Source organism: Phycisphaerae bacterium (assembly GCA_019636475.1).
GTDB lineage: Bacteria > Planctomycetota > Phycisphaerae > UBA1845 > UTPLA1 > JADJRI01.
This window is the reverse complement of sequence record JAHBXN010000002.1, coordinates 461,374-576,716: the sequence shown is the minus strand read 5'-3', so window position 1 is coordinate 576,716 and position 115,343 is coordinate 461,374. Positions and strand designations below refer to the sequence as shown.

Annotated in this window: 90 protein-coding genes (2 of these 90 only partly in view); 48 read left to right on the top strand and 42 right to left on the bottom strand. The window is 60.8% G+C overall.

Translation table 11 applies throughout. From position 1 onward, the window contains the following. On the bottom strand, positions 1–1,445 hold the 5' portion of the coding sequence (gene bamA, locus KF841_05370; protein MBX3394776.1) for an outer membrane protein assembly factor BamA. Its footprint begins 925 nt before the window's first position; 1,445 of the gene's 2,370 nt are visible here — the first part of the coding sequence; its start codon is at positions 1,443–1,445; its stop codon lies off the left edge, out of view. A gap of 556 nt (positions 1,446–2,001) precedes the next feature. Between bamA and KF841_05365 the strand changes: the two genes are divergently transcribed. The 3 genes from KF841_05365 (at position 2,002) to maf (ending at position 3,860) form a co-directional block, all read left to right on the top strand. Continuing rightward, positions 2,002–2,493 (top strand): FxsA family protein, encoded by a 492-nt coding sequence (locus KF841_05365; protein MBX3394775.1) that lies wholly within the window; start codon positions 2,002–2,004, stop codon positions 2,491–2,493. 155 nt (positions 2,494–2,648) lie between these two features. Beyond that, on the top strand, positions 2,649–3,182 hold the full coding sequence (locus KF841_05360; GenBank protein ID MBX3394774.1) for an adenine phosphoribosyltransferase: 534 nt from the start codon (positions 2,649–2,651) through the stop codon (positions 3,180–3,182). A 78-nt stretch (positions 3,183–3,260) separates the two neighbouring features. Further along, positions 3,261–3,860 (top strand): septum formation protein Maf, encoded by a 600-nt coding sequence (gene maf / locus KF841_05355; GenBank protein MBX3394773.1) that lies wholly within the window; start codon positions 3,261–3,263, stop codon positions 3,858–3,860. Between the two features lie 45 nt (positions 3,861–3,905). Here maf and KF841_05350 read toward each other — a convergent pair whose 3' ends face one another. Further along, positions 3,906–5,303, bottom strand: a complete 1,398-nt coding sequence (locus KF841_05350) for a serine/threonine-protein phosphatase (GenBank protein MBX3394772.1) — start codon at positions 5,301–5,303, stop codon at positions 3,906–3,908. Positions 5,304–5,395: 92 nt separating this feature from the next. Next, positions 5,396–5,887: a hypothetical protein gene (locus KF841_05345; GenBank protein MBX3394771.1), complete on the bottom strand. Its 492-nt coding sequence runs from the start codon at positions 5,885–5,887 to the stop codon at positions 5,396–5,398. Between the two features lie 191 nt (positions 5,888–6,078). On the opposite strand from KF841_05345, the gene KF841_05340 reads away from it, so the two are divergent. The 6 genes from KF841_05340 (at position 6,079) to KF841_05315 (ending at position 12,268) form a co-directional block, all read left to right on the top strand. Next, positions 6,079–7,788, top strand: a complete 1,710-nt coding sequence (locus KF841_05340) for an AarF/ABC1/UbiB kinase family protein (protein MBX3394770.1) — start codon at positions 6,079–6,081, stop codon at positions 7,786–7,788. Between the two features lie 42 nt (positions 7,789–7,830). After that, a complete protein-coding gene (locus KF841_05335) occupies positions 7,831–10,035 on the top strand; it encodes a hypothetical protein (protein ID MBX3394769.1) in 2,205 nt (734 codons plus the stop codon). 231 nt (positions 10,036–10,266) lie between these two features. Beyond that, positions 10,267–10,629: an HU family DNA-binding protein gene (locus tag KF841_05330; protein ID MBX3394768.1), complete on the top strand. Its 363-nt coding sequence runs from the start codon at positions 10,267–10,269 to the stop codon at positions 10,627–10,629. 166 nt (positions 10,630–10,795) lie between these two features. Then, complete coding sequence (locus KF841_05325; protein ID MBX3394767.1) at positions 10,796–11,218, top strand: secondary thiamine-phosphate synthase enzyme YjbQ; 423 nt, start codon at positions 10,796–10,798, stop codon at positions 11,216–11,218. A gap of 49 nt (positions 11,219–11,267) precedes the next feature. Further along, on the top strand, positions 11,268–11,771 hold the full coding sequence (locus KF841_05320) for a hypothetical protein (protein ID MBX3394766.1): 504 nt from the start codon (positions 11,268–11,270) through the stop codon (positions 11,769–11,771). A gap of 221 nt (positions 11,772–11,992) precedes the next feature. Then, a complete protein-coding gene (locus KF841_05315; GenBank protein MBX3394765.1) occupies positions 11,993–12,268 on the top strand; it encodes a hypothetical protein in 276 nt (91 codons plus the stop codon). 34 nt (positions 12,269–12,302) lie between these two features. Here the strand turns inward: KF841_05315 and rimO are convergent, their stop codons facing one another. After that, the gene (gene rimO, locus KF841_05310; GenBank protein ID MBX3394764.1) at positions 12,303–13,766 is read right to left on the bottom strand and encodes a 30S ribosomal protein S12 methylthiotransferase RimO; all 1,464 of its coding nucleotides are present in this window, start codon (positions 13,764–13,766) and stop codon (positions 12,303–12,305) included. A gap of 256 nt (positions 13,767–14,022) precedes the next feature. On the opposite strand from rimO, the gene KF841_05305 reads away from it, so the two are divergent. From KF841_05305 to folE, 4 genes are all read left to right on the top strand, one after another. Further along, entirely contained in the window at positions 14,023–15,672 is a 1,650-nt protein-coding gene (locus tag KF841_05305) for a tetratricopeptide repeat protein (protein MBX3394763.1), read from the top strand. A 130-nt stretch (positions 15,673–15,802) separates the two neighbouring features. After that, entirely contained in the window at positions 15,803–16,630 is an 828-nt protein-coding gene (locus tag KF841_05300) for a hypothetical protein (GenBank protein MBX3394762.1), read from the top strand. Next, positions 16,627–17,103 (top strand): hypothetical protein, encoded by a 477-nt coding sequence (locus KF841_05295; protein ID MBX3394761.1) that lies wholly within the window; start codon positions 16,627–16,629, stop codon positions 17,101–17,103. The genes KF841_05300 and KF841_05295 overlap by 4 nt, the downstream gene beginning before the upstream one ends. Positions 17,104–17,179: 76 nt before the next feature. Then, positions 17,180–17,764 carry a GTP cyclohydrolase I FolE gene (gene folE, locus KF841_05290; GenBank protein ID MBX3394760.1) on the top strand — a complete coding sequence of 195 codons (585 nt, stop codon included), beginning with the start codon at positions 17,180–17,182 and terminating at the stop codon, positions 17,762–17,764. Between the two features lie 40 nt (positions 17,765–17,804). On the opposite strand, the gene KF841_05285 is transcribed toward folE, so the two are convergent. Together KF841_05285 and KF841_05280 are read right to left on the bottom strand one after the other, a co-directional pair. After that, a complete protein-coding gene (locus KF841_05285; protein MBX3394759.1) occupies positions 17,805–19,256 on the bottom strand; it encodes a hypothetical protein in 1,452 nt (483 codons plus the stop codon). A 166-nt stretch (positions 19,257–19,422) separates the two neighbouring features. Continuing rightward, positions 19,423–20,382 (bottom strand): D-glycerate dehydrogenase, encoded by a 960-nt coding sequence (locus KF841_05280; protein MBX3394758.1) that lies wholly within the window; start codon positions 20,380–20,382, stop codon positions 19,423–19,425. A 254-nt stretch (positions 20,383–20,636) separates the two neighbouring features. On the opposite strand from KF841_05280, the gene cdaA reads away from it, so the two are divergent. From cdaA to KF841_05260, 4 genes are all read left to right on the top strand, one after another. Further along, positions 20,637–21,437, top strand: a complete 801-nt coding sequence (gene cdaA / locus KF841_05275) for a diadenylate cyclase CdaA (protein ID MBX3394757.1) — start codon at positions 20,637–20,639, stop codon at positions 21,435–21,437. Between the two features lie 80 nt (positions 21,438–21,517). Continuing rightward, positions 21,518–22,612, top strand: coding sequence for a hypothetical protein (locus KF841_05270; protein MBX3394756.1), 1,095 nt, complete (start codon positions 21,518–21,520; stop codon positions 22,610–22,612). A gap of 14 nt (positions 22,613–22,626) precedes the next feature. Continuing rightward, positions 22,627–23,781, top strand: coding sequence for a hypothetical protein (locus KF841_05265; protein ID MBX3394755.1), 1,155 nt, complete (start codon positions 22,627–22,629; stop codon positions 23,779–23,781). 449 nt (positions 23,782–24,230) lie between these two features. Further along, entirely contained in the window at positions 24,231–25,442 is a 1,212-nt protein-coding gene (locus KF841_05260; GenBank protein MBX3394754.1) for a glycosyltransferase, read from the top strand. Here KF841_05260 and KF841_05255 read toward each other — a convergent pair. After that, the gene (locus KF841_05255) at positions 25,411–26,073 is read right to left on the bottom strand and encodes an MOSC domain-containing protein (GenBank protein ID MBX3394753.1); all 663 of its coding nucleotides are present in this window, start codon (positions 26,071–26,073) and stop codon (positions 25,411–25,413) included. The two genes, KF841_05260 and KF841_05255, sit on opposite strands and share 32 nt — an antisense overlap. Positions 26,074–26,186: 113 nt before the next feature. Between KF841_05255 and KF841_05250 the strand changes: the two genes are divergently transcribed. Next, positions 26,187–26,693: an N-acetyltransferase gene (locus tag KF841_05250; GenBank protein MBX3394752.1), complete on the top strand. Its 507-nt coding sequence runs from the start codon at positions 26,187–26,189 to the stop codon at positions 26,691–26,693. Positions 26,694–26,726: 33 nt separating this feature from the next. Here KF841_05250 and KF841_05245 read toward each other — a convergent pair whose 3' ends face one another. Continuing rightward, positions 26,727–27,389 carry a VTT domain-containing protein gene (locus tag KF841_05245; protein MBX3394751.1) on the bottom strand — a complete coding sequence of 221 codons (663 nt, stop codon included), beginning with the start codon at positions 27,387–27,389 and terminating at the stop codon, positions 26,727–26,729. A gap of 270 nt (positions 27,390–27,659) precedes the next feature. Here KF841_05245 and KF841_05240 point away from each other — a divergent pair, with 270 nt between their 5' ends. The 3 genes from KF841_05240 to KF841_05230 are packed head-to-tail and all read left to right on the top strand — an operon-like array spanning position 27,660 to position 30,071. After that, positions 27,660–28,886, top strand: a complete 1,227-nt coding sequence (locus tag KF841_05240) for a DUF1573 domain-containing protein (protein MBX3394750.1) — start codon at positions 27,660–27,662, stop codon at positions 28,884–28,886. A 46-nt stretch (positions 28,887–28,932) separates the two neighbouring features. Beyond that, the gene (locus tag KF841_05235; GenBank protein MBX3394749.1) at positions 28,933–29,541 is read left to right on the top strand and encodes a rhodanese-like domain-containing protein; all 609 of its coding nucleotides are present in this window, start codon (positions 28,933–28,935) and stop codon (positions 29,539–29,541) included. After that, positions 29,538–30,071: a hypothetical protein gene (locus tag KF841_05230; protein MBX3394748.1), complete on the top strand. Its 534-nt coding sequence runs from the start codon at positions 29,538–29,540 to the stop codon at positions 30,069–30,071. Before KF841_05235 ends, KF841_05230 begins: the two co-directional genes overlap by 4 nt. Positions 30,072–30,176: 105 nt before the next feature. Here KF841_05230 and KF841_05225 read toward each other — a convergent pair whose 3' ends face one another. Both KF841_05225 and KF841_05220 read right to left on the bottom strand, forming a co-directional pair. Continuing rightward, positions 30,177–30,539 (bottom strand): hypothetical protein, encoded by a 363-nt coding sequence (locus KF841_05225; protein ID MBX3394747.1) that lies wholly within the window; start codon positions 30,537–30,539, stop codon positions 30,177–30,179. A gap of 148 nt (positions 30,540–30,687) precedes the next feature. Next, on the bottom strand, positions 30,688–31,836 hold the full coding sequence (locus tag KF841_05220; protein MBX3394746.1) for a hypothetical protein: 1,149 nt from the start codon (positions 31,834–31,836) through the stop codon (positions 30,688–30,690). Between the two features lie 320 nt (positions 31,837–32,156). On the opposite strand from KF841_05220, the gene KF841_05215 reads away from it, so the two are divergent. Then, positions 32,157–41,348, top strand: coding sequence for a S8 family serine peptidase (locus tag KF841_05215; GenBank protein MBX3394745.1), 9,192 nt, complete (start codon positions 32,157–32,159; stop codon positions 41,346–41,348). A gap of 48 nt (positions 41,349–41,396) precedes the next feature. Here KF841_05215 and KF841_05210 read toward each other — a convergent pair whose 3' ends face one another. After that, positions 41,397–44,021 carry a tetratricopeptide repeat protein gene (locus tag KF841_05210; protein ID MBX3394744.1) on the bottom strand — a complete coding sequence of 875 codons (2,625 nt, stop codon included), beginning with the start codon at positions 44,019–44,021 and terminating at the stop codon, positions 41,397–41,399. 72 nt (positions 44,022–44,093) lie between these two features. Here KF841_05210 and folP point away from each other — a divergent pair, with 72 nt between their 5' ends. Beyond that, complete coding sequence (gene folP, locus KF841_05205; GenBank protein ID MBX3394743.1) at positions 44,094–44,984, top strand: dihydropteroate synthase; 891 nt, start codon at positions 44,094–44,096, stop codon at positions 44,982–44,984. Between the two features lie 10 nt (positions 44,985–44,994). Here folP and KF841_05200 read toward each other — a convergent pair whose 3' ends face one another. The 3 genes from KF841_05200 to KF841_05190 all read right to left on the bottom strand — a co-directional run bounded on the left by KF841_05200 (position 44,995) and on the right by KF841_05190 (position 50,177). After that, complete coding sequence (locus KF841_05200) at positions 44,995–46,458, bottom strand: hypothetical protein (GenBank protein MBX3394742.1); 1,464 nt, start codon at positions 46,456–46,458, stop codon at positions 44,995–44,997. A 457-nt stretch (positions 46,459–46,915) separates the two neighbouring features. Then, positions 46,916–48,940: a polysaccharide biosynthesis protein gene (locus tag KF841_05195; protein MBX3394741.1), complete on the bottom strand. Its 2,025-nt coding sequence runs from the start codon at positions 48,938–48,940 to the stop codon at positions 46,916–46,918. Between the two features lie 70 nt (positions 48,941–49,010). Beyond that, positions 49,011–50,177, bottom strand: coding sequence for a hypothetical protein (locus KF841_05190; GenBank protein ID MBX3394740.1), 1,167 nt, complete (start codon positions 50,175–50,177; stop codon positions 49,011–49,013). Positions 50,178–50,447: 270 nt separating this feature from the next. Between KF841_05190 and KF841_05185 the strand changes: the two genes are divergently transcribed. Together KF841_05185 and KF841_05180 are read left to right on the top strand one after the other, a co-directional pair. Continuing rightward, on the top strand, positions 50,448–52,037 hold the full coding sequence (locus KF841_05185) for a HAMP domain-containing histidine kinase (GenBank protein ID MBX3394739.1): 1,590 nt from the start codon (positions 50,448–50,450) through the stop codon (positions 52,035–52,037). Between the two features lie 49 nt (positions 52,038–52,086). After that, positions 52,087–53,181 carry an SGNH/GDSL hydrolase family protein gene (locus tag KF841_05180; protein ID MBX3394738.1) on the top strand — a complete coding sequence of 365 codons (1,095 nt, stop codon included), beginning with the start codon at positions 52,087–52,089 and terminating at the stop codon, positions 53,179–53,181. A 71-nt stretch (positions 53,182–53,252) separates the two neighbouring features. Here KF841_05180 and KF841_05175 read toward each other — a convergent pair whose 3' ends face one another. The 5 genes from KF841_05175 to KF841_05155 all read right to left on the bottom strand — a co-directional run bounded on the left by KF841_05175 (position 53,253) and on the right by KF841_05155 (position 58,768). Then, positions 53,253–54,530, bottom strand: coding sequence for a competence/damage-inducible protein A (locus tag KF841_05175; GenBank protein ID MBX3394737.1), 1,278 nt, complete (start codon positions 54,528–54,530; stop codon positions 53,253–53,255). Next, entirely contained in the window at positions 54,527–56,182 is a 1,656-nt protein-coding gene (locus KF841_05170; protein ID MBX3394736.1) for a hypothetical protein, read from the bottom strand. Before KF841_05170 ends, KF841_05175 begins: the two co-directional genes overlap by 4 nt. Positions 56,183–56,395: 213 nt before the next feature. Next, positions 56,396–57,226, bottom strand: a complete 831-nt coding sequence (locus KF841_05165; GenBank protein MBX3394735.1) for a hypothetical protein — start codon at positions 57,224–57,226, stop codon at positions 56,396–56,398. 43 nt (positions 57,227–57,269) lie between these two features. After that, the gene (locus tag KF841_05160; GenBank protein MBX3394734.1) at positions 57,270–57,854 is read right to left on the bottom strand and encodes a helix-turn-helix domain-containing protein; all 585 of its coding nucleotides are present in this window, start codon (positions 57,852–57,854) and stop codon (positions 57,270–57,272) included. Positions 57,855–58,072: 218 nt separating this feature from the next. Further along, positions 58,073–58,768 carry a hypothetical protein gene (locus tag KF841_05155; protein ID MBX3394733.1) on the bottom strand — a complete coding sequence of 232 codons (696 nt, stop codon included), beginning with the start codon at positions 58,766–58,768 and terminating at the stop codon, positions 58,073–58,075. Positions 58,769–58,956: 188 nt separating this feature from the next. Here KF841_05155 and KF841_05150 point away from each other — a divergent pair, with 188 nt between their 5' ends. Together KF841_05150 and KF841_05145 are read left to right on the top strand one after the other, a co-directional pair. Further along, positions 58,957–59,427, top strand: coding sequence for a hypothetical protein (locus KF841_05150; GenBank protein MBX3394732.1), 471 nt, complete (start codon positions 58,957–58,959; stop codon positions 59,425–59,427). Between the two features lie 138 nt (positions 59,428–59,565). Then, positions 59,566–60,126 (top strand): hypothetical protein, encoded by a 561-nt coding sequence (locus tag KF841_05145; GenBank protein MBX3394731.1) that lies wholly within the window; start codon positions 59,566–59,568, stop codon positions 60,124–60,126. Positions 60,127–60,182: 56 nt separating this feature from the next. Here the strand turns inward: KF841_05145 and KF841_05140 are convergent, their stop codons facing one another. Together KF841_05140 and lpxK are read right to left on the bottom strand one after the other, a co-directional pair. Beyond that, positions 60,183–61,685: an HAD-IIIA family hydrolase gene (locus KF841_05140; GenBank protein ID MBX3394730.1), complete on the bottom strand. Its 1,503-nt coding sequence runs from the start codon at positions 61,683–61,685 to the stop codon at positions 60,183–60,185. Between the two features lie 141 nt (positions 61,686–61,826). Next, positions 61,827–62,990: a tetraacyldisaccharide 4'-kinase gene (lpxK, locus tag KF841_05135; protein MBX3394729.1), complete on the bottom strand. Its 1,164-nt coding sequence runs from the start codon at positions 62,988–62,990 to the stop codon at positions 61,827–61,829. A 126-nt stretch (positions 62,991–63,116) separates the two neighbouring features. Here lpxK and KF841_05130 point away from each other — a divergent pair, with 126 nt between their 5' ends. After that, on the top strand, positions 63,117–63,713 hold the full coding sequence (locus KF841_05130; protein MBX3394728.1) for a hypothetical protein: 597 nt from the start codon (positions 63,117–63,119) through the stop codon (positions 63,711–63,713). Between the two features lie 52 nt (positions 63,714–63,765). Here KF841_05130 and KF841_05125 read toward each other — a convergent pair whose 3' ends face one another. From KF841_05125 to KF841_05110, 4 genes are all read right to left on the bottom strand, one after another. Continuing rightward, on the bottom strand, positions 63,766–64,536 hold the full coding sequence (locus tag KF841_05125; protein MBX3394727.1) for a two-component sensor histidine kinase: 771 nt from the start codon (positions 64,534–64,536) through the stop codon (positions 63,766–63,768). A 124-nt stretch (positions 64,537–64,660) separates the two neighbouring features. Beyond that, positions 64,661–66,802 carry a polyribonucleotide nucleotidyltransferase gene (gene pnp, locus KF841_05120; protein ID MBX3394726.1) on the bottom strand — a complete coding sequence of 714 codons (2,142 nt, stop codon included), beginning with the start codon at positions 66,800–66,802 and terminating at the stop codon, positions 64,661–64,663. Positions 66,803–67,085: 283 nt separating this feature from the next. After that, entirely contained in the window at positions 67,086–67,355 is a 270-nt protein-coding gene (gene rpsO, locus KF841_05115; protein ID MBX3394725.1) for a 30S ribosomal protein S15, read from the bottom strand. A 233-nt stretch (positions 67,356–67,588) separates the two neighbouring features. Beyond that, complete coding sequence (locus KF841_05110; GenBank protein MBX3394724.1) at positions 67,589–67,999, bottom strand: response regulator; 411 nt, start codon at positions 67,997–67,999, stop codon at positions 67,589–67,591. 169 nt (positions 68,000–68,168) lie between these two features. Between KF841_05110 and KF841_05105 the strand changes: the two genes are divergently transcribed. Next, positions 68,169–69,182 carry a prolyl oligopeptidase family serine peptidase gene (locus tag KF841_05105; GenBank protein MBX3394723.1) on the top strand — a complete coding sequence of 338 codons (1,014 nt, stop codon included), beginning with the start codon at positions 68,169–68,171 and terminating at the stop codon, positions 69,180–69,182. Positions 69,183–69,210: 28 nt separating this feature from the next. Here KF841_05105 and KF841_05100 read toward each other — a convergent pair whose 3' ends face one another. Next, a complete protein-coding gene (locus KF841_05100; protein MBX3394722.1) occupies positions 69,211–72,207 on the bottom strand; it encodes a hypothetical protein in 2,997 nt (998 codons plus the stop codon). A 466-nt stretch (positions 72,208–72,673) separates the two neighbouring features. Between KF841_05100 and KF841_05095 the strand changes: the two genes are divergently transcribed. The 3 genes from KF841_05095 to KF841_05085 all read left to right on the top strand — a co-directional run bounded on the left by KF841_05095 (position 72,674) and on the right by KF841_05085 (position 76,454). Further along, a complete protein-coding gene (locus KF841_05095; protein MBX3394721.1) occupies positions 72,674–73,417 on the top strand; it encodes an SPOR domain-containing protein in 744 nt (247 codons plus the stop codon). Between the two features lie 129 nt (positions 73,418–73,546). Then, complete coding sequence (locus tag KF841_05090) at positions 73,547–74,674, top strand: polysaccharide biosynthesis/export family protein (protein MBX3394720.1); 1,128 nt, start codon at positions 73,547–73,549, stop codon at positions 74,672–74,674. A 160-nt stretch (positions 74,675–74,834) separates the two neighbouring features. Beyond that, positions 74,835–76,454: a hypothetical protein gene (locus KF841_05085; protein MBX3394719.1), complete on the top strand. Its 1,620-nt coding sequence runs from the start codon at positions 74,835–74,837 to the stop codon at positions 76,452–76,454. A gap of 146 nt (positions 76,455–76,600) precedes the next feature. Here the strand turns inward: KF841_05085 and KF841_05080 are convergent, their stop codons facing one another. Beyond that, positions 76,601–78,577 (bottom strand): hypothetical protein, encoded by a 1,977-nt coding sequence (locus KF841_05080; GenBank protein ID MBX3394718.1) that lies wholly within the window; start codon positions 78,575–78,577, stop codon positions 76,601–76,603. A 345-nt stretch (positions 78,578–78,922) separates the two neighbouring features. Between KF841_05080 and KF841_05075 the strand changes: the two genes are divergently transcribed. Beyond that, positions 78,923–80,023: an EF-hand domain-containing protein gene (locus tag KF841_05075; protein MBX3394717.1), complete on the top strand. Its 1,101-nt coding sequence runs from the start codon at positions 78,923–78,925 to the stop codon at positions 80,021–80,023. Between the two features lie 103 nt (positions 80,024–80,126). Here the strand turns inward: KF841_05075 and KF841_05070 are convergent, their stop codons facing one another. The 6 genes from KF841_05070 to KF841_05045 form a co-directional block, all read right to left on the bottom strand. Continuing rightward, positions 80,127–80,573, bottom strand: coding sequence for a ribonuclease HI family protein (locus KF841_05070; protein ID MBX3394716.1), 447 nt, complete (start codon positions 80,571–80,573; stop codon positions 80,127–80,129). A gap of 77 nt (positions 80,574–80,650) precedes the next feature. Beyond that, the gene (locus tag KF841_05065) at positions 80,651–81,394 is read right to left on the bottom strand and encodes a hypothetical protein (protein ID MBX3394715.1); all 744 of its coding nucleotides are present in this window, start codon (positions 81,392–81,394) and stop codon (positions 80,651–80,653) included. A 234-nt stretch (positions 81,395–81,628) separates the two neighbouring features. Next, positions 81,629–82,468: a thymidylate synthase gene (gene thyA / locus KF841_05060; protein MBX3394714.1), complete on the bottom strand. Its 840-nt coding sequence runs from the start codon at positions 82,466–82,468 to the stop codon at positions 81,629–81,631. A gap of 229 nt (positions 82,469–82,697) precedes the next feature. Then, positions 82,698–83,120 (bottom strand): hypothetical protein, encoded by a 423-nt coding sequence (locus KF841_05055; protein ID MBX3394713.1) that lies wholly within the window; start codon positions 83,118–83,120, stop codon positions 82,698–82,700. Between the two features lie 42 nt (positions 83,121–83,162). Next, positions 83,163–84,638 (bottom strand): hypothetical protein, encoded by a 1,476-nt coding sequence (locus KF841_05050; GenBank protein MBX3394712.1) that lies wholly within the window; start codon positions 84,636–84,638, stop codon positions 83,163–83,165. A gap of 147 nt (positions 84,639–84,785) precedes the next feature. Further along, the gene (locus KF841_05045; GenBank protein ID MBX3394711.1) at positions 84,786–85,736 is read right to left on the bottom strand and encodes a dihydroorotate dehydrogenase; all 951 of its coding nucleotides are present in this window, start codon (positions 85,734–85,736) and stop codon (positions 84,786–84,788) included. 292 nt (positions 85,737–86,028) lie between these two features. Between KF841_05045 and KF841_05040 the strand changes: the two genes are divergently transcribed. The 5 genes from KF841_05040 to KF841_05020 all read left to right on the top strand — a co-directional run bounded on the left by KF841_05040 (position 86,029) and on the right by KF841_05020 (position 94,084). Further along, entirely contained in the window at positions 86,029–86,850 is an 822-nt protein-coding gene (locus tag KF841_05040) for a methyltransferase domain-containing protein (GenBank protein MBX3394710.1), read from the top strand. Positions 86,851–86,857: 7 nt separating this feature from the next. Further along, positions 86,858–88,153 carry a hypothetical protein gene (locus tag KF841_05035; protein ID MBX3394709.1) on the top strand — a complete coding sequence of 432 codons (1,296 nt, stop codon included), beginning with the start codon at positions 86,858–86,860 and terminating at the stop codon, positions 88,151–88,153. Positions 88,154–88,229: 76 nt separating this feature from the next. Continuing rightward, positions 88,230–88,823, top strand: a complete 594-nt coding sequence (locus tag KF841_05030; protein ID MBX3394708.1) for a hypothetical protein — start codon at positions 88,230–88,232, stop codon at positions 88,821–88,823. Between the two features lie 96 nt (positions 88,824–88,919). Beyond that, positions 88,920–93,332 (top strand): PQQ-binding-like beta-propeller repeat protein, encoded by a 4,413-nt coding sequence (locus KF841_05025; GenBank protein ID MBX3394707.1) that lies wholly within the window; start codon positions 88,920–88,922, stop codon positions 93,330–93,332. Between the two features lie 74 nt (positions 93,333–93,406). Further along, entirely contained in the window at positions 93,407–94,084 is a 678-nt protein-coding gene (locus tag KF841_05020; GenBank protein MBX3394706.1) for an MBL fold metallo-hydrolase, read from the top strand. Between the two features lie 62 nt (positions 94,085–94,146). On the opposite strand, the gene KF841_05015 is transcribed toward KF841_05020, so the two are convergent. Both KF841_05015 and KF841_05010 read right to left on the bottom strand, forming a co-directional pair. After that, complete coding sequence (locus KF841_05015) at positions 94,147–96,075, bottom strand: GNAT family N-acetyltransferase (protein ID MBX3394705.1); 1,929 nt, start codon at positions 96,073–96,075, stop codon at positions 94,147–94,149. Positions 96,076–96,582: 507 nt separating this feature from the next. Next, positions 96,583–97,512, bottom strand: coding sequence for a hypothetical protein (locus KF841_05010; GenBank protein MBX3394704.1), 930 nt, complete (start codon positions 97,510–97,512; stop codon positions 96,583–96,585). 1,008 nt (positions 97,513–98,520) lie between these two features. Between KF841_05010 and KF841_05005 the strand changes: the two genes are divergently transcribed. The 4 genes from KF841_05005 to KF841_04990 all read left to right on the top strand — a co-directional run bounded on the left by KF841_05005 (position 98,521) and on the right by KF841_04990 (position 101,464). Further along, positions 98,521–98,997: a hypothetical protein gene (locus tag KF841_05005; GenBank protein MBX3394703.1), complete on the top strand. Its 477-nt coding sequence runs from the start codon at positions 98,521–98,523 to the stop codon at positions 98,995–98,997. A gap of 91 nt (positions 98,998–99,088) precedes the next feature. Continuing rightward, on the top strand, positions 99,089–99,445 hold the full coding sequence (locus KF841_05000) for a hypothetical protein (GenBank protein ID MBX3394702.1): 357 nt from the start codon (positions 99,089–99,091) through the stop codon (positions 99,443–99,445). A gap of 80 nt (positions 99,446–99,525) precedes the next feature. Beyond that, positions 99,526–100,542: a WG repeat-containing protein gene (locus KF841_04995; GenBank protein ID MBX3394701.1), complete on the top strand. Its 1,017-nt coding sequence runs from the start codon at positions 99,526–99,528 to the stop codon at positions 100,540–100,542. 262 nt (positions 100,543–100,804) lie between these two features. After that, positions 100,805–101,464, top strand: a complete 660-nt coding sequence (locus tag KF841_04990; protein ID MBX3394700.1) for a hypothetical protein — start codon at positions 100,805–100,807, stop codon at positions 101,462–101,464. A gap of 37 nt (positions 101,465–101,501) precedes the next feature. On the opposite strand, the gene KF841_04985 is transcribed toward KF841_04990, so the two are convergent. Together KF841_04985 and KF841_04980 are read right to left on the bottom strand one after the other, a co-directional pair. Beyond that, positions 101,502–102,356: a DUF4097 family beta strand repeat protein gene (locus KF841_04985; protein MBX3394699.1), complete on the bottom strand. Its 855-nt coding sequence runs from the start codon at positions 102,354–102,356 to the stop codon at positions 101,502–101,504. A gap of 482 nt (positions 102,357–102,838) precedes the next feature. Beyond that, complete coding sequence (locus tag KF841_04980) at positions 102,839–103,963, bottom strand: hypothetical protein (protein MBX3394698.1); 1,125 nt, start codon at positions 103,961–103,963, stop codon at positions 102,839–102,841. 458 nt (positions 103,964–104,421) lie between these two features. On the opposite strand from KF841_04980, the gene KF841_04975 reads away from it, so the two are divergent. The 3 genes from KF841_04975 (at position 104,422) to obgE (ending at position 106,647) form a co-directional block, all read left to right on the top strand. After that, positions 104,422–105,126, top strand: coding sequence for a hypothetical protein (locus KF841_04975; protein ID MBX3394697.1), 705 nt, complete (start codon positions 104,422–104,424; stop codon positions 105,124–105,126). Between the two features lie 80 nt (positions 105,127–105,206). Further along, complete coding sequence (gene rpmA, locus KF841_04970; protein ID MBX3394696.1) at positions 105,207–105,455, top strand: 50S ribosomal protein L27; 249 nt, start codon at positions 105,207–105,209, stop codon at positions 105,453–105,455. 160 nt (positions 105,456–105,615) lie between these two features. Further along, positions 105,616–106,647: a GTPase ObgE gene (obgE, locus tag KF841_04965; protein ID MBX3394695.1), complete on the top strand. Its 1,032-nt coding sequence runs from the start codon at positions 105,616–105,618 to the stop codon at positions 106,645–106,647. Between the two features lie 222 nt (positions 106,648–106,869). On the opposite strand, the gene dnaK is transcribed toward obgE, so the two are convergent. Together dnaK and KF841_04955 are read right to left on the bottom strand one after the other, a co-directional pair. Next, positions 106,870–108,861 (bottom strand): molecular chaperone DnaK, encoded by a 1,992-nt coding sequence (dnaK, locus tag KF841_04960; protein MBX3394694.1) that lies wholly within the window; start codon positions 108,859–108,861, stop codon positions 106,870–106,872. A gap of 164 nt (positions 108,862–109,025) precedes the next feature. Then, positions 109,026–109,610, bottom strand: coding sequence for a hypothetical protein (locus KF841_04955; protein MBX3394693.1), 585 nt, complete (start codon positions 109,608–109,610; stop codon positions 109,026–109,028). A gap of 119 nt (positions 109,611–109,729) precedes the next feature. Here KF841_04955 and KF841_04950 point away from each other — a divergent pair, with 119 nt between their 5' ends. Beyond that, positions 109,730–111,340, top strand: a complete 1,611-nt coding sequence (locus KF841_04950) for a hypothetical protein (GenBank protein ID MBX3394692.1) — start codon at positions 109,730–109,732, stop codon at positions 111,338–111,340. 57 nt (positions 111,341–111,397) lie between these two features. Here the strand turns inward: KF841_04950 and KF841_04945 are convergent, their stop codons facing one another. From KF841_04945 to tgt, 3 genes are all read right to left on the bottom strand, one after another. Then, a complete protein-coding gene (locus KF841_04945; GenBank protein ID MBX3394691.1) occupies positions 111,398–111,871 on the bottom strand; it encodes a hypothetical protein in 474 nt (157 codons plus the stop codon). Between the two features lie 320 nt (positions 111,872–112,191). Next, positions 112,192–112,581: a preprotein translocase subunit YajC gene (yajC, locus tag KF841_04940; protein MBX3394690.1), complete on the bottom strand. Its 390-nt coding sequence runs from the start codon at positions 112,579–112,581 to the stop codon at positions 112,192–112,194. Further along, the gene (tgt, locus tag KF841_04935; GenBank protein ID MBX3394689.1) at positions 112,578–113,750 is read right to left on the bottom strand and encodes a tRNA guanosine(34) transglycosylase Tgt; all 1,173 of its coding nucleotides are present in this window, start codon (positions 113,748–113,750) and stop codon (positions 112,578–112,580) included. The genes yajC and tgt overlap by 4 nt, the downstream gene beginning before the upstream one ends. Positions 113,751–114,284: 534 nt before the next feature. On the opposite strand from tgt, the gene KF841_04930 reads away from it, so the two are divergent. Together KF841_04930 and KF841_04925 are read left to right on the top strand one after the other, a co-directional pair. Next, a complete protein-coding gene (locus tag KF841_04930) occupies positions 114,285–114,680 on the top strand; it encodes a TraR/DksA family transcriptional regulator (protein ID MBX3394688.1) in 396 nt (131 codons plus the stop codon). A 182-nt stretch (positions 114,681–114,862) separates the two neighbouring features. Further along, a protein-coding gene (locus KF841_04925; GenBank protein MBX3394687.1) for a signal peptidase II crosses the window boundary here: on the top strand, positions 114,863–115,343 show its 5' portion. Its footprint extends 245 nt past the window's final position; the window shows 481 of its 726 coding nt (coding positions 1–481); it begins with the start codon at positions 114,863–114,865; its stop codon lies off the right edge, out of view.

Genomic DNA, 115,343 nt, shown 5'->3' with positions numbered 1-115,343 from the left:
CCGCGGAAAAACTCCTTCGCCGAACGCGGCTTGTCGAAAATGTCGAAGTTACGCTGCTCGATTGAAACCGAGCCGACCAGGCCGCTGTTGCTGGTCACGCCGACGCCGAAGAGAATCGAGGTCGTATCGGATTCCTCCAATGTCACGAGCGCGTCACGAACACCGGGCTGCTCGCCGACGGGAGTGATCTTCGCGTCATTGAACAGGCGCGATTCGACCAGACTCTGCTCTGCCGATTTGACCTTCGTCGTGTCGTAAAGCTCTTCCGGCAGAAATCGCAATTCGCGGCGGATGACGCGATCCTTCGTGTTGCGGTTGCCGCGCACCACGAGCCGGCCGAACCGGTATTGCGACTGCTCCGCGATCGTCACGGTGAGGTGAACGAACCCATCTTCCTCAGCGAAGACGTAGGACGTGTTGACCTCGGCGTAGATGTAGCCGAGCCGCCCGTACGATTCGATGATGCGTTCACGATCCAGCTTCAGAATGTCCGAGTCGATGACCTCGCCGACGAAGCACTTCATCCCGCTGACGAGGCGGGTGTCGTCGAAAATCGTGTTGCCGACGAATTTAAGCGATGCAATGTAGTGCTTCACGCCCTCGTTGACGAGAAACGTGACGATCAGGTCGGACTCGCTGCCTTTGCGGAAGTCAATGCGATAGCCCACCTGCGCATTGAGATAGCCACGGGCGATGTAAAAAGCCTTGATGGCCGCGGCGTCGCGCTCAGCCGTCTCGGCATCGAACGCGCCGGTTCGGAAGATCCAGAGCGATGTTTGCGTCTCGATCAGTGAACGCAGCCGGATGTTGCTGTAAGAAAGATTGCCCTCGAACTCGATGTCCTGGACTTTGACTCGGGGGCCTTCGGATATCCGGAACAGAACGCGCCGTTCCGCGCGAAGCACCTCCCGATCGATCTCGACCGTCGCATAGGCGTAGCCTGCGTCCCGATACTTCTTCTCAATCGTCTGCTGCGCCTCTCGAATCAGAAACTCGCTGGCGGGCGAGCCGACATCAAGTTGCAGTTCCTTGAGCAGCGCGCCGGCCTTGAACTTTTCATTGCCGACAAAGTCGATCCCGGTGATGTAAGGCCGCTCCTGCACGACGAAAACCAGCACCAGCTTCCCGTCGATCTCACGAGGCTCGGCGAAGGGAGTGCCCTCGAATTTCTGCGTCGCCGCAAGCTTGCGGCACGCCTCGGCGATGGCATCTCGGTTCCACACCTCGCCCGGCTTGATGCCCGAGACGCTTTGAAGGTAGATCGGGTCGAGCGTGGAAGTGCCCTCGAACTCAACCCGGTCGATCGCCCGCCCGACCGGATCCACAGGCTGCGGACCGACTTGGAGAAGCCCCATCGTGGACCAGAAGGCCAGAATACAGCCGATCACGATCAGTCCGCGCTGCGATCGTGTGAAGCCCCCAAGAGTCGTTGCCGAATCGGCCATCCCAAGCCTTGTAGTTAGACGCTCTCTATCGTGCTCTCCCTGCCGACGAAAGGCGAGACTATACACAGGTCCGGCCCGCGCTGAAACCCACTCGCGTTAATTCCAACGCTGGAATCGCGGATGCAGCCGAAGCGCGCTATCCAAACGCCGTTCTCGCGTCGCGCAGCGCGCGATGGAGGCTACCCATCTTGTCGATCCGCGCAGAAATTGCGCAGAGCCGATCGCCGGCGCGGAACCGGCGCGCCAGTGTTGTTATCGGCGTTTGCGACCCATTGGGGAAAGCCACGCTGCAAATTGCCCGTGTCCGAGCCCGTCCACCAATCACACTCTCGATCGCAACATGGGTGGCAATATGATGTTGGATGTGTTGCCGAAAGTTTATCCACGCGATTTGAACAGCCTGTGCGGCACGGTGGAATGCGCGCATGCCGCTCACGGTTGGCGGCAGTGGGGCCGCTGAGCGGGCCGTCGCGCAAGCCGAAGGATCGGTAGGCTGGTTGCGATTTGGGCTAAATTCTCGGCAATGAAACAAGTCTTGACGGAATCGCGCCCAGGCATGATTAGAATCCAGGACGAGATGTTTGCGTGGTTGTTCATTCTGTTCGTCATGGTTCCGCTGGCGGATCTGATGCTCCTGGTTCGGCTGGGGGGAGTCATGTCGATTCCGGTCTTGATCGGATTGGTGCTGCTCACCGGCGCGATCGGGGCGGCGCTCGCTCGCCATCAGGGACTATCCAGCCTCAGAAGAATCCAGGCGGAGCTTGGGGCCGGTCGGGTACCTGCAACCGAGCTGGGAGAGGGATTGCTGATACTCTTCGCGGCGGCTTTGCTCGTGACTCCGGGTTTCATCACCGACGCAATGGGGGTCGCGCTGCTGATACCGGCCGTCCGGCGGATCGCAATGAAAGTTGTCGGGCGATATTTCAATTCTCGAATTGTCATGATGCACGGCGGCCCGTTCGACGACTGGAAACCCGCGGGGCCGATGAAGCACGTTCGCAACGAAGCGCAGAATGCGGATGAAATTCGCTCAAACGGCGATCATTGACTGATTTCCCGCGGAACCCGCGCCCGTGCCATCGCGAGCTATGATGCGCGGCCGGCGGGCGAAAAAACGCCACCGTGCCATTTTGTGAATTGGCCGGCGTGCGATATGATCGCGCCATGTCTTCACATGGAGCCCGGACAATGCCCCACGCTTTGATGATGGATATTCCCGACGTCGCCAGCCTTCAGCGCTACATCCGCGACGTGCCGGATTTTCCAAAGCCGGGCATCGTCTTCAAGGACATCACTCCGCTTCTGGCCTGCCCGACGGGCCTATCCATGGCCGTCGAATACCTGACTCAGCCCTATCGCCGTGCCAACATCGATCTGGTGGTCGGCGCCGAGAGCCGCGGTTTCATTTTCGGAACGGCCGTCGCGCGAAACCTCTCGGCAGGATTCGTTCCGATCCGAAAGCCCGGCAAACTGCCCGGCAAGACCATGAAGGTCGAGTACGAGCTGGAATACGGCAAGGACTCGCTGGAGATTATCGAGGATGCCATTCGGCCCGGATCGAGGCTGCTGATGATCGACGACCTCCTGGCGACCGGCGGCACAATGCAGGCGTGCTGCGATCTGGTTGAGGAATTCGACTGTGAAATCGTGGGTGTCGCGTTTCTGATCGAACTGGCCTTCCTCAATGGTCGTAACAGGCTGGAGAAATACCCGATTCACTCCGTCATCCGGATGTGACCGGACCTGTGAATTATTTCGATTTTAGGGTCGGGCGGCGAAATATCCGCTCAGTCACAACGATTATCAAATCATCGCATGAGGCACCCTGTGCAACCGCGCCCGCTCATACTGGCTTCGACGAGTCCCCGCCGCAGAGAGCTTCTCGCGGAGCACGGGTACGAGTTCGAGGCGGCCGCTCCGCCGTTCGAGGAGCTTGAGAGCCTGCCGCATGTCACCCCTGTGGCACATGCTGAGTCCCTGGCGTATTTCAAGGCTGCCTCCGTGTCGCGGGGGCGACCCGATGCCACCGTCATCGGTGCGGACACCATCGCCACGATCGATGGCGAGATCATCGGAAAACCGCGTGATCGCGCCGATGCCCGGCGCATCCTCACCACCCTTGCGGGCGCCTCGCATCAGGTCATCACCGGTGTCGCGCTCGTGTCCGAGAAGGACAGCCGCCGTTGGATCGATCACGCCGTCACGACCATCCGTGTAAGGCCGCTCTCGAGAGAAATGATCGAGTCCTATCTCGATACCGGGCTGTGGGAAGGCAAAGCCGGCGCCTACGGAATCCAGGACAAGGGCGATCCATTCGTCGAAGCCATTGATGGCAGCTTCTCAAACGTGGTTGGGTTGCCGATGGAATTGCTCGCCCGCGGACTGCGGGCGTGGGGCGGCCGCCTCTGCGCGTGACGTTTGTCGGCGAGTTCAGTCGCGCCGGGCCGTCAGTCGCGTGCGCTACGTCTGGTCAGACTTGTCCGGCCCGTCATCGCACGAGGATCCCGGCGCTTCCCGCTCGTCGAAGTCCAGCACCAGGACCGATACGTCGTCGGGCTGTGCGAGGCTGCCGGGCGCGGCGTCCAGCATCGTCCGCAGTTCTTCGATCAGCCTGGACGAAGACAGCCGCAGCGTGTCCAACATGCCCGACTCGAACACAGGCAGGCGCGGAAGCGGCGGTCGGTGTGCGATCAGCATTGGCTCAAGACCATCGCTGTAGATGAACACGCGATCCCCGGGCCGAAGTGTCACGGATTCGTCACTATAACGCTCGCCGACTCCGAGTCCGAGCAGGCATCCTTCGCCGTGCAACTCGCGAACGTCGTTGTCCGGACTGAGCAGCAGCGCGGGCGGATGACCCGCCACCGCGTAGCGCAGCACCCGTGTTTCAGTATCCAGGATCCCGTACCAGCCGGTGATGAACTGCGAGTCCGGCAGGCCCTGCTGGGCGAGCAGATCGTTCAGGTGGCTCAGAACTTCCGACGGCGGGACGATCTCATAGCCTTCGCGAAGAATGCGCTTCGGGCGAATCGCGTGCTTGATATACATCGTCAGCAGTCCGGCGGCGACGCCGTGACCGACCGCATCCGCCAGGTAGAATCCCCAGTGCGTTTCATCAAGCCGAAAGATGTCGAAGATGTCGCCGCTGACCCAGGAGCAGGGCCGAAAGAGCGTCGAAAACCGGAATGGACCGCTCTCGATCGCACCGTGCGGCAGAAAATCGCGCTGAAGACGCGAGGCGAGTTGCAATTCGCGATTCGTCGCGTCGAATCGGCGGGCGAGGTTGCGACCCAGACGCTGCATCGCCGAATACTGCTTGTCGAGTTGAAGAATCATCGGGCGAATGTGTGCAAGCGCGCACAATGCGCCGCGCGCCATCTCGAATGACGAATCCGGCTGAAAACACACCACGCCGCAGTTGAATCCGGCATACCGCCAAGGCCTCCGCGTCGAAACCAGCACGCCGATCTGACGCTTTCGAAGCAGATCGAGTCGAGCGTGGGTCTCTTTCAGGATGGCATCGTTGGCGTCGTCGTCGGGACCGGCGGAATCGACGAGCAGAACCGCGTCATAATTGTTAAGCAGGCCGAAGTCGTTCTCGCCGTCGAGTGAAATCGATTCCGCCACGCACCATTCCTGGGCGACGGTTAATCGGCGAACGAGCGGATCGAAATGCTCCGGATCGCAGACGATGCCCAGTCGCAGCGCTTTGCGCGTCGGACGCCGGCCGTTCGCTGTGAGGCCCTGGAGTTCATGTCGATCAGATGGTGATGGCGCGGAGCCCATTTTACATGCCCGGCGAAGTGAAGCGGCCAGTCGTCCACCCCCGACCGTCGAGGTCGATCGGCGACGATGCACGCCTCCCCCCTCCTTGTTCGGGCCGTCACCGGCGAGGGTTGAGTTTAAGGAAGTCCGGAAATTCGGGAGGACGTTGGGTCGGGCGATTTGAATCAGGGACGAAAGACGAGGTCTTCGTGGAATCGGACAGTCGCGTCCTCAGGCACGGACATCACATCGGTCGAATCATCGGAGTGGCTGCGCCCGATGAGATGGCCGAACTCGTGTGCGGTTGCGTTGGCGACGCCTTGCAGATAGGCATTCGCGTCGAGGTGCTGTGCCCATTTCGCGATCGCGTCGGTATAGACCCAGGCCACGCGCTCAGCGGGTCGTGCCAATCCCCAATACCGCTCATCGTCGCCGCCGAGAATGATGCGGTAGTCGCAGGTGTCGAGATCGTGAAAGGTGACGCGATAGCCGTAATCGCTGAAATCCACCACCATGTGGTTGTAGACGATCTGCTGCCAATCCGCCGGAAAGCCGCTCGCGGAAAAATCCAGGCACACCCTTGCCAGCGGCGCGGGCAGCGTCGCGATCCCGTCGAATCCGCATCCACCGTAACACGCAACCGCACCAAGTGCCGCACTGATAAGCCGTCGTCGCAAGCCTCACCTCGCCATTTTCCAAAGTGTAGGTCGGACCGAGCGTCTGCCGTCGCTGAATTCATTTTTTTTCGGACGCGGATGGCTCGCCACGTGACGATTGCCTTGATCCCGATAATAAGTGAATACCGCCGCCGCGCCGCTCGATTTACAATCAATCGCGTTGCACCCGCGTCTCGCCGACCGGACAAGACATGTCGATTGCCACCTTGCCGCGAACCGTCAGAACCTTCGCCCGACTACGGGTCATCGCGCAGGTTCTGTCCAAGCACGGCTTCGGGCATTTTGTAAGCCGCCTCCAACTCGGCGGCTACCTTCCGACAGCCGGTCTGTTTCGGCGCGACAAGTCCACGGAGGATACCGCCGATGTAATCGACCCGCTCGCCGCTGTCGGCAACCGGCTCGTTCGCGTGTGCGAGGAACTGGGGCCCACATTTATCAAGTTGGGCCAGATCGCCTCCACTCGGGCGGACTTGCTGCCCACCCAGATTCTCACCGCGCTCGAACATTTGCAGGCCGATTGTCCGCCGTTCCCTTCCGAGCAGTCTCGCCGAATCTTCCGGCGAGATACCGGAGTGACGGTGGATGAGGCGTTCGCAAAGTTCGAGGACAAGCCGTTCGCCAGCGGGTCGATCGCGCAGGTCCATCGCGCCATGACCATCGACGGCCAGCAGGTCGTCGTAAAAATTAAACGCCCCGGCATCGACGAAACGATCCGCCTCGACATTCACGTCCTGACGTTTCTCGCGCAGCAGGCCGAAAACTTCTTTCCGGAATTGCGCCCGTTTCGTCCCGTTCAGTTGGTGGACGAATTCGCCCGGACACTGGAGAAGGAACTCGACTTCGTCAACGAAGCCTCCGCCACGTCTCGGTTTCACGATTCGTTCAAGGGGGATGAATCGGTAATTACGCCCACCGTGCGATGGGACCTGACCGGTTCCAGCACCCTCACGCTTGAATACATGGAGGGAATGAGCTTTCGCGAGGTCCTTGCGGACGAAGGACCGCTCATCGATCGAAAGGCGCTTGCGACAAACATCGGCGCCTGCTTCGTCAAACAGTTCTTCGATACCGGCCTCTTTCACGCCGATCCGCATCCCGGAAATCTGCGGTTTCGACCCGCGGACAAGCTCGTGCTGATCGACTTCGGCATGGTCGGCCAGATCAGCGAAGAAATGATCGATAAGCTCGTCATCGGGCTCGTGTCGGCCGTGCGCAAGGACGTCGAGATTCTTGTGGACGTCTTCGCGGAAGTGGATGCCCTCGGCCCGCAGACGGACCGGCTCGCCCTCGCCCGCGATCTTCGGATGTACCTGGAAAAATACTACGGACTGCCGATTCAGCGCCTGGATATGTCCATCCTCTTCCGGGAATTGATCGACACCGTCCGCCGGCACGACGTGTCGCTACCGCGCGAATTCGTGACCCTCTTCAAATCGCTTGCGGTCGTGTCCGGAGTGATCCTCCAGCTCGATCCGGATTTCAATCTCATCGAACTGCTCAGGCCCAAGCTGTCGGTAATGGTCCGCAAACGCTTCTCCAGCCGGCGAATCTTCCGGCTGACCGGCCTCACTGCCTGGCATCTGGGTGGCATTCTTCGTGACGGTCCGCGGCTGATCCGCGACATGCTGCGCGGTATCGGACGCGGACGGTTTCAGGTCAACATACGCCACGAAAATCTCGATTATCTGGCCAGCGAACTGGATCGGTCGAGCAACCGGCTGGCGCTGTCGATCATCATGGCGGCAACCATCATGGGGGGCTCGATGCTCCTCTCGATGGAGGCGGAAGTGCCGATATTCGGGGTGCCGATTCGCTATCTCGGATTCGTGGCCTACGCCCTGGCATCCTTCATCGCCATCTGGCTGGTCGTCGCGATCCTTCGCACTGGAAAATTGTCGTAACCGCTCTGCCCGTCATCTCTCGCTTCGCGGCGAATGTGCCCGATGCAGTGCGCCGATCCGGCGGGCACCATCGCAATGCGACGGGCACTATGCGTGGCTATCGCCAACCCGGGGGGACTCATGATCGAGCAGTCGGTAGTTCAGCCCGCCACGCCGGCGGACACCCGCGCCGCGGCCCCAATCGACGCGACCTGTCCCGAGCGAACGCACCGCACCGGCGCGAGCGATTCATCCATCCTCACCTTCGAAACCCATCATCGCCCCTCGCCGATTCGCTCGCACACCGAGACAGCCTGGCCGCGAAAGCCGTTGACGCGACTGGATGGTGTCATCTGTGTGGCGCTCTTCGCCCTCGCCCTGGTCGCCCGTGCGCCGTTCATCAGTCGCGGCGAAACGCTCCTGCACTCCGACGAAGCCATCGTCGGCCTCATGGCACAGGACATCGCCGAAGGTCGCAGCCTGCCGATCTACTTCTACGGCCAGCGTTACATGGGCTCGCTCGAGGCGTTTGTCATCGCAGCGATCTCGCCGTTTTTCGACAATCCCATCCACGCCCTGCGGACCGGGCCGGCGCTCTTCCTTGCCGCGATGGTCGCGGTGCAATACCTGATGTTGACGCGATGGTTCGGCCGGCTCGGCGCGCTGTCAGGCGTGTCAGTCCTGATTCTCTCGTCGCCGATGTTCATGCAATGGTCGATCTCGGCGCGTGGCGCATACATCGAGATTCTCCTCTGGGGCTCGCTGCTGCTCTGGTGTTATACCGAGTGGTTCGTCGCGGCCCGCACCGTCGCACGACGCAGGAGTAATATCAGGAAAGCCGTCTTCGGCGCGTTGATCGGTTCCGGACTCTGGCTGAACCCGGCGGTGATGCTCTTCCTCGTGCCCATCGCCGTGCACGCACTGCTCAACAGGCCGCTCGACGAACTCGCCGCCAGTCCGCTCACCGGAAAACACTACCATCGCCTCACAAATGCGCTGGGGCGCGCGTCGTTGCCCGTCGCCGCTTTCGCCGCCGTGCTCGCTCTGAATCTGACCTGGGCCGTTTGGATTGCGGATCACAAAGTACAAAGTCGCGTGCTGCTCGGCGCGCTTCCGAAGCCCGTCGCCCTGCTGACCCTTTCGGCGGCAACGCTCGCCTCGGCGATCTATCTCAAACGCCGCACAAGCCTGTTTCAAACCGCGAGGAGCCTCGTCTCCCGGGACGCCGCGCTCGTCATTGGCGCGGTGATCGGTGCATCCCCCGCCATAGCCTATGCCGTTATGACGGCACTCACCGGACGCTCGCTGGATCCGTCCCTGCCGCTTGGATTCCGTCCACTCTGGATGACCGGCGAGACGCTCGTCTATTTTCTCAACGGCATTCCGCTTCTCTTCGGCGCCGATCCGCGGCCGTTCCTTCAGTTGGTCGGCGTCGGTCGCGACACGGTTGTGCGGCCGCTCGACCTGATGACGTCGGCCTGGGTCATCGCATCAAATTGGATCATTCTCGGCTGCGCAATATCCGCCGTGATGATCCTCGTTCGACAGGAGCACGGGGGCCTCGAACGCCTGTTGAGATTGAAGTCCGACAGGTATTCCCCCACGATCCTCCTGATGGGTTGTGTCGTCTGCGGCGTCGCACTCTATCTCCTCGGCGGTTGCACCCTCGATTTCACCACGATTCGATACCTCATTCCGCTCTGGGCGTTCCTGCCCGGGCTCGTCGCGGCCGTCGCAGTCAACGACCGCTTTCCCGTCTTCGGCCGGGCGATTGCCGTCCTCCTTTGCGGAGCCTGGGCGACCGGGCAATTGGCGATGCACCGCCAACTCGGAGCGTCGCATCCGCTTCACCGTGTGGCATCAAGCCTCGTCGCGCGAGGCGCGGACCCCGTCGTGGCCGAACCCCTCGACGCACACCTGCTTTCCTATCTCTCGCGGCAAAAATGCAGGACCATCGAGTTCGAGTCGTTCTGGCCCCGGCTGGCGCATTATCACGGGCTCCTCAAGGCCGACAAACCTGCCGAATACCTCGTTCAAACCGCCGAAGTCGATCGTTCCTGGGACTGGATCAAAGGCGGCTGGCCCGGCGAAACCCCGCCAGAAACCAGGCGGTTTCTGTGGCCTCGGCTACGCCGGGAGATCCAGCAGCGGCCCGAGAGCGTATTGCGCCGAATCCCGCTCCCCGACGGCTACGAACTGATTCAACTCTCACACCCGCTTCCCGATCGAACGATCTTCAGATCGACCGGTCCGGCCCTTGTTCCGTGACCCGCACGCAATCGTCGGACGAGCATCCCGCCGCAAAATGGCTCCGCCCGGCCGTCGGTAAGGAAACCCCTGTTTTTTAGGCATTTCTTGAAGATACGCTTGCAAGTTGCCTGTTTTTCTGGCATTTTACCGCCGCGCTGCCACGAAGTAGCCCACGGTGCGGCTGAATGACTCGCGATGTGTTCGCACCCGCCGCCGTGACAAGACAGTCAGTGAAGAAAGGATTTTTTCATGGCAAAGAAGAAAGCAAGCAAGGCGCCGGCGAAGATCAAGATCTCGTCGGCCTCCAAGGCCCGCACGAAGAGCGAGATCTACAAGGTCTTGGCCGAGACCGCGGGCCTCAGCCGGTCGCAGGTTGTTTCAGTCTTCGGCGGCATGTCGGCACTGATCGAAGCCGACCTCAGCAAGAAGGGGCCGGGCATCTTCACCGTTCCCGGCCTTCTCAAGATCAAGCGGATCCACAAGCCGGCCACCAAGGCTCGCGAAGGCATCAATCCCTTCACCGGCGAAAAGCAGATGTTCAAGGCGAAGCCCGCGCGAAATGTCGTCAAGGCGCTCGCCCTCAAGGCTTTGAAGGAAATGGCGAATAAGTAATCCGCCTGCCTCGCAAAGCGATACGCATTTCAAGAGAGCCCGCTCGCTGGAGCGGGTTCTTTTGTTAGATGCGGGCGCCAATTCCGTTCATGACTGAACAGAAACGGACAGGACGCCGCGCAGGTTCTGCTTCCGCCGGAGGGGACGCGCGGTACAATGCCGCGTCATGCCCGTCGAAACACACAGGATTCAACTGGAAACACTGGGAAACGCCCATGTCGTTGACCTGACACCCAAGTTGATCGAAGTCATGAACTTCTCGGATATCACCAACGGAATCGCACTGTTGTTCGTCCTGGGCTCAACGGCCGGAATCACGACGACCGAGTTCGAGCCGGGACTCGTTCAGCACGACCTCAAGCACTGCTTTGATCGAATCGCACCCGAGTCAGGCCACTACATGCACGAGCAGACATGGCATGACAACAACGGCCATTCCCATGTGCGGGCGTCTCTGCTCGGGCCGAGCCTCACGGTTCCGATCCTGGATCGAAAGCCGAGTTTGGGCACATGGCAGCAGATCGTCCTGATCGATTTCGATACGCAGCCGCGGCAGCGCACGATCATCGTCCAGGTCCTCGGCGAGTAAGCCCCGTCGTGTGCGACGCGGCCGAACCAGGGGGGCGGAGAGTTCGGAAATGAATGAGCTTCGCAATCATCCACGTTTGATCAGCGCGGTGAAAACACTGATGCTGATCGACCTCGCCCTGATAATGGGCGTCCTGATGGCCGCGGGTGTCCTGATGTTCGTGCGCAGTTCCCAGACGGCGGGGCAGCCGGCCGAATTCGCGACCCCGCTGATTACCTACGTGGCCGCTGGCGTCGGTGCCATGACTTTGCTGATGAGCTTTGTCCTGCCCGGTTCGATGGATTCCGCCTTCCGACAGAAGCTGAAGGCCAGCGCGGTCCGTACCGACGACCCCGTGCCGTTCCTGAATGCGTATTTCATTCGTAATATCGTTGTCGCGGCCATGTTGGAAGGTGGCGCGTTCTTCAACGTGATCGGTTTTTTCATCGAGGGCCGCCCGCTCTCTCTCGTAGCGACGGGTCTTCTGCTCGCCGTGATGGGAATGCAGATGCCGAACACCGACCGGGCTGCGGGCTGGATCGAGCGACAAAGAAGACACATCCAATCAGAGTGATTCGGGGAACGTCGCGCTGTTCGTGGCCGACCCCATGACGACGTGATGAGATTCTTCCTGATGGGCGAAGCGGACTCACGCCGAAGAATACACCTGCGACTATTTTCCCATGAAGGACCAAGCCGGAACCTGTCAGTTGGTCTTAACCGCGCCGACCGGAAGGGAACTCCGGCGACCACGCTTCGAGCCTGTTGACCTCGACTGACCGCGGAGTGCGGATCGTGAACCTGTTCGATCGGGACGTGTTTGAACTCTATCGCCTGCTGTTGACCACGCTGTGCGCCGTCTATGCCGTCGTTGTCACCGTGCGGTCGCTGCTCTTCATCGCGGGCAGCCTGGTCGGCAGTGACAAGAAAGCGCAGGTCGTTCGAAAATACGCCGTGGTCCTGCTGCTACGAATGAGGATTTCTCGGTTCAAACGAGAACTGGCCGGAATTGCCGCATACAGCCTCATCCTTCTGGTGATCTTCTACTGGCACTGGGCCTTTGCCGTCTGAAGGCCCCATGCTCCGGCGGATTCTACCCGGCCCGTCAGTGACCGAGTATCGGAAGCCCCTTCACGATCGGTTTCGCCAGAAGATCATACGCCCGGCTGCCCGTGATCTTCACGTCGACAAACTGTCCCGGATCGTACTCGCCACCGTCCACGTGGACCACGCTGTCCACGTCCGGCGCCTGTCCCTCGTGCCGCGCCAGATACACCCCGCGCGCACCGAAGCTGTCGATCATCACACGGAGCCGTTCGCCTCGTCTCGCCGACGCCCGCTTGAATGCGACCTCCTGTTGCGTCAGCATCAGGTCCTCAACCCGTTCCTGGATCAGTGCGGGCGGCAGATGACCCTTCATGCGGTGGGCCGGCGTGCCCGGCTCGTTGCTGTATGGAAATACGCCGAGCATGTCAAAGCCGAACTCGCGGATGAATTCCCGCAATTCCCGGTGTTCCGCGTCGGTCTCCCCGGGAAAGCCCGCGATGAAGGTTGTTCGAATCGAAACGCCCGGAATTCGCTCACGCAATCTCGCCAGGAGTGATTCGGTCTGCTTGCGCGTCACGCGCCGATGCATCGACTTGAGCACCCGGTCACTGATGTGTTGAAGCGGCATGTCGATGTACTTCGCCACCTTCTCACAGTCTGCAATCGCTTCGATCATGTCGTCGGTGAAGTCGCTCGGATAGGCATACATCAGACGAATCCACTCAACGCCCTCCAGCGTGTTCAGCTTTCGGAGCAGCCCGCTCAGACCGGGCTCATACGCGATGTCCGTGCCGTAGCTCGTCGTGTCCTGCCCGAGCAGATTGATCTCGACCGCGCCGTCGGTGATCAGCTCACGCGCTTCCGCCATGATCTCTCGAACGGACTTGCTGTGCATCGGCCCCCGAATCGATGGAATTGTGCAGAAAGTGCATTTCTGATTGCAGCCTTCGCTCATGCGAAGATATGCGTAGTGAACCGGCGTCAGGCGAAGCCGCGCCCGGTCCGATTTGTTCGCGCCGATCCACGAATTCGCGTGGTATTCGCCAAGAAAAAGGTCGCCGCTCCCGGTGCGTCCGCCGGTGGACGCGGCCGCAGTCCGACCGGAGGTGGTTCCGGTCGACGCCGGCGTCTTCGCCGTGGCGCCGCGACCGGGACGGCTGAGATGCACACCCGTCACCGCCCGGACGATATCCGCCCGATTGTGAACCCCGACCAGCGCGTCGATCTCCGGCACGTCTTCCAGAAGGCCGCGCCCGTCACGCTGCACCAGGCATCCGGCAACCACGAGACGCTTGATCTCACCGCGATTCTTCTGCTCCGCCGCTTCGCGGAGTATCCCGACGGCCTCATCGCGCGATGCCGCCAGGAATCCGCAGGTGTTGACGATCATCACGTCGCCGGTCCCCGTGTCGCCGCCCACGATCGGGCAACCCGCCTCCGCAAGCATCCCGAGCATCTTCTCGGAGTCAACCAGGTTCTTGGGGCAGCCAAGGGACACGAATGAAACACTGGGCATCGTCACGCGGGAGCACTCCATGGCCGGCGGGTCACTTCGCTCGGCGAATTCGCCATTATAGCGGATTCCGGCCTTCCGGCGTCGCTCCCGTCCCCATCCCCGTCTGGCGCGACTACGGCCCGTATGGGACCGCAGTCGGTCGGCAATGGCCCACATTCAGCCCGCCAAATTGAATCCACTAACCAGAACGCGATAAGATGTGTCTAAAGTCATGGATGACATTCCGCCTTCTGCTCGCAATCCGGGATTTAAGGAGTCTGCCATGTTCACCAACCGACGCCATCCGACCCCATTTCTGCTCGCCCTCGCAGCCTTATTGATGCTCTGCGGAGACGCGACGCTCGCGTGGGGCCAGTCGCGCGGCGCACGCTCCGGCGGAAATCAGGCTACGAGCATCCGCCGCTCCGGTGGAAATCAGGCCACGAGCGTCCGCCGTTCCGGCGGTAACATCGGTCGTTCATCCCACAGTTTCGCCTCCGCGCCGCGCCAGGTCCGGTCCGCGCCCGGTGTCACGCGAGGCCAGTCGCTCGGTTCCGGCGTCATTCGAACGCAGCCGCGAACCACGTCGATTACCCAATCATTCGGCAACGGCGGAACCGGTCAGACCTTGGCTCGCAGTCCGCGTGCGATTAGTGGCCAAACTACTTCCACACGACCGCCGAGCCGCATAGGCTCTTCGTCATGGGCCTCCGCGCAAGGCGCATTTCAGACGAGGCAGGGTGGATCGCCAAACGGCGTGGTCCGCTCCAATCAATCTCATTCTCATTCAAACTCGCCGGCAGTCGTCTCCCCGGCGCGCCCGTTCGGCGTCAACCGAAATGGCCTCGGCGTCACAGGCCAGGCCATTCGACCGTCGGAGCGGCCCGCCGGCTACCGCAGTACCTATCGAGCCGGGCAGCCGATTGGCGGACGCAATCTGGGCGCGGTCAGCGCCTGCGGCCCAACCGAATCGCGAATTAATAACTGGTCAAATCCGCGGCGCGTCGGCGGTTTCACAGGATTGCCGATTCGAAACGGCTGCATCGGCGAACCCAGGCGAGTCGGATCGATCGTCGGCTGCCAGCCCAGCTATCGGTACTTCCCGCGCGGCGGCTACTGCGGCCCGGGATTTGGTTTCGGCGGCGGCTATTTCAACTACGGCGGGTACGCCTGGCGCTATCCGATCTACGGCGGATCCACCATCATCAGCATCGGCGGCTCCGCGTCCGACATCTACTACGACGAAGATGTGTTCGCACCGCTCTCCACCGATGTTGAAATCACCGAACAGGAAGCGGAAGCCTACGAGGCCGCCGCATTCGATCAATATCAGCGAAGCCAGGCCGCGCTCCAGGATCGAGCGCTGAACGATTTCGGAACCCGTCACACCGACGCTTCCCAACCCGGAACGGCCCCGGGCGAAGCCGAGATACATGCCACGCCCTCGGCACCAACCGTCGATCCCGCTGCCGTCAGAATCGGTGAGGCCCTCGGTCGTGGGGATCGAGCCTTCGAACTCGGCCGATACGACGAAGCCCGCGAGGAGTACATCCGGGCAATCGTGTGGGACGGTGACGATCCGAGCGTACGGATCGCGCTGGGACTGGCGGAATATTCCCTCGGTGCCTACACGGATGCGTCAATAGCCATTCGGCGCGGCGTCGCCCGCTCACCGTCACTGGCCACGTCGGCATTCGATCTGCGAGCGGCCTACGGCGTTGAAGCGGATTTTCCCGCTCACCTCCGAATGCTCTCGGATCATGTCGCGGCCAACCCCGACGACAGCGATTCGAAATTCCTGCTCGGATTTATTCATTATTTCTCAGGCCGACGCGACGAAGGGCGTCGACTGCTCAGCGAGTATCTCGCCGACATCACTCATGACGACTCCGTTCGAGAGTTCATCGAGACCGCACGCGTGACCAGACCCTGATCACGCGTGGCCCTGCCGATCGGCGCGCGGTATCATCTCCCCTCCTGCGTCTGACGCGCGCCGACGCAGCGGCCGCCGATGCGCTTCGTGGGCCGTCCAATAAGCAGCGCGATCCGGTGTCCGCTTTTCGATGTTTCCCGCCTTCCTGGCCCAGTATGCCGCTGGCTGTTTCCTGGCCGTCGCGGTTTCTGCAATCAGGCAGACCGGCTGGCGATACCTCCGCCTGATGTGCATCGTCTCGTGCTCGATCGCGATGCTCGCCCTCGTCTTCAACCTTCTGGAATTCGGCGCACCGCTCGATGCCCTGCAACATCCGGCCGCCATCCTGCTGATCGCTGGGTTGGCGGCGGGTTTCGGCTGGCTCTTCGTGAACGCATCGCAAGGCGAAACTGTTCGAAACAGTCAGCGCGCCTACGCCGCCGCCGCCGGCCTCGCCTGCCTCACTGCCGCATTATCCCTGGCGATCGCCAACGCTTCGCCGAATCCGACGCGACCAGGTGCCGAACACATCAGTCACGCAACCTGGCTCAGCGGCGCGGAGCTGGCATTCAGCGCCTTTCTCGGAGCGGGTCTGCTCGGCGTCGCGACCGCGGCCATGCTGCTGGGTCACCGGTACCTTACGGATACCGGCATGCCGATTGCGCCGCTTCGATGGATCACCAGGATATATATCGCCCTGTTCGCGGCACGCGTGCTCTGGGTGATTGCGATGCTTTCGCCGCGCGCGTGGGCCGGCGCGTGGCCTTCTCTCGGCGAGATTTACACATGGCTCGCGCTGTCGGTGCGCCTTGGCGTCGGACTGCTGGTCGCAGGCGTGTTCGCATACATGATCTGGGATTGCGTGAAACGCCGGGCCACGCAGTCGGCCACTGCCCTGTACTATCTCTCCATGCTCTTCATCTTCTTTGGCGAACTGACAGCGCAATTTCTCTCGCGAACGGAGGGATGGGCGCTGTGAAACCCGCCGCCGAAAAATCTCGCGCCGTGACCATCCGAATGCGATGCCCGGATCCGGAGTGTCGCGCGCCGATTATGTTCGAGCCGGCTAGCGTCGGGCCTCGCGAATTGAAATGCCCGCGATGCGGCAAGCTCACAACAGCGGATGTCCCAACCGAGTTGGGCGACGAGCGCCGCGTCGTTCGGTGCGCTTGCTGTCCGGGCAGGGAGTTTTTCATACGCAAGGATTTTCCGCAGCGCCTCGGACTGATCCTCGTCATCGTCTTCGGAATCATCGCGTCCTGCTTCTACTACATGAAGAACATTCCGATGACCTTTGTCGTGTTGGCATCGCTGGTTCTCGTGGACGCAATCATCTATCTTGTCGTGCCCAGCGTAACCGTCTGCTATCGGTGCAGAGCTGAGTATCGCCGCGTCGGCTACAATCCCGAACACGCTGGTTTCGACCTGGCGACATCCGAAAAATACGGCTGATCGTCGATCACCCTTGCGCCACGGCCACCCCCAAACACGGCGGTCGCGGGCACGATAGTCTCCCGAGGAGCTCCCCATGGGTCAGGTTTGTCCCGCAGATTTCAAGATCGACAAGGAGCGGATCGCTCGCGCGGTCCGCGAGATTCTCGCCGCCATCGGAGACAATCCGGATCGCGAAGGACTCCGCGACACGCCCGCACGCGTTGCACGAATGTACGAGGAGTTGTTCAGCGGACTCCGCCAGGACCCCAGATCACTCCTGATGACGGTCTTCACCGAAAAGTACGACGAGTTGGTCGTCCTTCGCGATATCCCTTTCAACTCCATGTGCGAGCACCACCTCATGCCCTTCGAAGGCAAAGCCCATGTCGCCTATCTCCCCGATGGAAAAGTTGTCGGCCTCTCAAAGCTCGCCCGCGTCGTCGACGCTTACGCGCTAAGACCGCAGGTGCAGGAACGGCTGACAACCCAGATCGCCGATGTCATCATGTCCGAACTCGCGGCGCAGGGAGCCGCCGTCGTCATTGAGGCCGTTCACACATGTATGACCTGTCGCGGCGTGAAGAAGCCCGGCAGCGTCATGGTCACATCAGCCATTCGCGGAGTTTGTGCGGAAAATTCGGCCACCCGTGCCGAAGTCATGAGCCTGCTGCATAAGTGAAACGGACGCTTAAATAGATCTGTATTCAAAAGCGTCCGGCTCAGGAGTTCCCGCCGATCTGGCGGCGAATCTTGAGAATCTCCTGATAGGCCGGCTTCGCCGCGCCGTTCAAATCGACGACGCCGTTCGGGTCCGCCCCGTCCGCTAGTCGCATGCACGCGATCGACTCCACAAACGGCTTCGACAGCGCGATGCGACAGAACTCACGCAGCCATTCCCCCTGAAGCTCGGGCGACCATTCGCCGTGCCATTGGCCGTCATTCGACGATGATCGTCCGGACGGCACGCCGGCTGCCGTGATATGCACCGGTTTGCCCAGCGTGCCGAATCGATCGAGCAGGCTCGATATCTGCAGAAGATCGCGGACACAACCGCCCGGCTCGTCAGTCCCAAACCGAATTTCAAGACCGAACGCATCGAAGTTGATGCCGCTCTGAACCGCCATCTCGGCGTACAGCGACGGGGGAATCGTTCGCGCGTCCCTCGCATAGTACTCACCCCAGGGCTGCACGATGCCGATGATCGACTGAGACTTCGGTGACATCTGCTTGACAAGCAGGGCGGTGATCCGCGTCAGGTCCATGATCTGCTCGAAGGTGAAGCCCATCGAGTTGTATGCATGAGCCGCGCTGATCACTTCCCATGCCTGAACATACGGACCGTAGGTCTTCAGCACATGCCGAACGTGTCGGGTCACGTATTCACGGAACTTCTCAAAGTCGCGGCCGGATTTCTGAACCCACCCCGGCAACTGAACCGGATCGAGCGACACCAGCGAGGCCGCCCACAGGGCGACGCGCCGCTGCCACAGCGTCTTCAACAGGCCGTCCATGTTCGACGGCTTCGGAGATCCATCCTGCGGCTCGATCGATGACCATGAAAACGGAAGCACCGCGAAATCGAAGCCCTCGCCAAAGCACTTCAGAAACGCCTCTGACGACTGGCTGGGATCGACCCGGCACCCGAACGTACGTTTGCTGAATTGGCCCGTCTCCCCGCGCCTGCCGAGAAAAACCTGCGCATGAAGTGCGGTCAGTTCCTCGCCCACGCGAACGCCGGCGGAGAGGCATTCATCCGCATGGCGCGACGCGGACGATTCGTCTTCCGCCGTCAGCGCCGCCACGAGTATCTGGCGAGCCGCATCAACCTTCTTGTACAGCGCCGCACCTTCGGCGAAATCATACAGCCCCCAGTCCTCGCGCTTCTGCGCGATCCGCATCAGTTGCCCCCGGGCCAGTTCCACATTCAGATTGTACGGAGTCTTTCGCTCCTGAAGCCGCGGCGTCTCGAGCATCACCCGGCCGACGCCGGCCACCGGCCACAAAATCGCCAGCGCAGCCGCCCCGCGCGATCGGGTGTCGAATACGATCTCGCCGTTCGAGAACTTCACCTCGGCTCGAAGCGGCACTCGGTCATTGCCCACCAGGTAGGCGGAGGCAATGTCCACCGATTTCGCAGGCTCGCCGTCTTGGAATACGCGAATTCGAAGCATGCTCGTTTCGGCGGACCGGATGCGATGGGCCGATCTGGTGCGGATCACGCCCCGGCGGACCGGCCACATTGGCCGTGCATTCTCGCAAGGGTTGAAGGGCTATGATAAGTAATCTGCAAACCGTCGTACAGCGCGATCGATTGCGACACGCCCCGATCAAACCCCCTCAGCCGACCGGATTGATCGGCGGCCGGCCCGACAACACCGCGATCACGTTGTGGGCGGCCATCTCCGCCATGCGGCTTCGCGTGCTCACCGTCGCGGAACCGATATGCGGCAGCAGCACGACGTTTTCCATCGCTCGAAGTTCAGGCGCGACCACCGGCTCACGCTCGTAAACATCAAGGCCCGCCGCGGCGAGCCGCCCGTCCCGCAACGCCCGGATCATCTCGGCCTGATCCACGACGCTCCCCCGTGCCGTGTTGATCAGGATTGCGCCGCGCTTGACACGCGCCAGCGCGCGGCCATCGATCAGACGATGTGTCTCAGGCGTCAGCGGCGTGTGAATCGAGATAAAGTCAGATTGCTCCATCAGTTCGATCAGCGACACCCGGCGCGCCCCCAGTTCGTCCATCTTCGGATTCGGATGCCGATTGTAATAGAGCAGGCTCATCTCAAAGCCCGTCGCCCGCTTCGCGACGGCCGAGCCGATACGACCGGCCCCGACGATCCCCAGCGTTCGTCCGTGCACATCCGAACCGAGAAAATCGAGCATCCGCCAGCCGCGCCAGCCACCCGAGCGCACTACCCGCTCAGCCTCGCCAAGCCGGCGTGCCGCGGACAGTAGCAGCGCGAACGCCAGATCCGCCGTCGCCTCGGTCAGCACGTCAGGTGTATTCGTGATGGCGATTCCAAACTCCCGGGCCGCCTCGATCTCAATGTTGTCAGTGCCCACCGCGCACGTCGCAACAATCCGGCATCGAGGGGCCGCCGCCTGAAGGAAGGAGCGATCGATTCGGTCGGCCAGTTGACTCACGAATGCGTCGTGCTTGCCCGCCTCCGCGAGCAGTTCCTCGGGGCGAAGAGGGTCGCTGCCCGGATTCATCTGAACCGCGAAACCGGCATTCATCAGCGAAACAATCCCGCTTTCAGGGATCATCCGCGTGACATACACCGATTGCTGCATTTCCCGCCTCCTTCACCCCAAAAATGCCACGACGCTTTTCGTATTCGCGGTCAGTGTCCCTGAGCATAGCAATGAGTCGTCGTCCTGCAACAACCGCGCGCCGAGTTCAGCGCCCGAGCCTGATCGATATGGTCGATCCGCGCCCGCGCGGGTATGCTGAATGCGCGGTGGCATCTGAAGGTGGCTGAAACCTCGGCGGACTCCGGCGGCATCGGCATCATCGATTCGGCCCGGCGCGCGGCAGTGGGCAAGGCATGTTCGATCAGGTCGTAAAAACACTAAGCGATGTCATTCGTCGCGCCGAATGGAGCGATCTCACCGAGCTTCTGCTCATCGGCTCTGCGGTCTATGCCGTCATGCGCTTCTTTCGGGGCACGCGAGGCGCCCGTCTGCTGCGGGGCTTCGCACTCCTGCTCGTCGGCGGCACGCTCCTGATGTACCTGTTGGCAAACCTGCTCGATCTGGCTCGCATTCTGGTCATTTTCCCGACGTTCATCACCGCGCTGTTCCTCATCGCGCTCGTTGCGTTTCAGCCGGAGCTGCGCCGGGCCTTGATGCGCCTTGGAGCCCAGACCTGGTTCGTCGAATCGCCTGAGGAAATCGACCGGATCATCGAACAGGTCGTCGAGGCGGTCACCTACCTCGCGAAAAACAAGATCGGAGCCTTGATCGCCTTCGAACGCGCGTCCGAGTTCGGCATGCTCTCCGAAGACGCAATCAAGCTCGACGCCGAGGTCACGAGCCAGTTGATCATGACGATTTTCTGGCCCGGATCGGCTTTGCACGACATGGGAGTCATTATCTCGCGCGGCCGCGTCGCCGCGGCCGGTGTCCAGTTTCCGCTCACGGACTCCCAGGAGGTCAGCCCCGAACTGGGCTCACGTCACCGCGCGGCGATCGGTTTGTCCGAGGAATCCGATGCACTGGTCGTCGTCGTGAGTGAGGAAACAGGAATCATCAGCGTGATCGAGGATGGGAAGATTCGCCGCAACCTGATGCCCGAGAATCTTCGCCAAGCCCTGCGCGAGGGATTGGGCGGCCAAGCCCAGAAGTGATGGCCCGGGTCCGGGCCAGGCACGCCGCGCCGGGCCCGTCCGAGGCCCGGTCGGCGCGTCATACTCAAGGCAGTCCTGGCATGACAAGAAACAACAGCGATTGGTGGTCAAGGACAAGAACGGCGCTCGCCGTCATCGGCATCACCCTGCTGATCTGGTTGGCGGCCGATCAGAATGTCGCCATTGAAGAGGAATTTGAAATGACCGTCCGGCTCGCCGCGGATTCCCGCGATCGATATGCCGGCTTTGCCGAACCGCCCTATGCCAGGGTCTTGAAGGTCAAGCTCAACGGCCGTCGAAACCGCCTTCGCGATTTTCGGCGCCTCACGGATGCGGGAACCGTCTTCACCGCGGTCATTGATCGGACGATGCCGTCGTCGACTTCGCCGCGCTCGTTCTCCGTGGTTGAGGATGTGCTGCCCGGCATCAGCGAACTCAGGGAATCACGCCTGGCGATTCGCTCGGTCGAGCCTTCCACGGTCGAGGCGATCGTCGATGGCTACACCACGATTCGCGATATCCGCGTCAAGCCCGACTACGGTGGATTGAAAATCTCGCCGGAATTTCTGCGCAACAGTGTCAACGCCCAGGTGCCCAACTTCGTCGCGAAGATGCTCGGAAATTCCCCGATAGCGATCGCCGTACCCAGGCAGGACATTCGATCCATCGCGCGGCCCGATGGCGCGTTCGAAGTGCCCGGAGTGCTCTCGTTCGACATCCTCGAAAAACTCGATCCGAGTCTGAAAATCGAGTTCCAGCCGTCAAATGAGGTGATGATCACCGGCCGAATCGAGGCGTTGACCGCCACCGAGAGCAAGGGGCCGATCCAGATCAACTGGGCCGTGCCCGACGAGCTTCAACGCGACTACGTCATCGTCGCCGAGCAATCCGGATTCCGAGTCTATCTGGACGTCACAGGGCCTCGCGAACGAGTCAGCCAACTCGACCCGCGCCGCATCCGAGCGTTTGTCGATGTCCTTGCTGGCGATATCGATAACCCCGGACCGAATAAGGAAATTGTCCGTGAGGTGCGGTTCGTGCTGCCGCCCGATTTTTCCGATTGCTCCGTTGCCCCCGATGCGCCCGTTCAGACGATCCGGTTTCGGCTCGAGCCCAGACAGAGAGGCGCCGCGCGGGCCAGCCGCTCAAATCGAGCCGAGAGTCCTTTTTCCTGACCGCGGGATCCGGAATGAGTGCCATAATAGTGACATCATTGCTCCTCGCGCCATGGGCCGGCGGGCTCTCCGCCCTTGCGAATCCGCCCCCGCCGGCGGCGACAACCCGGCCGATGGCCGATTCGGACGTCGAGGCCGAAAGGGAGGCGATCGATGCGGAAATTCAATGCCAGATGGAGCTTGTTGACCTTTCCGGTGAATACAACGTCGATCGCATTCTCGGCGACAGCGTCAGGCTGGATCGGCTCGCGAAGCGAATCGGGCGTTTCACACAGGTGAATCCCGCCCATCCCGCTTCGGATCGATTTCGACTGACGCGATGGGAGGCGATGTACTTCTCCGCAACGCTGCGCGGCGAATCGCTCGACGCGATTTTTCTTGAAATCGATGAAATGCCCGGCGGACCCGTCTCATCGGAATTGCGCGACGAGGCCGAATACTGGCGCCTCCGGATCGAGGTTAATCGTGTTCGATCCCTCGAAGCGCGGGGTTTGTCGGACGGTGCCGAAGCCATTCAGTTGATGCGGCAGTTTGTGTTGGCTCACTCCGAATCGCCCTATGCCGTGCCCCTGTGCGAAAAAATCATCGAGCACCTTGGAAATGCCGGCCAGTTCGATGCCGTCGACGAATACATCGCCCTTCTCGAAAAATACCATCCAAGACATCCCATCACGAAAACAATGGCCGGACGCCAGCGCCTCAGGCGGGCGGTCGGGCTCACCTGGCAACCGGCACTCATCGGCCTCGATGGCCGGCCGATGGACTGGAACGCCATCGCCGCAAAGCCGGGCCCGACCTTCGTGGTCTTCTGGTCCCCCCGACATGGTCCGGCGGAGGACTTTCTCAAGCGGATCGTGCGTCTGCGGGATCGCGACGGCTTCTCCGGCGCAAACATACTCACAATCGCGCTCGCGCGAGATGCGAGTGAAGTGGCGAAGGCCCTGGACCGCCTGAATGTCAAAGAGCCGGCGGCTCAGGAAAAACGCATCTGGCGTTCCGGCTTATGTGAACAGTACGGCATACGCACGCTTCCGACGGTGCTCATGCTTGACGAGGGCGGGAAATTGCGCGGTTTCTTTGAGCCGAGAAGCTGGAACATGCAACAGGACTTCGACGCGCTCATTCAGCGATTCGAAACTAACGTCAAGCCCATCCATGAGTCTGAATAAGATGCGATGCCGGATGGTCATCCGATTGACCGGTCCGTGCGGTCTCTCGCCCGGGAGCCAGGTTCGGCCCGAAGCGTGCGGATTTTTCCGGAATCGGCCGAAATTGCGCGTCGGTTGATAGCCGACCCGTCGAATCGTAAGATCGGATGATGGCCAAAAACGTGCATTTGATCGAAAGAAAATGCAGGATGATCGCCGGACTGAATAGGCCGATTTTCACTCAACCTAATTCCCCGTCGGAAGTTACATACTTAATTCCCGACGCTCCCCCCTCCACCCGCTGGCGCCGTTTTGAGCCAATTATCCGCGTTTTCGTGGTGTTTTCGGCGATTTTGATGCTGCCAATCGCGCTGCCGAGAATGTTTCGATTTGAGAAATTTTCGCTCCCCTCCGTCTCCGATGCGTCGAGCGCAACTCGTGTGTTTCTAGCGGTTTACGGAGCGGTCGCATTGGGTGCGCTCGTCTGGCGGCTGATTCTCTGGCGGCGATATCGTCCGACACCGGCCGTCGCGGACGCCGAACTTCCGTCGCTGACGCTGGTGATTCCGGCGTACAACGAAGGCGAATTGGTGCGCCATTCAATTCTTGCGGCCGCTGCCAGCCGGTATCCGGCGGAGCGATTCGAGATCATCGTGGTGGATGACGGAAGCACGGATGACACATGGCGTCATATTCAGGCGGCGGTTCGCGAAGTGGGGGAGCGTGTTTCGCTGACAACGCTGCGTCACGGCTCGAATCGCGGCAAACGAGCGGCGTTGCTGCTCGGGTTTCGTCGTGCCCGCGGCGCGCTATGGGCGACGACCGATTCGGACAGCCTGCTGGACGCGGAAGCGCTGCGGTTGGCGGCTGCGCCTCTGGTTCGCGATGAGCGGGTTTCCTGCGTTTCAGGGTGTGTGGAAGCGCTCAATGGCGGCCGGAATCTGTACACGCGCTTCATGAAATGCTACTACAGCCTCTCGTTCAAGTTCGTTCGCGCCTATCAGGACGGATTTCGCGGCGTGTTCTGTGCGCCGGGTGCGCTGAGTGTCTATCGGGCGTCGGCGGCGCGTCCCATTCTGGAGGAATGGGGCGATCAGCGATTTCTGGGTGTGGCCTGCGCGACCGGCGAGGATCGTGCCATCACGAATCTGCTACTGCGGGAGGGCGGGGTCTGTGCATACCAGCAGAGCGCCGTGGTTCTGAGCCGGGCACCGGAGTCTTACGTCGGCATGGCGAAGATGTTCCTTCGATGGGCACGAAGCAATATTCGCGAGACAATCGTGCTCTGGCGATTCCTCTTCACTCGATTTCGGGACGGATCACTGGCCGCGTTTCGATTCAATTCAACCTTGGCGCTGGTGTGCATGCTTCTGACGCCCTTCCTGGTCGGTCATGCCATTGGTCTGGCACTCTTCACGAACGGCTTCATTCTGCGTTATCTGGCGGCGATGGTCGTTTACTCGTCGGTCATGGCCACGGTCTACTTCATTAACGAGCGCGACGAAGACTGGGTCTGGCTGCTGATCTACCCGGTTTTTTCGACGATTTGCTTTTCGTGGGTGATGCCCTATGCCGCCTGCACGCTTCGAAACACCGGTTGGCTCACTCGCGGCGCGCGTGGCGATGCCGATCGGGCCGGCGCGAATGCGATCACTGCGGGTCTGATTCAAGCCCATCGATGACGCGGATCCGGCGTTCGAACTTATCACGCCACGAATGCGACAGCGCCGGCAGCGCGACCAACTCGACAAGACGTTCGCGCGGCGCCTGCTTGTCATGGAGGGTGCGGCAGAGCAACTCGATCGTGATGCCCGGGTGAATACGACGCAGGCGGGTGATTTCGTCTCCCGGCGAGACCATGCCGGATTCCAGCACGCGAAAGTAGAATCCGCCCCACGCCATCTCGTTGATCCATTTTGGCAACTGCTTACTGCGATTGCGAGCAGCGAGGGTGCCACATGGTTGTCGCGGCTGCGACACCTGCACGGCGGCGCGGCCGATCTGATAGACATCGCCGAGGCAGACTTCGGATTCGAGCATTCCTTCGGTGGTCAGGTTCTCGCCGAATGCGGGCACATCGAGCGCCGTGCCGAGTTTCCGGCTGAAGTAGGGGTAATGCTCGTGCGAATAGCAGCAGACGGCCTTGTCGGGGCCGCCGTGGACGCGCTCGTCGCCGGGGCGGTCGCCGTCGAAACCAAGAGGTTCGAGCATGACGGCGCGCGTCGCGGGTTTGCGATTAATTGAACTGATGAACCGCTTTCCCTCGAAGGTCAGTGATTCCGGTTTACCGACATTCAGTGAGACGACTTTCATTTCTTTTCGCTCCGGGTGGGCTGGATCGACGGTTAGTATAGTCAGTGTACTGCGACAGCGTGCGATTTGTTCAAGTCGGGCATGCGTTGGAGCTGGACATCGCGGGAGGCGCCATGATGGATACTGAATCAGCCTCGGTCGTGCTGCGTGAAGCCGTTCCGGAGGACCTGGCGAGCATTGCGACGATTTACAATCGCTTTGTACTGCAATCGACGTGCACTTTCGCCACGGAGCCTCCGGACGCGATGTACTGGCAGGCGTGGTACGAGTCGCATAGCGATCCATTTGCGGCCATCGTGGCGGTGCGGGGGACCGATGTTGTTGGCTGGGGGACACTGTCGCAATGGAATTCACGGTGCGCTTATCGATACACGGCGGAAGACTCGGTGTATATCAGGCACGACTGCCATCGATGCGGCATTGGCAGCCGGTTGCTGGCCGAGCTGATCCGGGTTGCCGGCGAGAAGGGGTTTCGCACCGTCCTGGCGCAGATCGCAGACGATCAGGAGCCGAGCAAAGTGCTGCATGCACGGCATGGTTTTCGACAAGTGGGGGTGCTCAGGGGTGTTGGCTTCAAGTTCGGTCGCTGGCTGGATGTGGGACTCTGGCAACTGGAATGACCGCGGCCTCCCAGGGGTGCAAGAATGGTGGCACTAATTCGGCGCATCACCGTGTGAGGGTGATGTGGCCGGCGGCATCCTGAAGGCGCGATGGACGAAAGACCAGAGTATCACGGGAATGACGCATCCAGCGGCGATTGCCAGGCTCGGCTTCTCCACTCCCATCGAGCCGATCGCTGCAAATGCAAACCCGGTCGGAAAGCTTCCGCAGCAGAGCGAGACGAAGAAAAGCCGAAACGGCATGCGTGAAAGCCCGGCGAGGCAGGCGATCACCTCGGGCAAGAGCGGCATCGGCCGCGTCATTGCGACCGCCAATCCGCCGCGCTGCCGAAAGAAAGCCTCCGTCCGTTGCAGATCGCGCTGCCCGGCCAGAAACACCGCCGCTTTGTGACCGATTAATCGGGTGGCTCCGTAGGCAATCAATCCCGCAGCCAAAGATGCTGCTCCCCCGAGCAGTCCGCCTGCGACCGTGCCGTAGAGGTAACCCAGCGCCGCCATGACGGCGGTCGCCGGAATGGGAAGTACGAGATCCGCGACGATCAACCCCATCCCGACGGCCCACGCAAGATGTCCATATTCGCTGAGCCGCGCGACAGCCGCGTCGCCGGAGAGGGCGACATCAAAGGTGTCCTGGAAGATGAACAGGGGCGTGAGGAAGGCGAGTGTGAAGGCGAAAATCAGCAGCGTCAGTCTCACTTTTTCATGCCTCGCGATCGGGGGTGCCGCGCCGGGTGCCGCCGGGAAATCCATGTGGCCTCGGCGGTCGCGGGAGTTTGATCCGAAAACGCGTGTAAGTCGCGGTAGCAGAGCCGGTTAAGTCTCTTATTTTCGTTACAACTGCGTTACAGGTTGAGCAGAGCAGGGTTGTTATACTTGGTGCGTCGGCCCTCATCAAAGGGGCGTTTCGGGGGCTCGCCACGGGCTCGTTGCGGTGGTCGTTTCGGTCGCAACCTGACGGGAGCTATTATGCGATTCAATCGATCGAAGGAGTTCATCGTCGTCTTCGCGCTCGTTGCGCTGGGTTCCGGCGTTTCGGCGCCGGCTCATGGAGACGATCAGCCCGCCGCCGATTCGAACGCCGGCGCGACGACGAAGCCGGCCTCGTCTCCGCCACCGGACCTGACCATACCGACCACGGCGCGAAAGGTTCAGAACGATCTGATCCCGAAGCCGACGGTGGTTCTGAAGCCGGGCGAAACCCCGAAGCCTCAGTTTGAGGATGCCGCGTATTCCTATGGAACGGTTCGCGCCGGCACGGTGATTGAGCACGAATTCAAGTTCAAGAACACGGGCACGGGTCCTCTCGAGATACTGGCGGTTCGGCCGGGGTGCGGGTGTACAACATCCGGCGAATTCGACAAGATCCTCGCTCCCGGAGCCACCGGGCGAATTCCGGTGAAGATGTCGACGGCGCGGTTCAGCGGATCGGTGACCAAGACGGTTGCGGTCCATACCAATGCGCCGGGCGTGGATGGACTGATTGTCCTGACGCTCAACGGCACGGTGAATCCGCTGATCGTCATCGAGCCGACGAAGGTCGAATTCGGATCGCTGAAACTGACGGATGTCGCAGGCAAGACACTGACTGGATCATTCACGATCACGAATCAGATTGAGGATCCACTGGAGCTGAAGGATCTGACCAGCTCGAATCCGAACTTCAAGGCTGAAATGAAGGAATTGGAGCCGGGCCGGAAATTCGAAGTCGTCGTGACGATGGGTGGCGCGCTACGGACCGGTTCAAACGGCGCGAACATCGACGTAAACACAAATTTTCCGGATATGGCCACGATTCGTGTGCCCGCGGCGGTGTACCTGAATTCGCCGGTTGATGTCATGCCGTCGCAGGTGACGCTGCCCGCGACGCGCGCGACGGCGATGACCCGGGCCTTGTTCGTTCGGAACAACACGGTGGTGCCGGTGAAGCTGAGCGGGCTGAAATCGAGCAACCCGAAGCTGGGTGTGCGGCTGGAAGAGACGACTCCGGGCATGGCGTGGAAGCTGGTCCTGGATGTGCCGGTGGACTATCAGAGCGCGCCGAACGGCGATACCGTCTCCGTGAAGACTTCGAACCCGGAAATACCGGAGCTGATTGTCGATGTCATCACGCGCGAGATGAATCGTCCGTTGCCGCCGGGAATGCCGACTTCGGCCGACTCGGGTCAGATCGGCGGCGCGGTCAAGTCGAACTGACTGTTCAGGGCGCGCGGAATCGTTTCGACGACAGGAGCCAGGACGGATGCGATCAGCGATTTTGACGGCGTTGATGGTGGTGCTGGTCGGCGGCGCCGCCGGTGTCGTGGCCAACGTGACGTATTACAAGCTGCCGTGGCTTCGCGAACGAAGCACGCGCGCCGATTCGCCGTCGCTGCCGCCTCCCGCTCATGGCAATTCGGAGCAGGGCTCGCAATCCTCCGGAACTGATTCGGAACCGTCATCAAGAGCCGCCGAGCCGGCGGCAAATCCCTGCGCGCCGCGACCGGGTGACAAGCCAATGACAGTTCGAATGGAGTGCGTTCTGGAGTATCTTGAGAAGGGCGGCGCTTATATAGTTGATGCCCGCGAACAGCACGATTTCGATGAAGGGCGCCTGCGTGGCGCGTTCCATCTGCCGTCCAGCGCGATTTACGCGAATATCCAGGGATTCATGGCCACGGGCGCGCAGGTCGACGACGTGATCATCGTGTATTGCGGCGGCGGATCGTGCGAGGCGAGTCATAATGTGGCCGATGTCCTGCACGACGATTTCCAATATCAGAAGGTTTTCGTTTACGAGGCCGGTTGGGAAGAGATCGAGCGGTCGGGCCGCTTCGGTGACTATGTGGAATCAGGGGGCGCCCAGTCATGACAACGCCGTTGAAACCCATTGCTGTCGGTTCCGATGACCTGGGGCATCAGTCGAAGGCGCCCATGTTGCTGGGCCTCGCATGCGCGTTGATCGTCGGGGGATATTTTCTTTACGCGGCATACTTTAAGATCACGGACGTTCGGCAATTTGCGGTCGAGATCAAGAACTACAAGCTGGCGTGGTTGGAAGAACGCTTCATTCACATTCCCGCCATCCTGATTCCGTGGATCGAAGCGGCGGCGGCGATCGCATTGATCGTGCCGCTGACCCGTCGGGGTGGGGCCATTGTAATTGGCGGTCTGCTCATATTTTTCGTCTATGCCGTTTATGACGCGGCCATCGTTCGCAATCTTAAAATCAGTTGCGGATGTACGGGTAAGGACAGCGGACAGGCGGGCTGGCTGACAATCGGGCGGAACTTTCTGTTGCTGGCGGCGACGCTTGCGTCGGTCTATTTACCGACCTGGCGATCGAAGTCAGTCGCCTCGGTTGAGCCGTCGGGCGTGGCGAGCGGCTCGCCGGCCGCCTGAGTCGGTCTGTACTTCCGATGAGCCGCGCTGCGCTGTTCGAGTGCGGCGAATCCTTCACAAAATCTGACGTGACGAGCCCGGGTTGGGTCGGCAGGCCATGACAGACTACTGGTCGGTCGTGGCAGCGAGATCCAACAACGGCGGGAACGAGATGGGTGCCCTGGCGAATGCGATTGCTGCTTCGAATTCTTCGCGCCACTGTGCGGCAAACGCGGGAATCCACATCTTCGCGGCTTCATCCAGTGAGACATCCCGGCCGAGCGCGTGGGTCAGCGATTGACGGTATCGGGCGATTGCCTCGCGTTGCCCGCGAATGGCTGTCCTCTGAATGATTGCGTCGTCCTGAGGGCGATCGTATTGATTCTCGGCTTGTGTTAATGCCGAGTCGCGGGAAGCGACCGGCGCGTTGTTCTGATCAGTACTGTCGCCGGTCGGGTGAACAGAGTCGTTCTGGATTGTGGCCGCCATTGCATCTCGTATCGGCGATATCGTTGTGCAGGATTCGGACGGCGCGGATGGGAAGAAACCTCAGGTTCCGAGAATGGCCGGGCTTTTCAGGCTGAAAAGTGGTGTGTTGCGTCGCCTGGCGTCTGAAAGTGGATCGCTATCATTCGCATTAGGAATTGAGCAGTGCGTTTACGAAGGCGGGGATGTCGCGCGCATCGATGCGGCTGTCGTCGTTCAAGTCCGCGCGGCAGTGTTCGGGTGGAGCGTCCAGTCCGATGAGCACGCGGACGAAGGGCACGATGTCATCTGTTGTGAGGCTGCCGTCGTTGTTGTAGTCGCCTGGAATACAGGGCGTGGTGTATTGTGTGGCCGGTATTGCGATGCCAGCGACAGCGGTGAGACCGTTCGCGATCTCGATGACTTCCGCGTAGTCGAGAGCATCTCCGTCGCCGTTGATATCCCGGACCGCCAGGAGTGTGCCAGCCGGCGCGGCGGAGGCGACAATCAGAGCTTGGTCGTCAATCGCGATCAGCGTTGGTGATGTCAAGGCGGTGGCGTATAGCTGCACTTCGTTGAAATCCAGGGCATCGTCGTCTCGCGTGTGATCGATGATTTTCAGCAATTCACCCTGGGTGGTTCGTGTCAGGAATGCGACATCGACTGCGGCGATTGAGAGATCGTTGCAGCCTGCGATGTTCTCGGCGTATGGCAGGTTCTCGGCGAAGTCGAAGTAATCGCCATCGCCGTTTCTGTCGTGGAGGATTCGCATTGGGGTGGCGGCGGAGTCCTGCAGGATGAGTAGGATTCCGTCGGGACGGACCGCAATGGCCTTCGGTGAAGTCAGCCCGGATGCAACCGCGGTTACTTCATTCAGGTCCAGTGCGTCGCCGTCGGCGTTGTCGTCGTGAATGCGAAACAGTGTACCGTCGAACTCGCGGGCGGTGAGCAGTGCTCCGTCGGGCATCCGCGCCAGTCCGCGCGGCAGGCTCGAAAAATCGGGCAGAACGGCGAAGGTCTGCACTTCCGCGAAGTCCAGTGCATCGCCGTCGGCGTTGAGATCTTTGATGGCAAGGATTCGGGCCGGCTGCCCCGCAATCACATACAACGCCTCGTCGGTGTGCAAGAGTGCGCCGAGAGACTGCGGCAGGCTGTCGGCGTAGTTTGTAATCTCGGCGAAGTCCAGGAAGTCGCCGTCTCCATTGAGGTCGACGAGCCGATCGATTCGCCCGGGCCGGGCAACAAAGAGGGTTTCCGCGGAATGTGCGGCGGCTTGAACGCAAAAGAGAACGAGATGCGTCAGGATAATGGCCCGTTTCATGACTGCCTCCTTGCGGGTAGGTTAGCGTAAATGCGGTTGAGATCGAAGGGAGTGTCCGGTTGGCTGGGCATGGCGGGTCGGGCGAAATTTCGAGGGAATGTGGTTCGGGGTCGGCGCCCTATCAAGCGCTAGGTCGGCTGCAATGATTCGCTGAGTCGCCGTTTTTGCAAGACGCACGTCTATTTATTTAGGAGAGCCTATCCCGGTTTGCGCGTTAAATGCTGGAATGATCTGGCGCGGATCGGTATATTGGCCGTTGCAAGTGTTCGGAAACGTTCGGTTCGTCAAGCTCACATCCTAATTCTCTCGGAGTGGATGCCATGAATACGTGGTCCGGAGGCTCCAGCGTTGAAACTCTGTCGAGTCAGGCCGGCGGTGGCGGGGCGCTGCAAAATATAGACAAACGTCTATATTGTCGGGCAGGTGTCGGTTACGTTCTGCTCGGCGCCGCGGCGGTTCTGTGTTATGCGACAATCGTTCGCGCGCAGCCTGCATTTCCCGGCGCGGGCGATGACACGTTCGATTCCAAGCTGACGTTCAAGGTCACGCTGAGCTCGAGTCTCGGTGGTCAGACCTTCAACATCACGATGCAAGGGCCGACCTGTGTTGCGCGCAGCGCGCCGCACTCGCAGGCGACTGATCCGTCGGGGCCGATGGGCGCTGGTGCGTGCGCGGGCGGTCCGGCCGGAGCGGTGGACGATGTGACGATCGGACTGCCGTTTCCCGCCGGTTTCAACAGCGGGGCCGGCGTGGACGAGATTCACACGCGCATGATGAACCTGCTCCTGACAGGTTCGGGTTGGACGCTTCGCGCGGGCGCTTCGGCACCGGCTTCGCCGGCATCATACGGCGAAGTTGAATCGCGCGGCGGCGCGTTTGGCTTTGGCGGCGGCGGCGCGGACAGCTTCTTTAATATCTACTTTGAGATTGATGTTCCGGCGTCAGTCGCTCCGCCCAACGGACTGACGTTGTTTAATGCCGAGGCGCTGACAGTCGAGGCGAATGGCCTGACATCGCTGCCGCCCGCGGGAAGCACTTATATCCACACCCATAGCATCAAAGGGCGGGTGATGCTTTTTGATCGCTTGACTGGTTGCTTCGTGGGCTGGATCGAAGAGGGCGGCCACGGCGTACAGAATATCGAACCGCCTTATCTGTCGCAGATTCCGCGGAAGCGGCCGCTCGTTTTCTCGGTGGATTGCTTTGCAGAGGGCTTGCTGATTCCGGGGCCGTGCGGCGCTCTGGGTCATGCTCCGCCGAACGATGTGTTTGCGCTGGGAATGGCCACGGGACAGGGTGCCTGGGGCTATGCGACCGAGGGCGAGATCTTTCAATCTTCTGGAAAGACGCTTGGCGTTGGTCCGGACATGACCAATGTGGATCGTTTCTCAGCGGCACTGGGGCTTCGTGCTGCGCCGGGAGTCGGCCCCTATCGGGGACCGTATTCGCCGAACCCCGGGGCGCCGAATCCGTCGCCCGCGCCGCCCGGCGGAGTGAGTGGGTCACTCGGACTGGTGCCGCGCGACAACATGGATGCGCTCTCGTTTGGCCGAGATCGCGGCGATACGCTTCTGTTCAGCGTCGATCCGCTTGCGTTGGGTGCGGCCGGGTCGGCTGTTCGGTTTCATTCAATTCTCTCGCCGCAGGCGGCGGCAATCGGAGGAATCGGGGTCGTGCCGAGCAACGGTGGGGGTGACCCGGGCAATGAAGCGGCCGGCGACATTTACATTTCACCGAAATTCGGACCGTTTCCGCCGCCGGGCTGGCCTGTGAACCCGTTGATTCCGCCGACACCTCTACTTGCGCAGGCGGCTCCGCCCGGTTCGAACCGGATATACCACGACGAAATCGATCTGGGGCTACAAGCGCCGGCGAATCGGCACTCGGCATTGTGTCAGCCGGGCGCGTTTGTCTCCAATCCGGGCGGCGGCGGTGGCGGCGCCCTGTCGCTCGGCCCGCCCATTATTCCGGCGGGTATCGGCAAAGATCTGGAGGCGAAGGACGAGATCGTCGCGGCGTCGGGAATCGCAAAGGCCGATGCGGAAGTGCTGCAAACGTCGGTGCTCATGCTTCCCACAATTCAGGACGAACTGCTGCTGGCGAAAGTGATCGACCGCAAATCGGGTGAGGTCGTAGGCGTGGCACTGGACAAAAGCGGCACGCCTGTCGACACGGCATCTGCGCAAAAGCAGGAGTCAGACGCCTACAACGCAATCTACGGAAAACTGAACCACCGGCTTGCACAGCGACTGCAAACCGCAAAGAGCGATGACGTGATTGCGGTGGCTGTCTGGCTGGACGCGCCGGACACGAGTGGGGCCGCGGATTCGGTACGGGCGCAGGGATTCGAGTTGGACGGCGGCCGTCCCGTCGGCGATCAGGCTGATGCCGCGCGCGAGATGCTTCTCGTCGAGCGGTCAAAGATTTATGAGGCGAGCAACGCGCCGACAGCGAACGCCATTGCGGCGATTGGAGCACAACTTGACTATGTGGGTCGCCTGTCACCGCTGGTGTGTGCGACGGGTACGGCGGCTCAGATCAGACAGATTGCGGCGCTACCCGGCATCGACAGAGTGTATGAATCAACCGAGCTGGTGGACAAACTCGGCATATCGAATTCGGCGGTTCAAAACTCGGTGATGAAGTTTAACGGGCACACCGGCGCCGGGATCGTCGTGGGTGTGATCGAGAGCGGAATCGCCGATTTCGCGAATCAATATCTTGATCATACGGCCGGTGTTTCGTTTCGGCGGGGGTTTCAAATCGTAGTTAACAATGCAACGGGGGCGGCCGCCGCACGGCTGCAAGTGACATTTGCCGGTTCGGGCGGCAACGTGTTCGTCGAGCCGTACTTTGTCTTTGTGGCACCGGAAGCCAACGCCCCGGCGTGCGGCGCGCCCAGTGTTCCTTCGAATACCGCCGTGACGAATACGATCGACCTTCAGTTCGGCGCCAACTGTGTCGACGCGGGCGCATCGTTACTGGCGATCGTCTACACCACGGGCGGGCCATTGACGTTCGCCGGCGGCAACTGGCTGAATGCGGCCAATGCAAACCTCGGGGCCGTCGGAGCCGCCGATATCACGATTACAAACTACACCGGCGGCAACAATCACGCGACGTGGGTCTCTGGCGTAATCGCGGCGCGCCGCGACGCGGGCGATCCGGCATTTCCAGCGGGCATGGGAGAGGGCATGGCGCCGAGCGTCTCCCTCCTCAGCGGCAACATGGCCGGCTCGCGCAGCGGCATTTTCGAGCCGATCGCCGGCGGAAACGGAACCTGCGACACGGCCGCTATGGGCGATGACACTCAGATGGTGGCCAACGGCGCGGCCGCCGCGCCCGGGCAGCAACTGATCGGGCTTGGGCCGAATGCTCAGCTTGAAACCACAGTCGGCGGCGATGATGTGCGTCGCTATGGCATCCCGGGCAACGTGGCCAACTTCGCGGCTGCGGTGGAATGGGCGCTGACCAACAATGCAAAGATTCTGAACATGAGCATCGGCGAACCGGTGAGCGATCTGACCTTCGATGTCAGCGACCGCTTCGTCGATCACATCGTGTATGAGCATTTTGTCGCCGTCGCCGTTGCGGCGTCGAACGAATGCGGATCGATCTACGAACCGGGCGGTGGAAACGGGACGTGCGACACGGTGGCAGCCGGTGACGACGTCCAGATCGTCGCCAACGGGGCGGCCGCCGCGCCCGGCCAGGACCTGATCGGCGCCGGCCCGAACGGAATCATCGATACGGTTCCTGGGGGGGACGATGTTTCGACGCCGGCCATCTGGCGGTGCGAAGTGACCAGCCCGGGCCTGGCATACAATGCGATCACGGTCGGGGCGACGGACGATCTGAACACCGCGGCGCTGGCTGACGACATTCGAGCGGAGTTTTCCTGCCATCGCGATCTGGCGGGCGACTACGAAAAGCCGGAGGTCTCCGCTCCGGGCACGAACATCATGTCCACCCACCCGACTCCGCCGGCCAATGCGGTGTCGCCGCCGCCGGGCGTGTCGGGAACAAGCTTTGCAACGCCGCACGTGGCGGGATACATCGCGAACATGTTGTCAATGGACGGCTCGCTGGCGAACTGGCCGGAAACCACGAAGGCCATCACGATTGCGTCGGCCAAGCGCAACACCTATGGCAATGCGATTGAGAATCTCGGCGCGGTGAATTGGGACGGCATGGAAGGCGCCGGAACGATCTGGATTGACAAGGGTCACGAGATCATGAATGCCGGTCACTACGACCGGAAGGTTGTTGTTGCCGGCGATTTTCCGCGGAACCGGATCGTCAGCGCGGATGCGGGCGAGCAGTTCCGCTACGCCATCGCCTGGTCGACCCACACCGTTTCCGGCGGAACGAATCACCAGAATGTCACCGGCGATACGCTCACCGCGGATCTGGATGTGTATGTCTATGACTGCACCGGTCAGCTGATTGCCTGGTCCAGCTCGTTCAATAACGCCTACGAGGTGGTCGCATTCATCTCGCCCCGGAAGCAGAACTACCGGGTTGAAATTCGAGCGTTCCGATTCGACGCCGCGACGGAATACCTCGGAGAAGCATGGAATGCTGATGATCCGATCTGCGAGGAAGACAATCTCGATGCGCTCGAAGTCAGCGACGGCGTCGTGATCGACGCCAATCTGGACGGCATCCCCGACGGCGGCACGCGGTACGCCTTCTTCTCGATCAAGTCCATGTCGCCTTCGCACAACCGTCCGAATCCGTATCCGGGCGGTTCGACGCCCAATGATCCGGGCAACCTGGTCACGCCGGATGACATACTCGTGTCTCCTCCACCCGGCGGCCCTCCGCTCGCCTTCGCCATCTATGCGAGCGGCGTCGGCGATATCGGCCTGCTGCCGGGTGATGATCTGGACGGACTGGTTCTACTGGACAACGGGGGGCCGAACGGCATCATGCAGCCGAATTTCGATATCGCGCTGTTCACGCTGGCCCCGGGTTCACCGTCGCTCGCCGGACTGAATCCGAATATGCCCTTCGGTGCGGCCATCTACTCACCCGGTGATGTTTTCATGACGTCGTTCAACGGTGTGATTCTGATGTACGCGCCGGCCGGCGCGATGGGATTGCAGCCGACCGACAACGTCGATGCCCTCGATATCGGCGGTGAGCTTCCACCAACTGATCCACATGCCACGCCATCGGCACCCGGAACGACCTATGTCGATTTCGGCACCGGCGGATCAAACCCTGCCATCCCGGCGAGCTTTTTCGGTCCGGGGTCGGACCCGTTTACCGGTCGCATCGATCTGACAGGCCTGCCGATCGATCCGGCGCGCTACGGCAATGCGTCCCTGCTGGTGCAGCGGTCAGCCGACCCGTCGCTGGCGGATGATCCCGTCGGAACGGTCCGGTCGGTTGAAATTGAGCTGGTTGAGCTCAATCTCGTGTCGCTTCAGCCGATCACGGTGACGTTCGGAGGCGGAAACAACCCGCAACAATGGGACGTTCGTGTTGCGCTCTCGCCGACGGTCACGCCGCTCGGGTCGTTGACTGCGCAGAAGACCCATCCGAACGGCGGCACCTTCAACAGCACGCTTCCGGTGCAGCCGTTTCTGATATTCACACGCGTCGGGAACCCCGGCTCGGTCGTAACGCTTGACACCGGCGCGGAAGGACTTCCGCCGCATCTCTTTACGGCCGTCAATACGCCTTACGTGCATACGGTGCATCCGTCGCTGAATCTTGTCACGGCCTCGAACGGTTCGTTCGTACCCGGCGTGCTTGAGGCGACGCCCGGTGTGCCTTCGTCCCAGGTGCCGGTCGAGTGGGTGAATGATGATCCCGCGCTGCCGTCGCGGCATACCGTTCGGCCGCCCATCTATGTGCCGGTGACGACCTGTGATTGCCCGGGCGATTTGTCCGGCAACTCGGCGGTTGAACTCGGAGATATTCCATTGTTCGTCACGGCGCTGTTGAACAACGTAGTGGACGATTGTGCGGACATGGACGGCTCCGGTTTTGACGATGGCGTGGATATACAGCCCTTCGTTGCCGCGCTGGTGAACCAGGTGGTTTGCACGCCTTCGCTGGGCGCTTGCTGTCTGCCGGATGCGACGTGCAATGACGGCGTCACCGCGACGGACTGCCTCTCACTTGGCGGTCAGTATCGAGGTCACGGGACGACCTGTTCCGGCGTCACCTGTCCGGTGTACAGCTGCATTCCGCCGGGGGAGGACTGCTGGATCACGCCGTGCGGCACGTCGCTGTACGAATTCTCGGATTATCCGATTCCGGCCGGCTTCTTCGATCCGGGTTCAGAGCCGTTTACTGGATCGGTGATTCTGGGCGGCCTCCCGATTGGTCCGTTCGGAACCGATACGATTGTCAGGCGCGTGTCCGATCTTTGCTTCTCCGAGCCGCTGCCCTCGGCGGATTCCGTTCCGATTGAGATTGTGGCCCTGAGTCTTCAGAGCTGCGCGCCGATCACGGTGAACTACAACGGCGGGGGTACGCAGCAATGGCATGTGGCGGTGGGTCTGTCGGTCGTGCCGGCGCCGCTGGGTATCATGACCGTGACCAAGACCACCGCGAACGGTGGAACGTTTGATACGGCTTTCTTCATCCAGCCACGATTCACGTTTACACAAGCCGGTAATCCGGGCAACGTGCGCGTTCTGGACACCGGACTGTCGGGCATTTCCGTCATGCAACTCGACGGAACCGGCATGCCGTGGGCGATCACGCCTGCAATTCCGGTGTCCGCATGCAGCCCGGGTTTTGTGCCCGGCATTGGTGACGGGGACACGTGTTGTTCGGAACAATGTCACTCGTCCTATGGCACGGCGCCGCACGATCACTGCGTCCAGGCTGCCGGGTGTGGCGAGTGCGAGCCGACCGGGGCGTGCTGTCTGCCCGGCGGCGCTTGCATTGACAACCAGACCTCGGGACAGTGCGGCGGCCTTGGCGGCAGTTTCCAGGGTGGCAACTCGACGTGCGCCGGATCAAACTGCGTGCCGATCGCCGGTGCGTGCTGTCTGATCAATGGAACCTGCATTGACGGGTCGTCACCTGCCGGTTGTGCCGCGCAGGGCGGTATCTATCAGGGCGACGGCTCCAACTGCGGTCTCGTGACATGTCCGACATCGATCTGCATTCCCGCGGGGATTGATTGCTGGGTGACTCCGTGCGGAGGATCGAATTATTCGTTTGCTGACCTTCCGTTGCCGAATAACTTCTTCGGACCCGGATCCGATCCCTTCACAGGAACCGTGATCCTGGGCGGGCAGCCCAGCGGTCCGTTCGGGACGGACACGCTCATCCAGCGTCAGGGCGATCTGTGCTTCCAGCAGCCGCCCCCATCGAGCGCGACCGTTCCGATTCAGTTGGTCGCGCTGAGTCTGCAGAGCTGTCAGCCGATCACAGTGACTTACAATGGTGGTCAGAATCCCGAGCAGTGGAACGTTCTGGTTCAACTCTCGCCGATTCCCGCGCCGCCGGGTTCACTGACGGCCACGATGTTGACACCAACCGGCGGTACGTTTGACTCAGTCATCTTCGTGCAGCCTTTGTTCGCGTTCTCTCGCGTCGGTCCGCCCGCCACGGTCAATTTCGACACAGGCGCTCAAGGCATTCCGCCGATGCAGATCGGCAGCTCGGGTGCTCCGTGGACACTCAATCCCATTTCGGGACCGACCTGCAGTGGCGGCTGGGCGCCGGGATATTCGGATGAGCCGACACCCTGCTGTGAGGAAGTCTGCCATTCGTCATTCGGGCAGGCGCCGCACGACCATTGCGTCCGTGCGCCGGATTGTCCACAGTGCGAGTCGAATGATGACTGCGGTTCGGCTACGCCGCTCCCGGTGCCGTCCGTCACCATGGGCACGAACGTCGGCGCGACCGATGATCCGTCGCCGCCGCCATGTGGCGTCTCGACGCCGAATCAGGGCGTCTGGTATTCGATCGTCGGCACGGGCACGACCATCACGATTTCCACGTGCAGCCCCGCGACGACATTCGACACGATGCTGGAGGTTTTCAGCGGAAGTTGTGTCAGTCCGATCTGCGTGGCCGGCAATGATGATGCGTCGCCGAGCTGTCCTTCAGGCAGTACGAAATCGACCGTCTCGTTCTGCTCTCAGCCTGGCGTGGTCTATTTGATCCGTGTCAGCGGCTGGTCAAGCAGCCAGGGTACGTTTGAACTGTCGATCTCTCACAACGGAGTTTCCTGTTCGGATCCGATCGGACGTTGTTGCCACAATGGCGGCAATTCGTGCAGCGATGTGACCGCTGTGGTTTGTGCGGGTCTTGGCGGGACCTGGAGCGCCAGCTTGAACTGCGGCACGAATCCATGCTCCATTGCGCCACCGAACGACAGTTGCTTCACTCCGTTGCTGATCGGTGAAGGACCACATCCGTTTTCGACGATCAGCGCGACGACGGACGGGCCGTCGCATACGGCCGGAGAGTGTCAATTCGCTGGTCCGGTACAGCAGAATGTGTGGTTCCAATACACGGCAGGCTGTTCGGGAACGTTGACCGCCACGACATGCGAGCAGCTTGGCGGATCGGCGGACTTCGACACGCGGATCGCAATTTACGCCACAACGGATTGCAGTTCTCTCTTCAGTGCCCTTGTGGGATGCAACGATGATGACACGAACAATCCCTGTGGCGGCAGCGGTTCATGGCATTCGACGGCCACCGCGAGCGTGGCAGCCGGACAGACCTATCTGATCAGCCTTGGTAGTTTTGTCGGCAGCTCCGCCACAGGTTCGGGTGTTTTGAACGTGACTTGTTCGCCCGCATTGCCGGGGGCGTGCTGTTTCGGCCTGTCCTGCGGTGACGGATTCGATGAGATTTCGTGCGCGGGCGGCGGTGGCGTATTCCAGGGCGCCGGAACAAACTGCGGAATCGTGACATGCTCCAGCAATGCCGGCGCGTGCTGCTACCCGGGCGGCGTCTGCAGCGAATCCATGGATCCGGCGTCCTGTCTGCTGAGCGGCGGCTCCTACAATGGTGATGGCAGTATCTGCTTCGAGTCGGGAATCACTTTCTCGCGCTTCCCGGCGCTGCCCATTCCGGACAATTCGCCGACCGGTGTCTCGGATGCGATGTTCGTGCCCGATCCTTCCATCGTGTCTGACGTGAACGTGACACTCAACATTCAGCACACGTGGGTCGGCGATCTGTGCGTGATCCTGCAACATCTGGATACCGGCACTTCGGTGAACCTGATTGCGCGAATGGGTGTCGCGTCGCCAACCGGCTGCCACGTCGGGAGTCCGTTCGGTTGTAATGCGGGTAATCTGGTGAATGTGGTGCTCGACGACGAGGGATCCGTACCGATTGAGACGCAGTGCCAGCCCAATCTGACCTCGCCACCGAACTATACGTCGAACAGCGTACTTGCCCTTTTCAATGGCGAGCAAGTGAGTGGGACGTGGATCCTCACCGTTTCAGATAACGCCGCATCGGATACCGGAAATCTGAATTCCTGGTCGTTGTCCTTCAACGGAGTCAGCCCTTGTCCGTGACGCGCGAGCCTTGAAGGCGAGTCCGGGAGCGCTGGTTTGCTCCTCGCGTTAGTTCGTGGGCATTGCGGGAGATGAAGTCGTCGACTCGCGGGCCGATGCCTCGATCGACTTTATGCGAGAACGCGATGCGGCCGTCCATTGATCGTCGGCCGCTTCGTGAGTGATCGCCTTGAATGCGATGAGGGCGCTGTCGCGCTGTCCCGCCTCGAGGAGCAGACAGCCGAGCAGGTATCGACCCGCTCGAGACTGTTTCACATCGCGGGGAAGCGCCGCCATGGATGATTCAATGATCCGAAAGCGCCAACGCGCTTCGGGTGATGCGAATTCGCCGATGAAATCGTTCGATGCCAGTTCTCCAAGCCCCTTCGCCAACCCCGAGTCGTCCTTCTCGATGGCCGCCCGATAGACGGTGGTCCACTGGGCTAATCGCAGATTCTCATCGTCATGGCTGATGCGCGACGTTGTCTCCTCGGCGGCGCGCATGCGGCCGGAGAGCATCTGGCCCCATGCAAGGCAAGCCAGTGTCTCACCGTTTGCACCGAGACTTTCGACGCGGAACTGCCAGAACTCCAGGATGCGATCGAAGCGGCGCTGCTCGGCCAGAATCTCATGCAGTGCGACGAACGGCTCCAGCAGGTCCGGCCGTTCCGTGGCGATGTAGATGTAATCCTGCTCGGCCCGATCGGTGTTTCCAATGAATGCCAGCGCCGAGGCACGATTCAGCCGAATCGCGATATTGGATTCATCCTTCTCGATCAATCGATCATAAACGGCGATCGCTTCGGCCGTGTGGCCCGCCCCGGACAGGGCGATGGCCAGTTGAAACTGCGCCTGGGCGTCATCCTCGCTCAGTCGGGTGATGCACTTCAGGTGATCAATCGCCTCCTGCCATCGCGATTGCGACATGAAATGGCGGGCGAGTTCGAAGTGGGCGGTTCGGCTGTTCGGATTGACTCGCAGAGCATCCTCAAGCGCTTCGACACCGGCCGTCGTGTCGCCGGCCTCGATCCGCCATCGCCCGAGTGTGGTGAGTGCCGGAAGGAAGCCGGGGCGCGATTGGATGAGCGTGGTCAGAATATCGATTGCCTCGGCACGTCGTTGAAGCTGATCGAGCACGAGCGCGAGGTGGTACAGCGTCGTCGAATGGCGCGGCATTCCTTTTAGCGCCTGTCGCAGCGCCTGCTCGGCGGAGCGCCAATCGCCCGCCTGTCGATAGGCCTCTCCGAGCTGCGCGAGTAGCCGCGGATTGTTGGGCCAGCGGCCCAGCGCGTCGGTGAGGACGCGCATCGCGTCATTCGGTCGATCGTCGAAATTCAGCGCCTTGGCGTACTCGTAATGGGCCAGCGGCTCGTCGGGATACATCGCAAGCACGCGCGCATCGCGCGAGACGGTATCTTTCCAGAATTGCGACTGGCTCCAGCAACGCAGTATCCAAGGCAGCAGGATCACCAGCATCGGCAAAACAAGGAATCGATGCGGCATCGAGGGTGTGAATCGTCGATTCAGCCAATCCGACGCGCGGACCAGGGCGGCCGCCAGCGCCAGGTGCAATCCGAAAATCGGCAGATACATATAACGATCGGCCGCAGCGAAGCGCCGCGCGGCCGGCGCCGCCATGAAGGGGGCGAGCAGCAGCACGAAAAGAACAATCCCGATATATCCGGTCGGCAGCCGCTTACGCAGCAACAGCGCCGCGAAAAACAGCAGGGCGATCTCGCCAATGCCGACGAGGGACGTCAGCGAGCCGAGCGGGACATCATTCGGTGGCGGCACCCACGGCGAAAGCGTGGCCGGATAAATGTAGTTCTCAAGGTAATACCGGGCACCGCAGAGAAATCGCACGACCGGTGTTGAGGCGAACTCCGAATCGTCGGTCACGAATCCCGCGACTCGAGAAGTGTACGCCGCGAGTCCCGCGCCCGCCGCCATAAGCAGGATGAGCGTCAGGTAGCGGAGTTTCGACTTCCAGGCCGACATCGCATTTTCGCGAAAGGCAATCCATGCCGCCGCGAACGGCACCGCGGGCAGCACTTTGCAGAGAAGCGCCGCGATCCAGCAGGAGACCGCGCCGATTGTTTGCGCGAATTGAGCGTGGGCGCTGCCTTCGCCGCGATCATTCCGGGAACTGATCGGTCCCAGGCAGATGAGCAACGTCAGCAGCGAAAACATCGCGCCGAGCAGCATCATCCGTCCCGACACCCACGCCACCGGCTCTATCGTGAATGGATGACACGCGAACAGAAGCCCGACCAGCAGGCCGATGGCCATCCGGCGGGAAATTCTCCATGCCAGCAGTGCCGCCAGTGCGGCATTGATGGCGTGTATCACCACGTTCGTCAGATGAAATCCGTAGGCGCTGACGCCGAATCGACTGTTCGGCAATCGATCCGCGAATGCCTGATTCAACTGGAAGCTGATCATCGGCAGCGGCTGGTAGAGATCGCCATGCACAGTTGTCATGAGCTCGATTGCGTGACTCAGGCTCGGCCGGGCGACCAGGAGGTGCTCGGTGACGAATCGCTGGTCATCGCCGCTGGTGAACCCCGCGGTGAGCGTCGCGTGCGTGGCCAGGATCGTGGCTGCGGCCGCGCAGAGCGAGAGCAGAACGCCGGCACGGCGATGCAGGCGCGCCGCGGCAGTCGGCAGAGAGGATGTCGTCGGCGATTCGCTCATTCCTGCATCACCTTTCCGCGGCTGTCAGGGCACGGTGGTTCAGCCTATCATGTCGGCGTGACCCCGGAAAGCATGCCCCATTCCTCGCGCATCCTTCGCCGCCTCCCCACCGCACACGGCGAATTGCCACTTTGCGCCAGCGGACTTGTCATGGCCATCCTCAATGTCACGCCCGATAGCTTCAGTGACGGCGGCCGCTACCCTGGCGTCGAATCGGCGGTTGAAAGGGCGGTGGAGCTTCAGGCGGCAGGCGCGGAGCTGATCGACATCGGCGGTGAATCCACCCGGCCGGGATCGTCCGGCGTGACCGACGAAGAGCAGGTCGCGCGCGTCGTGCCGGTGATAGCCGGCGCCCGCGCGGCCGGTGTTTCGGTTCCGATCTCGATCGATACGCGGTCCGCGCTGGTTGCGGAAGCCGCCTTGGATGCCGGCGCGGATATTGTCAACGACGTGTCATCAGCACGGCACGATCCTGACATGATCGGGCTGCTGGTGCGCCGCCAGCCCGTCTTTATCGCCATGCACATGCAGGGCACACCAGAATCAATGCAACAGGCCCCGCATTACAATGATGTGGTTGCGGAGGTATTCGCTTTCTTTCAGGAACGGACTCAGGTTCTGAGGGAGTCCGGGTTTGATGTCGCCTCACGATTGCTGGTTGATCCGGGCATTGGGTTCGGCAAGACGCTCGATCACAATCTCGCGCTGATCCGCAATGCCGCCTCCGTGTTCGGCGGATTGTGGCCGGTGGTGATCGGCGTCTCGCGCAAGCGGTGCATCGGTGAGTTGCTGGGCGAACAAAATCCGTCCGCGCCGGGAGCGGCCGCAAGCGAATCGCGTCAGGTCGGGTCGGCGGCCGCGGCGCTCTGGTTGATCCAGTCGGGTTGCGACATCGTTCGCGTCCACGATGTGCGCATGGTGTGCACGATGCGCGCCATCTGGCGGGCAATTCGCGGGCGATAGACCGCGACGATTACTTTCGGCCGGTCTGACCGCTCGATGCCGGCGCATCGCTGATCAACTGCGTGTCGTTCTCGTGCGAGCCGGTTTCCACGATGGTCGTTCGCTGGCGCGCCTGTCGAGCGCCGTAGTCCGGGTGGAAGAAGTTCAGCATCAGGCTGTAGAAATATCGCTTGCTGTGAGCGGCAAAGCCGTCGTGTCCGCCACCCTTGAGGACGATGCCCGCCACGTTGGGATTTGAAATTTCACCGAAAAAGTCGGCGATTTCCTGTGCATACGCCAGCGGGTCGCTCGCGCTGTGCAGGATGAGAATCGGCACTTTGGCATCCTGCATCTTGTGCCCGGAGGGCCGGCCCTTGTACGGAAGGAAGCGCAGATAGTCGAATCCATCTTCAATCGCTCCGGGGTAGGTAAGGGCCGTTCGCGCAAACTCACACTCGATGAGCCGGCGAAGACTGCCGTTCACCGACGTATACCCGTGGCGTTCCGCCCGCCGATTGATGGTACACTGCACGGCGTTGAGCACCGGATTTTGCGAAATGGACCAGGTACTGTCGAGCGAATCGACAATGTGCTCCAGATCCAGAACCGGTGAGATCGCGAAGATCCCGCTTTCAAAGTAGATCTTCTTTGCCCGCGGTCGCAGGAACGGTTTGAATCGCGGCGAAACGGAGGGATGGTCATCGGCTCGCGTGTTTTCCCATGCAGCGAGCAGCGAGAGATTCGCGCTCCAACTGAAGCTTACAATGCCCGTCGCCGTTACATGCGACTGAGACTCCAGCCATTCCGCAACCGTCACGAGATCGCCGGCTTCAATCGTGCCGAAGTTGTAGGCAATGTTCGCGTACCTGGCTTCCGTCCGGCCATGACCGCGAAACTCCAGCGAGACGACGTGATGGCCCGCTTCGACAAGCAACTGGCCGATGTCCTTCGCCCGCTTTCGCATGTTGTCGCCGAGCAGGCCGGGCAGAAGGATGATGCAATCCGTATCCATGATGCGGCCGTCGTGTCGCGCCCAGCCAACGCGAGCAGAAAGCTCAAGCTTATCCGAGATCGGAATCCAGATATCCTCGAATCCGTCCCATGGCGGCGCCGGCTCGTCCATGCAGTGTGAGTTGCCCGTGACTTGCGCGGTCTGCGAGATGCCGCTCAGGTTGCCGATGAATGTGTGCAGGTAGGCTTTGTTCTTCTTGAAATACTTGAGCACGTCGATCGGTTTTCCGTTCGCGTCAAGCAGCGATTCAGTCAACAGCGCTGGCGTCTGGCGATCTTCGTACGGCAGCAGGTGTTCCAACCGCTCGTGCACCAGGCGTGTCCACTCGCGCGCGTTACGCGGACCGACGGTGCGTGCGTCGCTGACGTACTCGATGCGATTAAGATCGAGCGTGAATGATCGCTCGTGGAAGCAGCCGAACTGCGGAATCGCGAGGATTGCAAGCAGGCCAATCGTCATCCGCAAGCGAGTTGTCGAACTCACCGAGCGTGGATTGAATCGATAATGCAACTGAAATCTCCGAATGACCAACCAGTCTGACCGACCGACCGTGAGGCGCGAAGCCAATGAGTGCACCGCCCGGGGTCAAGCGTGGGATAGGCATCAGTGTATCCGCAACGGCAACGTTTGGAATACCTCCAACGAGTGCGATCGCCGTGGATAAGACTGCGGGCGGCCGCTCAGATGCTCTCCCCGCATGCCGGGCAGCGCGGTGACGCCCGATTCGGCAGTGCATGCCCGCATTCGGGACAACAGGCCCCGTTTTCGCGGCCTTTCCTTCGACGAAGCGTCAATAGCGTGACGGCCGCGGCAACAATGATGAAACCCAGTATGGCGAGGCCACGCGGCATCAGGGTGTCGCTCCACGGTGACCGGCCTGGCGCGATTGAAAATCACTCGTCTGGTTCATGGACGGCTCACGACAGTATTCAGTATTGAATCAGGTTGCCGGTGTTTCGCCGAATGGAAGCGTTCCGAGCTTGGCTGTCGAGGCGGAATTGCGCACATTTTCGCTCTCTCGTATCGTGGCGGTGCGCGGCATTTTTTCTGATCGGGCGGTCAGCGTTTCGGGCTCAAACTCAGGCACGATCTCAATCAGGCGTTTGCGCAGTTCGATGCCGTCGAGCGAATCCGCTGCCGCGACGATGGCGTCAATCTGTCGACAAACCTTGTTCCAATCCTCTTTCTTGTTGCGCCAGACATAGATCTTTTCGTGGGTTGTCTTGCCCATGTCCTCACCGAGAACGCTGAGTTCCTCGTAGAGCTTCTCGCCGGGGCGAATGCCGGTGAATCGAATTTCGATGTCCTCGCCGGGGCGAAGCCCGCTGAGTGTGATCATCTCGCGGGCCAGATCGACAATCTTGACCGGCTCCCCCATGTCCAGCACGAAGATATCGCCGTCGTTGCCCATGGCGCCCGCTTGCAGGACGAGCTGCGATGCCTCGGGAATGGTCATGAAATACCGCGTCATGTTCGGATCCGTCACGGTCACCGGCCCACCCGCGGCAATCTGCTTCTGAAAAATCGGTATGACGGAGCCGCTCGATCCGAGCACATTGCCGAATCGGACCGTGATGAACTGGGTCTGTCCTCCCTGGCGGAGTTGCTGGATGTACATCTCGGCGACGCGCTTTGTGCAACCCATGACCGAGGTCGGATTCACCGCCTTGTCAGTCGAGATCATCACAAACCGCGCCACGCCATGACGCTTGGCGGCATCGGCCACAATGCGCGTGCCATGTATGTTGTTCTTCACGGCTTCGCCGACGTTGATCTCCATCATCGGGACGTGCTTGTGAGCTGCTGCGTGAAAAATCATGGACGGTCGATTTTCGCTGATGATGCGATCGACGCGGCATTGATCGGTGATGTCGGCGACGAGACAGGTGCGGGACACATCAGGAAAGGAGGACGCCAGTTCGCGATCAATCTCGAAGAGGTTGTTCTCGCCCTGCTCAAGCAGCAGGAGTCGGCTCGGACCGAATCGGCAGATTTGGCGACATAGCTCGGACCCGATCGATCCGCCCGCCCCCGTGACGAGAATCCGCTGCCCTTCGATTTGATGTCGGATCTTCTCCTGATCGAGTTCGACCTGTTCGCGGCCGAGCAGGTCCTTGATCTGGACGTCGCGCACCTGCGAGACGGCGACCTTGCCTTCGATAAGCGCCTCCATGGACGGAACGGTGCGGAACCGGACATTCATGCCCTCACACTGCTCGACGATCTTGCGGAGGGCCTTCTGCGGGGCATTGGGCATGGCAAGAAGCAGTTCCTCAATGCTGAACCGCTCGCAGAACGAACGGGCCTCCGAAATTCGGCCGAGCACGGGTACGCCGTGAATGCGGGAATTCTGCTTGGCGGGATCGTCATCGAGAAAGCCGACGACATTGTGTCGCTCGACCCGCATCCGCAGAATCTCGCGCAGCAGTGCTTCGCCCGTGTCACCCGCGCCGAGGATCAGGCATTGCCGGCTGCCCGAGGCCGCGACGTGCCGAACTTCCTCGTGATAAAGCCGGACGAGCAGGCGCGCGCCGCAGACAACGCCGATCGTCGCGCCCCAGTCGAGCAGAAAGACCGACTGGGGAAATTGAAGCGGTTCCCGATCGGAAAGAAATTGCGGATAGAACTGGGCCATCGCGAAGAACATCACGACGAACAGGAACGTGCTGACATGGCTGCCCATCGTGATTGCGCCAAGATCGCGCATGCCGACGTAGCGCCATGTGCCCCGAAAGAGATTCAGCCGCCAGAAGACAAGTGTCTTGATAAGGACGACCGGAGCCAGCAGCGGCAGGTAGAACGGCACGAGCCATGCGTCAAATCGCCGGAAGTTGAAGTAAAGCCCGAATGCGATAAAGAACGACACGGCGAAGAGGATGACGTGAATAATCCATGAGAGTGCATCGCGATAGCGGAGGATCCCTCCGCGAATCGGAGTTGCTTCACTCTTTTTGGAGTCCGCCATCACTGCTCACTCGCTTCTTTCCTTCTGATTGCCCCGCGCGGCGGCGCTTCGACCGACGCGAAAGGCACGCTCAACGGGGCGCTGGCGCAGACACCTCAGCGCCTGACGGCCCACTCATCGTCTTGCGAACCAGTTCGCGGAACCACTTCACGTGGGAAGTTCGATCAATCACGCTGCCCTGCCCCGACTTCTGCTCCTCAGCGCGGGCCTCGGCTTCGATCCCGACGATGGCGGTGTCAAGCGCCGACAATGCCGTTTGAGGGCTGCCATTAAGCAACTGGAAATACGCCATGAGCAGGCTCGAACGTGGACTGCTGCCCGGAAGCTTGGCGATGAGTGTGGACTCATCAACAATTCGGCGGAAGTCATTGGGATCAGGATACAGCACCCGCGGGTCGACGCGGAGATCATCAAGCCGGTCCAGCCGCTGATCGTACATTCGTTGGAGGGCTTGCGCGAGAAACAGGATCGACAGGTTGAAATCGCGCTGCTGGTACGATGTGATCGACAGAAGCGCGAGCGGATGCGGGCTTTCCGGAGTGGTTTGCTGATAAAGTTCGAATTTCTGCTGGGCCTGCGAGTATTGCTTGTTCGCAAAAAAATCGAGCCCTTCACGCAAATACTGCTCCCCTTTGGCGCCAAGCTGGCTTGCGAGCATCGAGTTGTACGTCCTCATGGGGGGGCCGTCGCTCGACATGCCCAGTTTCGGAGCCTCATAGACATCCGGCATGGGTGGCGGGATCGCGCCGCTCGCCTCCCGCATGGTCGCGGTGGAGGGTGACCAGATCGGCATCGCGGGCGGCTGCACGGCGCCTGCCCATTTGCCATCCTGTAGAATGTAATCCTGATGTCCCATGATCGAAGCCGTGCGCTCGGCAAGTGCCGATCGCGAGCGCAGCAAGTTTCGGCGTGACATCATGTTGTAGATCGGGTCAATTGAGCTCGGTGGCGCCGCGAGCAGGCCGTCGCGCTGGTTGTTGATCATTCTGGCGAGTTCTGCGCGGATCTGATCGCTCCGGCTCGAAACGCCGCCGTAGGCGCGGATTCCGCCGACACCGGGGCGATTTCGGCTGGCTCGGGTCGCAAATCCGGACGCCGACGCGGTATTGAGACGCTGCCCGGGGCGAATCCGCGATTCAGTGCGGCGCATGGACCGGGCTGTCGCTTGCGCATCCGCATCCGCCGGGGCCGATACGATCAGCGCGAGCAAGATCAAGAATGGCTTTGACTTGCGCATCGGGAACGCTCCAAGTTCAATTCAATGAACACTTTATGCTATCGGCACTTTTCTGTTCAGTCAACACACTCAAACGCGCTCCGGCCGATGGTTCACTGTGCGCCGTTGCAAACCGGGGCGTGTGAATCATTGGGATTCTCGGAGTCAAATTCGTACTGAATGCCGTTAAGATCTCGCGCGGGTCGCAATCAGGAAGACGGCGCGATCCAATGAACTGTACGACGATGGATCAAGGCGGGGTCAGACACGCTCCGAACGGTACCACCGACGATGGCTCGGATCTCTTTTTTCAAGGTTTCGTTGGCGGCAAAATGCCGCATTTTGTTCGGTCTGGCCGTGCTGCTGATCGTTTCTGCCGCGCTGTTTGTACCGTGGCTGCGTATGAGAGACCTCGTTCACTTGATGAACGGTCAGTTGATTCGCCAGACCGGGCGGCTGGCGATCGCCCGGTCCGAACTGGGAGCGGATAACTGGGAGCTCAAACAGCGGGCACTGGAAACCTGGTGGCCGAGCAATGCGGCGAAATACGGCTACACCGGACCTGCTCCGAGGCTGATACGGTTATCGGACCCTAATCAGCCGGTCGCTCCGCCTGATGCCGATTCGTTCACCCGGGAAGCGATCGACGAATTCATCCGCAACCCGAGTGCGTCGGAGCTTCCGCCCAAGTGGGACTCCTCGAGCGGCGCGTTCGTATACCGCATGGCGTTTGCGGTTCGTTCGGCCGGAGGCAAGTATCCGGCGGGGGCGTTGCTCGGGATCGTGGCAGTGGAATATGTCGCGCCACGGGCGCGGGTGGATTTTCTCATCAATTTCGGTTTGAGCCTGATGGCGGGGGCGCTCGCGGGCATTCTGGCCGTGCTGGTGTTTTACCTCATCACTCAGAAGCTGATTCTCTCGCCGGTTCGCGAGTTGACGGAAGTGGCGGAAAGCGTGTCGCAGGGCGATCACAGTATTCGCAGTTCGATCGCGACGGGCGACGAATATGAGGAGCTTTCTCGCGCGTTCAACGCGATGCTTTCGCACCTTGAGGCGTCTGAGAACGAATTGAAGCGGATCAACAAGAGCCTCGATACGAAGCTGGCGGAACTGGCTGAGCGAAATGTCGCTCTCTTCGAGGCCGACAAATTGAAGAGCCAGTTTCTGTCCATCGTGAGTCACGAACTGCGAACTCCGCTGGCGTCGATCATCGGATTCGCCGAGCTGCTGCGCGAGGCCTCCAGCGCCGAGGGCGGTCGCGCGCTTCGATACTCGGAAAATATCATGTCGAGCGGACGCATGCTGCTGGGCTTGATCAATGATCTGCTCGATCTGGCAAAAATCGAAGCCGGCAAGCTGGAACTCCACCTGGGCGGGGTCAACATGGAAGAGATGATCCGCAACCTGCTGGATTTCATGCGGCCGCTCGCAGACAAGAAGAGCCTGCAACTGTCGATGATCGCGGCCGAGGGCGTTCCGACGATCACTTCGGATTCAGGACGGATTCAGCAGATCCTCTACAATCTCCTGTCCAACGCCGTGAAGTTCACACCGGATGGCGGATTGATTGAAGTCAGCCTGTCGGCGCTGAGTGGCGATCACGTCAGCGTCAAGGTGCGAGACACCGGCATCGGCATTCCACCGGGCGAGCTGGACAATGTCTTCGAGAAATTCAAACAGATCGATGGCTCGATGACGCGCGAGCACAGCGGTACCGGGCTGGGACTGGCGATCAGTCGTGAACTTGCGATTCGACTGGGCGGAACGATTCTGGTATCCAGCGAATTCGGGAAAGGGTCGGAGTTCACGGTGGTACTGCCTGTTGCCGCACCCGAGGGCGCGATTGACACCATGACGAGCACGATCAACCTGGCGGACTAATGCAAGACAAAGGCGCGGCCCGAACCGGGCCTTCTCGCGGCGGATTCTGATGGATTCGAATCAACCATCTGGTGAATCGGTGCGAACCGCGCGGCGGCCGAATTGGGTGGCGCGGGTCGTCCTGTTGGCGGCCGCAGTGGTCATTGGAGCGGCGGCTGTTGACCTGGGCGTGCGTCTTTTCGGCATTGGCCCGGGTCATTTTGCGCCGCGGCGCTTCGAGCCCGACGGCCGGGTTCCTTTTGTGCGACTTGCGAACGGTCCGATCTCCTACCAGCCCGGCGCGCGGTTTTCGTCGGTGTACGACGGGCCTTCCGGCGCGCCGTTCACGACCGGGCCGGTGCGGTACTCGATCAATCAATACGGGCTTCGCGGCCCGGAGATGTCAATGTCGCGGCACTCCGGCGTGATCCGTATCGCGTGCCTTGGTGATTCATTCACATTCGGCGAGGGAGTGGACGATGCGGCGGTGTATCCCCGCCGGCTGGAGTCGCTGCTCAATGCAGTCAACGGCGGGGCGCCGACCCGGCCAGCCGATTCGGCGCCCGCACGGTATGAGGTGCTGAACTGCGGTGTCCAGGGGCACGGAACGATTGATGAGTTCCTCTATTATCGCATGTACATCAGCAAGTTTCGGCCGGACGTGGTCGTGCTTGGATTCTTCCTGAATGATGCGATGGACGGCGCCGAGACCATTCGACAAAACGACGAATGGACGACGGACCAGCCGCTTTCACGATTGTCGCACATCTCCCGAATCAGCGAAATTCTGGAGCGTTCGCGCGCCGCGGATCGATTGCAGTCGGCCTACTTCGCGGCGATCCGCGAAAGCTTCGAGTCGCCTCGATGGTCGCTTTGCAAGCGAGCGCTGACCGATCTCCGGGATTTGACCGCGCGGGACGGCTGTCGACTGATTGTCGCCATCTGGCCCGTGTTGTGGGAGCTGGATGGCCGTTATCCGTTCAAGGACATTCACGGCCTGATCTCCGCGTTTTGCGCGGAGCAGGGGATTGCGTGTGTGGATCTGCTGGAGACCTTCACCGGTCTTGACGCATCGTCTCTCTGGGTTCACCCGATGGATCATCACCCAAACGCGACGGCGCACGACCGTGCGGCCCGGCTGCTACTGAAGATGTTCGTTGACTGAGCGATCGTGCCATTTTCGTGATGCTTCATTTCGACGTAGTGCACCGCCAACGTGGATTCGGGCATGCCGCTTCAGCGAGCCCGGGTCCGCATCGATTGGCTCGGGCGCGAGCGATGGAGTTCCAGCCGCAACAGGTTGAGTGCGGCCTTGGCGGAGCGGTCGCGTACCTGATCGCGGCGAAGATTGTCTCCAAGACGCAGTTCCCTGACGATCGTTTCGGTCGGAGTCGCAAGGGCGACATACACAAGCCCGACCGGTTTGTCGCTGGTTCCGCCGGTGGGGCCGGCGATACCGGTTACGCCGATCGCGAAGTCGGTGCCCGAGATGCGTCGGCAGTTTGTCGCCATCGCGTCGGCCACCTGTGGGCTGACTGCGCCGTTCGCCGCGATGAGCGCGCCCGGCACTTCAAGCAATCGTGTTTTCGCGTCGTTGGCGTAGGTTACGAAGCCCTGCACGAAACAGGCACTCGAGCCGGACACGTCCGTGACAAGTTTGGCGATCAGCCCGCCCGTGCATGACTCGGCGGTGGACAATGTCAGATTCCGATCGATCAGCGTGCTGACGGCAGCGGTTGCAAGCGTATCTTCCGTCGCGCCGAAAATAACGTCACCCAGCCGGTTTCGTATTTCCAGTTCGTCCGCATCGATCAGGCGTTTAATCTCGCCGTCGGTCGAACCGTGGGCCACAATGCGAATCGAGATGATCAGTTCGGCCGCGCTGGTGCCGACCGTGGGATTGCGATCCCGCCGCATCAAATCAGCGATTCGCTCGCCGACCTCGGATTCGCTCATGCCAAAGGTGCGAAGCACTCGCTCTTCGACGATTCCGGCGTCGCTCGATGCGATCTCGGGCCGGACGGTTGCCTCGAACATGGCTTTCATTTCGTAAGGCACGCCTGGCAAAATGAAGAACTCCGCCCGATTGAGCGTTGCGCGAATTCCCGGCGCGGTTCCGTGCGGGTTGGGGATGGCGCGAGTGCCTTGCGGAAGCATGGCCTGCTGCCTGTTTGCCGGGTACATTGTTCGCTGGCGCGATTGAAAGTAGCTCTCGATGTGCGCCAGGCTCTCGCCATGCAGTTCCAGCGGCACCGACATCGCAACGGCCAGGGCTTCTCGGGTGAGGTCGTCAGGGGTGGGACCGAGCCCGCCGGTGACGATCACGAAATCCGCATCGTGCGAAGCCGAGAGCATCGCATCGCGTATCGGTTCCAATTCGTCGGCGATCGTGACGTGTCGAGTGCAATGCACACCGACCGATGCAAGTTGTCTTGCAAGCCAGGCCGAATTGGTATCAACAGTCCGGCCGCCGGTAAGCTCGTTTCCGATGCTGATGAGATGAGCGATCTTCATGGCTTGTCAGGCTGATAGCGCGCCGCCGCTTCGGCGAAATAGGTTTGTCGCCAATCCGGACCGAGTCGGGCGGCGACTTCGTCGGGGTACGCCGCGACGACCGCGGCCTGATAGGTCCGATCGACGGCAGAGTGAGTGTAGTAGAGCAGCATCCCGATAGCAGCGGCGAGGAGCCATGTGACCGCGGCGGACCGTGCGATTCGGCGGAGGGATGCTTCGATGAGGATGCCAGCGGATGCGATGATACCGACCACGACCGGGAAGAAGACGAGATCCGACAGGAGCGTCAGTCCGAAGAACCGTCCAATCCAAGCGTGCGCCGCGACGGGCAGTGCGCAAAGCAGTGCAAGCGCCGCGGCGAGACCGATGGATATGATACGTCCGATTCGCCAGGCGGGATTTGCTGCCGCCGCTCCGGCCAGCGCGGTCGCAGCGCCCGCGCCGAGGGTGACGATCGCGAGATCGATGAAGGCGGTGATGGAGTAGAACTGGTCGAAGCGGAGTCGGAGGCTGACCGCCGCGATGTATGCGATGATCAGGCCGAATTGAGTGAGCGCCACCCCGCGCTTCGAGATGACGGCGGCCGCCGCACTGGCTGAAATCGGCTCGGATGGGTCAGCGGGTGCGGCGATCGATTTTTGACGGCGCGTGCGGATCCACCATGCAAAGGGCAGCAGCAGTATGGCGGTGACCAGTGTAACGGCCGCTCCGACGGCAATCGCGACGGCTGTCAGCGCTGCAATAAAAAACGTGATGGACGTGCGATATTCGCTGGGGGCGACGCTGCGCGCCGCGGTCCAGCCCTGGTTGCAGAAGTCGATATCAGCCGCGGCAGCCCGCGCGACGAAGTCGCTTCGGAATTTCCGGGCGCCCAGGGCAATCTGCGCGGCCGTCTGCCGGGTTGCCTGGGCGAGCAGATCGGCGGCCAGCAGGCGAGTGGGGGCATCACGTTCACTGTCAAGCACGCCCCATGCACAGGCCGCCGCCCACTGATCGCAGAGCGCGGCGTCGGCATCTCGGCCGGCGACGCGCAGCGCGTTCGCAAGTTCAGTAAGTGTGCTGATGAGCTTCGGAAGTGCGCGCCAGGCGCCAAGTCGCGGGTCCACATGGATAAGGCGCCGCATCTGCCAGCGAAGGGATGCCATGACATCGGCACGATTGAATCGTCCCTCGAGCGTGGCGGCCCAGATGTCAAAGAGCGGGGCAGAATAGAGTTTGGCGCGACGGGCCGGCGTGGAGCCTTCGATGATCTCGCGCATCGAGGCGAACCGGCGGCCGGTCTCCACGTCGTGATCGGCGTCGGTTTTCTCAGCGAGAATCGCCCGATCATTCAGCACGGCGTAGGCGATGCGGGACGTCAGATTGTCGAGGTCGGCCGCGACAAAAGCCGCGGCCTGGTTCATCACGGATGCGGGCTGCTCCTCGCCCAGATCGACGCGGTTGAAGGTGTTCATGAGCGAACTCAATGCGGCTCGATTCGGTCCGTTCGGGTCTGCGCGAAGGCGATCCCAGAAAGCCTCTTCGATTGGTCGGGCATTGGCCTCGGCGGATTGCGTCTCAGACTGGGTTAATGCGGAGATGATCGCATCGGGCCGGATGGCGTGTTGCACCATCAGGGCGCTCAAAATCGCCGCGGCGAGGGCGAACGCCATCGTTCGGATCCACCCCGCGCCGGAGGGCAGGCCGGGCTGAAAGCGACCGCGCTGTCGTCGGGCTTCGACGCGGGAACGATGCGCGGCTTCACCACGCGTTGCCGGATGATCGCCGGATTGTGACGAGCGTTTCGGTGGTTTCACGCGAGTACGTTCAAGCCGACGGCGGGCGTTGTCAATCGGGGATCGAGTGCCGGCGGCTCGGTTGTCAGATCACGTGGATTTTCGAGGTTTTCCTCGTGGAACAGAGCGGTCTTCGGTTCGCTTGACGGCGGGATGATGTTCGGGCGGCGTGTAATGGTAAGGCGAAAGCGCCGCGCGGCGGCACAATTCGATCACGCGGCGGACAAGCGTCTCGTCGTTGTCGATCGTTTCGTGCACGAGACCTTCGTTCGTCACTTCATGAGCCAGCAACTGTCCGGTCACCGGTCGGCGATTCCACCAGTCGTCATACCAGTAGTATGGGTGCTGATCGGCCAGATTGGATGCCCGCGTGGATACGAGATCCGCTCCCCAGCGCCTGCTTTCGGGATTGCACTGATTGTAGTTTCGAATACACAGGGCATTGTGACCGATGGGGATCGGCATCGGCTTTTCGTGCGGCTCCGCGAATCCGGCCTCGCAGTCGTTGTGGGGCCAGTCCTTGTTATATGCGTCGAGCGTGATGACCAGTTTGATGAACCTGGACTTGTGACGCTGGGCGAAATGCCGAACGACCTGCGTCGCAAGGAATGCGCCGTGACCGTGGCCGACAAGAATGACATCGTCGTTCGGCCGGGCTTCGATGTCTTTCACGATGCGGAGCCAATTGTCGGGCTGATAGACGCGGGCGTGAATTTCCTGTCGCGTCAGCTCGTCGCAGATCAAATCAAGCCCGTCGGATTCGTCGAGGGAATCGCCTTCGATGAGATACACGGCCGGACCGGAATAGACGCGGGGTTCAGAATGCAGGCAGCCTGATGTGAAGACCAGTGCGACCAGTCCGATCGCGATGGCGGAGGGTTTTCGGTGAATAGATCGACGGTGGAAATCCTTGAGGAGCATCAGACTTTTTCCTCACAAGCGGGCCGCGGTGGCCGTTTCGGAATTACAGCGCGCCGGCGACACCGAGTGATGTTTCGATGGCATGAACAACCTGTGACACTTCGAAGGGTCTGCCGATCACGGCATCATATCCGTCCTGCCGAAGACCGACATGTTCTCCGGATTTCGACGAGCCGGCGAGTGCGACGAGTCGGCAATTGGCGAGTTCAGGCACGTTTCGAACGGCGTTCAAGCTTTCGCGGGCGTCGAGACCGGGCATGGTGGAATCGATCAGCATGACCTGGGGCATGTACGACTGCGCCACCGCTCCGGCTTCGAACGCGGTGTGAACGACGCGAACGTCATAACCGGCGTTGTTTGCGAGCGCGTTGGAGAGCAATTCCGCCACGCTGCGATCCCGCTCGACGATAAGTACGCGCGTCGTGCCGCTGTCGAGTCCTTCAAGAGGGATGTTGTGGGCTCGCATGAATCGAATGAGCTGCGCCAGCGGAATCCGCCGGTCTTTGCTTCCGGGAATGCGATAGCCGCGGAGCTTTCCGCTGTCGAACCACTTGGAAACCGTGCGCGGCGCGACCTTGCAGAGTCTGGCGACTTCGCCGGTGGTCAGTACTTCCTTCGGCCGATTCATTGGCGCGTACCCGTGGCAATCGAATCGCGCGTTCCATACGCGGATTCGGCCAGTCTAGATCGGCTCTTCGCGGCATGCTGTGAGGTTAAATGGGCTGATTCGGCGTTCCGGCCTGGGTTTCTGGGGATGATGGACCGTGTGGCTCCGATAAGTCGTTCAGTCTGGGCGCTCGTGGGGAGCGCGCCGCGTGCGTTGCAGTTGGAATGCGCGGGCAGGTCTTAGTCGTCCAGTTCCTCGTATTCTTCGCCCGGCGCAAGCACATTCGAGATCGGCTGCATGGAGCGGAGTCCGTCGAAGCTGAACACGAGCCCCAGAATAGACAACACGTACGCGATGATCGAGCGAACCAGCCACACCCAGCCTTGATGATCGGTGAAGACCGTGTCCGATGCGTCGCCGACTTCGATGACCATTTCGCCGCTGGCGATGCACCACCGCGCATAGCCGAGCATTCGGCCCGGCGGGTAGAGCGAGGCAAGTTGTGAGCGGAATTCGTCGTTGATGCGATCGTTGACTTCCTTGATGGGAGTATTGTCTCTTGCGGCGCGGGCGCGCAGCTTTCTGAAGCCCGCAAGGCCGGCGACGCCTTCGGCGACGTGATGATATTCCCAATAGAGCGCAAATGGCGCATTGGCCGTCGCCATGAGAATCGAGAAAAGGATGATGCGGGATCGCGTGACCGGGCGCAGTGTCCGCGCCAGGCGAAACGCCGTTCCTCCCGCGATGAGTCCGGCGAGCAGGTAGCCGAACAGGCCGCTGTAGAACGGAAGCCAGATCACCAGTCCGAGGAGATAGTCGAGTGAGTGCAGAACAAGCGACGCAACAGCCGCCACGGCAAGCCATCGCGGTCCCCGCTTCATCTTGGTCGCGTTTGACGAGGCATCGCTCGCATTCGTAGCAGGCTCGTCGCTCATCAAGCCTGAACGATAGGTCGCTGTTGACGGTAAATCAAGCGAGTTCGTGGCCGCTGAGGGTGGTCGGTTCTGCGGATGCGTTCGCAATTGCACGTCCGGTTCGGCGGGGATAGAGTATTGGGTTTGGATTGGGAAGGTGTGCGAATCCCGGTGTTGGACTGCCGCCTTTCTTGATTTTGGAAGGACTGATGATGCGCTCAGACTTTTTCAGCGCGAAGCGAGTCGCGGCCACAGGTCTTTGCATGATGTTGCCATTCGCGATGTTGGTGGGTTGCAAGGACGATAACGATGGCAAGCCGAAGATTCGGCAGCGAGAGGGCATTGCCAAGCGGATCGATACGGAGAATCGCATCGTCGCGATGTCGATCGCCAATAAGGATGGCCAGACTATCGATGTGGAAGGCACATTCCGGGAGGACACTTCGGTCATTCTGAATGGCCGCACGGCATCGATTTCGGATATCCGGCCTGGGGATAAGGTTGAGGTTCATGGATATAAAGAGGGCGAAGGCCTGGCGATGAAATGGATCGCCGTCAAAGTCGTGGTGAATCGCCCGGAAGAACAGGACTGGAAGACAGCCGGGAACAAGTCAGGCGAATCTTCCGCGACAGGATCATCAAAGACGCCGGCGCCGACGACCCAGCCGGCTGAAGATTGAACGGACCCATAAGAGGCTGAGCATGGATCGAATCCGCGCGCGTGCCATTGCTGGTGCTCGATCGAATCGCCGCGATCGGGAATGCCGGTGAGGCAGTCGCTCGCTACGCCGCGCCGGACCGGAACAGGGAGAACGAAAATGTTGGATCGGATAGTCAGGTCGATAGGGAAGTTTGTTGCCGGCGCAGCGTGCTGCCTGGCGTTGACCTTTGTGGTCGGTTGTGGCGACAAGGACAGCGGCCCGAAGGAGAAATCTGAACCTGCGAAACACACTGAACCAGCGGATGAGGGTTCGAAGGCCACCGGCGACAATCACGCTGCGGCGACGGACTCCGGCGAGTCGCATTCACACGATGGGCATTCGCACATCGATGAATCCGCCACTAAATCGCCGCAAGAGAGCGATGCCCACGCGCATGCCGAGTCGGCGGCTCAGCCTTCTGACAAGATCGGGCAGCCGTACGAAAGTCAGGAGGTTGATCGTCAGGCGATTCTGGACGCGCTTTATGCCCAGATACGGCTTCAGATGGAGCAGGCGATCGCCGAACGGAAGGAGTTGCTCAGTTCGGGGACGCCCGCTTCCGACGAGCGCGTCCGGGCACTTGAGGGCCGAATCATGAAGGCTCGCGGCTACCTCATCGAGAACGGCGAATTCGTCGAAGATGTCGATCCGCCGATTGTCGAACGCCAGCCGGGCTGATCTGCATCGCCTGCCATTGCCGCGCGACCGTCAAGCAGGCCGTGCCGGCACACCGATCATGTTTTTCGATTGACGATGAAACCCGTCAGCGCGAGCAGCTGAAACGCGATGGCGAGTTGAATTCGAAATGTCGCGGACTGGGTTTCTCCGTTCACCGCTGCGAACAGGCCGAACGCGAGAGCGCAGACCGCGAAGGCCTGCGCGATCGCGCCACCGAGCTGCGCGAATGAGAAATCCGTCGATTGCTTTTCGCGCCGCATCATCCGCAGCTCTTCAAGCAATTGCCCCATCGTCGGCTCTGGCGGTTTGTTCTGTCGCAGTCTTTCAATTTGATCCGAGTCTTTCGCCGGAGATGCGCTTGGAGTGGCGGTCGTCGCTTCTTTCGCGGGGCTGATCGCTTCGCTCGGTGCGGCTTCGGGTGCAGTGTGAATCGCCGGGCGTTCTGAGGCGCCGGTGGGCGCCGTGGTCTCCTGCCGCCGGGGCTGTTCGGCGGGCGCAGGGGGGGAAGCGGCCGTCAGCGTTTCACCCAAGCTGGATTGCTGCCTGGCGGGTGTCGGCATTGATGAATTCGGTGCATCCGCGGATTCCGTCGGTTTTTGCACGGACGCGGATTGCTGAATCTCGGCGACTGGCCGTGATTCGTCCGCAAGCTGCGGGGCAGGCGCCGGCGCCGGAGGAGTGCTTTGAGCCACTTCGTCCCGCACAGAGGGTTTGGTCGGCGGGCGGCTGGATTCGGCCTCGACCACGTTTCTGCGTGAAGCGGCGGCAGCCGGTTCGAGAATGCGGACGTGCGGATCGGCGACGCGGACCGCGGGCGGAGCGGCCACGGCGACAGCTCCATTCGTATTGTGCGACGATTCGGATTTTGACTTGGGCGCATTCGAAGCGGGTATGGAAGGGGATGCGGGCAATGGCCCGTGCGTTCTTGAAGCGCCGCCCTTCTTCCCGGATTTCCGATTTTCGGTCGCGGTTCCAGCTTCCGGCTTCGGCGCTAATCGTGCGGTCGTTTCGCGAATCACGATGTCCGCCGCCCGGGCGAAACCGGCTGCGGTGAAATCCGGCGTAACATTGTCGGGAATGGGACCATTGCCAATGAGGATGGTACGGCAGCCGACCGCCATGCCGGCAAGCACGTCCCGATCCGAATCGCCGATCATCCAGGATGCCGCCAGATCGAGGTTCATGTCCTCGGCGGCCTGAAGCATCATGCCGGGCTTGGGTTTTCGCAGATCGCTTTCCTTGCGATACGCCTCGACCACGGCATCGGGGCCGGTGAGAAACGGGCAGTAATAGATGGCATCGACGCCGGATCCGCTCTCCTGAAGCAGTTCCTGCATGCGCTGATGCACCGTCGCCAGCTCCGCCTCGGTGAGATAGCCTCTGGCCACACCCGACTGATTCGTCACGACGACCACGGGAAAGCCCGCGGATCGCAGCCTCGCAACGGCTTCGCCGACACCGGGCAGCAATCGCACATGCTCCGCATGCCGTAGGTAGCCGGGGTCGTGGATCAATGTGTTGTCGCGGTCGACGAAGACCGCCGGCCTTTTCTGATTCACGAGTGTCCTTCGCCCGTTCCCGGGCCATTGTGTGCGTCGTCGACGCCGACCGATCGGCCCGCAATTCGTATTCGTGTCGAGGCGACTCATTATGCGCCCGTCCAGCCTATCGCACCAGATGGGCGCGGCGAGCGCCAGTCGTCAAAACTCCTCGACCCCGATCGATTCGCCCGGCGGACTCTGAGCTGCCTTCATGGCCGGCAAAGCGGGAAATCGGCTCAGCATTTCGTCCATGCGCTCGGCCACGAATCGTTCACCGTCGTCGCAGAATTCGATTTCCACATTGAGAACCAGCAGGCGACAGCTGCGGTCAGGCCATCGCTCCAGCAGCTTGACGGCGTCTTTCTCAGTCGTGACCACGGCATTTGCCTCCAACGTGAGAGCCACGTCGCAAAGCGCGGTGATTTCGTCTGCGGAATAGTCGTGATGGTCGGGGTACTCGTAGGCCGCGAGTACCGAGACGCCGAGGCGCTCCACCGATCGACGAAAGCTCTCGAAATTACCGACGCCTGCAAAGATCACGGCCTGCACCGCGCCGGGATCCTGCCCCGGCAGGAAACATCCGGCGACATCCTGAAAGCCGGAGATTCGGTGGACGGCCTGTACGAGGGGTTTTCCGCCTGAGCAGCGGCGAATTGTCGCCAGGAGCAGCATTTTGTCAGACGGATCGATCTCGTCGCTGCGTGTCAGAACGATGATATCGGCTCGTTTAAGTGCCGAGGGGGGTTCGCGCAACAGGCCGCGCGGCAGCATCCGCCCGTGGCCAAACGGGTTTGTGGCGTCGATGAGAACGAGATCGAGATCTCTGGCGAGCCGCCGGTGCTGGAAGCCGTCGTCCAGCACGAGCGTATCGCATCCTGCGGAAATGGCAGCCTTCGCGCCGGCCACACGGTCTGCATCAATGACGATGGTCGTATCGGGGCATCGGCGTTGGAGGACGCGGGCCTCGTCGCTTTCGAGGGTCCAGGGCGGCGTCGGCTGATCCGTCGTCGCGGTGGTGGGACGACCCTTGTATCCGCGTGTGAGAATTGCGACCGTGCGGCGTCGATCGGCGAGCATTCGCGCGATGCGAGCGGCCATCGGCGTCTTTCCGGTGCCGCCGACCGTGATATTACCGATTGAGATGACCGGTTTCTCGACGCGCCGGCGCGCTGTCGAGACGAGGGTGTAATACAGATTCCGCATTCGGATAATCAGCTCGTAAGGGATGGCGAGGCAGGCCAGTCCGAATCGGGCAAGTCGCGCCCGGAAGCCGACCCGTCGGCCGGAGACCAGATCGAGAAATGTGCTTCGCCGGGCGGACATGATCGGAGAGTGTATCAGAAACGGCGGTGATTGCGGCGGTGACGTTGACTCCCGGCGTCGCGCGCCTTAGTCTGCGATCGGCAGGGGAAGCGAATCTCGACCCGAAGCGTGCAAAGGCGTGAGTCGATGAAGGGAAGCCGGCTGATCTGGTATGGGATGGTTTGGGTCGCAGCATGGCCCGGTTGTTCGAGCGTCGAGGAAGGCCCGACCCAGCGGTCAGCGCCTTCGCGATGGAATCGGATCGCGCTGCCGACTGCCAAGCCCGATCAGGCGTTCGATGCCGCGATCGACGCGGTGCGACAATATTTCACGGCGTTCGACGCATCCCGCGCCGATTTGCGCATCGTCACGCCGCTGGTTGAGTACAACCAGCGCGGCGGAACGGACCGCATTCTCGACAGCACATTGCGCCCGAACAACCGCATGCGGCGACGTGCCACGGTCCTGATTACGCCGAGCGGTAATGGCTGCATCGCGCTTTGCGAAGTAAGTGTCCAGCGGCTGGACACGGCCGACCAGCGAGCCTTTCAGCAGCATCGCGAATTCAACGACGTGCCGAACGCGACCCCGATCGAACGTGATGCCGGCGTCTCGGCCTCTCAGACCCAGGCTTGGACAGATATGCCGCGAGACTCGCGCCTCGAGCGAGATATTCTCCAGATCATTTTCAATCGCGTCAGTCCGCCGAAAGATGCCGGGGCGGAGACATCGGGCGCACCCTGAACAGCTTGATGAAATCTCGGCGAGCCGGCGCGAGGTTGTTTCACGGCATCGTTCAGGCCGTCGGCGATTGCGGATGCGCCGCCAGTTCGATGGTGAAACAGGCGCCTTCGCCGGGTGGGGAACTCGCGATGATGTGGCCCGCGTGGGCCTGCACAATCTGTCTCGCCAAAGTCAGCCCCAGGCCGGTACCGCCCTTCTTTGTCGAATAGTAGGCCTCGAATACGCGTCCGATCTGATCGGATGGAATGCCCGGCCCGCTGTCGGAGACCCGGATCCGATAGGTGCCGTCATCATGGCACGAGGTTGCGATTGACAATCGGCCGTTCATTCCGGCAGCCTGCTGTGCGTTGATCAGCAGATTGAGTACGGCCTGTTTAATCAATCTGACGTCTATCCGGCAGGGCAACGGCTGATCAGCGGGTGAGAAAAGCATCTGCAAACCGCCGGCGTCGGCTTGCGGCCGATAGAACTCGACGATTTCGGCAATGACCTGATTCAGATCGGCGTCTTCGATTTTCAACTCTCGCCGCCGGATGAACTGGAGGAAGTCTTCGAGGATCGATTCGAGCCGTCGCGTTTCACGGAGCAGCGTATCGAGGCGCTTCCTGCTGCGCCGTGCCACGCCGAGCCGATCGCCGGCGGATCGCATTGCGTCGAAATCGGTCCGGTGTTCATCTTCTTCGAGCCGCCCCCAGTCTTCGTCGAGCAGTTGGAGATTCATTCGCAGCGTCGAGAGGGCGTTGCGAATCTCATGCGCAAGGCCGCCCGCGGCTGCGGACAGCTCCACGATGAGATCGGCGGTGTGGTCGTCTTGTTCGGTCATGCACGCTGCTCCCTTCGCGTGATTGTACCCGCGCATGAAAACCCCCGGCACGGGCCGGGGGTTCTTGTTGGAGATGCATTCGCTCCGACGACGGCAAACGTGCTGCCGAGGTCATCGGCAGGGCTCAGGCCGGCTGGGCCTCGCCAGCCGCGGTCTTGCCTGCCGCCTTCTCTTCAAGCAGAACGGCCTTCCGCGACAGCTTGATGCGCCCGGTGTCGTCAATGAGAATCACTTTGACGCGCATTTCATCGCCGACCTTGCAGACATCGCTGACCTTTTGGACGTAGCCATCTGACAGCTCGCTGATGTGACAGAGGCCGTCCGTGCCCGGAACCACCTCGACGAAGGCGCCGAAATCCTTGATCGCGCTGACGCGGCCTTCGTAGATTCGGCCGACCTTCACGCCGACGCTGATCGCCTCGACGGCGTCGTACGCCGCTTGCGCGCCCGCCGCGTCCATGCAGGAGATATGGACGGTTCCGTCGTCGTCGATGTCGAGCTTCGCGCCGGTTCCCGCTTCGATGGCTTTTATGCCCTTTCCGCCCGGGCCGATGATCTTGCCGATCTTGTCCTGCTCGACTCGGATGGTCAGCATGCGCGGGGCCCAGCGGCTGATTTCCGCTCGCGGCTCTCGGATGGCGCTCAGCATTTTCTTGAGGATGTGAATCCGGGCGTCTCGGGCCTGCTTCAGAACTTCGACGATCTGCGCCTGCGATATCATGCGGGCCTTGAGGTCGAGCTGAATGGCGGTGATTCCCACCTGTGTGCCGGCCACCTTGAAGTCCATGTCGCCGTAGTGATCTTCCTCGCCCTGAATGTCGGTGATGAGCTTATAGCCGCCATGGTCATCGTGAACCATTCCAATGGAAATGCCGGCGACGGGGTGTTTGATCGGTACGCCAGCGTCCATCAGGGCAAGTGTTCCGCCGCAGACCGACGCCATCGAGCTCGAACCGTTGGATTCAAGAATTTCGCTCACAATTCGCACGGTGTAAGGGAATTGCTCAGGGGTCGGCATGACGGCCTGAAGCGAGCGTTCGGCCAGATTGCCGTGGCCGATCTCGCGACGGCTGACCGCGCCGATGCGCTTGACCTCACCGGTGGAAAAGGGGGGGAAGTTGTAGTGCAGGATGAACTTCTTGTTGTACTCTTCGACGAGGTTGTCGATGAATTGCTCGTCGCGCTTGGTGCCAAGCGTTGCGACAACGAGCGCCTGGGTCTCGCCTCGGGTAAAGAGGCCGGAGCCGTGCGTCCGGGGAATGCCGCCGACTTCGCATTCGATATTGCGAATATCGAGTGGTCCGCGGCCGTCGGACCGCTTGCCGGTCTCCATGACCGATTCCTGGAAGTAGCGTTCGAAGATCTTGTCAAACTCTTCGACGACATCATTCCGCGTGTACGGCAGGTCGTCGGCCCCGTTTTCGGGAATCAACTCGCCGATGATTTTGTCCTTGATTTCCTTGACGGCGGCCACGCGCTCCGCCTTCATGGGCTTGCAGCGCGCGTTCTTCAGGTCGAGCTTTTCGCACAGCTCCCGGACGCGGCGGATCATCGTCTCATCGCGCTTCGGAACCGGGTTGACCTTCACCGGATTCACCTTGCGGCCGAGTTCCTCGATGAGCGCGACCACTTTGCGACATTCATCAAAGCTGAAGGCCAGTGCATCGGCCATGACATCTTCGGGCACTTCAAGCGAGGCGGCCTCGATCATGTTGACGCCGTCCTTATGACCGGCGACGACAACTTCCAGATCGCTCATTTCGCGCTGCTGCATCGTCGGATTGACGACGAGTTGGCCGTCAACGCGCCCCACGCGGCAAGCGCCGGTGGGCCCTTCGAACGGGCAACTGCTCACGGTCAGGGCTGCTGAAGCGCCGATCATACTGAGGATATCGGGATCGTTTTCCTGGTCTGACGAAAGCACCATGCTCTGGATCAGGACTTCGTTCTTGTATCCCTCGGGGAACAGCGGCCGGATCGGTCGATCCGTCAGTCGCATGGTGAGAATTTCCTTCTCTGACGGCCGGGCCTCGCGCTTGAAGAAGCCGCCCGGAAACTTCCCCGCCGCGTACATCTTCTCGCGGTAGTCAACCGAAAGAGGGAAGAAGTCGATGCCTTCTCTCGGAGATGCCGTGACAACGGCAGTCAGCACGACCGTCTCGCCGTAGGTGACGACGACGGCGCCGTCGGCCTGCTTGGCCAACTTGCCTGTTTCAATCCTGAGAGTTCGACCGCCGATCTCCGCTTCAACGCTGTGTATTGCCATTTTGATTCCTATTTCTAACAACCGGATCCAATTGCCGCATGTTTATTTGAAACGCCCTTGAGCGTCCTCGCATCTTTTGCAGACCGATCGACTCCTGCCCGGTGAGTGCAGGTGCCGCGGCCATTTCACTCGATCCGATCCATTGGGCGCAAATGGCAAAAAAGCCTGCGCACTCCCCGGAAGCGTGCCGAAAAGTCGGACGCTGTCCGGCGGACCAGGTTCTTCGATCGTGAAGTGAAAGTTGGGAGCGGAGACGTTATCGAAAGGGATCAGCCTTGCCGAATCACTTGCGGAGGCCGAGGCTGTCGATCGTCTGCTGATAGCGGCCGCGGTCGGTTCGCGTGAGATACTTCAGCAGACTCGATCGAGCGCCGACCATCTTCAGCAGCCCACGGCGCGACGCATGATCTTTCTTGTGCGTCTTGAAATGCTCGGTCAACTGCTGGATGCGAGTCGTCAGCAGGGCGATCTGGACCTCGGGCGAGCCCGTGTCCTTTTCGTGTCGGCGATACTGGGTCACCACGCTCTGCTTCGCTTCGTCCGTCAATGACATGTCGTACGACACTCCTGCTCGCTGCTGCCTGATAAGAACACTTCCATGCCGCTGCAGGCCATTCCCGCAGCCACTCATCTTCTCCCACTTCTGTCGAATTAGGGTTCGAATATACCGGACAATCACCGATTCGACAAGGCGAAAAAGGCAGCCGACCGAGCATCCTCCGCAGGGAACGAATCAGATTGAGCGATTTGAAGACAATTCGCCATAACCATTTACAAGCTAATATTTTACCAGCGTTCTGGCTCGGTGTACTCGCGATTGAAATACCGTGCCGCCAGTTCGATCAGGCGTTCGGTTGCAAACGGCTTGTTCACGTAGTCATCCACGCCTAGGCTGCGGGCGTACAGTTCGTGGCGCTTCCCCTCGTTCGCGGTAATCATGATGATAAAGGGGACGGTTCCGGGTGCGGGCTTCGGCTTGATTATCTCGACCACCACAAAGCCGCTCTTTCGCGGCATCATCATGTCCAGAATAATCAAATCCGGCTTCAGGCGGTTTGCCAGGTCGACGGCTTTATTGCCATCGTTGCCGGTCGTCACCTTCGCGCCGCTGGCCTCGAAGGCGACCTTGCAGCTAGTCAGAATGTCCTGATCGTCGTCGACGATCAACACGTTGATGCCTTCCAGTTTTGCCGGCATGGCAGTCTCCTAATGAAGAACTCGGATCGCACGACGAACGAGGCGGCGGGCGGGCGAGGGAGTATACGATCACGGGAGCAGCGCGGCAAGATCGGTCCTCCCGAACAGCGGCACATGACGGCGGATCAACGGTTCGCGGTGCGCCCCGAGTCGAATACTATATGAGCATATGACCCGACGCCATACAAAGTACACCCTCAAATCCGCCGCAACCTTCTGCCTGATCGGCTGGACCGCCGGCTGCCCCGTCACGCAGACCCTGCCCGAGCAGGCCGCGGTTCAGCAGTTGTCTGACGCACGGACCGAGCGAGGCTATTTGCTCTATGTGCCGAGCATCTATTCCAAGGAGCGATCGTGGCCGCTCGTGGTCGCCTGTCATGGGACGTGGCCGTACGATTCCGCGGATCATCAGATGCGTGAGTGGGCGAAGCTGGCCGAGTATGAGGGCATTGTCGTCGCGGCGCCGACGCTGGTTTCCAGCCGTGGCGATTTTCCGCCTGCGACTGCGCGACAGATCGAGCTCCAGGAGGAGGATCAAAAGGCGATTCTCTCAATGGTCGAGGAGATCAAGCGTCGATACACGATCGACGAATCGAGAGTGTTCATGACGGGTTGGTCGGCCGGCGCGTTTCCGTTGCTGTACACCGGCTTGCGAAATCCGGACATCTTTCGGGCGTTGTACATTCGTCAGGGGTCGTTTGATGAGCGGTTTCAGCCGTTGGCGGGTACCGAGATCAGCCGATGGCAGCAGATCAAGATCGTTTACGGCAAGTCTGACATTCTTCGCGATCAGACAGTGGCCTGCGTGAAATGGCTTCGCGACAACAAGGCGTGGGTCGATGAAGAAGAGGTCGCCGGCATCCATCGCCGGATGGACGCGAAATTCACATGGAACTACTTCGAGAAGATCGCGAAGGAGCGGCCGTGGATCCGAATGGGAATGATGAAGGCTCGTGGAGACGATCCGCTGGCGATGCAGTTCCTCCTGGAAACCTCACCCGTCGCGGTCAGGCAGAAGTGGTTCTTCGGTGACGGCGGCGAGTCGTACGAGGCTTCCCCGGTTCATGTCTATGAGCGGCCCGGCACATATACCGTCCGCGTCAATGTGGCGCTGGAGGGCGGAAAGACCTATACGCGAACAAAGTCCGTGCAGGTCCGCCGGGTGATCGGCGGCCCGGAGTGACAGGCGATCGGCACCCACTGTCGATGGGTCAGCGGAGATTGATTCCGACCGAATCCGTCAGGCCGGTGTATCGCTTCGAGCCGAGGCCGAACTGCGGGGCACCCTCAGGCCAGATGCTCAAATTCACGCCGGTGTTTTCAATCGTTCGATCCACGTCGAATGCGACGGCGGTGTAGAACCGCGGCCACTTTCGGATGTAGATGATCTGTGTGGAATGGTTCCGGCCGAGGTCGATGTCGTAAGTTTCGCGGAATGCGACGGTGTGCTTCTCGTTGAGTTTGTAGTTCGCGCCGAAGACCGCGAGGTTGTTGTGCGTGTCATGGATGTAGCGCCAGCCGGCGAAGTACGCCAGACGCGGCTCACGCTCGACGGCGAAGGAAACCGAACTCGTTCCAACCTGGTCGCGGTTCAGATCGTAGACCCCGTCATACACGAGCATCGTCGTATCGCTCAATCGATACTGATAGTTCGCGGCAAGGAAATTCGACGAAATGCTGTCCTCTGGCCGGGCCATGATGAAATCGCCGTGCGTGTTCTCGTTGCGCTGCGCGTTGTTGAAGAAGCCCGCCTCCAGATCGAGCACCATCCAGTCAACCGTCCGCCAGTTGCCGGGGCCGCCCCGCTTGGTCTGCCAGCGCTGGCGCAGTCCCATCGCGACACCGCCGAAATCCGCGACATCCTCGACGCCGGAGTCAAAGGGCGTCAGTTCCATCGGGTCTTTGTTGGCATGGGCGTTGAAGGCGGTGATGTCGCCCTTGATTGTGTGCTTGAGCTTGTTCAGGTCAAACAGTTCGGAGCGAACGTCTTCGTAGACCTTGCTGGCAATGGCGTTCGCGTGGATGCCGTAGTCAATCATGCCCCGCGTGACGCCGCCTCCGCCCTGTGATCTTGGGGAATCGTCCCAGCCGGTTCCGCGCGCGGCGATGAACGGTGTCAGCTTGATCGGACCCAGGTCAGGCAGCGGAAACTGGGCCTCCTGTCGCGTGTCGCCGCGGAGCACGCTGCCGGTGTGTCCGAGATTGTCAAAGCGGTCCTGCGTGTTGAAAATCTCGCGCTCGTCGCGCCGATATCGCACGACACCAAGTCGATTGTCGCTGTAAAAGGTGGCGAACTCTCCGACCGGTTCTCCAATGATGGTGAATCGATTCTCCGGCAGATGCTCGGTCTGGGTATCAAACTCGTTGATTCGCCAGTTCGTCAGGAGCGAGTACTGCCACGTGTCCTGCCGCTTCAGGAGGCGCAGCAGCGTTTCCTGTTCCTTCGCGTTCTCAAATTCCTGTCGTTCGTAGTTCTCAAGATACTGATCGTCGCTGATGTACGATGCTTCCGCCGTCAACTCCCATCCTTGCGGCAGAAACTGGCGGTGGCGCCACAGGCTTCGGCCGCGATTCTCGTGATCCGGCTCGCCGCCGCGCGTCGGACCGAGGCGGTCCGAACCGGTATCATGAATGTAATATCCGCGGTACAGGCCGTAGTAGTCGTCCTGCTGGTAATCGACATCGATGCCGACGGCGGGGCCGCGCTTGGTGAAGTAATCAAGCCGCAGCGTCGCGTCGTAGCCCTCCGGCGGTTGAACGCCGAGCAGATCAAACAGGAACCATTGGGTTTCGAATCGCCCGCCGAAGTTCTCGTTGTAGCCGAAAGTCGCACGGCGGAATGACTGGCGATCGGCCGAAAGGCTGCCGGATGAATAAGGCCAATAGGCGAGCGGAGTGCCCTCGACGTTGAGCGTGGTGTCTCGTGCGGCATATTTGCCGGCGAGAACGCCGACAACTTCTCCGCGCTCGTTTCGAGGAGTGAGGTCTTCGAAGACGATCTCCCGCGCGCCGATGGCGATATGCGGTGTGTGAAACTCACTCATGGAGATGTTTGCGTTGTTGGCCTGGTAGGTCGTCGTGTTAAGTTGCCGGATCTGTTCAGCTCGCACGTAAATCGGCAGTCCGCGCGCCGGTTCCATCGCGCGCGTCACTGCATCGAGTATCAGCGCCCGATCCAGCGAGAAATCGTAATAAAGGCGGTCCGCACGGATCATGCGGTTGCCGCGCGAGAGCACCACATCCCCTTCGAGGTAAACCGCCTTGACCCATTGCTCCATTGCTGCGCGGTCAGACTGGTCGTTGCCGGTCAACTTCGGCTCGGCTGTCGGCTCCACGTCATCCTTCGGTGCGTTCTCGATGCTTGGAGCTTTCTTCTTCTTGGCGGGGTCGCGGCTTTCGTCTATCAAACCGGGAATCGCTGATCCGACGTTTTCTCCCTGGAGATACACAACCGCCGCGTCGGCGCGAAGCTCGAGATATTCTCCCGCGTCGGCCGGCGAGCCTTGCGAGACATACAGATTGCCGTAGGTGATAACGACGGATTGTCCGTCATGTTGTTCGTGAAAGAGCTGATCCGCGCGATATGAAACTTTCTTTCGCGGCTTCGGTTGTGAAAGCAGGATCTGCTCCAGTGAGGGTGAGACAAGCACCGGCGTTTCGGACTCCGTCGCGGACTCCGCCGGCGCCACTTCCAGCAATCGCCGGGCGAGGGATGCTTCGCGATACAGTTCACTGCCTGAGTCATCATGGCGATTCTGGCTGTCAACATTCAGAAGCAGACGGCCGAACGTTCGGAGCGTGACGAGCAGCGCCGGTCCGGTCTCGACGGTGCCGGTTCGTTGAACCACTTCGGCGTCCTGCCAGATAAAGATCTCGGAGTCGATATAGCGTCGGTCCTGCCAGGGCAGGGATCGGAACCAGATGACGGCATCGCGCCCTTTGAGGGTGTGCGGCCCCATCCGACCGGAGAAACTCCCAAGGATTTCGACGACCTGCGAGCCGTCGTCCATTTGCCAGAGATACGCATACTTGCCGTACAGCTCGAGATCGAAGTCACCGACTCCCGGCGGCAGTAGGGGTTCGATGGGGGGCGCCTGGCTTTCAGAGATTGTTGCGGCGTTGACTTGTGCGGCGGCAATCTGAGGAGATGCTGTCAGGCTGATCGAAATCAGCGAACCTGCCAGCATGGTCGGCACAATCCATCGCATCCGAGTTGACTGCTCCGTCTTCGGCCCAAGGCCGTCCGCGCATGCCGAGTAACCACACGAATGAAGATCGCGGCCTCGGAATGGGCGGATTATAGATGGGGGGGTGGGGGTGTCAAAGAACGGAGTTTCAATGCTGGGGAGCTTGCTTCATCGGTCCCGTGGCGTCCGCATCATTCGGCGTGTCGGCTCGAAGGCGGGCAATCGGTGAACTTTGCCGCGGCCCGCGTCTTCCCTCGCGCAATATCTGCCGTCAAAATGCCTCTCTTGTCGTCGGAGTTTATCTGGAATCAGGCTGCTCCCGCTCCGATAAGGCCTTTGACAGAAAAGCCCTTCCCGCGGCATTTCCGGTCTGTTCGGAACGCGGTTCGGCGAAATCAGGTGGCATGCAATGAAGATGGTTGTGCGCAGGTTGAACGTATCCGCTCAAGTGTCTCGCTGTTCCGGTCTCGTCGCGATGAGCGTGGCGATGTTGTTTGCGCATGTCGGCTGCGAGCAGCCTCCCGGAGATGCGGTGAAGCAGGTCGCCGACGCCGAGCGCGACTTCCGCAGCCAGAATTATCCGTCCGCGGAAGCGAAGCTGACGCAGTTTATCCAGCGTTATCCCAAATCCCCGGAAGCGGCCGAGGCCTATTATCTGCGATCGCTCTGCAATGCGCGTCGTTCGAGCAAGGTCGCGGCCGAAGCGGATGCGCGATCCTGTCTGCGTCTTTCCAAGGACAAGCTCCTGACCGCGAACGCGCATGCCACGATTGCGACACTCTGCTTCGAAGCCAATCGCAACCGCGAGGCGATCGATCATTTCGCCGCGGCGCTCGCCGTGCTGCCGGATAAGGCGCCATCCGACCTGCTCCGGTTCCGTTATGCGACCTGCCTTCAGCGGGAGGGAAGATGGGCCGAGGCCAAGGCGGAGTTCAACGCCGTGTGCAACAGGTATCCCGGCAGCGATCTGGGGCCGCTGGCGTTGCGCATGACCCAGTGGCAGCATGATGCATTCTCAATTCAGTGCGGTGCGTTTCGCGAAAAATCGGCCGCGGTCTCGCTGGAAAAGAAGATCAGGCAGGCCGGACTGAAAGCATGGGTCGAACAGCGCTCCCGCAGCGGTGAAGTGCTTCATACCGTCTATGCAGGCAACTACCCGAGCTATGCGCAGGCGCGTGACGCACTGCCGCGCGTGCAACGGTCTGCGCCCGGAGCGCACATCGTTCCTTAGCATTGGTCTTTCCGCGCCGGCATGGAGGCGGGCGCGGGTATGGGTGGATCGGCTTGTCGGACGGAGGCGCCGACAGCTTTCAATGTGCAGGTTCGCGGCCGTCGCGCCGCAAGACACGGAGTGCCAAGGATGGCAAGCCTCGTTCGATTTCGACGCGCAGTTCTTGCGCAGTTCACTTTTCTGCTGACGGTATTCGGCCTGACCCTCGGCTGCGCGCGGTCCGGGAACTGGATTCCCGATTGCGCTCCGGCCTGCCCGCCGGAAATTTATCAGCCTGCCGCATTGCGGTCCGGCATTCCTGAGCAGTATCTCGAACATCGACCCTATCGCCTGGGCGTCGGCGATGTCCTTGAAGTGATCTATCACATTCGAAACGAGATCACGGCCGAACCGTATCGATTGAAAATCGAGGATCGCGTTCGTATCGTTTTCCCCTATCAGCCGGAATACACCCAGCAGATGACCGTCGGTGGCGATGGCAACATTCGATGCCTGCTGATCGGCGGCGTGCGGGCTGCGGGTTACACCGCGGCCGACCTGGAACTGCAACTTCGCGAACGATACAAAACCTATCTCAAGGAACCGGAACTGACCGTGGTGGTTGACGCTGCCAACGTCAAAATCGATGAGTTGAAAAAAGCCATCACCACGGCGCCGCGCGGCCAGTCGCGGCTGGTGCCGATCAAGCCAGACGGAACGATCGACCTGCCATACGTCGGCGAATGCCGTGTCGCGGGACGTACGGTGCAGGAGTCCAAGGAATTGCTCGATCGCCGCTACGCCGAATCCGATCTCGAAGAGGTGGAAGTGACGGTACAGACGCTGGAGTTCGCGCCGCGGCGAATCTACGTCGGCGGCGAAGTGTTGTCGCCCGGTACGATTGTGGCTCATGCACCGATGTCGCTCGTCCAGGCCTTGTTTCATCTGGGCGGGCCGACGACGCGGGCTGATGCGCGCAAGATCATGCTGGTGCGAAGGAAGTATCAGCCCATTCCCGAGGCCATCCTGTTCGATCTCGACGGGCTGCTCGATGCGGCCAAGGCGGGTCCGGACGGCGGCGTCTTCCGTCATGATGTATACTTGGAGGATGGCGACGTGATTTATGTGCCGCCAACGGGCCTGGCCCGATCCTCTGACTGGATCGATCAGGTGTTCAGGCGAAGAATTCGCACTGTAAACCCGGTTTGCTCCGATGCTGGCGCCAGTCTGGGGTATCAGATTCGCACCGTGCCGGGTCATGCGCGCGGCGGCCGTTGACGGTCGCGCTGTTTCCCGATCCTCCGCGGCGACGTTCCGGCGCGCTGCGGGTTCGCGTTTTTGAAGAGTCAGCGTTGAACTTGCGCGAAGTCCCACAACTTTTTCAGTCCATTTTGCCGATTTCAGAATAAGGTCTTTGATCGGGAAAGTGGATGTCTTCATGCCCAATACACCTGACAGGAAATCTCTGCGCGAACTGGCGCGGGCAATTTTTGAACGCTGGCTGCTTTTGGGAGCCGTCGTCGTCATTGCGACGGCCGGAACCTGGGCCTATTGCCGATTTGTCGTGCCCCAGGAATTCCGCAGCCAGATCAGCCTGATCTTCAAGAAGCCGCAGAACAAGAGTCCGATCTCCGCCGATTCGTCCGGCGACCGGGCGTTGGAAGTATTCGTCCGAGCGCAACAGCAGATCGTGTTATCCGATCTGGTTCTGGCTCGCACACAGGTGATATCGGAGGATGCATCGCTCCGGGATGCATGGTTTGCGCTGCGCGATGCCGATCGCACGGCCTCGTCGGAAGCGGCGGCCGCTGACCAGCGTGCTCGAATGGACGACTTCCTTAAGACGCGCGTGGGCGACAAGGTCCGTGCGGTTCTTGCAGAAGATCAGGGCGCGTTCGACCGCTTTCGCGAATCGATCACCTTCACGACGCCGTGCGGCGATGACGGCGCGATGTCGGAATCGTTCACGATGGTGGTGGACCGTCCGGGCGTCGCCGGATCTCCTGATGGACATCTCAATGCGAAGTACGCGGCCGACGTGCTCGCGGATATGTACATCGTCCGTTTCAGGGAATTGCAGCGCGAGTTGAGTGAACCGGCCGTCCGAGTCATGGACGACGTCATCTCGAATTATGAGAAGTATGTTCGTGACAAACTGGCGGAATATGATCAGTTCGTGCAGGCGCATCCCGGTGATGTGGGCGTTCTCGAGCAATTGATGAAGAGTGGGGTAGAGCACGGCGTCCAGATTCTCCTGAGGCGCGTTCGCGAGAATGATGCGACGCTGAGCATGGAGCACGCGCGCGACAAGGCCGTGCAGGATGTCCTGACTCGGGTGCTGCCGGAGAAAGCGTTCGAGCCGAACGGCATCGAGGGAATGCCGGCGTCCGAAGTTCGGTCTGCCATCGCCAATACGCCGACGGAATTTGTGCAGTCCGATGCAGCCGTGATGGAAATTCAGAAGCACATCGGCGTGCTGTCGGCACGAAAGGCAAAGCTGGAGACCCAGTTCACCGCCGAAAGTCGCGAGATGCGCAATGTGACGGCCGAACTGGATCGCTCTTCGCGTCAAATGCTGGAGGAGATCGTCTCGCGGGCCAGAAGCCTTCGGGCGTCGGTCGAGGCGCGCGAGCAGCAACTGGCGATGAATCGTGAACTGCTCAGCCGGACGGAGCGCGAGCAGAACGAAATTCATCGGAAGCTCGTGACATATGCACGATTGAAGAATGAATTTCTGGTGGCTGAGCAGCATCTTGCGGATCTGCGACGGCAGCAGAGCGAGGCTGTTTCCAACACGCTACAGGCCCGGCAGGCCGTGACAATCAGCAAGCTGAGCGAGGCGTCGATGCCGGACCGGAATCGGCCCGTGCGTCCAAGAACCGCGCTCTACACGTGGATCGCGTTCGGCGCGAGCGCTCTGCTGGGTTTGATACTGGTTTTCGTGCTTGATCATTTCGATCACACGCTGCGTTCCTCAGCTGAGGCGGAGCGGTTTCTGGGCCTTCCAGTTCTTGGGTCGATCAAACGCCAGCCGGGCGGCCTCGTCGGCGTTTACTAAACGGCACAGGCCGGCCGATCGACACCTCCGATGCAAAAGAAAGCGGGGCCACGAACAGCGTCCGCAGCCCCGCCTGAGTAATTCATCGCGATTTGGTGGATCGATCTTTCCAGTGCCGAAACCCGGCGCGGGACGATCAGATGGGGTTACTCGTTCGACGAGTCGCCATCGGCTTTGTTCGCGCCGTCGCCGCTGGCTTCGGCTGGCTCGGTGCTTTCTTCAAGTCGCGAAGGCCGCTCGTTCGGCTTCTTGTAGTTCTGCACGTCATGGATGATCCAGCGTTGGCCGTCGAACGATTCGTAGGATGCCTTGGACTTGTAGAAATCCAACCGTCCGGCGACGGGACCGAGCTTCGCCAGGATCGGGGGCAGGTTTGAAACCATGGTTCGGACCTGTGGCGGCGCGTCGGCCATCATCATTCCCATCATGCCGAGTCCCATGGAAATTCCTGCGATGGCTTGCTGAAGTTCCTGTCCCATGTTGGCCTGATCCGTGAATGAGATACTGACAACGGATCCATCGGGCATCAGCGCTTCCGACTGCCAGCGCTTGTTCTTGGTGATGTTCTGATGCGATCCGGCCGCGGTCTGAAGGCATTTCTTTACGGCTTTCGCTGAAGAGCCGAGGATGAGATGGCCTTCGGCGCAGCCGATGACCGGCGGCTGGAGTCCGCCCATCATCATCATCATTGGATGGGAGATTTGTCGGAACTCGACCTTGTCGGCGACATTGACCTTGGAAATCATCAGGCCGTTCTGCTGACCGAGTAGCTGATTGATGAATGTGAACAGCCGGTTCAACTGGCTATCCATCTTGGCCGCGTCGGTGATGCCGGCGAGCACGACCCAATCCTTGCCGTCGGCATACTGAACCGTCGATCCCTGGAAGAGTGCAAGGACATCCTTCTCGACATCGAGGCCGAGTTCATTCTTCTGAATCTGACCCCACTCTTCGATTTTTGCCTTTCCGTCGGGCGCGTGCTTGGTAACGAGATCAATGAGGTATCGGTACACCTTGGTCATGTCGATGCCAGCCGAGACGCTGAACGAATCGGCTTCCATCGGAATGAATCGTTCGAAGTTGGCGATCGGTTTGCCGCTGGTGATGATGTCATAGATCGGCGAGGACTTGGCGCCGCTTCGAAGCACGGTGGCCGCATCACTCATCACACGGAATCCGTCCGTCCACTCGACCGAGGCGACATAATCGATAACAGACAGGTCGTGCAGGATGGCGGAAACGGCTTTCATTGGATTACCGTCGTTTGCCGCGCCGGATCCTTCTGCGTCCGCCTTTGGCTCCGGTCCGGCGAACATCGCTGACATCTGCCGGAAGGTCGCCATCATGTTTTCGACATCCCAGAAGACCAACTGGTCTTCGGCAGGGGGCAGCTTCTCAAATGCCTGCTTGAAGCGCGAACTTGCGATGAGCGACTTGGCCTCGCCTTTGCCAGACATCAGATTGATGCCGTCCTTGAGAATGGCGGGACTGCCGAATGCAATGAAGATGGCATCCTGATGATTAGCGACCGAAACCGTAATGCCGGGCGCCGCCGGAAAGGTAAGGGTCGTGATCGATGCGCCCTCCTGCTTGGACTCCTCCAGCGCCAGGACCGACTCGCCGGCCTCCTCGTTCACGAATTTGACAAACTCGGCAAGCAGCTTTCGAAGTGCGGAATAATTGGCGGAAGCGCCGTCTTTGTCCGCGCGGCCGATGAACATTCCCTCGTGGAATGCCGGCGTTCCGGGATTGAATCGCCCGCAATAGACAAATTCCTTTTCGAAGATGTCGGACCATTTCACATTCTTGAACAGGGTGGAAAACCGCTCGACGGTGTCGTCGATCTTGTCCATCTGCTCGTCATCGATGACCGCATCGACGAACATGTCCCACACGTCGTTCAATACGCCGCTGTCGCTGACGGCTTTGGTCACTTCGCTCCAGTAGTCATCGAGAAATTTTCGCTCGGGGTTGGACCTGGCGACGACGGCGATGAAGACGTCCTCCGGAATAGCCTTCCCCAGCGAAAAACGGTTCGGATCGGTCTGTGCGAGCGCGCCGGTCGGCGAGACCCAGCCGCACATGAACGCGAAAGCGAGGGACAGCATCACATTTCTCTTCATCAATTTTCTCATCTAATTGAGCTCCCAAATGGTCCAGATTCCTACCTCGATTCGGCCGAGTCAGATCGGCCGGCCCTTTCTTCCTGGCGATGGCTTTGGAATCGCCGAGTCGCAGACTGCACAACGAGTTCCGGTTGCCGTGCTAACGCACAAATGCGGACGGTCCGGCGTCAGGCGAACGCCAACGCACGCATGCCGAACGACTTGCGGCGCTGGGAACAGGTCGCTGTCTCGCTCGAAGTCGCGGCAATAACTGCGAAGGTACCTCGTTTAGCGATGTGGGACAAGATTGGTAGCGGAGAATGCCGAAACGGGGCACATCTTCGCAGATGGAGGTAATTTCACATGGTTGCTCGATTTTTCTCAGCGCGGATCGCGTTGTTTCTTCTGCTTGGTTTGGGAGTGAAAGTTGCCGCGGCTCAGCCGCCCCAGGGTCCACCGCGTCCGGGTGGTGACCGCGGCGCGGGCGAAGGGCGTCCCGCAATGATTTTTGATCGCATGGATGCCAATGGCGATGGCGTCATCGATCGAGCCGAGTTTCTTGCATTTCGCGATGGGATTCGTGACCGGATCAGTGATCGCGATGGACGTCGCGGACCGGCTGACCGCGGCTTTGGGGAAGGGCGTGGCGGCTGGAAGGGACCGGGCGGCCCCGATGGCGAGCGAGGCATGTGGCAACGGGACCGCGATCGGCGTGGACCGGGACGAGGGGAAACGCGTGACCGATCGGGTGGACCGATGCGGGAAGGCGGGCGGGACGGTGCGCATCTGGAGCGGCTTCGCGGCGTCATTGAGGAATCTGTTAATGACGTCTTGCAGGGATATCCGCCAGAGCTTCGGCGCGACGTGATCGAGGCGGTCATCAATGGGTTGCGTCATGCCCACGAGAGGACGATGGGTGAACGCGGCGGACCGCGCGGCGGCGATTGGCGACGCGGCGGGCCCGATCGACGGGACGGCCGGCGACCCGACGCAGGTCCGGGCGAACGGGATGGTGCACGCTTCGGTCCGGGCAAGGGGCCGGATGGTCCTCCGCCTCCGCCGATGGGTGGACCGCGTCGACCGGGTTGGCAGAAGCCTGGACGGGACGGCCCGCCGGATGCCAAGGGCGAGACACCTCCGGCGGCGGACGCGGGTCGGGCAGGACGAGGCGCGGACATGCGGGATGGATTGCCGCATGAGGGTCGGCCGGGCGAACTCGGGCAGCAAATGCAGTTTCGCCGCATGGACAGGAACAGTGACGGATTCGTGACGGCTGAGGAGTTCCCGGGCGGCCCCGAACGATTCAAGGCGATCGACCGGAACAACGACGGAAGACTATCGAAGGAAGAGCTTCGCGATGCGATGCGACGATTTCGTGATGGCGGCGATCAGGGCCAGCGGCCTGATGCGGCGCGCCCCGGCCAGGGTCGCGGCGAAAGAAATGCTCGGCGCGTCGTGATTTGACATCTGTGCATTCCTCGGTCGCTGGTCAATCCATGCGGATCCAATGCGCCGGCCCACCGCGGTCGGTGCTTTGCTTTTATGGGGAGGAAGAACGGGCGTCCAGTCAATCGTCCTGGCCTGCCGAAGCGAAGTGGTCGGTGCGGATGACATCGGATTGGGCGTCCATCGCGTCGTTGGCGAGGCCGTCGGCGGCCTGGTTCTGTTCTCGCCGCACATGTCGGATTCGCCATTTTCGGACATTGCCAAGCAGTGCCATGACTTTGTCATAAAGCGGCAGGAGCCCCGCGTTTCGCACGCGGTAATCGCCATGAATCTGCTTCACGAGCAGTTCGCTGTCAGCGTAAATCTCGATTTCGTCCGCGCCGGCGCGTATTGCCGCCTCAAGCCCGCGAATCAAACCCGTGTACTCCGCCTGATTGTTGGTGACGTGACCGAGAAAGTAGCCGGCTTCGAAAACCGGCTCGCCGTCGGCATTTCGCAGTTCCGCGCCGGCTCCGCCCGGTCCGGGATTGCCTCGCGAACCACCGTCGACATGAAGAATCAGTTTCATCGGCCCAGCTCAGCGTTCGACGGGACAGAGTCCGCGGTCCGGTTTGCAGGGTTACACGATAATCGGTTGTCAGCCATTCAGGAGTGGGCAGCCGCGGCGTGCGTCATGTAGAGAATGCGCCCGCAGACGCTGCAAAGCACGGCTTCATCACGCGACAGGATTGAATTCACCTGCTCGATGGTGATCGACATGTTACAGCCTTCGCAGGCATATTCCTGCCGGCGCGGGTGCGTGCGCAGGACGCCGGCCATCGCCTCACCCTCGTTGGCGCGGGCCACGCGGTTGAACATTTCGAGCGTCTTGGATGGAACAGCGGCCGCCGCCTCTTCACGCTGTGCCTGGAGTCTGTCGAGCCGGTCCTTGCTTCGGGAACGGGCGTCCGCGACCTCGGCTTCCAACTCGGTGAGGCGCGATCTTTCCTTTTCGTGTTCGGCTCGGATGGATTCGAGCTGCTTCTTTTTCTCGTCGATCTGGGTGAGCAGGGTGATAACGCGCTCCTCCACCTTGCTCGTGTCCGCCTTGAAGGTGTTCAACTGGGTGAGGACCGCGGAATATTCCTTCTGATTCTTTGAAGTATTGAGGGCTGCACGATAACGGGCGATTTCGGCTTCGGCGGTCTGTGCTTCGAGATTAAGCCGATCGGCCTCCATCTGGTCGGACTTGATCTGCTTTTCCTGCGATTTGATCCGCGCTTCAACTTCGGCTATTCGCTGCATTTGCCGCGTGCAGGCGCGAACCCTGCGGTCGATGCCGCGTTCAATTTCAGCAATTTGTGTTTCCACTTCCTGAAGGCGATGCAGTGCCTCGATCGTGGCTCCCATCGATGTCGAGTCCCTTCCGCGTCCGGGCGACGCGATATGACAAAGCGCGATTCACTTGAGAAACAACTACATTATTATGCGCGATGCGTACGGATTCGGCAATGCCGACCGACTGTTGCATCGAATCGCCCCGGATGTTGATTGGAGCAGCCTGATCCCGTTTGAACATCCCCCGTGATGGCTGCGAAGCGCGCAAACACGTCATGAGGCGGCCGTTTGTTCCCGGATGAAGCCTTAGACGGCGACTTTGAACTTGATCGCGTCGTGGCATTGATAGCCGATGAGTTGGAAGTCCTCGAATTTCAATTCATCGATCGGTTTCCGGGCGATCACCAATCTGGGCAGCGGCAAGGGTTTACGTTGCAACTGCTCTCGCAGGCCGGCGACATGATCGAAATCGGCGGTCGGACTGCCGGGTTTTGCACAGTAGATGTGGGCATCCACGATGGTGTGGGCGAACTTCCCGACCGACAGATCGCATTCCTGGGCGATCATCTGGGTCAGGGCGGCATACGCGGCCAAATTAAACGGTATGCCGAGGGCGATGTCGCCGCTGCGCTGGGTGAGATGGCAATTCAGGCGGCCATTGAGGACGTGGAACGCGTAGGTGTAGTGGCAAGGCGGCAGCTTGCTTGTTGTGGCGTTGCCCGGTTCCCATGCCGTCACGACGAGGCGCCGACTGTTTGGATCGCGCCGGATTGTATCGATGATATATCGTATTTGATCGATCTCGCGAACGCGCCATTGGCCGTCCTGATCGCGCGTTGCGCTGGGAAAATGTCGCCAGTAGTGGCCGTAGGCGGTCTCGAGATTTCCGTCTTGATCGGCCCAGGCGTCCCAGATTTTGGTGTGCTTCCGCAGGTTGCGGATGTGGTTTTCGCCGGAGAGATACCAGAGCAGTTCGCGGATGACGGCTTCGAAGTTGACGCGCTTGGTTGTCAAAAGAGGGTAGCCCTGTGCCAGATCGACCTGGTAATGCGCTGAGAAAAGGCTGATTGTGTCGATGCCGGTGCGCGAGGGCTTGAAAGTCCCGTTTTCAAGCACGTTCCTGACGAGATCGAGATAAACCTGCATGGGGGCTCCTCCATGAGCTGGACGGGCGCGGATTTTTCTGGCGCATGAACTGCCGAGCAGCCGACCGGTCGAATATAAACGATCGTCGGTCGGTTCCTCAACTTCTGAAATGGAATGATTGTGAATCTGACTAGAAGCGGTTTCAATATTCGACATCGCTCCTCAAAGCATGCGATTTGGGCTCGTTACGGCAGTTCGGCGGCCCCAAGAACCAATTTTGAAACCGCTTCTAAGGAACGCGCGTCAGCGTTGCCTCGCCTTCGTCGATTGTGGTGATGATCCCCAGAAAGGAGATTTCTGTGAATTGTCGCCCGATTGCCTCCGTGAAGCCGGCGTTGAAACTGGCTTCGAATTTCAGATTGGTGCTGGTGCGGAGCAGAAGGTTATCGCCAGTCAGCGTGGCCTTCCCCGAGGCGTTGGTTTGTTTGAATGAAACGCCACCGAGAAAGTTTGTCACGGATGTGACCGTTCCGAGCTGATTCAGTTCGATCACGATTCGGTTGTTGCCGTCTGGATCGCTTGCTTTGATGAGCTGCCACTGGCCTTCGAGCACGGCCTCCGGCACGGGAATCGGCGTCGTATCGCAGCCGGCGAGAATCGGGACGATTGCGACCAGAACGAGCTTTCGGGGATGGAATCGTTTTGCTTTCATAGAATGCACTCCGTGGGCGAGGGAGCAATTCTTGCGGCGTCGTCAATATCTGGAGCGACGCGCGAAAAGTTGCAAACAGGCAGCCAGGCCGGCCTGGATCGCAAGTCCAGGCCAGACCGGGCCGTTGAAGTCCTTGATCAGGATGATCCACGTCCCGAGCGGCGAAATGCCAAACAGAAATGTGGCGGGATCGTCCTCGGAAAACTCGTTCGCGAGTTGAACGAACATTTCGGCGAGCAGCGGAAAGGCCCAGAGCACCACGACGAATATGGCCGTGAGCCAGCCGGCGGACCGCAGATGGCAGTATGCGATTCGCATCAGGCCGCCCGCTGCCAGCATGAAAAGCAGAAACGATGCGATCACCAACGCAATGGCGTCTGGAATCGGCCAATGCAAATTGCCATCAAATCCGGCAATCACCTGCCTCGGAGCAACCAGGCCGAGAACACCGAAGACGACGAGTGCGGAGGCAATCGCAGCCTCCCACATGCCGCGTGGGCGACGGTCCTTGAAGTTCGGGTCTTTCCGCTTTCGCCGATTCCAGGCGACTGATCTCCATGCCGCGTTCGAGACCGGCAGAACCGCCACGAGCGCGAGCGACGCAATCGATGCCAGCAATTGCGTGCTTGTTTCGGCGAATTCCGGGGAGACAATCCGAGGTTGCGATGGTTGCGACATGCGCATGCCGGCCGCGCAGGCCAGCGTGCATAGGGCGACAAATCCCAGTGCGAGCGTCGGGGTGAAGGCCGGCACATCATCACGCAGATATCGTCGCGACGCTCCGATGAAAAACGTCAGCGCCATGGCGAGCTGAAACAGCATGGATACGACAACGAGCATCCCGTCGTCGGGTGAGAGCGTCGAGCCGGCGGCGGAAGCGAGACGGCTGACCAATTGCAAATTCGTCAGTAATGAGAATCCGGGGTGTGCGGCCATCATCTCCTGAAGCGGCGGAACGATCAGAATGACCGCAATCGGCGTGACGATTCCCGCGATGGCCACTTTGCCTCGATAGGACAACGCGGACAGAACCGAAGCAGTCCACGTCACGGCAGCTCCACACGCGAACGCCCCGAAAATCAGGATTGGCGCATACCATTGCAACCCGGCAAGTCTCGCCAGGATCATGCAGGCGATGATATTGACGAGCGTGAAACACTGAATCGAGAGCGTCGGCCCGGTGAGATAGCCCAGCACCGCCGTATAGCCGGACATTGCCGAGCAGCGGTGCGACGTGATCATGTCGCTGGTGTAGTCGCGCAGAATCGCCTTGTTGATGACGCCAGAGCCGACAAGCACCAGCAGGACGCCCGAAATCCCGAGCGTCAAAATCAGGGAGCCGGCGGCGAATTGGCTGAGCGAACGATAATCGGCCGAACTGCGGTAAATGAAGATGTTCAATGCGAGCATGGCACCGGCATAAATACCGCACATGGCCAGAACGCGGTTGATGCCGCCCGCGAGGCGTATCTGAACCCAGCCGATCGGATTGAATGCGGAGCCCACTTCGGATGCCATTCGCCGAGTCCTCTATTTCGTGCCATCCGGCGTGAGGCCGGGGAGCAGTTCTCGTGCGGCACTCGAAGTTTAATCCGGATTGATTGGCGCGGCAAAAATGCCGGTCGTCCGCGCGGCTACGCGGCCTCGTCGCGAACAGCGCCGGACTCAGGCCCGGGCAGGTCCCGCCGGCGGATGCGCCGCGCCGATTATGGCCGAAGCCGACGGTTCGCCCTGCTCAATCAGATATCGCTCGATCCCGCTGACAATCCGCATCGGGGCATCCGGATGCGCGAATAGCGCGGTGCCGACCGCGACGGCGGTCGCTCCAGCCAGCATGAACTCAATCGCATCCTGCCAGCCACGAACGCCGCCCATGCCGACGATCTGCACGCCTGCGTCGCGGGCCACCTCGCGATAGACGCGATGGATCATCTGAACCGCCATCGGTTTGATGGCTGGTCCGCTGACGCCGCCGGTGGTGTTTGCCAGCACGGGCTTACGGCTGCGAATGTCAATTTTCATACCCATGAAGGTATTGATCATCGAAAGGGCGTCGGCTCCGCCTTCGACGGCCGCCCGCGCGGTGGCGCAAATGTCGGTGACGTTGGGCGAGAGCTTCACCATCAGCACGCCGCGCGTCACGGTCGGACGGACCGCCGCGACGAGTTCGCGCAGGAGGCCTGGATCGGTCCCGAACGTCAGGCCGTCCCTGACATTGGGACAGGAAACATTCAATTCAATCCCCGCGAGACCCTCCGCGGTGTCAAGTACGCGGCACACTTCCACATATTCGTCGATGCTGTGTCCCGCGACATTCACAAAGACCGCGGGTCCCAGCGTCGCGCATTCCGGCAGCTTTGACCGCATGAATTCGTCGAGGCCGACATTGGCAAGGCCGATCGCATTCAGCATGCCGCCCGGCGTTTCCACGATGCGCTGCGGAGGATTACCTTTGCGCGGCTGAAGCGTGACGCTCTTGGTGGTGAAGCCTCCGAGCCGCGACATGTCCAGGTAGGGGGCATATTCGCGACCATAACCGCAGGTGCCGGACGCGGTGAGGACCGGATTTGACAGGCGAATGCCACCGATGCGGACGCTTAGATCGGGCTTTGACACGCGCGGCCGGCTCCTTGGCGGGGGGCGAGTTCTGATTCGGGTCCTGGCGGCAGGTCTCAGTCGCATCCGCCGCGAGCGCACCATCTCGCGGGGCATCGGGGTTGTCAAGCCGAGGGTGACCGTCGAAGGGTGGTGCGATACAATGCGGCTTTGGTCGGGAGCGCGGCTGAGGCGATCCCGTTTGGCAGTTTGCCCGTTCCATCTGAGGACGAGCCGTCCGAAGTCGGGCCGAACCTTGATTGCGGTCGTCGGTGCAGCAAGCGCTGGCGACGCCATTTGGAGTTTTCGCGGCATGTCGCAGCGAACGATGGAAGCCCACTATCGGCCGAACTGGGAATTGACCCAGGCTCACGGCCTGCTCGGCTATAACTGCGGCTATGCCCGGCCAGATGTCGTCGAGACTTTCGATGAACACCAGAAATCGCTGGTCTGGCAGCTGCTTGGCGATGCGCCAATCTCAGCCGAATCCACGGTACTCGATGTCGGTAGCGGCATCGGCGGGCCGGCAGGTTGGATGTTTCAGAAATTCAATCCGGCGCGACTCTTCGGGATTGAATACCTGGGATCGAGCGTCCGCGCGGCCAATGACCGATTCGCGTCGTCGGCACGGCGGCCATTCTTCGTGCAGGGCGACGCCCATCACCTGCCGTTGCCGGATGCGTCGATCGACGTGATTTTTAATCTCGAATCCGCGCTGCACTATGCCGACAAGGATCGTTTCATCAGCGAGTGTCGGCGCGTCCTGAAGCCCGCGGGCACGCTGTGTCTTGGCGATATCACCACAAGCCGGAAATGGCTGTTCGCGCCCGTGGAAATGCTGAACAAGCTTCCGTCGCAGTTTAACTCCAATGTGCATCTGTGGTCCGTGACGGATTACAAGAATGCATTCCGCCGACACGGTTTCGAGCTATTGCGTCACGAAGATGCGTCGCTGCCGGTCGCTCGTTCCATTGAAGACGGGCTCGCGGAAATCAGGCATCGCGGCTGGCGCGCGAGCCGGGGCTTTCGCGGTCGCATTGGCTTTATGGCCGTTCTGGCCAAGCTGCTGCGCTGGCGATGCCTGGGTTACGATCTGTTCCGCGCGCGGCCGACGAACGTCCGCGCCGGCGCGTGAGTTGCCGATGACGCGGTGCTCGGCGATTGCCAGATCACTCTTTCCGCATTCGATTGAAATTCCAGCAGCTCGTGGCGATGGTCCGTCGCCGAATTCCTTGCCCGATGTGGTTGGCGCGTTGCCGGAGGATGGTGCAGCAACCGCGGAAACATCGCTTGTCGATCCCCTTAAAAATGTGACAGCTTCCGCCGGCGTCTATCTGCTCACCGATGAATCCGATCGCCCGATTCTGCTTGCCCATGCACAAAACGTGCGGCGGGCGGTGGCGCATCGATTGGCCGCACCCGATCCGAATGAACGCACAAAGCGTGCGAATCTGTCAGACGTGACGCGGCGCCTCCACTGGGCAGAGACCTTCAGCCCATTCGAAACACACTGGGTCCATTATCGCGCGGCCCGAGCGATGTATCCGGCGTCGTATGGCGAAATGATCGGATTTGCGCCGGCGTGGTTCGTCCGAATTGACCCATCCGCGCCGTTTCCACGTTTCACGGCGACGGATCGGATTCGCACGGACGATGCTCGATATTTTGGTCCGCTTGCGGCGATGCGCGATGCCGACGAATGGATCCACATGTTGGAAGATGCGTTCGACTTGTGCCGCTATCACAACGTTCTGGAAAGGGCACCGAACGGCGAGCGCTGCGCCTATTTCGACATGGGCAAGTGCCCGGCGCCTTGTGACGGCAGTCTCTCGATGGACGCATATCGCGACATGATTCGCGGCACCATCGAATTCACCGGTGGGCGACATGACGATCGCCTGGCGGTGCTTCGAAACCTGATGCAGCAGGCATCCGACAGGCTGGCGTTCGAGAAAGCCTCGACGATTCGCAAGGTCATCGAACGAGCCGAGATGACTGCGGCGCGGCCGGAGTACGCCTTCATGGGCGACATGGCAACTGAGGCGCGATTGGTGATTCAACGTGCTTCCAGTCCGCGGCGCGATGAGAGAAAGTCGCTGTTGCGGCCCTACTTCGTTGCGGGTGGCCATCTCGAGACCGGGGCGGCCGTGTCGTTGGCGTCGGTCGCCGAGCACCTGCCTGCGTGGATCGAATCCGCTCGACAATTCCGACTCGTGAGACGCAGCGCGAAATCGACGGCTGGCGTCGCATCGGCGCGTGCGGAGGCGGTGCAGCGTGGCGAATTGGCTTCCCTTGTCGCGAAGTTCCTGTTTCAGGGCGACAAGGCGGCAGGCGTGTTTCTTCATGTTGATCGATTGCCGGACGCGGCGAGCCTGCTTGAACTCGTTCGGCAACGCTTCAGCGTGGCCAAGGCTGCAACGGCACAGACTGAAAATTGACCCTACGGCGGGGGCTTCTAGAATGGCCGTGTCTTGAAGGCGTGAAACCAGGCGTCGACATTCTGAGGTGACACCCATGCGACGATACGTGCCGCTGATCTGTCTTGCATTGTTTATGGCGATGAACACCGGCTGCATGACGGCAGCGAAGCGCGTTTTGAAGGAAGCGCAAGGCGCGACCTCGAAATCGCGAACCGTTCCCGGCTCCTCACGCGATCAGTACCGGTCGTACGGCGCGGTGAGCGTCAGCCCCGCGACCACCGAGGTCGAGCCCCTGGTCGCGCCTGAATTCATGAAGGCGCTGCGCATAGAATTGGTTAACCAGTTGACCGGCGGGGATAAGCCGTTGTTCCGGAAGTCAGACGAGCCCGCGCTGAATATCGATGCTCGCGTCATGTGGTATCACAAGCCCGGCGCGCTTGGCGACATCCTCGGCACCTATTCATATACGGTCGTGGTTTACACCATGTCGATCGAGGGTCGAATTCTGGATCGCGTGCAAATCGTGACCAAGAGCGCCGCTTCGCGAACCGACGATTCGGATATGGCGGCTTCGTCGGCTAAGGAACTGGTTGAGTGGTTCGGCGCCCGCCGCGAAGGCGAGTTCGAAGAAGACGAGGAGGCGAAAGTCCGACGGGAAGAGGATCGCCGCCGCCGCGATAAAGAGTAGTCCTGGAAAGGGATGTGCGGTCGCCATTCCGAATGCGCCGGGTCCCCGTCTGCCGCGTTGCTCGGTCCGGGGCGTAGAATGAGCGAGGTGGCGTGGATGCACTCGTTTCTTCTGATTGTGCTGCTGGTGTCCGCCGTCGCGATGCAGGACGACGCGTCACCGCGAGGCGATTCGTCGCCGACCTCCACCGCTGCGGATTCCTCCGCGAATGGGAATGCGTCATACGTCAATTCCAGTTTTGAGGCGGACGAACAGATCCGGAAGGCTCGCGCGCGGGCGGATGAAGGAGACTGGACCGCCGCGGCTGTCGCGATGCAGGAAATCATTTCTCGGCATGGCCGTCAGGTCTCGCGCATTGACCGGGATCGTTTCGTCGGTATTCCGCGCCTCGTTCAGTTCGAAATCAGTCAGTGGCCCGATGCAGGGTTGAGGGCGTATCGGTTGGCCTTCGAGAAGGCGGCTCGCCTTGATCTTGAAGCAGTTGCCACACAGCGCGATCCTATTCGGGTTCTCGAAGTGGCGGAGCGCTTCTTCTGCACGGAAAGCGGGGCCGCCGCGATGGATCGCGCGGTCGAACTGGCGATGGAGTCCGGCGACTTCGAGGCTGCCCGTCAGTGGATGGAAGATCTGGTGCAACATCATCCGGACCGAGCACAGCGCGGATTGGAATGGACGACAAAGCTGGCGGTGTGCGATGCCTGGCTGGGCGATCTGAGCCGCCTCAAGGCAATTGTCTCGTCGCAGGCCGCGGAGCCGGACACCATGCGCGTCAATTGGGGTGGGCGTGAGCGAAGCATTCGCGCATTCGCTTCCGACATGGCCGCCGATCTGAAAGAACAGGCCGGACTTGGGGCGCGTGGGGAGCCCTTCGGAACGTCGGCCGCATTCTGCGGTGGCGCCGATCGACTGGCCTGGTTCTCGACGCAGGCGGTGCCGGAGGCGGCGCTGTGGCGGTGCAACCTATATGACACTCAGGCCGGCGTTGAACACACGGTCTTCGATCTCCTGAAGGGTGGCGATTCGGGGTTGCAGTCGCGTTCCGTGCAGAGCGGCCGTCTGCTTTCGGCGATGCCGGTTGGCGGCGGCGGCAGAGTATTTGTGAGCGGCACCGGCAGCGTATGGGCGATCGATCCTGAGCGTCCGCAGCGTCCCGTCTGGCGGTTCGATCTGTCGGGCGCGCCGCGGTCGAATTCGGGCTGGATGAGCGAGGACGAGCCGCCGGAACTGCATACGCTGCTCTACGCGGGCGGACGGGTCTATGCCGCTCTGGATCGGGAGGCCAATGAATCGGCCGGGGAAGAGACGCCGCGCCGATCGTCCTGTCTCGTCTGTCTCGACGCGCGAACGGGCACGGAGCTCTGGCGGAACGATTTCGCAAGTCAGGCGACGCGCTTCGAGGAACTGTCGCTCGATGGCGCGCCGATCCTTCATCGCGGACGCTTGTACACGCTTGCCCGCAAGCGGAAGGGCTTCGGCTTCGAATCGTGCCACCTGTTTTGCATCCATCCGGAATCAGGCAGGCTGGATTGGGCACTTCATGTGGGTGAAGCCGCGACCGGCAGCTACGGATACACCCATCCGACATGCTCGCTGCCTGCGGCATCCGGCGATCGGATCTATGTACACTCGAATCTCGGCACCGTCGCGGCGGTGAGCGCGTCCACCGGCGGCACAATCTGGCTGGCGACCTACCGCTCACGATATGCGGATGAAACGGAGGCGACCTGGCCGACCAGACTGGGCCAGCCGATCCGCTCGTGGCAGTACCAGCCGACGATGGTGTGGCGCGGCAACGTCGTCTGCATGCCGATGGACCTCGACGAGATTCTCATGCTGGATGCGGCGGACGGGCATGTGAAGCGCCGATTGCCGATGGATAGGCTTTTCAATGCCCAATCGCTGTTGGGCATTCGGGGGAATCTGCTTTACGCGGCCGGTGCGCAGTTGGTCGCCTATGACCTTGATCGCGATGAGATCGCCTGGCAGCGTCCGATTTCGGAGGGGCGGCCTTTTGGACGCGGCGTGGTGACGTCGGCGGGCATTTTCGTTCCGACGGCTCAGGCAGTAATAGCCTATTCACTGGACGGCCAGTCTGAGTCGGTTCATCCGTGGCCGATCGAACATGCGGGAAATCTCGTGCCGATCGACGATGTGATTGTCGTTGCATCGTCCAGTGGTTTGTCGGGCTTAATGTCCCGGACCGGCGCCTTTGCCCGACTGGAAGCAAGAATGAAAACCGGGCCGAACGATGTCGCGCCGGCTCTTGCGATGGCCGAACTGGCATTTGAATCCCGCGACGACGACCGGGGCCTCGATGCCGCGCGTGAGAGCGTGCAGCGATGTCTCGCGGACGAATCACCGGATCGGCCCTCGCGGCGCGACGACGAGGCCGCCTTGGCCCGAAGTCGCCTGTTTGCCCGGCTGCTAACGCTGGCGGAGTCAGTCGCGAATCGGACAGGCCGGCAGGGCGACGATGCCAAAACGGCGGCATCAAATGCGGCAACCGCGGTCCATTTGGTTGAACTGGCCGGGCGCTGTGCCGCTGCGCCGGCCGAAGATGTGATCGCTCGCCTGCTGCTTGCGAGGTGGCGTTGGACTCTGGGCGAGCCGTCGGAGGCGATCGATCTTTATCAATCGCTGCTTTCGCGGCCGGAGCTGCGCGAGCTTCGCGTGCCGATGCGGCGGGCGTGGTGCCCTCCGCTGGACAATGGTGAGTCCATCGACGCTGAGCAGGAAACCACCATCAAGCTGATTGCGGAAGAATGGATCGACCTGGCGATCTCGAAGTTCGGCCGTCCGGCATATTCTGGAGTGGAATCAGCGGCGCGGGCCACGCTGGACAAGCTCAATGACGCCGGTGAATCCACGCCGGATGCCGAGTCTTATCTGCGAATTGCATCGGAATATCCCAACAGCGCTGCTGCCTGTGATGCGTTATTCCATGCTGCTCGGCTGTCGGCTTCAAAGCACGATGCGGAGGCGGCGGTTCGTTCACTGCGGCTGGGACTGTCCCGCGATCTGTCACCCGACCCATTTCGGGGCGCGGTGGCGTCAGCTCGTGTATCGAATCTTCAACTGCTTGTGGATCAACTCTCCGCGATGGGTGACGTCACCGAAGCCCGGCGATGGCGGGAGCGCTGCACGCGATGGCATCCGGAACTGAACTGGTCTGAGTCGCGAACCGGCGCCGATCCCGCGCCGAATTTCCATGCGAACGCGCGCCAGCAGGGTGACGGTATTGCGGCATCGGAGTTTCCTTCGCCGAGTTTTCCGGCAAGAATCGGGTATCGCCGGCTGTCGTCCGAGCGTGTGTCCGTACTGGGGTCCGGCGAGATGGATGCACGCGCCGTTCCGTGGGATGCGGTGTTGACGTTTGCTGCTTCGAAGATCGAAGCTCGACAGGCATCCACGGGCCGCAGCATCTGGCCCCGCGCTTTTGCATGTCCGACGCTGCCGATTCTGCTGGGACATGATCCGGCGTTGCTTTACTTCGCCGGCGCTCACAGTCTTTTCGCGCTGACGAGGACGAGCGGCAACGTTGCCTGGCAGTTCGGTGTCGAATCGGATGACGATCCCATGATCGACCCGGAAGCGCTGCCGACCTGGACCGACCACGTTGTGCTCGCCGATCGGGTGATCAGCGCGTCGGATCGGGGAGAACTCGTCTGTGTTCAGCTCGCGGATGGGCAGGTCCGTTGGAGGCGAGCGCTCGAGGGCGGTACAGCCAGCCATCTCGCGGCCGATCAACGGCTCGTCTATTGCGCGAAATGGCGAGGACGGCACAATGTCATCCATCTTCTTGATGCCGGAACGGGAGAGCCGCGCGGTGAGTTCCAATGCGACGATAGCCGGCCGATCCAGATGCTTCGCCCCATCGGCGACGGCCGATTGCTGATTCTTCTCGCACGCAGCGCGATGTGCGTCGATCCGGCGCGAGGTGAAGTTTTCTGGAGTGTGGCGACCTCGCGGCACTATCTCGTCTCGACGTTTCTTGCTGATGTGGACGGCTTCATTCTCAGCGACGACGGACGAAGCGTCTTCAAACGGGATTACCAGTCCGGGCGGCTACTCTGGCGGTCGTCATTAATCGGTGCGGATGAACGCGACGGGCTCTGGACTTCCTTCGCTGACGGACGCGTGCTGATCGGTGCGCGAGACGGCCTGACCGCTCTGGATTCCGCTGACGGCCGTCTGCTGTGGAGCACAAACGCGCCGCTGGTAATGCGTTGGCAGTCGCCGATTGTGACGGCGGATTCGGTTTTGACCGTGACGCCGGTTGAGAGGAAACGCGACGGGCAACCTCCGTTTTCCCGCGACGACCACGAAAAGTCCGTGCAATTCCGGATCGATCGCTTCCTGCTCAGCGATGGTCGCGCCGCCGCTGCGACCGCGGACGGACCGCTCATCACCGAGCCGCTCACTTCGTTCGGCGGCGTCTTTGTGCGCGACGGGGCGATCATCGTTCTCGACGGCGATCGGTTGATCGGATACGTTGGCGGTGACGGATAACGCGGACGCACGGGTTTTCCGCGCAGCGAGGCGGATGTGCTGATCGTACATGACGATCCTCTGGAAATCGCCCGATGAAGATTCAGATCTCGACCTTCGTCGACCGCCTCTACGGTGAGAACGCCTACGTCGTTCGGACACGCGACGGCGGCCCATGCTGGATCATCGATCCCGGCTTACCGCCCTCGCCGCATGAGATTCTCGCCCATCTCAAGTCCCACAATCTGCAACCGGCGGCGTTGATTCTGACGCACGGCCATCTTGATCACATCGCCGGCGTGCCCGCAATTCGCGAAGCGCTGCCGTCAATTCCGATTCACATCGCGAACGACGCGAAACCCGCGCTCACTGATCCGGACGAGAATCTGTCCGGCCCGTTCGGCATGGGCATGGTCGTCGGCGATTTTGAGACCATCGACCTGCCGCCCGGCGGCGTCCTGACGCTGGATAATACAAGATGGCGTGTGTTTGACACCTCGGGGCACGCGCCCGGCAGTCGCAGCCTGTATTGCGAAAGCGCTGGTATCGTGATTGTTGGGGATGCCTTGTTTCAGGGATCGGTCGGCCGCGTCGATTTTCATCACAGCCAACCGAAGCTGCTCATCGAGAATATCCGGGAAAATCTGCTGACGCTCCCGGACGAAACCGTCGTATTTTCCGGTCATGGCCCGACGACGACGATCGGAGATGAAAAGCGTCACAATCCCTATCTCCGCGAAGGCGGGATCGACTTATCCAGCGAGTTTGAATGACGCGCGGGAATCTCCGCGACGCTTTCGCAAACGTCCCGCGTTGCGACGAGGCTCCTCGGTCGTCACAGATTGTCCGCTCGGCTGGCCGTGGTGCGTTTGCGCCGCTTGAACGGAATCCTGAGAGAGTACTTGCCGTCGGACAATTCGCTCTGCACAGGATAGCCGCATTTGTGAAACACGCGGAGCATTCCCTGGTTGTCGAGCAGGACCTCCGCGGTGAATCCGGTCACGCCGCGTGAAATCGCCGCTTCGACAAGCGATTGCAGCATCTGCGTGCCGATGCCCTTGCCGTGATCCTCATCGCGGACAAGGAACGCCGCTTCGGCGAATGTGTTGCGCGGGTCCTTGCTGTAGTGGGCGATTCCCATGAGCTGCCCGTCGGCGTCCGCATCGGTCAACATCACAAGTGCCATATCCGCGTCATAATCGACCTTCAGAAACTCCTGCAATCGCTCATGAGGCATGGCCTTGATCATTCGGAAAAACCGATAGTGAATCGATTCCTCCGAAAGCCGGTAGAACATGTCGCGGAGCAGCGGCTCGTCCGTAAGCTTGAGCGGCCGGAGAAACGCCCGGCGGCCGTCCTTCAGCACGATCCATCGCTCCAGGTCCTCGGGATAGACCGGAGTCCGTATCGGCAGTTCGATCTGATCCGGGTAGATCAGCCTGCGGGACTTTGCCTCGCCCACCAGCCACGGGCGGAAGCGGGGATCGGCGATCTGAATCAGCGCCATGGCCCGTTCTCGCACGTTTCGGCCGTGGAGATACGCGACGCCATGCTCCGTGACGACATAGTGCACATCGCCACGGCTCGTGACGACACCCGCGCCGGGCTTCAGCGTCGGCACAATGCGCGAGACGCTGCCGTCGCCCGTGGTCGAAGGCAGCGCAATGATCGGCTTGCCCTCGTGGGACCGGGCCGCTCCGCGCATGAAGTCCACCTGTCCTCCGATGCCGCTGTAGAAGGCGGTTCCGATGGAGTCTGAACAGACCTGCCCGGTCAGGTCGACTTCGATCGCGCCGTTGATCGAGACCAGCTTCTCGTTCTGCGCGATGACGAACGGATCGTTGACGTACTCCGTCGGATGGAATTCGACCATCGGGTTGTTATTGACGAAGTCATAGAGCTTTCGCGAGCCGATGACAAAGCTCGCGACGATCTTGCCGCGGTGCAGCGTCTTCTCGCTGTTATCAATGACGCCCGCCTCCACCAGCGGAATCACGCCATCACTGAACATCTCTGTATGGATCCCCAGATTCTTGAAGCCGTGGAGATTGTGCAGCACCGCATCCGGAATGTTTCCGATTCCCAGCTGGAGCGTGGACCCATCTTCAATGAGATTGGCGATATGCCGCGCGATCCGACGGGAAAGGTCGTCCGGCTTGCCCATCGTCAGCTCGAAAAGCGGCATGTCGCAGGGAACCATCACGTCAATATCGCTGACGTGGATAAAGTTATCGCCGAGCACGCGCGGCATCTGCTCGTTCACCTGCGCGATGATCAGCGGCGCCATGTCAGCCGCGCTCTTGCCCACATCGCATGAGATGCCGAAGCTGCAGTAGCCGAACGCGTCGGGCGGACTCACCTGCAACAGCGCTGCATCAATCACCATGCGCCGGGATCGGAACAGCTCCGCAATCTCGGACAGGAAAATCGGCGTGTAGTCGGCGCGTCCTTCCTTGATCGCCTTGCGGACGTTTTCACCGATGAAAAAGGCGTTGTGGCGAAACCGGCCCACGAACTTCGGATCGATGTACGGCGCCGGACCGAGCGTCATGATGTGCACGATTTCAACGTCCGTCAGGTCCTCACGCGCGACCAAGGCCTCGGACAGAAGTTGCGGGACCGCAGGGCCGCTGCTCAGAAAGACGCGCTGCCCATGCTTGATACCGGCGACAGCCTGCGCTGCCGTCCGGATTTTGTCCCGATAGCGATCTTTCCAGCTGGCGGTCACCAATGTCTTTTCCCTTGTTTCGGTTGATTCGAACATCGTGATACCATCGGCCCCGCTGGGGCGGTTGAATATTAGTGTCACCTCGTCAAACATTCACTACGCAATCGGCGCGCCGCATCGGCGGGAATCCGCGTCCCGTCAAGCGATGATTCGCCTCAGCCATCGTCGGGTGAGATCGACGCTGGCCGCCGTTGTGACTGCGATGATCCCAATCAGTTCGAGCAAGGGCTGGGCAGCTTCCGCTTTGCCGTGGCCTGAAAACGTGCGAATCGATGCCGTAAGCCGCGTTGGGCTCATCTGCGAATCGCGAAACTTTGCGCAGTGACTGGGTGATTTGCCGAATGGCCTGATGCAATGGACACGGCCCGGCACGCTCCATGATTTTCCCGGCGGACAATTCACCCTCCGGCTGATTCACTGCCGCTTTGCCGTCGGACTTTGTGCCGTGGACGTTACAGCGTCTGAGCGAGAAATGATGCGCCGAAGATTGCCTGCCGCGCCATGCAATGTTCAATCGATGCCGATATCGCCGCCCGGCTGCGTTCAGTCACCATCGTCCGATCGATCCGCCGAGCTGTGTGGCTTCGGATCGGAATCCTCCGGGGGTTTTGAGTCAGGCGTCTTTAGACGCGGCTTCGGATCATCTCCGCCTTTGGCAATCTTCATGGCGAGTGCCAAAGTCGGACTCAGCACCAAAGCCCGTTGTTCCGCGTATTTTTCGATTTCTCGACGCCGAAACTCAGATTCCCAATCCGCTTGCCGAGTCGACCACAGCTCGAATGCAAGGACATCGCGTCCCAGTTCGAAGCCCTTCGCCGCTTCGGCAAACGCAAGAGGCCACGCCCAGGCGGTCGCGACAGCGAAGGTCTTGCCCTGTTTCTTCTCGATTGCCTTGGGCCCGAAGTCCCACATGGCGGATTTCATAAGCGATTCGGAAGGGCAACAGAGGCGCCACTCAACGTCCGGGGGCAGATTCTCGGGAAATCCGCGGGCGGCCAGGGCCTTGGCGTCGAGTTCAAACGGGGTAATGCGACAAACAAGGTCCTCCGACATCTCCGCATCTTTGTATTTCTGGCGCTGAATCTCCTCATTCGGCAGTTCATGTTGTTCAACGCCCGCCGCAACCGCCGTTCGATTTTGCAGGCGAATCAGTTCGACGATGGAGTCGACAAATGGCGCTTCGTTGTCGTCAACGACGATCACCAGTCCCTTGCCAAGCGGCCGCTTGTACGTGCGATTGAGGTGACCGGCCAACTCCCCGATCCATCGATTCGTCTCGCCGGCCGTGGCCTCGTGGGTTGCATAAATATAGGCCCGGCTGGTATGCCAGAGGCGACGACCATCAACCTCCGCCGGCATGTCGGCAGGACGTTCGAGCAGCCTGCCGGGACCGCAGCCACTCGTCAACGCGATGAAAAAAAACGCGGTCGGCACACCCAGACGAACGCAAGTTTTTCCGATCTTTGGCGACATCAAAGGGAATCATAGCATCGGCGATTTCGGCGGGAAACGGCTCTACCTGTCGGCCGGTCCGCCACGGGTCATCGATCGGGCGAGTGCTGCACAAGCCGGGGGCCGGGCATTCGTCGGCGGGGTCGCGGGATGGCGAGGGGGAATCGCGCTCCGCAAACGGCGTGGATGGGGAAGTCGACGATCGGGAAGCAACGGGCAGGTCCGTCAAAAATAGACAAACGTCTGTATGAAAATGGCGACGTACCGGTCTGATGTCGGGATCCCGGCAAACTCGATGCCGAATGGATGCGATTGAATAATTTTCGATTCTCAATTTGTCATCCGCGTGGCACTCGGCTTGCCGGAGTTCGGCGTAATCGGAAATTCACGCGATTTTTTTTCGAGCGCGCGGAAATAGGGCAATCGTGTGGCCGGCTTTTGAAATTCAAGAACTTGCGCTTCGTCTCGGTGATGCATTTGTCGGCTCGCATCCCCGGACCGATTTGACTTCACGAACTCACGGGTTACGGTCTAGGTAATGGAGCATCCGAGAATCTTTCCGGATTCGATCAAGGGCGTTTGCGTTTCGACGCTTCTTTGATGATGGCAGGATTGGAGGTATCCCATGGTGGAAACTCGAAAGCCCGTGAGTTCCCGCGTAACCCAGGTGCCCACGAACGGTCGCTCGATTGACATTCATCCCTGCGTACAAAGTGTCCTCCCCGGCCTGTGCGCTTGTGCCGTCAGCGGCCGAGTGATCTCCACCCCACGATCAATCCGCTTCAGAATATCCTCGCATCGCGGCGAGGCCGCGACAGCACGCGCGCTGACATAGCGAACCGAACGTCCTTCGCGCGCATCATGTGCGAGGCACGGTGGTTCATCCTGCACCCGCACCCCGTGCGTGCAGTTCTCATGGATTGGAATTGGTTTCGGAAAAGTGGACCTCGCGCCGTCGCGATTCGAAGACACCGCGCCCATGGCGGTTCGAGAATTCAGTGGCGGCCGAACCGGAAAGGAGAAACGGACATGTCGATTATCCGCATAAGGCGAATGGAAATGCTGGGTGTCGCCTTCCTGTCAGCCTCGTTGTTGATAATGACCTGCACGGGGTGTGACGAGTTGGAGGCACTCCTCGGTCGGCTTCTGGACCGCGGCACGCGCGTCGAAGTGACAAATAACGGGGACTATCCCGTGGATGCGGTGTTCTATATCAGCGGCGAGCAGAATATCCCGCGGGCGCTGCTCGTTGAATTGGGCGAACGCATCGCAATCACGATCGAGCCGGGCCAGACCATGCCGTTCGTGCGTGACTGCGACGATCTGCAGGCCATTGTGCTCGATGATGCTGATCTGCGCGTGATCGGAGCAATCGGGCCGGAGACCAGCAGCGAGGTGCTGCGCGACGGTACGGACTTCGGCTGTCGCGACACCATTCTGTTCACCTTCGATCATTCCGCCGTCCTGGTCGACTTCGACGTCACGACCGGACGCGCGCCCGACTGATGCACGAATCGGCGATGACGAAGCTGGACGCCAGGGCCGTTTGTCTTCCGGCTCAGCGCATCCCCGAAGCCCGAGAAAGGAGGCTGTGAATATGCAGGTGTGTACATGGATTGTCACTGGCCTTGTCGCGGTGTTGTGCGGCTGCACCGTGCATGGCAAGTGGAACATGAAGGATATAGAGCCGACGGCCGCAATCCGCGATTTTGACTTTTCCGTCATCACTCTTCAGGAGGACGGAACATACTACGCCGAACGCAACATGGGTGGCATTCGCACGACATCGGGAACCTATCGCTTCGATGGCCGGCTTCTCGTCCTGGATCCACACGATGGTGAAGCAATGACTTTCGACGCGACCTTATCCGGTGACGGCCGACGACTTGTTGTCGGAAAGTTCTGGAGGGACCACAAGGTGAAAGCGGTCTTCGCTCGCAAAGGCCGAGTGTGACGCCAGGCTGCTCCGGAAGAATCTCTGGCGTAATGTAATTCTGATTCATGTGTGCGAGCATACGAAAGTGAGGCAGAGAGATGAACGCGTACATTCGACAAATGGGTCTGCTCATCGTGATCTCAGGCTCGGTTGCTGTCATGCCGGCGATGGCGGATGACCTTCACCCGGTGAAGAAGGACAATCGCTGGGGCTATATCGATTCACGAGGCAACGTCGTCGTCGAACCCCAATACGACAAGGCCGGGAAATTCTCCGACGGACTGGCGCTCGTGCAGAAGGGCGACATTCGCGGATTCATCAACGAAAAAGGTGAGATGATCGTGAACCTGACCTATCACGAGGCGGAATCGTTCCGCGAGGGAATGGCCCGCGTCTTTGAGAAACAGGGGCTCATTGGCGGCCGCTACGGTTTCATCGACAGGTCCGGCGCCGCCGTCATTCATCCGAAGTATGTCGATGCCGGCGACTTTCATGAAGGGCTCGCCCGCGTGAAGCGTGACGGGTCCTGGGGCTATGTCGATCCCGCGGGCGATGAAGTCATCAAGCTTCAATACGACGAGGCCTCGGATTTTTCAGAGGGCATGGCGCGGGTTCGTGTCGGTGGAGACTGGGGAGGCAAGGTTGGGTTCATCGATTCCAAGGGTGGATTCGTCATCAACCCGAAATTTGACGAGTGCGGTGATTTCAACGACGGATTGGCCGCTTTCAAGGAAGATGGAAAGTGGGGATACATCAACCGCCGGGGCGAAGCTGTGATTGAGCCGCAGTTCGCGCAGGCGCGCCTCTTCAGCGACGGCCGTGCGGCGGTGCTGGTTGGATCGATGCTGGGAGCGAAGTGGGGCTTCATCGATCGAAATGGGAAGATGGTCGTCAGTCCGCAGTATGAGGAAGTCCGGCTCTTCGTGTTCGGCAGGGCGGCCGTCAAGTCTGGAGGAAAGTGGGGTTATATCGACAAGAGCGGGCGCGTCGTCGTGAAGCCTGCCTTTGATATGGCCGACGCATTTTGTCAGGCGAATATCGCGCTGGTGAAGGTGGACGGCAAGCGCGGATATGTGAATTCGGCAGGGGCGTATGTCTGGAATCCCGCCCGCTAGCGGCGCCGTTCGCGGTGTCCCGCCGGCGAAAGCTCCGACGGCGCCTTGATCCATCTGCGGCTGCGGTGCGAAAGGACCTCTCCTCATCTCGATGCATTCGCCATCGGGTGCGGCGGATGCGCGCTGCAATTCGCACCGCGGCCTGTTCTCGCAACGCCGGGGCGTGTCGGCTGCCTCTCCCGCGGTCGGCCGTCTCGGCGTCTTATTGGGGGCTGCGGTCGAATCTCTCGTTTCGGCTGCCGAGTCGGGCTAGAATGGCGCCATGTCGATGGAATTGCCCCAATGTCTGTCCGCACTGTCGCCGCGATCAATGGACGAGATCGCAGCCGCGACCTTGGCCGTTCAGGCAAATGTCGTGACGCTGCGTGTGGCGCTCGAGCGCAAGGTCGGTCACATGGAGGGGCTGGACGATATTCGCACACCCGCGCCGGGCGCGGTGACGCAAATGCGGCATTTGCTGCTGGATCGTGAAACCGTGAAAGCCTACACCCCGGACGAGACGATGATGCGGCTGCGCCAGGTATGGGGTGAGTTCTGCGCACTGTGCTGGCTGTTCCCGTTTGTGAAGCCCCAGTCGCCGATGGATTTTCATTCGTTGTCGCCGGCTCAGGCGATGCGATGCTGCGGCGATGTGCTCAGCAAGCAGGAGCAGGTGCAGAGAAATCTCTGGCGAATTCGGTTGGAAATGCGCTTGCGCTTCGACGAAGCGGCCCGCCGCGATCCGGCAATGCAACGGGAATTTGAAACGGCCGCAATGCACTCGGTCAGCATCTACGGAGAAGACGTGCGGTTTTGTTCGAATGATGCGCTCTTCGCCGCCGCGTGTGAGCACGCCGGCATGCTGGCCGCACTTCGCTGGGCGAGCGACGACCGTTGGGAGTGGGAAGCGCCCGGCATCATGGACGTTGTATTAACGAACTAGGCGAATCGACCGGTCATACCGGCCGCGGCGAACCGACTCATTTCTGAAGCACGATATTGCCGTTATGACTCTCGATCGTCAGTTGAGAATCCCCATCCGCAAGAACGGCCTCCGCGGATCGTCGATCGAAGCTTGTCAGATTCCACGGGATCGACCATCGGATTCGCCCGTTGTGAGTTCGGCAGGATAGTCGGGTCGCCGTGCGCTCGCTGAATGTGGCGATGATCGTGCCGTTGTGCGTCGTCATCTCGCCGCCGATTTCCGGCGAGGCCGACGCGTTCATTCGAACATTTCCGTTATGTGACTCAAGATGGACCGTCTTGGCCGGCGCGACGGCATCGATATCGCCGTTGTGCGTGAGAATTTGCAGTGACGGCGATTCAGATTTGACAATGATGTTGCCGTTGTGCGTCGTGAGTTGGGTTGCGGCCGTGACATCCTTGAGGGTGATGTTGCCGTTGTGCGAAATGAACGTGGTGACCAGCCGCGGCGGGCCGACGACAGTGAATTCGGTGCAAAGCTGCCAGTCCGGCGCCTTGGGTTTCAACCATTTTGACAGGATGCGGTGTTGCCCGCCTGGAAGCGTTTCTGACGCAATCTCGACAGCCGCTTTGCACGCCTCGGCGGACGCGGTGGTTACCCCGCCAAAGCGTGCCTTCAAGACCACGCGAAGCTCGGTGGCCGCGGAATCCCCCGACATGCTGATATCGCCGTTGTGCGACTGAATCTCGAGAGACTCCAGTTGCTCCGCGGCGACGCGAATCGTCTGAGTTTCTTCGATCCAGACACGGGGACTGGCACAGCCGGTCAAAATGGGAGCCAGCAGGATGGCGAGGCACATACGAGGAACAAACATGCGATGAAACTCCACTTTCAGGGAATCAACCGTCATTTACGAAATTCTCGTGGCAGATGGTCGAAGTCGGAGACTAACGCCGACATCGATCCACGGCACGCATCCTCTGTATTGAATCGTGGGAGCCAATTATTTCAAAAGAGTTTCCGGATCGGGCCACGGCGCGCGAATGGCACCATTGGGTGGATCATGTACCAAATGACATCCTCGGCCCCGATTCCGCATTGAATCATGCGCAAAAAAACAGGCGAGACGAGCGACCAGCGGCAACCCTACCTAGGTTTTCTGCTTAAGCCTGCAGGTGCACACAAGGGTGCTCGAGTCGGGTTGCGAGTGCAGTTACAGGAACCGTCGACTCGCTTAGCGCCAATGTCGCTCATCGCGCCTAATTAATAAATACAACATGCCGGTGAAAAGGCAAAAAAAATCGGCTGGTATTTTCACGCACTTCACACCGTAAAAACGCGCGAATCACAATCGCGCAAAGACTGCGCAAAAGCGCCGGCTTGATTCAGGAATTACTGTGAATCGGCCGGTTTCTTCTCGTCCTGATCTCGCAGCGCACGTTTTCGGCCCGGCTCATGCGGGAACTCGGATTTCAACCGGTTTTCGCGAAACTCGTCGATCCTGGCTGCGTCGTACGCCGCCTTCCAGACGCCCGCCAGCGCCGCGCCGCCCTCAAGCATGCGGCCTTCGATGAACTGCTTGCCGGGCGCGCGCTTCAACTCGCCGGTTTTCTCCAGCTCGTAGAGCGGCTCAACCAATTCGAAGGTTTCGTACAGATAGGCGACGATGTCCTGCCAATTGTTCTTCTTCGAGAACTTTCGAGCCGGCTTCACTCGGTCCTTCAGTGTGTCATAGCTGATGTTGTGAAGCGTGAGAACGTCGCCGTCGATGTACGCGTGAAACTTGTTGTCGCGCGTGTACCCCTTCGGATTCGGGCCGACCCAGCCGTGATGATGAATCGTCATATGAAGCGGCTGCGATCCGTCGCCGACATAATGACTGAGTATCCCCATAGAATAGACGATGTTCTCTCGCGCATTGCGGATCATGCCCGGCGTCACGCGGTCCGGATGGGCTTCGTAGGTCTTGAGCTGTGTCCAGCTCGCTGCGACCTGCCATTGCAGCTCCGTGATGCGATATGGAAGGAAGCCGGGCAACTTACGCGTGTAATCGCGATCGGGCCGTGGCTTCTCTTCCCCGGCGGGCTCAGCAAACTTCTCCGGATGCAGCGCCCGTTGTGTCGCCATCATGTCAGTGAATTCGACCCGGAATCGCGGCAGCGATCGAACCGACAGGCCGAACGGGTGCAGCATCTCTTCGTCCAGATAATGATCCGGCCCATTGATGTGATCGAGTTGAAAGTCCCGTTGGCCCCGCCATCGATCGGGTTCCGAGGAAAGGTACACCAGACGCTCCCGGACATCGGGCGAGCGCAGCCAGTCGGGCATGTCTGTCGGCAGTGCGTCAATGGCCAGCAGCGTGATGATGGCGTGCCCATCCTCGTCCCATGCGGCGGCGATCGACGGCATCGCGATCGAAATCAGCAACGATGCAAGTGTGGCGCGGATTCGCTCATTCCAACGCGATCGAATGGGTCGCTTCCGTCCGTCGGCCTGAGTCACGTTGCGGCGTATCATCCGGCGCATCTGGGTCCTCGCAGAGGCGGGTATCCGCCGATTTGTTCCACGATTGTTCGCCGGCGCCCTCGGCGAGCCGAGCGACAATCGATCAGGTCCGTGTCACGATAGCGGGTATCGGCGATTCTGTCGGCCCGCTGGGTCCGAAAAATTGCCAGTCGCTGCTCGTGCAGTCGGTTTCTTCCAGTCGAATTCGGAATGTTGAGCTGGTGTTCTGTTGAGTTTCAGCCATCGGTTCGCCATAATCAGAAGGTGGCAGGATCGCATCCAGCCGCCCGCCGAAATTCGTGTGGCGAAGTTCGGATCACAACATTCGAGTCCGCCGCAAGTTAACACCGTCCGCCGAAAATTGACAACGCGCGGGAAAACAATATATTAACAGGTTTCCCCGCAGACCTTATCGCCGCGGCGCGGTGATGATCGCGCCGGTGTGCGGGGGAACCGAACGAGGTCCAGTCGTGAAGCGAAAATTGATTGCCAGTCTAACGCTGATCGCGCTCGTCGGAATCTCCGCGGATTCATTGGTCTGGGCGACGCCTGAGCCGAGCCCTGTTCGCGTGTCGTGGGAGCTGCAATTCGAGCCCACGGCCCCGGTGCGAATCCTTGTCGATACCGGCGCCGGCCAAAAGGTGTACTGGTATTTCCTCTACACGGTGACGAACAATTCTCCCCAGGATGTCGATTTTCATCCTGAGATCGTTCGCGTCAGCGAGATTTCGAGCGAGGTGCCGGAGGATCAGGCCGCACAGATGCCGGAGAAGGCCGCGCGATTGACGGTCGAGCCGTCGATTGTCGGAATCCATCCGAAGGTTTTCGAGGCGATCAAATCGCTGCATGCCAAGACGCACCCCTTCCTCGTTGAGCCATACAAGGCGATTACGAAACTCAGGCAGGGCAAGGACAACGCCCTGACATCCGTCGTCGTGTTTCCGGAACTGGACCCGCGCGTCAGCAAGTTCACGATTTATGTCAGCGGCCTGTCGGGCGAGCGGGTCACAAAGCCGAATCCGGCGTTCGACGCGAAGCGGCCGGTCTCTGATGAGAATCAGCCGGTCTTCGTCCTGACCAAAACGCTGGCGATTCCTTACACGCTTCCCGGCGATCCGGCCACGAGGCGGAATGCCGAACCCGCGCTGGGGCGGATGGAATGGGTGATGCGGTGAGGACCGCGTCATCCTGCGTTGAATCGGATTGTTGAAAGGTGAATGAGTGGGGCATACCCACGCGGTAGAGGATATTCAACATGGCACATAAGAAGGGACAAGGCTCCACCAAAAACGGCCGCGATTCCAATCCGCAGTTTCTCGGATTGAAGCGGCATGACGGCGAGATGGTCACAATCGGAACCATTCTCGTGCGGCAGAACGGCACGCCCTACAAGCCGGGCATGTACGTCGGCCGAGGCCGGGATGATACTTTGTTCGCAATGCGCGAGGGCAGGGTTGTGTTCACCGGTCGTCGCGTTTCGATTGTGCCGGTTGCGACGGAATAGCCGGCCGCGATCGGACGGTTTCGATTCTAAAAGCGCACCGTCGCGTCTGCTCGCGCCGGTGCGCTCTGCTTTTACGCCATCTGCGATTGGTCGCTCCTCACGTCGGATGTCCGAGGCGTTCTGAATCGTTTGTCGTCCAGGTGCAACTCCGAGTCTTCAAATGCTCTTCATCGATCAGGCTGAAATCTGCGTTCGCTCCGGAAAGGGCGGTGACGGCTGCGTCAGCTTTCGTCGCGAGAAATATGTCGCCAAGGGCGGACCGGACGGCGGCGACGGCGGCGACGGCGGAAGCGTGTACCTCGAAGTGGACGCCCAGCGCTCCACGCTGGTCGATTTCACCGGCAGACATCACTGGACTGCCGAGAACGGGCAGCCCGGACGCGGCGCGGACTGCACGGGAAAGAACGGCCGCGACGAAGTGGTTCGAGTGCCGCCGGGCACGCTGGTCTACGATCGCGACAACGGCGTGCTGCTTCGGGACATGACCGCGGAAGGCGAAAGGCTGTGCGTCGCGCGCGGCGGCAAGGGTGGCCGCGGAAATGCGAGGTTCGCCACCGCGACCCACCAGGTGCCGCGTGAGTTTGAACACGGGGAGATCGGCGAGGAGCGATGGCTGCGGCTGGAACTGAAGCTGCTGGCGGACGTCGGCATCGTCGGACTGCCCAATGCGGGTAAGAGCACATTGTTGTCGCGTGTGTCCCGGGCACGGCCGAAGATCGCTGATTATCCCTTCACGACGCTCGTTCCAAATCTGGGAATTGTTGACTTGAAGGGATACCGCCGTTTCATCGTGGCGGATGTTCCGGGGCTGGTGGAGGGCGCGCATGAGGGGGTCGGACTCGGTGACACGTTTCTGCGTCACATCGAGCGTACGCGCGTGATCCTGCACCTGATCGATCTGTTTCCGGTGGAAGGGTGCCCTGCGCCGGCGGAGGCCTATCGGATGATCCGCGACGAGCTTCGAAAGTACAGCGAAGTGCTGGCCGCGAAGCCGGAACTGGTCGTGGCGAACAAGCTGGACCTCACGCCCGATGCCGAACCAGAGGCACTGACTGAATTGTCGCGTGAGATCGGAGTGAATGTCATGGCGATCTCCGCCGTGACCGGTCGCGGTATTGAAGCCGTGACCAATCGCCTTTGGCACATGCTCGAAGCGTCTCGAGAGGCCGAGGCCGCCGGGAACGCATTCTGATCCTGCATTGCCCACGCGGCCCATTCGTCTTCGATTTCCCGTGCATGCGACGATTTCGGCGCGTGCGTCATGCCGTGGGTCTCGCAGAGATCCACCGAAAATTCCGGATGTTGCCATTGAAAAAGCCCACGACATTCCTGCCGTGGGCTTTGTAGGCCCTGCTTGATGCGAGGCCAACTCGTCACCGTAGAGCCGGCCCCGGGTGATCGTGGGTGCGTCGCGCTATTCCTTCACCTCGAATTCCGCGTCAATCACATCGTCGTCCTTCTTGCCGCCGCTGTGACTGCCGGCTCCGACGGGCTCCCGGTCGCCGGTGGGCGAACCCTTGCCGTGGGCTTCACCGGCCTTGGCCGCTTCCTCGTAGATGATTTTGCCGATCGCCTGTGACGCGGTCATGACATTCTCCATCGCTTTCCGGATGGATGCGGCGTCGTCGCCCTTCATCACGTCGCGCAGGTTTGACAGGGCGTTCTCCGCGGCCGAGCGTTCGTTCGCGGGAACTTTCTCGCCATGCTCCTTCAGCGTCTTCTCGGTCTGGTAAACGACCGAGTCGGCCTGATTCCTGACGTCGATCAGCTCGCGCTTCTGCTTGTCGGCCTCGGCGTACTGCTCGGCCTCTTTGCGCATCTTTTCGACTTCGGCCTCGGACAGTCCGCTGGAACCTTCGATGCGGATTTTCTGTTCCTTGCCAGTGCCGACATCCTTGGCCGAGACGTTCAGAATGCCGTTGGCGTCGATGTCAAAAGTGACCTCGATCTGCGGCATGCCGCGCGGCGCCGGCGGAATGCCCTGAAGGTTGAACTTGCCGAGCGTGCGGTTGTCCGCCGCCATCTGCCGTTCGCCCTGAAGGACGTGGATCGTCACTTCGGGCTGATTGTCGGCGGCAGTGGAGTAGGTTTCCTTCTTGCTCGTCGGGATCGTGGTGTTCCTCGGAATCATGACGGTCATGACGCCGCCCATTGTCTCGACGCCGAGTGACAGAGGAGTAACATCCAGCACGAGGATGTCCTTCACGTCGCCGCCGATGATGCCGGCCTGAATGGCGGCGCCGATGCCGACCGCCTCATCGGGGTTCACGCTCTTGTTCGGTTCCTTGCCGAATATCTCCTTGCACAGTCGCTGGACGGCCGGAATTCGAGTGGAACCTCCGACCAGGATGCACTCCGTGATGTCCTTGGCGGTCAGCTTCGCGTCCTCAAGCGCCTTGAGCACCGGCCGGCGACACCGCTCGACGAGCGACTCCGAGATCTGTTCGAACTTGGTTCGAGTGAGCGTCATATTCAGGTGCTTGGGGCCGCTCGCGTCGGCGGTGATGAACGGCAGGTTGATGTTGGTCTCCATGCTGGTGGAGAGTTCGCACTTGGCCTTCTCGCACGCCTCCTTGAGCCGCTGGTGTGCCATCGCGTCATCACGCAGATCAATGCCGTACTGCTTGCGAAACTCCTCCGCGACATGGTCGATGAGCACCTTGTCGAAATCGTCGCCCCCGAGGTGCGTGTCGCCATTGATCGACAGCGTTTCGAAGACGCCGTCGCCCACGTCAAGAATGCTGATGTCAAACGTCCCGCCACCGAGGTCGAAAACCGCAATCTTGCCGCCCTTGTTCTTGTCCTCACCGTAAGCGAGCGCGGCGGCCGTCGGCTCGGGCAGAACGCGCTTGACCTCGAAGCCCGCGATCTCTCCGGCTTCTCGAGTCGCCTTACGCTGGGAGTCATTGAAGTAGGCCGGCACGGTGATGACTGCCGCATCGATCTTCTCGCCGAGATAGTCTTCGGCCGTCTTCTTCAGGTCTTGAAGGATCATGGCCGAGATTTCCGGCGGGGTGTAATCCTTGCCGCGAACGCGGACTTTGACGAGTTCATCGGGACCACCGACGACTTCGTAGGGAACAAGTTTCTCTTCCGAGGCGACTTCGTTGTGCCGCCGACCCATGAATCGCTTGATTGAGAACGTTGTGTTCTTGGGGTTGGTCACCTGCTGGTGCTTCGCAACCTGGCCGACGAGGCGCTCACCTTTTTCGGTGAACCCAACGACCGAGGGCGTGGTCCGGGCGCCCATCGCATTGGTGAGCACCTTCGGTGAGCCGCCCTCCATGACGGCAACAACCGAGTTGGTCGTGCCGAGGTCAATTCCGATTATTTTACCCATCTGTCTCGTCTCCTGTTTTTGGGTTCGGGGCGGTGCGATCGCCGTCTGAAGACAACCGGCGCGCATCGCCCCGTCTTCCGAAAAGCAAGGTCGGTGCCAGACGCGAGCTTATTCGAATTGAAATATAACTGTATGTATTTGTTTGAGTTATGAACACAGGAGTCCGCAAAGTCGCTACGTGGATCGCTCGCGACTGCCAGTATGACATGCCGCGATGGCCGATTGCGGAGTCAGGACGGTTGCGATGCCCGGGAATCGGGTGGAATCGCGATTTCCAGGTAGTGCTTTCTGGCGAGCTGGACCAGTTCGGAGAAGACGGCCTGCGCTTCCTGATCCGTGAAGACGCCGGGGATGTTGGCGGTCTGGTCGCTTCCGCGGTAAGTCATGTAGCTGAACTCCCCTGAGAAAACCGCGCGGCCGACGTCCTGCCACGGAATCCATTTCTCGCCGATGTCGCTTCGAATGTAGAGTCCGCGAGGCGCGATGGCCACACAGGAAAGCCTGCGACGCGAAGCGAGCTTTCGAGATCCGCCCCGAACGATCCCCGCGACTGCGAGCATCAGGAGGGCGACGAATATCAGATGGGCCGGTCGGCTGATCCCGTTGACGAAGATGGGCCCAAGCCCAAGCCCAATCAGCCCGACGGCGACGACCGGACCGATGTATTCGATCAAATAATGGGAACGGACAGGCGCATACCATGCGCGGGATCGCTCGTCATACTCGAAGCCGCATTCCGGGCAGCGATGCGGCGGAGGCAGGCCGGTGAGCGCATATTCGCACTGCGGGCAGACTGGCAGGGGCTCGTCGATCATCGATTTTGCGCGACATCATACCCGAGATCCGGCTCGGAGAATCAGTCGAGTGGAATGGGTTCTCGCACGCGTGGAGTTTTCGGTTAACTTTCGCGACGATGGCTTCACCGAGCGGAGGATTGTCGAAACGGCTGACGGTGTGGCGATGCTACGCAGCGCTGCTCGTTTGTCTGGTTGCAGCGCGCGGCCTGTTCGTCATGTCGATCCTGCCCCCGTTCGAGGGTTGGGACGAATACCAGCACATCGCTTTTATTGAGCATTTGATCGAGCATGGCAGCGAGCCGGTGATGGGGCAGAGCATCGTGCCGCGGTCGATGCATGCCGACCTCGTCCGTTATCCGCACCCCCCGTTCGGTGCCGAGCAGGTTCGGCGACTCGGCGGAGTCGACTACGAACAGTACTGGAGCCTCAACGAACCTCCGACGCTCGTTCCTGATGCGCGCGATCTTCCGTTGTATCAGGCGCAGCAGCCGCCTTTGTACTACCGGCTTGTTGCACCGCTCTATGCCGGACTGAAGGCGGACGGCGGCATGCTTCCGGCCATTACCGGTTTGCGATTGGTGAATGTATGGCTGTGTGCGGCGGCTGTGGCAGTCGCGTTGGGGTCGATTTCGTTCTTGTTCGGACCGACCGCGCATCGATATCCTGTCGGGTTGATCGTGGCAACGCAGCCGCTGTATCTGCTGAATTGCGCTCGCGTTGCGAATGATGCGCTCGCCGTTCTGCTCGGCAGTATCTGCGTGGCGATGTTGTTTCAACTGTTGTCGCGATGGTCCTGGTGGCGTGCGGTCGTCGCAGGGATGACGCTGGGCCTCTCAATTCTCTCCAAGACGAACCTGCTGGGCTTGATTCCATTTGTGCTCGTGGTTTGCCTGTGGCTGGCGTGGCGTCGCAAGGCGGCATGGGGCCGGGCAGTGGCTGGCCCGGCGATCATCTTCGGTATCACGGCGGCGATCACCCTTCCGTATTTCCGCGCAAATGTTGCTCGTCACGGCGTCATGACGCCGCTGCAGGAGGCCGTCAGGAATGAGGCGTCCGGTCGCGGTGTGGCCGATCTGGCGCGAGCCGCGGCAGAGATTGATTGGCGTCGCGATTTTGTCATGCGGTTGTTTCGTCAATCGCTCTGGCGCGGTGGCTGGAGCATGCTGGGTCTGGATACGCCGATTCTCGGAATCAGGCAGCCGCTCCCGACGCTATACGGCGCGATTGTGGCATGTTCCATCATCGCGGCAGTTATTGCGGCAGGTCGGAGGCGGTTGGGAAGGAGCGTCTTCGCGGGTGGCGGCCGAACGAGCCTGGCGATTGGCGCGCTTGGGGCGGGGATGATGGCCGCGCTGGCCTATCATGCCATTCATTCGCAAGCGGCCGTCGGGAACATCGGCACGAATGTGTGGTACGGCGCCGTGGTATTCCCGTGGCTGATCTGCCTTGTTTATGCCGGCCTGGGAAAGCTGCCCTGGCGACGCGCGGCGATCGGGGTCATGGCGATCTGGTTGGTCGTTCAGGTCATGGCGGAGTGGGCGGGAACCCTGAATGTCATGGTCCAGGCCTATTACGGGGAGCGTTGGAACGAAGGGGCGGCCGCGCGAATCAATTCACTGCATCCGGCCGGCTGGGGCGCCGATTTGACCGTCCGGGGTATCGTGTGTGCGAGCGTGTGCCTTTTGATCGTGCTCGGAATCGCGGCGCGCAAGGTGTCGAATCACCGTGAAGGCGGCATTTCGGCGTGAAATCGGACCCTGGCCGCGCCCGGTTTGATCATCAATTCGATGCGTTTGATGCGGGATTCAGTTGATGGGCGTGCTGGTGCCGGCACCGCTGGTGAGCGGGTTGGAGATTGCGTTTGAAAGTCCGCCACCCAAGCCGCCGTTAAAAATTCCTCCGAGCGCATTACCCGGGCCGACGAGCAGATTCAGGCTGTCGACGAGTCCCTTGATGATGTCGACGAATTGCAGGAAGAGCATATCGAAAGTCTGGCGAACCCACGGCGTATCGTCCGGGATGTTGCCATCGAAGGGGTCGAGGGTTCCCGCCTGGATGCTGATCGCCTGCCGGGTGTAAAGGCCGGGCGCTCTTGCCTGGAGGGCTGAGCCGCTGGTCGTTGTAAACTGGTTCGTGACGATGGGCTGTCGCGTCGTGCCCGAAGGCTGCGTCGTTGTCTGAGCCTCGTTTGGAGCGACGGTGAAAAGAACGAGGGCGATCGCAACGCTTCCGAGGATGAGAGTCTGGCCGATCATCCGCCGGGCAAGTGTTCTGGACATAAGTCTTTCGCTCCGAAAATTAGTTCCGCAATCCACGAAGATTGCATGAATCACCGACCGCTGTGCGGATCGGTGGCCGAGTCGCGATGCATTATACATCGGCGAGGGTCGTGAGTCGCAATCGGAATCGAATCCGCGTATGCGAAATTCCGGGGCGGTGAATCGGCGGTCGGCAGAATCTGCCGGAATCGAGGGTGCGGGGCGATATTTACGCATCCATTGATTTGTAATGAGTTTATAGTGTTTTCGGCGATATCGGTCCGGAGAAGTCAACCCTGTCTGCGGGGTCCGGCCCGTTCGGGTTGTCGTCGCCGGGGGTCTTATTTCTTGTCCTTCGCGGCGTCGCTCGCATCACCGGTGTCGGCAGCGCCCTGGGTGGCGGTTAGGACACGCTGAATCGCAGCTTTTGAGAAAGTGATTTTCGTGTTGCTTGATTCATCCACCTTGAGGGTGACTTCATCGTCCCGGACCGCCGTGATGGTTCCCATGATGCCGCCGATCGTGATGACGCGGTCGTTCTTCTTGATCGCACTGAGCATGGATTCGCGTTTTTTTCGCTCTTTGGACTGAGGCCGGATCATCAGGAAATAGACGATTGCAAACATGCCGACCATGAGCGGCAACGGAAACATGTCGAAGAATCCCGGCGCCGGTTGCGGGGAAGTCGGGGCTGATGTCGTTTGTGCGAGTAGTGCGAGGGTGTCGATCATTCGGGGGCCTCGGAAAGGGGCGAACCGGCGGCCGCGGAGTTCTCAGCCTCTCGAAGCATGTCCGCCAGGGCATCTTGTCGAATGGCGTCGCGAATGCGCCGCATCCACCGGTGATAGTAAGCGATATTGTGGAGTGAGACCAGTATTGGGCCGAGCATCTCGTCCGCCAGGAAAAGATGTCGCAGGTAGGCTCGTGTGAATTGTTTGCAGCAGGGGCAATCGCAGGTTTCGTCGAGCGGCCGCTCATCGAGGCGGTACCTTGCGTTGCGCAGCCTCACAAAGCCTGCGTCGGTGAATGCGAAGGAGTTGCGGCCGTTTCGGGTGGGCATGACGCAATCGAACATGTCCACTCCCGCGGCGACGGCACGAATGATGTCGAGCGGTCGGCCGACTCCCATGAGGTACCGGGGGCGGTCCGAGGGCATCAGGTGTGCAAATGCGTTGAGACAGGTCGCCATGTCGCCGGTTGACTCGCCGACCGACAATCCGCCGATGGCGTAGCCGGGAAATCCGATGTGGACGAGTGCGTCGAGGCAACGGCGCCGGAGATCCAGGTCGAGCCCGCCCTGCACGATTCCGAAAAGGGCCTGAGCCGAGGAGGTCCATGCGGATTTGCACTCCGCGGCCCACCGGATGGTTCTTTCGACGGCGAGGCTGAGGGCGTCGGGTGTGGCGGGAAGGGCAGGGCATTGATCAAATGCCATGATGATGTCAGCACCGAGTTCCTGCTGGATGGCGACGGCGCTGGCAGGATCGAGGCGCATCAGCGCGCCGTCGATATGCGATTTGAAGGAGACGCCGTCGTCATCGATGGCATTAAGCGTGGCGAGGCTGAAGATCTGGAACCCGCCGCTGTCGGTGAGGATGGGGCCGTCCCACGACATGAAGCGATGAAGGCCGCCGAGATCGCGAACGGTCTGTGATCCGGGCCGAAGCGCGAGGTGATAGGTGTTCGCGAGAATGATGGACGAGCCGACCTGCCGGAGTTGTTCGGGCAAGATGCCCTTGACGCTTCCTCTTGTGCCGACGGGCATAAAGACAGGTGTATCGATTGTGCCGTGCGGTGTGGCGAATCGGCCGATACGGGCGCGTGTGCCGCGGTCGTTATGAATGGCGTCGAATTCGAACAAGTCGTCGGAATACTTTCTCGCGGTCAGTGCCGTTATCATGGCACGCTACCGGAGGCCGTGCATGAGCGGCACCGGGGGGCCGTGAACTGGATGATTGTCGGACCTGTCAAACCATTGACTTCCGCGGCAGTGTGCAAGTATACTGACGAGGCTCGAAGCGCCTAGTCATCGCTTCGGGATTGCGTAACGAATCAGTCCGGCCGGGTTGAAATCGGGGCGCTTGGGCCATGTTCCCCCGCCCGTTCCGCTGGAGAGGAAGTGATTCGGCGCAATGTCAGCGTAGCGGGCGTATCGGCAGGAGGCTGACGCGCTGTGCGGAGGCACGATGCCCGCGGTTATGACGGCCTTTGCGCCGTCGATATGGAGGGAATTCGTTTGAAAAAGCGAATCGCCGGCCCGGCGAGCCGTTCGACACGGCAGTCGGGCAAGTCTTCCATTGTCAAAAACGGAGCGGCCGGTTCCAACGGAGCGGAGCTGAAATCAACACGGACGCCGTCTCGTTCTCATCGAAAGCAACTTGGCGGAAATGGTGCGTCTCAGATTGAAGCGCCGAAGCCAACTCCGAAGACAAGCCTGAAGGCGGCTGAACTGGAATTTTTCAAGCAACTGCTGCTGCTCAAACGCCGTGAACTGGTTGGGGCTGTGAATCATATGGAACGGGAAGCGCTTCGCACGAACCGTTCCGACGCATCCGGCGATCTGTCGATGATGCCGATTCACATGGCGGACATCGGAACGGACAACTATGAGCAGGAGTTCACCATTGGATTGATCGCGGGTGAGCGTGCGACCTTGAAGGAGATCGACGAGGCGTTGGCCCGCGTTGCCAACGGAACGTACGGGGTCTGTCTAGGGACGCATCAACCGATTCCGAAGGCTCGACTGCGTGCGAAGCCCTGGGCGCGCTATTGCATCGAGTACAAGCGGACACAGGAGGATGCGGAGCGTCGCCGAGCGCGTCGCTATTGATTGGGGCTCCGCGGCAACTGCGGTTCGGCGGCAGCACTTTCCCTGCACGAATGGAACATTTCGAAACCCCGGTCGCTCCAGGCCGGGGTTTTCGTATAATCCGGCATTGTTGACGGCGACTTTTTGACCGCGCCGGGATGATCGAAGGTTGTCATCGGCGGGCGCTCCGTTTGAGGTCTTTCATGAGTGACGCAGACATATCCGAACCGGCGCCGAAGCCTGCGATCGTGGCTGCCGAGATGGTTGAGCCGTGGTCGATGACGCACCTTCCAAGCCATCTGCGACTCTGGCTGGTGACGATCGTGGGGCTGGCGGTTGATCTGTGGACGAAGACGTGGGCGTTCGACTCAATGAAGGCGGATGAGCCGCGCGTCCTGGTCGACAAGCTGCTGACGCTGCAATTGTCACTGAATCCGGGCGCGCTATTCGGGATCGGTGCGGGATTCGCCCCGATCTTCGTGGGTGCGTCCGTATTGGCACTTCTGTTCGTGCTTTACATCTTCGCAAACTCCGGCGCATCGAAATGGTCGATGCACATCGCCCTGGGTCTGGTGCTTGGCGGCGCACTGGGCAACTTGTACGACCGCAGCACGCAGGAAGCCTATGTCGTGCACAATCACTTCGGCCGCGACATCGGCAAGCTGGTACGCGAGACGCCGACGC

Coding starts and splice junctions, on each gene's coding strand:
- KF841_05365 (MBX3394775.1), top strand. CDS start 2,002: ATGATTAGAATCCAGGACGAGATGTTTGCGTGGTTGTTCATTCTGTTC.
- KF841_05360 (MBX3394774.1), top strand. CDS start 2,649: ATGATGGATATTCCCGACGTCGCCAGCCTTCAGCGCTACATCCGCGAC.
- maf (MBX3394773.1), top strand. CDS start 3,261: ATGAGGCACCCTGTGCAACCGCGCCCGCTCATACTGGCTTCGACGAGT.
- KF841_05340 (MBX3394770.1), top strand. CDS start 6,079: ATGTCGATTGCCACCTTGCCGCGAACCGTCAGAACCTTCGCCCGACTA.
- KF841_05335 (MBX3394769.1), top strand. CDS start 7,831: ATGCAGTGCGCCGATCCGGCGGGCACCATCGCAATGCGACGGGCACTA.
- KF841_05330 (MBX3394768.1), top strand. CDS start 10,267: ATGGCAAAGAAGAAAGCAAGCAAGGCGCCGGCGAAGATCAAGATCTCG.
- KF841_05325 (MBX3394767.1), top strand. CDS start 10,796: ATGCCCGTCGAAACACACAGGATTCAACTGGAAACACTGGGAAACGCC.
- KF841_05320 (MBX3394766.1), top strand. CDS start 11,268: ATGAATGAGCTTCGCAATCATCCACGTTTGATCAGCGCGGTGAAAACA.
- KF841_05305 (MBX3394763.1), top strand. CDS start 14,023: ATGTTCACCAACCGACGCCATCCGACCCCATTTCTGCTCGCCCTCGCA.
- KF841_05300 (MBX3394762.1), top strand. CDS start 15,803: ATGTTTCCCGCCTTCCTGGCCCAGTATGCCGCTGGCTGTTTCCTGGCC.
- folE (MBX3394760.1), top strand. CDS start 17,180: ATGGGTCAGGTTTGTCCCGCAGATTTCAAGATCGACAAGGAGCGGATC.
- KF841_05285 (MBX3394759.1), bottom strand. CDS start 19,256: ATGCTTCGAATTCGCGTATTCCAAGACGGCGAGCCTGCGAAATCGGTG.
- KF841_05280 (MBX3394758.1), bottom strand. CDS start 20,382: ATGCAGCAATCGGTGTATGTCACGCGGATGATCCCTGAAAGCGGGATT.
- cdaA (MBX3394757.1), top strand. CDS start 20,637: ATGTTCGATCAGGTCGTAAAAACACTAAGCGATGTCATTCGTCGCGCC.
- KF841_05270 (MBX3394756.1), top strand. CDS start 21,518: ATGACAAGAAACAACAGCGATTGGTGGTCAAGGACAAGAACGGCGCTC.
- KF841_05265 (MBX3394755.1), top strand. CDS start 22,627: ATGAGTGCCATAATAGTGACATCATTGCTCCTCGCGCCATGGGCCGGC.
- KF841_05255 (MBX3394753.1), bottom strand. CDS start 26,073: ATGAAAGTCGTCTCACTGAATGTCGGTAAACCGGAATCACTGACCTTC.
- KF841_05250 (MBX3394752.1), top strand. CDS start 26,187: ATGATGGATACTGAATCAGCCTCGGTCGTGCTGCGTGAAGCCGTTCCG.
- KF841_05240 (MBX3394750.1), top strand. CDS start 27,660: ATGCGATTCAATCGATCGAAGGAGTTCATCGTCGTCTTCGCGCTCGTT.
- KF841_05235 (MBX3394749.1), top strand. CDS start 28,933: ATGCGATCAGCGATTTTGACGGCGTTGATGGTGGTGCTGGTCGGCGGC.
- KF841_05230 (MBX3394748.1), top strand. CDS start 29,538: ATGACAACGCCGTTGAAACCCATTGCTGTCGGTTCCGATGACCTGGGG.
- KF841_05225 (MBX3394747.1), bottom strand. CDS start 30,539: ATGGCGGCCACAATCCAGAACGACTCTGTTCACCCGACCGGCGACAGT.
- KF841_05220 (MBX3394746.1), bottom strand. CDS start 31,836: ATGAAACGGGCCATTATCCTGACGCATCTCGTTCTCTTTTGCGTTCAA.
- KF841_05215 (MBX3394745.1), top strand. CDS start 32,157: ATGAATACGTGGTCCGGAGGCTCCAGCGTTGAAACTCTGTCGAGTCAG.
- KF841_05210 (MBX3394744.1), bottom strand. CDS start 44,021: ATGAGCGAATCGCCGACGACATCCTCTCTGCCGACTGCCGCGGCGCGC.
- folP (MBX3394743.1), top strand. CDS start 44,094: ATGCCCCATTCCTCGCGCATCCTTCGCCGCCTCCCCACCGCACACGGC.
- KF841_05195 (MBX3394741.1), bottom strand. CDS start 48,940: ATGGCGGACTCCAAAAAGAGTGAAGCAACTCCGATTCGCGGAGGGATC.
- KF841_05190 (MBX3394740.1), bottom strand. CDS start 50,177: ATGCGCAAGTCAAAGCCATTCTTGATCTTGCTCGCGCTGATCGTATCG.
- KF841_05185 (MBX3394739.1), top strand. CDS start 50,448: ATGGCTCGGATCTCTTTTTTCAAGGTTTCGTTGGCGGCAAAATGCCGC.
- KF841_05180 (MBX3394738.1), top strand. CDS start 52,087: ATGGATTCGAATCAACCATCTGGTGAATCGGTGCGAACCGCGCGGCGG.
- KF841_05175 (MBX3394737.1), bottom strand. CDS start 54,530: ATGAAGATCGCTCATCTCATCAGCATCGGAAACGAGCTTACCGGCGGC.
- KF841_05170 (MBX3394736.1), bottom strand. CDS start 56,182: ATGGCGTTCGCCCTCGCCGCGGCGATTTTGAGCGCCCTGATGGTGCAA.
- KF841_05165 (MBX3394735.1), bottom strand. CDS start 57,226: ATGCTCCTCAAGGATTTCCACCGTCGATCTATTCACCGAAAACCCTCC.
- KF841_05160 (MBX3394734.1), bottom strand. CDS start 57,854: ATGAATCGGCCGAAGGAAGTACTGACCACCGGCGAAGTCGCCAGACTC.
- KF841_05155 (MBX3394733.1), bottom strand. CDS start 58,768: ATGAGCGACGAGCCTGCTACGAATGCGAGCGATGCCTCGTCAAACGCG.
- KF841_05150 (MBX3394732.1), top strand. CDS start 58,957: ATGATGCGCTCAGACTTTTTCAGCGCGAAGCGAGTCGCGGCCACAGGT.
- KF841_05145 (MBX3394731.1), top strand. CDS start 59,566: ATGTTGGATCGGATAGTCAGGTCGATAGGGAAGTTTGTTGCCGGCGCA.
- lpxK (MBX3394729.1), bottom strand. CDS start 62,990: ATGTCCGCCCGGCGAAGCACATTTCTCGATCTGGTCTCCGGCCGACGG.
- KF841_05130 (MBX3394728.1), top strand. CDS start 63,117: ATGAAGGGAAGCCGGCTGATCTGGTATGGGATGGTTTGGGTCGCAGCA.
- KF841_05125 (MBX3394727.1), bottom strand. CDS start 64,536: ATGACCGAACAAGACGACCACACCGCCGATCTCATCGTGGAGCTGTCC.
- pnp (MBX3394726.1), bottom strand. CDS start 66,802: ATGGCAATACACAGCGTTGAAGCGGAGATCGGCGGTCGAACTCTCAGG.
- rpsO (MBX3394725.1), bottom strand. CDS start 67,355: ATGTCATTGACGGACGAAGCGAAGCAGAGCGTGGTGACCCAGTATCGC.
- KF841_05110 (MBX3394724.1), bottom strand. CDS start 67,999: ATGCCGGCAAAACTGGAAGGCATCAACGTGTTGATCGTCGACGACGAT.
- KF841_05105 (MBX3394723.1), top strand. CDS start 68,169: ATGACCCGACGCCATACAAAGTACACCCTCAAATCCGCCGCAACCTTC.
- KF841_05100 (MBX3394722.1), bottom strand. CDS start 72,207: ATGCGATGGATTGTGCCGACCATGCTGGCAGGTTCGCTGATTTCGATC.
- KF841_05095 (MBX3394721.1), top strand. CDS start 72,674: ATGTTGTTTGCGCATGTCGGCTGCGAGCAGCCTCCCGGAGATGCGGTG.
- KF841_05090 (MBX3394720.1), top strand. CDS start 73,547: ATGGCAAGCCTCGTTCGATTTCGACGCGCAGTTCTTGCGCAGTTCACT.
- KF841_05085 (MBX3394719.1), top strand. CDS start 74,835: ATGCCCAATACACCTGACAGGAAATCTCTGCGCGAACTGGCGCGGGCA.
- KF841_05080 (MBX3394718.1), bottom strand. CDS start 78,577: ATGAAGAGAAATGTGATGCTGTCCCTCGCTTTCGCGTTCATGTGCGGC.
- KF841_05075 (MBX3394717.1), top strand. CDS start 78,923: ATGGTTGCTCGATTTTTCTCAGCGCGGATCGCGTTGTTTCTTCTGCTT.
- KF841_05070 (MBX3394716.1), bottom strand. CDS start 80,573: ATGAAACTGATTCTTCATGTCGACGGTGGTTCGCGAGGCAATCCCGGA.
- KF841_05065 (MBX3394715.1), bottom strand. CDS start 81,394: ATGGGAGCCACGATCGAGGCACTGCATCGCCTTCAGGAAGTGGAAACA.
- thyA (MBX3394714.1), bottom strand. CDS start 82,468: ATGCAGGTTTATCTCGATCTCGTCAGGAACGTGCTTGAAAACGGGACT.
- KF841_05055 (MBX3394713.1), bottom strand. CDS start 83,120: ATGAAAGCAAAACGATTCCATCCCCGAAAGCTCGTTCTGGTCGCAATC.
- KF841_05050 (MBX3394712.1), bottom strand. CDS start 84,638: ATGGCATCCGAAGTGGGCTCCGCATTCAATCCGATCGGCTGGGTTCAG.
- KF841_05040 (MBX3394710.1), top strand. CDS start 86,029: ATGTCGCAGCGAACGATGGAAGCCCACTATCGGCCGAACTGGGAATTG.
- KF841_05035 (MBX3394709.1), top strand. CDS start 86,858: ATGACGCGGTGCTCGGCGATTGCCAGATCACTCTTTCCGCATTCGATT.
- KF841_05030 (MBX3394708.1), top strand. CDS start 88,230: ATGCGACGATACGTGCCGCTGATCTGTCTTGCATTGTTTATGGCGATG.
- KF841_05025 (MBX3394707.1), top strand. CDS start 88,920: ATGCACTCGTTTCTTCTGATTGTGCTGCTGGTGTCCGCCGTCGCGATG.
- KF841_05020 (MBX3394706.1), top strand. CDS start 93,407: ATGAAGATTCAGATCTCGACCTTCGTCGACCGCCTCTACGGTGAGAAC.
- KF841_05015 (MBX3394705.1), bottom strand. CDS start 96,075: ATGTTCGAATCAACCGAAACAAGGGAAAAGACATTGGTGACCGCCAGC.
- KF841_05010 (MBX3394704.1), bottom strand. CDS start 97,512: ATGTCGCCAAAGATCGGAAAAACTTGCGTTCGTCTGGGTGTGCCGACC.
- KF841_05005 (MBX3394703.1), top strand. CDS start 98,521: ATGTCGATTATCCGCATAAGGCGAATGGAAATGCTGGGTGTCGCCTTC.
- KF841_05000 (MBX3394702.1), top strand. CDS start 99,089: ATGCAGGTGTGTACATGGATTGTCACTGGCCTTGTCGCGGTGTTGTGC.
- KF841_04995 (MBX3394701.1), top strand. CDS start 99,526: ATGAACGCGTACATTCGACAAATGGGTCTGCTCATCGTGATCTCAGGC.
- KF841_04990 (MBX3394700.1), top strand. CDS start 100,805: ATGTCGATGGAATTGCCCCAATGTCTGTCCGCACTGTCGCCGCGATCA.
- KF841_04985 (MBX3394699.1), bottom strand. CDS start 102,356: ATGACGGTTGATTCCCTGAAAGTGGAGTTTCATCGCATGTTTGTTCCT.
- KF841_04980 (MBX3394698.1), bottom strand. CDS start 103,963: ATGATACGCCGCAACGTGACTCAGGCCGACGGACGGAAGCGACCCATT.
- rpmA (MBX3394696.1), top strand. CDS start 105,207: ATGGCACATAAGAAGGGACAAGGCTCCACCAAAAACGGCCGCGATTCC.
- obgE (MBX3394695.1), top strand. CDS start 105,616: ATGCTCTTCATCGATCAGGCTGAAATCTGCGTTCGCTCCGGAAAGGGC.
- dnaK (MBX3394694.1), bottom strand. CDS start 108,861: ATGCGCGCCGGTTGTCTTCAGACGGCGATCGCACCGCCCCGAACCCAA.
- KF841_04955 (MBX3394693.1), bottom strand. CDS start 109,610: ATGATCGACGAGCCCCTGCCAGTCTGCCCGCAGTGCGAATATGCGCTC.
- KF841_04945 (MBX3394691.1), bottom strand. CDS start 111,871: ATGTCCAGAACACTTGCCCGGCGGATGATCGGCCAGACTCTCATCCTC.
- yajC (MBX3394690.1), bottom strand. CDS start 112,581: ATGATCGACACCCTCGCACTACTCGCACAAACGACATCAGCCCCGACT.
- tgt (MBX3394689.1), bottom strand. CDS start 113,750: ATGATAACGGCACTGACCGCGAGAAAGTATTCCGACGACTTGTTCGAA.